This is a genomic window from Shewanella sp. YLB-07, assembly GCF_009377275.1.
The window spans coordinates 230,685-346,027 of record NZ_VOQB01000002.1 but is presented as its reverse complement, the minus strand read 5'-3'; the positions used below and the strand labels follow the sequence as shown (position 1 = coordinate 346,027).

At 45.3% G+C, this 115,343-nt stretch carries 91 protein-coding genes, 1 pseudogene and 1 riboswitch (2 of these 93 cut by a window edge); of the genes and pseudogenes, 42 read left to right on the top strand and 50 right to left on the bottom strand.

What is annotated here, in order from left to right:
* Positions 1–519: the 3' end of a hypothetical protein gene (locus tag FS373_RS05410; protein WP_152828888.1), read on the top strand. The gene continues 3,270 nt to the left of window position 1, outside the view; the window shows 519 of its 3,789 coding nt (coding positions 3,271–3,789); its start codon lies beyond the left edge, outside the window; the stop codon is at positions 517–519.
* A gap of 200 nt (positions 520–719) precedes the next feature.
* Entirely contained in the window at positions 720–1,286 is a 567-nt protein-coding gene (locus FS373_RS05405; RefSeq protein ID WP_322619448.1) for a type II secretion system protein, read from the top strand.
* A gap of 38 nt (positions 1,287–1,324) precedes the next feature.
* Here the strand turns inward: FS373_RS05405 and FS373_RS05400 are convergent, their stop codons facing one another.
* Positions 1,325–1,855: a TlpA family protein disulfide reductase gene (locus tag FS373_RS05400; protein WP_144047441.1), complete on the bottom strand. Its 531-nt coding sequence runs from the start codon at positions 1,853–1,855 to the stop codon at positions 1,325–1,327.
* A 233-nt stretch (positions 1,856–2,088) separates the two neighbouring features.
* Between FS373_RS05400 and FS373_RS05395 the strand changes: the two genes are divergently transcribed.
* A complete protein-coding gene (locus FS373_RS05395; protein ID WP_144047442.1) occupies positions 2,089–2,523 on the top strand; it encodes a hypothetical protein in 435 nt (144 codons plus the stop codon).
* Positions 2,524–2,566: 43 nt separating this feature from the next.
* On the opposite strand, the gene FS373_RS05390 is transcribed toward FS373_RS05395, so the two are convergent.
* From FS373_RS05390 to FS373_RS05375, 4 genes are all read right to left on the bottom strand, one after another.
* On the bottom strand, positions 2,567–3,145 hold the full coding sequence (locus FS373_RS05390; RefSeq protein ID WP_144047443.1) for a thymidine kinase: 579 nt from the start codon (positions 3,143–3,145) through the stop codon (positions 2,567–2,569).
* 208 nt (positions 3,146–3,353) lie between these two features.
* Positions 3,354–4,922: a Na+/H+ antiporter NhaC family protein gene (locus FS373_RS05385; RefSeq protein WP_144047444.1), complete on the bottom strand. Its 1,569-nt coding sequence runs from the start codon at positions 4,920–4,922 to the stop codon at positions 3,354–3,356.
* Positions 4,923–5,000: 78 nt separating this feature from the next.
* A riboswitch (Lysine riboswitch) is annotated at positions 5,001–5,218 on the bottom strand.
* Positions 5,219–5,422: 204 nt separating this feature from the next.
* Positions 5,423–6,346 carry an electron transfer flavoprotein subunit alpha/FixB family protein gene (locus tag FS373_RS05380; RefSeq protein WP_144047445.1) on the bottom strand — a complete coding sequence of 308 codons (924 nt, stop codon included), beginning with the start codon at positions 6,344–6,346 and terminating at the stop codon, positions 5,423–5,425.
* The gene (locus tag FS373_RS05375; RefSeq protein WP_144047446.1) at positions 6,346–7,095 is read right to left on the bottom strand and encodes an electron transfer flavoprotein subunit beta/FixA family protein; all 750 of its coding nucleotides are present in this window, start codon (positions 7,093–7,095) and stop codon (positions 6,346–6,348) included. The genes FS373_RS05380 and FS373_RS05375 overlap by 1 nt, the downstream gene beginning before the upstream one ends.
* A gap of 305 nt (positions 7,096–7,400) precedes the next feature.
* Between FS373_RS05375 and FS373_RS05370 the strand changes: the two genes are divergently transcribed.
* From FS373_RS05370 to FS373_RS05345, 6 genes are all read left to right on the top strand, one after another.
* Entirely contained in the window at positions 7,401–7,793 is a 393-nt protein-coding gene (locus FS373_RS05370; protein WP_144047447.1) for an H-NS family nucleoid-associated regulatory protein, read from the top strand.
* 166 nt (positions 7,794–7,959) lie between these two features.
* Positions 7,960–11,034 (top strand): amidohydrolase family protein, encoded by a 3,075-nt coding sequence (locus FS373_RS05365; RefSeq protein ID WP_152828886.1) that lies wholly within the window; start codon positions 7,960–7,962, stop codon positions 11,032–11,034.
* 83 nt (positions 11,035–11,117) lie between these two features.
* Positions 11,118–12,395: an amidohydrolase family protein gene (locus tag FS373_RS05360; protein WP_416221749.1), complete on the top strand. Its 1,278-nt coding sequence runs from the start codon at positions 11,118–11,120 to the stop codon at positions 12,393–12,395.
* Between the two features lie 83 nt (positions 12,396–12,478).
* A complete protein-coding gene (rcsF, locus tag FS373_RS05355; RefSeq protein ID WP_144047449.1) occupies positions 12,479–12,865 on the top strand; it encodes an Rcs stress response system protein RcsF in 387 nt (128 codons plus the stop codon).
* A 40-nt stretch (positions 12,866–12,905) separates the two neighbouring features.
* A complete protein-coding gene (gene tsaA, locus FS373_RS05350) occupies positions 12,906–13,670 on the top strand; it encodes a tRNA (N6-threonylcarbamoyladenosine(37)-N6)-methyltransferase TrmO (protein WP_144047450.1) in 765 nt (254 codons plus the stop codon).
* Positions 13,671–13,685: 15 nt separating this feature from the next.
* Positions 13,686–14,300 carry an acyltransferase gene (locus FS373_RS05345; protein WP_144047451.1) on the top strand — a complete coding sequence of 205 codons (615 nt, stop codon included), beginning with the start codon at positions 13,686–13,688 and terminating at the stop codon, positions 14,298–14,300.
* A gap of 354 nt (positions 14,301–14,654) precedes the next feature.
* Here the strand turns inward: FS373_RS05345 and FS373_RS05335 are convergent, their stop codons facing one another.
* Complete coding sequence (locus FS373_RS05335) at positions 14,655–15,287, bottom strand: class I SAM-dependent methyltransferase (RefSeq protein WP_152828885.1); 633 nt, start codon at positions 15,285–15,287, stop codon at positions 14,655–14,657.
* An 834-nt stretch (positions 15,288–16,121) separates the two neighbouring features.
* Between FS373_RS05335 and FS373_RS31840 the strand changes: the two genes are divergently transcribed.
* The 6 genes from FS373_RS31840 to FS373_RS05315 all read left to right on the top strand — a co-directional run bounded on the left by FS373_RS31840 (position 16,122) and on the right by FS373_RS05315 (position 21,004).
* Entirely contained in the window at positions 16,122–16,619 is a 498-nt protein-coding gene (locus FS373_RS31840; RefSeq protein WP_227992501.1) for a hypothetical protein, read from the top strand.
* Between the two features lie 261 nt (positions 16,620–16,880).
* Positions 16,881–17,075, top strand: a complete 195-nt coding sequence (locus FS373_RS31835) for a HAMP domain-containing protein (RefSeq protein ID WP_221937433.1) — start codon at positions 16,881–16,883, stop codon at positions 17,073–17,075.
* 26 nt (positions 17,076–17,101) lie between these two features.
* On the top strand, positions 17,102–17,233 hold the full coding sequence (locus FS373_RS32405) for a hypothetical protein (RefSeq protein WP_265575318.1): 132 nt from the start codon (positions 17,102–17,104) through the stop codon (positions 17,231–17,233).
* Between the two features lie 60 nt (positions 17,234–17,293).
* Entirely contained in the window at positions 17,294–17,854 is a 561-nt protein-coding gene (locus FS373_RS31830) for a methyl-accepting chemotaxis protein (RefSeq protein ID WP_229380948.1), read from the top strand.
* Between the two features lie 129 nt (positions 17,855–17,983).
* On the top strand, positions 17,984–19,693 hold the full coding sequence (locus FS373_RS05320) for a proline--tRNA ligase (protein ID WP_152828884.1): 1,710 nt from the start codon (positions 17,984–17,986) through the stop codon (positions 19,691–19,693).
* A gap of 183 nt (positions 19,694–19,876) precedes the next feature.
* Entirely contained in the window at positions 19,877–21,004 is a 1,128-nt protein-coding gene (locus FS373_RS05315) for a patatin-like phospholipase family protein (protein ID WP_144047458.1), read from the top strand.
* A gap of 116 nt (positions 21,005–21,120) precedes the next feature.
* On the opposite strand, the gene FS373_RS05310 is transcribed toward FS373_RS05315, so the two are convergent.
* The 3 genes from FS373_RS05310 to FS373_RS05300 all read right to left on the bottom strand — a co-directional run bounded on the left by FS373_RS05310 (position 21,121) and on the right by FS373_RS05300 (position 26,202).
* The gene (locus FS373_RS05310; protein WP_229380949.1) at positions 21,121–21,855 is read right to left on the bottom strand and encodes an SGNH/GDSL hydrolase family protein; all 735 of its coding nucleotides are present in this window, start codon (positions 21,853–21,855) and stop codon (positions 21,121–21,123) included.
* 384 nt (positions 21,856–22,239) lie between these two features.
* The gene (locus FS373_RS05305; RefSeq protein ID WP_144047460.1) at positions 22,240–24,114 is read right to left on the bottom strand and encodes a DUF885 domain-containing protein; all 1,875 of its coding nucleotides are present in this window, start codon (positions 24,112–24,114) and stop codon (positions 22,240–22,242) included.
* A gap of 138 nt (positions 24,115–24,252) precedes the next feature.
* Positions 24,253–26,202, bottom strand: a complete 1,950-nt coding sequence (locus FS373_RS05300) for a monovalent cation:proton antiporter family protein (protein ID WP_144047461.1) — start codon at positions 26,200–26,202, stop codon at positions 24,253–24,255.
* Between the two features lie 184 nt (positions 26,203–26,386).
* On the opposite strand from FS373_RS05300, the gene FS373_RS05295 reads away from it, so the two are divergent.
* Positions 26,387–27,268, top strand: coding sequence for a GGDEF domain-containing protein (locus tag FS373_RS05295; protein WP_185977086.1), 882 nt, complete (start codon positions 26,387–26,389; stop codon positions 27,266–27,268).
* A gap of 78 nt (positions 27,269–27,346) precedes the next feature.
* Here the strand turns inward: FS373_RS05295 and tilS are convergent, their stop codons facing one another.
* The 17 genes from tilS to rpsB form a co-directional block, all read right to left on the bottom strand.
* Positions 27,347–28,756: a tRNA lysidine(34) synthetase TilS gene (tilS, locus tag FS373_RS05290; protein WP_152828883.1), complete on the bottom strand. Its 1,410-nt coding sequence runs from the start codon at positions 28,754–28,756 to the stop codon at positions 27,347–27,349.
* Position 28,757: 1 nt separating this feature from the next.
* Positions 28,758–32,231 (bottom strand): DNA polymerase III subunit alpha, encoded by a 3,474-nt coding sequence (dnaE, locus tag FS373_RS05285; protein ID WP_144047463.1) that lies wholly within the window; start codon positions 32,229–32,231, stop codon positions 28,758–28,760.
* A gap of 122 nt (positions 32,232–32,353) precedes the next feature.
* The gene (rnhB, locus tag FS373_RS05280) at positions 32,354–33,010 is read right to left on the bottom strand and encodes a ribonuclease HII (protein ID WP_144047464.1); all 657 of its coding nucleotides are present in this window, start codon (positions 33,008–33,010) and stop codon (positions 32,354–32,356) included.
* 43 nt (positions 33,011–33,053) lie between these two features.
* Positions 33,054–34,199, bottom strand: coding sequence for a lipid-A-disaccharide synthase (lpxB, locus tag FS373_RS05275; protein WP_144047465.1), 1,146 nt, complete (start codon positions 34,197–34,199; stop codon positions 33,054–33,056).
* Positions 34,200–34,271: 72 nt separating this feature from the next.
* Complete coding sequence (gene lpxA / locus FS373_RS05270) at positions 34,272–35,039, bottom strand: acyl-ACP--UDP-N-acetylglucosamine O-acyltransferase (protein WP_144047466.1); 768 nt, start codon at positions 35,037–35,039, stop codon at positions 34,272–34,274.
* Positions 35,036–35,494, bottom strand: a complete 459-nt coding sequence (gene fabZ / locus FS373_RS05265) for a 3-hydroxyacyl-ACP dehydratase FabZ (RefSeq protein ID WP_144047467.1) — start codon at positions 35,492–35,494, stop codon at positions 35,036–35,038. The genes lpxA and fabZ overlap by 4 nt, the downstream gene beginning before the upstream one ends.
* Positions 35,495–35,522: 28 nt before the next feature.
* Complete coding sequence (lpxD, locus tag FS373_RS05260) at positions 35,523–36,548, bottom strand: UDP-3-O-(3-hydroxymyristoyl)glucosamine N-acyltransferase (RefSeq protein ID WP_152828882.1); 1,026 nt, start codon at positions 36,546–36,548, stop codon at positions 35,523–35,525.
* 19 nt (positions 36,549–36,567) lie between these two features.
* Positions 36,568–37,062 carry an OmpH family outer membrane protein gene (locus tag FS373_RS05255; protein WP_144049059.1) on the bottom strand — a complete coding sequence of 165 codons (495 nt, stop codon included), beginning with the start codon at positions 37,060–37,062 and terminating at the stop codon, positions 36,568–36,570.
* Positions 37,063–37,143: 81 nt separating this feature from the next.
* Entirely contained in the window at positions 37,144–39,627 is a 2,484-nt protein-coding gene (gene bamA / locus FS373_RS05250) for an outer membrane protein assembly factor BamA (protein ID WP_144047468.1), read from the bottom strand.
* A gap of 31 nt (positions 39,628–39,658) precedes the next feature.
* Positions 39,659–41,026, bottom strand: a complete 1,368-nt coding sequence (rseP, locus tag FS373_RS05245; RefSeq protein ID WP_144047469.1) for a sigma E protease regulator RseP — start codon at positions 41,024–41,026, stop codon at positions 39,659–39,661.
* Positions 41,027–41,044: 18 nt separating this feature from the next.
* The gene (ispC, locus tag FS373_RS05240) at positions 41,045–42,232 is read right to left on the bottom strand and encodes a 1-deoxy-D-xylulose-5-phosphate reductoisomerase (protein ID WP_144047470.1); all 1,188 of its coding nucleotides are present in this window, start codon (positions 42,230–42,232) and stop codon (positions 41,045–41,047) included.
* Positions 42,233–42,236: 4 nt separating this feature from the next.
* The gene (locus FS373_RS05235; protein ID WP_144047471.1) at positions 42,237–43,094 is read right to left on the bottom strand and encodes a phosphatidate cytidylyltransferase; all 858 of its coding nucleotides are present in this window, start codon (positions 43,092–43,094) and stop codon (positions 42,237–42,239) included.
* Between the two features lie 19 nt (positions 43,095–43,113).
* The gene (uppS, locus tag FS373_RS05230; RefSeq protein WP_144047472.1) at positions 43,114–43,908 is read right to left on the bottom strand and encodes a polyprenyl diphosphate synthase; all 795 of its coding nucleotides are present in this window, start codon (positions 43,906–43,908) and stop codon (positions 43,114–43,116) included.
* Between the two features lie 79 nt (positions 43,909–43,987).
* On the bottom strand, positions 43,988–44,545 hold the full coding sequence (gene frr / locus FS373_RS05225; protein WP_144047473.1) for a ribosome recycling factor: 558 nt from the start codon (positions 44,543–44,545) through the stop codon (positions 43,988–43,990).
* A gap of 98 nt (positions 44,546–44,643) precedes the next feature.
* Complete coding sequence (pyrH, locus tag FS373_RS05220) at positions 44,644–45,384, bottom strand: UMP kinase (protein ID WP_144047474.1); 741 nt, start codon at positions 45,382–45,384, stop codon at positions 44,644–44,646.
* An 89-nt stretch (positions 45,385–45,473) separates the two neighbouring features.
* A complete protein-coding gene (gene tsf, locus FS373_RS05215; protein ID WP_144047475.1) occupies positions 45,474–46,322 on the bottom strand; it encodes a translation elongation factor Ts in 849 nt (282 codons plus the stop codon).
* A gap of 116 nt (positions 46,323–46,438) precedes the next feature.
* On the bottom strand, positions 46,439–47,167 hold the full coding sequence (gene rpsB / locus FS373_RS05210; protein ID WP_144047476.1) for a 30S ribosomal protein S2: 729 nt from the start codon (positions 47,165–47,167) through the stop codon (positions 46,439–46,441).
* A gap of 339 nt (positions 47,168–47,506) precedes the next feature.
* Here rpsB and map point away from each other — a divergent pair, with 339 nt between their 5' ends.
* The 5 genes from map (at position 47,507) to FS373_RS05185 (ending at position 53,173) form a co-directional block, all read left to right on the top strand.
* Positions 47,507–48,304 (top strand): type I methionyl aminopeptidase, encoded by a 798-nt coding sequence (gene map / locus FS373_RS05205; protein WP_144047477.1) that lies wholly within the window; start codon positions 47,507–47,509, stop codon positions 48,302–48,304.
* 91 nt (positions 48,305–48,395) lie between these two features.
* Entirely contained in the window at positions 48,396–50,975 is a 2,580-nt protein-coding gene (gene glnD / locus FS373_RS05200) for a bifunctional uridylyltransferase/uridylyl-removing protein GlnD (protein ID WP_152828881.1), read from the top strand.
* A gap of 66 nt (positions 50,976–51,041) precedes the next feature.
* Positions 51,042–51,866, top strand: a complete 825-nt coding sequence (gene dapD, locus FS373_RS05195; RefSeq protein ID WP_144047479.1) for a 2,3,4,5-tetrahydropyridine-2,6-dicarboxylate N-succinyltransferase — start codon at positions 51,042–51,044, stop codon at positions 51,864–51,866.
* A gap of 242 nt (positions 51,867–52,108) precedes the next feature.
* Positions 52,109–52,453, top strand: coding sequence for a DUF3718 domain-containing protein (locus tag FS373_RS05190; protein WP_144047480.1), 345 nt, complete (start codon positions 52,109–52,111; stop codon positions 52,451–52,453).
* Between the two features lie 375 nt (positions 52,454–52,828).
* Entirely contained in the window at positions 52,829–53,173 is a 345-nt protein-coding gene (locus FS373_RS05185; RefSeq protein ID WP_144047481.1) for a DUF3718 domain-containing protein, read from the top strand.
* A gap of 64 nt (positions 53,174–53,237) precedes the next feature.
* On the opposite strand, the gene purU is transcribed toward FS373_RS05185, so the two are convergent.
* From purU to FS373_RS05170, 3 genes are all read right to left on the bottom strand, one after another.
* The gene (gene purU, locus FS373_RS05180; RefSeq protein WP_144047482.1) at positions 53,238–54,071 is read right to left on the bottom strand and encodes a formyltetrahydrofolate deformylase; all 834 of its coding nucleotides are present in this window, start codon (positions 54,069–54,071) and stop codon (positions 53,238–53,240) included.
* Positions 54,072–54,140: 69 nt separating this feature from the next.
* Positions 54,141–55,610, bottom strand: coding sequence for a PTS transporter subunit EIIC (locus FS373_RS05175; protein ID WP_144047483.1), 1,470 nt, complete (start codon positions 55,608–55,610; stop codon positions 54,141–54,143).
* On the bottom strand, positions 55,562–56,026 hold the full coding sequence (locus FS373_RS05170) for a flavodoxin (protein WP_144047484.1): 465 nt from the start codon (positions 56,024–56,026) through the stop codon (positions 55,562–55,564). The genes FS373_RS05175 and FS373_RS05170 overlap by 49 nt, the downstream gene beginning before the upstream one ends.
* 100 nt (positions 56,027–56,126) lie before the next feature.
* Here FS373_RS05170 and FS373_RS05165 point away from each other — a divergent pair, with 100 nt between their 5' ends.
* A complete protein-coding gene (locus tag FS373_RS05165) occupies positions 56,127–56,312 on the top strand; it encodes a hypothetical protein (RefSeq protein WP_152828880.1) in 186 nt (61 codons plus the stop codon).
* On the opposite strand, the gene truC is transcribed toward FS373_RS05165, so the two are convergent.
* Together truC and FS373_RS05155 are read right to left on the bottom strand one after the other, a co-directional pair.
* Positions 56,309–57,127 carry a tRNA pseudouridine(65) synthase TruC gene (gene truC / locus FS373_RS05160; protein WP_144049060.1) on the bottom strand — a complete coding sequence of 273 codons (819 nt, stop codon included), beginning with the start codon at positions 57,125–57,127 and terminating at the stop codon, positions 56,309–56,311. The two genes, FS373_RS05165 and truC, sit on opposite strands and share 4 nt — an antisense overlap.
* Before the next feature lie 22 nt (positions 57,128–57,149).
* Positions 57,150–57,470, bottom strand: coding sequence for a YqcC family protein (locus FS373_RS05155; RefSeq protein WP_152828879.1), 321 nt, complete (start codon positions 57,468–57,470; stop codon positions 57,150–57,152).
* Between the two features lie 147 nt (positions 57,471–57,617).
* On the opposite strand from FS373_RS05155, the gene FS373_RS05150 reads away from it, so the two are divergent.
* A complete protein-coding gene (locus tag FS373_RS05150) occupies positions 57,618–58,631 on the top strand; it encodes a DUF3549 family protein (RefSeq protein WP_152828878.1) in 1,014 nt (337 codons plus the stop codon).
* A complete protein-coding gene (locus FS373_RS05145) occupies positions 58,628–59,017 on the top strand; it encodes a DUF3301 domain-containing protein (protein ID WP_144047487.1) in 390 nt (129 codons plus the stop codon). Before FS373_RS05150 ends, FS373_RS05145 begins: the two co-directional genes overlap by 4 nt.
* 1,828 nt (positions 59,018–60,845) lie before the next feature.
* Here the strand turns inward: FS373_RS05145 and FS373_RS05140 are convergent.
* Together FS373_RS05140 and FS373_RS05135 are read right to left on the bottom strand one after the other, a co-directional pair.
* A pseudogene (locus FS373_RS05140) lies at positions 60,846–61,022 on the bottom strand (Mpo1-like protein); the annotation flags it as partial.
* A gap of 5 nt (positions 61,023–61,027) precedes the next feature.
* The gene (locus FS373_RS05135) at positions 61,028–61,672 is read right to left on the bottom strand and encodes a GNAT family N-acetyltransferase (RefSeq protein ID WP_152828876.1); all 645 of its coding nucleotides are present in this window, start codon (positions 61,670–61,672) and stop codon (positions 61,028–61,030) included.
* A 172-nt stretch (positions 61,673–61,844) separates the two neighbouring features.
* Between FS373_RS05135 and FS373_RS05130 the strand changes: the two genes are divergently transcribed.
* Positions 61,845–62,072, top strand: a complete 228-nt coding sequence (locus FS373_RS05130) for a DUF2789 domain-containing protein (RefSeq protein ID WP_144047488.1) — start codon at positions 61,845–61,847, stop codon at positions 62,070–62,072.
* Positions 62,073–62,085: 13 nt separating this feature from the next.
* Here FS373_RS05130 and FS373_RS05125 read toward each other — a convergent pair whose 3' ends face one another.
* A complete protein-coding gene (locus FS373_RS05125) occupies positions 62,086–62,457 on the bottom strand; it encodes a DUF3192 domain-containing protein (RefSeq protein ID WP_144047489.1) in 372 nt (123 codons plus the stop codon).
* A gap of 148 nt (positions 62,458–62,605) precedes the next feature.
* Between FS373_RS05125 and FS373_RS05120 the strand changes: the two genes are divergently transcribed.
* On the top strand, positions 62,606–62,935 hold the full coding sequence (locus FS373_RS05120) for a hypothetical protein (RefSeq protein ID WP_152828875.1): 330 nt from the start codon (positions 62,606–62,608) through the stop codon (positions 62,933–62,935).
* Complete coding sequence (locus FS373_RS05115) at positions 62,935–63,708, top strand: Zn-ribbon-containing protein (RefSeq protein ID WP_144047491.1); 774 nt, start codon at positions 62,935–62,937, stop codon at positions 63,706–63,708. The genes FS373_RS05120 and FS373_RS05115 overlap by 1 nt, the downstream gene beginning before the upstream one ends.
* 51 nt (positions 63,709–63,759) lie before the next feature.
* Here the strand turns inward: FS373_RS05115 and syd are convergent, their stop codons facing one another.
* Complete coding sequence (gene syd / locus FS373_RS05110) at positions 63,760–64,425, bottom strand: SecY-interacting protein (protein ID WP_144047492.1); 666 nt, start codon at positions 64,423–64,425, stop codon at positions 63,760–63,762.
* Between the two features lie 60 nt (positions 64,426–64,485).
* On the opposite strand from syd, the gene queF reads away from it, so the two are divergent.
* The gene (queF, locus tag FS373_RS05105; protein WP_185976867.1) at positions 64,486–65,343 is read left to right on the top strand and encodes an NADPH-dependent 7-cyano-7-deazaguanine reductase QueF; all 858 of its coding nucleotides are present in this window, start codon (positions 64,486–64,488) and stop codon (positions 65,341–65,343) included.
* Positions 65,344–65,534: 191 nt separating this feature from the next.
* Here queF and FS373_RS05100 read toward each other — a convergent pair whose 3' ends face one another.
* Positions 65,535–66,440 (bottom strand): LysR family transcriptional regulator, encoded by a 906-nt coding sequence (locus tag FS373_RS05100; protein WP_144047493.1) that lies wholly within the window; start codon positions 66,438–66,440, stop codon positions 65,535–65,537.
* A gap of 137 nt (positions 66,441–66,577) precedes the next feature.
* Between FS373_RS05100 and FS373_RS05095 the strand changes: the two genes are divergently transcribed.
* Complete coding sequence (locus FS373_RS05095; RefSeq protein ID WP_152828873.1) at positions 66,578–68,575, top strand: alkyl/aryl-sulfatase; 1,998 nt, start codon at positions 66,578–66,580, stop codon at positions 68,573–68,575.
* A gap of 423 nt (positions 68,576–68,998) precedes the next feature.
* Complete coding sequence (locus tag FS373_RS05090) at positions 68,999–70,189, top strand: alginate export family protein (protein WP_144047495.1); 1,191 nt, start codon at positions 68,999–69,001, stop codon at positions 70,187–70,189.
* Between the two features lie 145 nt (positions 70,190–70,334).
* Here FS373_RS05090 and FS373_RS05085 read toward each other — a convergent pair whose 3' ends face one another.
* On the bottom strand, positions 70,335–71,213 hold the full coding sequence (locus FS373_RS05085; protein ID WP_144047496.1) for a 4'-phosphopantetheinyl transferase family protein: 879 nt from the start codon (positions 71,211–71,213) through the stop codon (positions 70,335–70,337).
* Positions 71,214–71,423: 210 nt separating this feature from the next.
* Between FS373_RS05085 and FS373_RS05080 the strand changes: the two genes are divergently transcribed.
* The 3 genes from FS373_RS05080 to FS373_RS05070 are packed head-to-tail and all read left to right on the top strand — an operon-like array spanning position 71,424 to position 72,276.
* Positions 71,424–71,645, top strand: a complete 222-nt coding sequence (locus FS373_RS05080) for a DUF4177 domain-containing protein (RefSeq protein ID WP_144047497.1) — start codon at positions 71,424–71,426, stop codon at positions 71,643–71,645.
* Positions 71,645–71,881, top strand: coding sequence for a membrane protein insertion efficiency factor YidD (gene yidD, locus FS373_RS05075; protein WP_144047498.1), 237 nt, complete (start codon positions 71,645–71,647; stop codon positions 71,879–71,881). Before FS373_RS05080 ends, yidD begins: the two co-directional genes overlap by 1 nt.
* Entirely contained in the window at positions 71,878–72,276 is a 399-nt protein-coding gene (locus FS373_RS05070) for a TM2 domain-containing protein (protein WP_227992499.1), read from the top strand. The genes yidD and FS373_RS05070 overlap by 4 nt, the downstream gene beginning before the upstream one ends.
* 123 nt (positions 72,277–72,399) lie before the next feature.
* Here the strand turns inward: FS373_RS05070 and FS373_RS05065 are convergent, their stop codons facing one another.
* From FS373_RS05065 to FS373_RS05025, 9 genes are all read right to left on the bottom strand, one after another.
* Positions 72,400–72,579, bottom strand: a complete 180-nt coding sequence (locus FS373_RS05065) for a CCGSCS motif protein (protein ID WP_144047499.1) — start codon at positions 72,577–72,579, stop codon at positions 72,400–72,402.
* A 198-nt stretch (positions 72,580–72,777) separates the two neighbouring features.
* Positions 72,778–74,130 (bottom strand): hypothetical protein, encoded by a 1,353-nt coding sequence (locus FS373_RS05060; RefSeq protein ID WP_229380950.1) that lies wholly within the window; start codon positions 74,128–74,130, stop codon positions 72,778–72,780.
* Positions 74,127–74,810 (bottom strand): ABC transporter ATP-binding protein, encoded by a 684-nt coding sequence (locus FS373_RS05055; RefSeq protein ID WP_144047500.1) that lies wholly within the window; start codon positions 74,808–74,810, stop codon positions 74,127–74,129. Before FS373_RS05055 ends, FS373_RS05060 begins: the two co-directional genes overlap by 4 nt.
* A 55-nt stretch (positions 74,811–74,865) precedes the next feature.
* Positions 74,866–76,116, bottom strand: a complete 1,251-nt coding sequence (locus tag FS373_RS05050) for an ABC transporter permease (protein ID WP_144047501.1) — start codon at positions 76,114–76,116, stop codon at positions 74,866–74,868.
* A gap of 213 nt (positions 76,117–76,329) precedes the next feature.
* Positions 76,330–77,586, bottom strand: a complete 1,257-nt coding sequence (locus FS373_RS05045; protein ID WP_152828872.1) for an ABC transporter permease — start codon at positions 77,584–77,586, stop codon at positions 76,330–76,332.
* A gap of 49 nt (positions 77,587–77,635) precedes the next feature.
* Positions 77,636–78,331 (bottom strand): outer membrane lipoprotein-sorting protein, encoded by a 696-nt coding sequence (locus FS373_RS05040; protein ID WP_227992497.1) that lies wholly within the window; start codon positions 78,329–78,331, stop codon positions 77,636–77,638.
* A 284-nt stretch (positions 78,332–78,615) separates the two neighbouring features.
* Positions 78,616–79,302, bottom strand: a complete 687-nt coding sequence (locus FS373_RS05035) for a DUF3313 domain-containing protein (protein WP_144047503.1) — start codon at positions 79,300–79,302, stop codon at positions 78,616–78,618.
* Between the two features lie 134 nt (positions 79,303–79,436).
* The gene (locus FS373_RS05030; protein WP_227992495.1) at positions 79,437–82,529 is read right to left on the bottom strand and encodes an efflux RND transporter permease subunit; all 3,093 of its coding nucleotides are present in this window, start codon (positions 82,527–82,529) and stop codon (positions 79,437–79,439) included.
* On the bottom strand, positions 82,529–83,803 hold the full coding sequence (locus tag FS373_RS05025; protein WP_144047504.1) for an efflux RND transporter periplasmic adaptor subunit: 1,275 nt from the start codon (positions 83,801–83,803) through the stop codon (positions 82,529–82,531). The genes FS373_RS05030 and FS373_RS05025 overlap by 1 nt, the downstream gene beginning before the upstream one ends.
* A 324-nt stretch (positions 83,804–84,127) precedes the next feature.
* Here FS373_RS05025 and FS373_RS05020 point away from each other — a divergent pair, with 324 nt between their 5' ends.
* The 3 genes from FS373_RS05020 to FS373_RS05010 all read left to right on the top strand — a co-directional run bounded on the left by FS373_RS05020 (position 84,128) and on the right by FS373_RS05010 (position 87,052).
* Positions 84,128–84,583, top strand: coding sequence for a hypothetical protein (locus FS373_RS05020; protein WP_152828871.1), 456 nt, complete (start codon positions 84,128–84,130; stop codon positions 84,581–84,583).
* A 117-nt stretch (positions 84,584–84,700) separates the two neighbouring features.
* Complete coding sequence (locus FS373_RS05015; RefSeq protein ID WP_144047506.1) at positions 84,701–85,273, top strand: hypothetical protein; 573 nt, start codon at positions 84,701–84,703, stop codon at positions 85,271–85,273.
* A gap of 129 nt (positions 85,274–85,402) precedes the next feature.
* Positions 85,403–87,052, top strand: a complete 1,650-nt coding sequence (locus FS373_RS05010; protein WP_144047507.1) for a winged helix-turn-helix domain-containing protein — start codon at positions 85,403–85,405, stop codon at positions 87,050–87,052.
* A gap of 24 nt (positions 87,053–87,076) precedes the next feature.
* On the opposite strand, the gene fusA is transcribed toward FS373_RS05010, so the two are convergent.
* Positions 87,077–89,149, bottom strand: coding sequence for an elongation factor G (gene fusA, locus FS373_RS05005; protein ID WP_152828870.1), 2,073 nt, complete (start codon positions 89,147–89,149; stop codon positions 87,077–87,079).
* Between the two features lie 380 nt (positions 89,150–89,529).
* On the opposite strand from fusA, the gene FS373_RS05000 reads away from it, so the two are divergent.
* The 5 genes from FS373_RS05000 to pfaD all read left to right on the top strand — a co-directional run bounded on the left by FS373_RS05000 (position 89,530) and on the right by pfaD (position 108,194).
* Positions 89,530–90,390 carry a transcriptional regulator gene (locus tag FS373_RS05000; RefSeq protein WP_185976868.1) on the top strand — a complete coding sequence of 287 codons (861 nt, stop codon included), beginning with the start codon at positions 89,530–89,532 and terminating at the stop codon, positions 90,388–90,390.
* Positions 90,390–98,333: a type I polyketide synthase gene (locus FS373_RS04995; RefSeq protein ID WP_144047508.1), complete on the top strand. Its 7,944-nt coding sequence runs from the start codon at positions 90,390–90,392 to the stop codon at positions 98,331–98,333. The genes FS373_RS05000 and FS373_RS04995 overlap by 1 nt, the downstream gene beginning before the upstream one ends.
* Positions 98,333–100,603 carry a PfaB family protein gene (locus tag FS373_RS04990; protein ID WP_322619447.1) on the top strand — a complete coding sequence of 757 codons (2,271 nt, stop codon included), beginning with the start codon at positions 98,333–98,335 and terminating at the stop codon, positions 100,601–100,603. Before FS373_RS04995 ends, FS373_RS04990 begins: the two co-directional genes overlap by 1 nt.
* Positions 100,603–106,413: a beta-ketoacyl synthase N-terminal-like domain-containing protein gene (locus tag FS373_RS04985; protein ID WP_152828869.1), complete on the top strand. Its 5,811-nt coding sequence runs from the start codon at positions 100,603–100,605 to the stop codon at positions 106,411–106,413. The genes FS373_RS04990 and FS373_RS04985 overlap by 1 nt, the downstream gene beginning before the upstream one ends.
* A gap of 152 nt (positions 106,414–106,565) precedes the next feature.
* Positions 106,566–108,194: an eicosapentaenoate synthase subunit PfaD gene (pfaD, locus tag FS373_RS04980; RefSeq protein WP_144047511.1), complete on the top strand. Its 1,629-nt coding sequence runs from the start codon at positions 106,566–106,568 to the stop codon at positions 108,192–108,194.
* A 162-nt stretch (positions 108,195–108,356) separates the two neighbouring features.
* Here pfaD and FS373_RS04975 read toward each other — a convergent pair whose 3' ends face one another.
* Entirely contained in the window at positions 108,357–110,903 is a 2,547-nt protein-coding gene (locus tag FS373_RS04975) for a TonB-dependent receptor plug domain-containing protein (protein ID WP_144047512.1), read from the bottom strand.
* Positions 110,904–111,574: 671 nt separating this feature from the next.
* On the opposite strand from FS373_RS04975, the gene FS373_RS04970 reads away from it, so the two are divergent.
* On the top strand, positions 111,575–112,978 hold the full coding sequence (locus tag FS373_RS04970; protein WP_144049067.1) for a uracil-xanthine permease family protein: 1,404 nt from the start codon (positions 111,575–111,577) through the stop codon (positions 112,976–112,978).
* A gap of 103 nt (positions 112,979–113,081) precedes the next feature.
* Here FS373_RS04970 and FS373_RS04965 read toward each other — a convergent pair whose 3' ends face one another.
* On the bottom strand, positions 113,082–113,630 hold the full coding sequence (locus FS373_RS04965) for a hypothetical protein (RefSeq protein ID WP_152828868.1): 549 nt from the start codon (positions 113,628–113,630) through the stop codon (positions 113,082–113,084).
* Between the two features lie 386 nt (positions 113,631–114,016).
* A protein-coding gene (locus tag FS373_RS04960; RefSeq protein WP_144047514.1) for a penicillin acylase family protein crosses the window boundary here: on the bottom strand, positions 114,017–115,343 show its 3' portion. Its footprint extends 977 nt past the window's final position; 1,327 of the gene's 2,304 nt are visible here — the last part of the coding sequence; the start codon falls outside the window, past its right edge — the gene reads right to left on this strand; the stop codon is at positions 114,017–114,019.

Genomic DNA, 115,343 nt, shown 5'->3' with positions numbered 1-115,343 from the left:
CTGCCTATGACACTCGATGGTAGCAACCAGATAACCAGCAGGGCCATAGCGTCGGTTGATTATATCGAGCTGACCATAGCGACGGTCACCAAACGATTACATCGACCACTTAGCATAATCGAGTCGGTCCTGCTTAATGCGGCAATACCAGCATCGCCACTTCATGATGGTCAAGACTCTGAAATTGGCAGCAATGTACTCTGGGGGTTATACACTTGGCCCAATGCCGATGCTTTGTGCACCACTCGTGGAATGACACTCGCCGTAGAGGGTAACACTGATGTCTCAAACCCCTTCGGCTTGAAGCAGTTTTATGATGCTGCAGAAGCCAGTTACCCTGAATTTGCCAGCGCTCATGTGGGTAATGCCCTAGGCTGGGGAGTGGATAACGAATATTACTGGAGCAGCTCAGATATCGGCGGTGGCAGCCACAGAGACTTCTATATGGTGACCGGATCGCCAGGGAGCATCGCCGACACGACTCCAGAATACGCTGCTTGTCTTGAGCTAGTGCCTTAGAAACCAGCAGCCAAACCAACCTAAGAACAACAAAATAAATCCAACCGACACAAGTTAAAAACAGAACCCGCACACAATAAATAAAACCAGCAACATATTAAAATAGTTCAGTTTTATTTATCGATTTGAGTGATACATTCTTGATAAGAAAGTTTAATCTAAGTATATTCCGCGAACAATTTGTTAGTGATATATATAAAGTGTCTTTAAACAAAAATCAAACTGGCTTTACCTTAATCGAGTTAGTGGTTGTCATCATAATCTTAGGCATACTCGCAGTTATTGCTACTCCTAAGTTTCTTTCGCTAGGCAGTGACGCTCAGAAAGCCAATCTTGAAGGGATAGCTGGTTCCATCGCCTCAATGAATCAACTTGTACACTCAAAAACCCAACTTGATGGCATTGCCGATAGAGAAGATTGCGATGGCACATGTAACAACAATCCAAATTGGGATCGACAGGTAGGTTACTTCTACATAGATGTATCAGATACACGTCTGTATGTATCGAACGGCTATCCAAAAGCTACTGGTACCTCATCTTCAAATACGCTAGTAGAAGATAACTATAAAAGTGTAATGGGATTATCTGATAATGATTTCGTGTTTGGAATAGGTTCATTTTCCTCTTTTGCTATTATCCCCAAAAAATTTGCAGACAAGTTAGCAGACATTCGAAGTGGTAAGTTCAAATGCCACGTCGAATATCGCTCCCCAGTGCCAAAATTTGAATATTTTACCCGTGCTGTTACTGATGATTGTTTTTAATTAGCCACTCGCGCCTAGTTCTAGGCTGCATCTATCACTTAGTGGCTAAGAATATAATCAACAGCTTGCTTCAACTTCTGGTTGTTAGGATCTGAAATATTTGTCACCCAGACAACCTCTCCACGGCGATTGATAAATACCGTCGTCGGGGTGCCGGGAACACCATAAGCTTTAGCGGCACTCTCCCCTTTCACTAAGGTTGGGAACTGAATACCTCGCTCCATTAACGTCTGGGCAGGATCGGCTCCCTCATCTTCATTGAAACTTATTCCTAAGATCTGCAAGTCGCTATCACTGTAGTCCACACGCAACTTCTCCAATCCTGGCTGCAGTTTCTTACAATAAGGGCACCAGGTCGCCCAGAAGTGTATGATAGTCGGCTTACCCTTATATTCTGACCATTGGTGAACCTTGCCTAGGGGATCGGCTAATGCGAAGTTAGGTGCCAGTTTCACATCCTCGCTGAACTCTAATGAGTTTACATCCGAGTTTATGAAAACAAAGGTTATTAAACCCAAGATAGTAAAAACTACAGCCGCTAAACCAAAAGCCTTGATGCCAAATTTCATTTGAATAAATCCTCCCTATAATATCAACTGGTGTAAGCCTCCAAACAATCACCGAAGGCAAACCGACTACTGGCAGTCCAAGCTATGAACTCACTTGCAGTTAATTCATAGCTATAGACCGAATACTTAGCAATTAACATTCAGTAAAAATAAAATATGTTCAGCAGATAAAATGAAATTTTTATGGGCTTTACACTATCTTTGTTTATAAGCTAGGCAATGAAATTAACAATATGCAGCCGACATTTCCGAAGAGTAAAGAACACATTTTCCAAATAACCGCCATTTTTAGCATGGTATTTGCGCTTGTAGGATTTAGCTACAACGTCTGGCGAATGGAGGTCACTGAATATAACTCAACAATGCGCTCGGCAAGCTTTGAGCTCTTGCTACAACTGTCTGAGCTGGAAGGGATCATCTACGCGGCCTATTACGATAAAGATCAAATCGCCGGAAACCCGCGAAAAGGTTGGATTAAAGTAAACCTGATTGCAGACTTGAGCATGATCACAGAACCGGAATTGCAGCAAGCGACTCAACAACTAAAACAAGAATGGCAGCAAGATTGGGATTCGATAGGAGATGACGAAACGAGTGTAAAACAAATAATCGCCAAGATAGATAACACACGGGAAGAGGTAAGGCAGTTACTGTCCAAGTTGGATTAATGAGAGGTCCTAATACTTAGATACTAGGACCTAAACGCTGATGCTAATCCCACAAAAACTCTCTGAAATGCTTGCGGCAAACAGATTCATAGCTCTCGTTGCCACCTATGGCGACCTGCTCACCTTCACGCATAGGCTTGCCCTCATCGTCTAATCTCACCACCATGTTCGCCTTGCGACCACAATGACAGATTGTTTTAAGCTCGACCAGTTTGTCTGACCAGGCCAGTAGATATTGGCTACCGGTAAATAACTCTCCCTGAAAGTCTGTTTTCAGGCCATAACAGAGCACAGGTATATCCAATATGTCGACGATATAGGTCAGCTGTTTGACCTGCTCTTTACTCAAAAACTGAGATTCATCGATAAGGATACAATGCAGTTTCTGCTCTTCATGAGCCGTCGTTATCATCTTGGCAATATCATCGCTACTACCAAATACCTGCGCAGCGGTTTCGATACCAATGCGTGAAGACACTTTACCCACACCGTATCTGTCATCGATTGAGGCCGTCATCACTAAGGTGTTCATGCCACGTTCGCGATAGTTATATGAAGACTGCAAGAGTGAAGTAGACTTACCGGCATTCATCGCCGAATAATAAAAATAGAGCTGTGCCAAACTGATATTCCTTATACGTGAATTCGGCTACAGTTTAACAATTTTTATAACGAAAATCATGTGCCAGTGCTATTCAAGCCAATACTCACTAATTCTGATAAACAGCGACTGGATTACTGCGAAACTCTAGACAAAAAAATACCGCTCATATGAGCGGTATTTCACTTGCTAGTCTTGCCTTAGGCTAGCAACAACATTGGTAGCATGGCTAGCTGGTAGACTGAGTAGATTTAACCTTCAAAACCAAGACGCTAATCACAAATAAGATGCTACAGGTAGCGAGTCCAGCCATCAGAGACTCGGTGAATCCCAGCACGATATAACCGCCCAAGCTGATCCCCGCCACGATTAAGGCATAGGGCAGTTGAGTGACCACATGATCGATATGATGACAGTTAGCTCCCGTGGAGGAGAGGATCGTCGTATCTGAGATAGGTGAACAATGATCACCAAATACTGCACCAGCGAGCACTGCCGCAAGCATAGGTAACATCATATTGGTATGAGTACCCATCGCCATGTCCGCGGCAATAGGTAGCATGATACCAAACGTCCCCCAGCTGGTGCCGGTAGAGAACGCCGTCAGTCCTGCAAGCACGAATAAGACGGCGGGTAACAGCGCAAACGGAATATTACCCGATGCCAGACTCGCCATGTACTTACCTGTCTCTAATTGACCAATCACGCCGGCAATCGTCCAGGCAAATAGCAAGATATAGATGGCTGGCAGCATAGAGCGAGCACCAGCAACCAGACCTTTAGTTAGGTATGACTTATCCAATCCTTGTATCAAGACTAAGGCCAGAGTCGCAATAAAACCGACCAAGGCACCGAAGAACAAAGACGAAGCTACATCGGTATTTTCAAATGCACCAAGAATACTGAAAGGTTTTCCGTCTGCTGCTAAGACGTCTCCGCCGCTGCTCACCATGAAATAGAAGGTCGCAAGAACCAGTACGATAATGGGCAGAAATAATCCCAGAATCTTACCGTTATCGGCCTCAGGCAGATCTGAATTAGCTCCGGGGGGTAAGCCTTTAGCCTCATCATATAAGTTACCCTTCTGCGCATTGAGCTCATGCTGACGCATGGGGCCGACATTGAGATCCATGAAGGCGACACAAAACAAAAGTAGCAGTGCAAATATGGCATAGAAGTTCATCGGGATCATCTGGATAAAGATGCTCAGATGTCCTGAATCTGTGAAACCATGGGCGGTGAGAATACCGCCGATCAAGGCGATGATATAAGCCCCCCAACTCGACACGGGAGAGATCACGCAGATTGGTGCAGCTGTCGAATCCAAAATATAGGCGAGCTTGCTGCGAGAGATATAATATCTGTCGGTCAGAGGTCTGGCGACACTGCCGACGACTAAGCTGTTGAAGTAATCGTCGATAAAGATCACGCAGCCTAAGAACATGGTCATCAACTTGGCATCACGTTTACACTTTATGTGACCCCTTGCCCAATCGGCAAAAGCGTTAGCCGCACCGCTCACCGTAATAAGCGCGGTGATCATCCCCAATAGTACCAGGAAGCCTAGCAGATACATGTTCCAGGCATTGAGAGCACCATCATCCCAGAATAGGCCAGCAACTTGCTCGCCTAAGTATTGCCCAGATGCTATGACAGAGAAATCGTTTATCAAAATAGCGCCGAGTAATATTCCCAGCCCTAAAGAGAGCAATACACGACGTGTAACAATCGCCATCAGAATCGCAACCACAGGTGGCAGCAATGAGAGCGCCGAATCGGCGTAACTTAAAGTTGTCATTTAATTATAATCTTAGTTTTAAGTACGAATGGAGGCTGCTGAACTGGTGGGATATTAAAGATATCTGAAAACACCTGTCCTATCAGTAGCGCTCCATAGTAATACCGTTAGTTAAAAGGTATAAATTTTCTTATCATCCAGATAAGAAATACTATGGCAGTGCTGTACCTATTCGATACAGCCCCAGCAGTAAACCGTGATATGTATTACTACTTCGGCATCAAAGCCTTTCATGATAGATAAGCGGTATCACCCTGACTATCACTACTGATCTTTAATGCACCTCTACTTCTCAGGACGTTTATCATGTGCCGAACTGATAGTACCAAACAGAGGTACTAAACTCAGGAAAACATGAAAACGTGAAGTTAATAAAAACACAAGCGGCTTTGAGGATTCTACCCCAAAGCCGCTCACTGTGACTAAGATCACGCTTATTTAGTGTAAATCAAAAGGGATTTCACCTAAAACTTACATTTACACAGCATATAATCGATAAGTTATAGCAAATCAGTTAGCTCGGGAACCGCTTCAAACAGATCCGCTTCCAAGCCGTAATCGGCAATCTGGAAAATAGGCGCTTCAGGATCCTTGTTGATGGCGACGATCACTTTAGAGTCTTTCATCCCAGCCAGATGCTGAATTGCCCCCGAGATACCCACGGCAATATACAAGTCAGGTGCCACAATCTTACCAGTTTGACCCACTTGAAGATCGTTAGACACAAAACCTGCATCGACCGCAGCGCGTGAAGCACCGAGTGCGCCACCTAGCTTATCGGCAAGCTTTTCTAAGATAGCAAAATTCTCACCGCTACCCAGACCACGACCACCCGATACCACAACAGATGCAGCGCCAAGTTCGGGGCGCTCAGATTCTGATAGGCTCTGAGAAATAAACTGAGTCACAGAATCGAATACCTTATCTATGGCAACAACATCCGCAGCTCCATCATTAGCGACCGCATCAAACGCACTTGAACGTACGGTTAATACCTTCTTAGCATCATGGCTCTGAACCGTGGCTAATGCATTACCTGCGTATATTGGACGGACGAAGGTATCGGCACTAACGACTTCTACCACTTCAGATAACTGAGCGACATCTAAAAGCGCCGATACTCGTGGTAATGTGTCTTTACCTTGGCTAGTAGCTGCAGCCAAAATGTGTTCATAATCACCGGCAAGATCCACGATAAGCTGTGCCACATTATCGGCAAACCCGTGAGCATATTGCGCCGACTGTGCGACTAAAACATGCCTGACACCTGCAAGTTGCTTGGCGGCATCGACCACTGCGGCACATTCATGACCGGCAATCAAGACATCGATATCGCCACCAATGGCTTGACCACAAGCGACAACTTTGGCGGTGTCCAGCTTCAAGCTGGCATTATCATGTTCTGCTAATACTAAAATTGCCATTAGATCACCTTCGCTTCATTCTTTAACTTATCGGCCAGTTCTGCAACGCTAGCCACCATAATTCCAGCCTTACGCTCGGCAGGTGGAGTCACTTTTAATACTGTTTGATGCTGCTTCAGACTTACACCTAAATCATCGATAGAAAGGGTCTCTAATGGCTTACGCTTTGCCTTCATGATGTTAGGTAACTTAGCGTATCTGGGTTCATTTAAACGCAAATCAACCGTCACTACTGCTGGCAGCGAAATGGTGACACTCTGTAGGCCGCCGTCGACTTCACGTGTCACGGCAAGAGAGTCGCCCTCGACTTTAACTTCTGAAGCAAATGTCGCCTGAGGCATATTAGCCAGTGCCGACAGCATCTGTCCGGTCTGGTTATTATCACCATCGATAGTTTGCTTACCTAAGATAATCAGTTGTGCCTGCTCTTTTTCCTGAACTGCATTGAGCAGCTTAGCAATAGATAAAGGTACTAACGCCTCTTCAGTCTGGATATGAATACCACGATCGGCACCTAAAGCCATTGCCGTGCGTAGTTGCTCTTGTGCGGCTTTAGGGCCCACGGTAACAACCACAATTTCAGAAGCTACACCAGCTTCTTTTAGGCGCACGGCTTCTTCTACGGCAATCTCACAAAAAGGGTTAATCGCCATTTTCAAGTTAGCGGTATCGACATCGGTATTATCAGCATTCACTCTGACTTTAACATTGGCATCGACGACGCGCTTAACAGGCACCAATACTTTCATAGGGCTTCCTTCTTACGTCATATTTAGAGGGTTGAGTATAGGTTAACACCTACACAAAGTAGCTCCACTTTACGTGCTGTTAACGTTAACGTCAATAAGGATTCAAACGCTTGTTTGTATTTTTTTTGATACATATCATATTCTGGTGATTTTTAACCGAATAAAATAACAATAAACAGCAGATAATATGAATATAAATATATATTCATTAATTTAATTAAAATAACATTTGAAACTTGTTCTAATAATTCCTATTATTAGTCTGATATTTAATAACTCACTTAATATAATTGGACCAAATAATTATGAGCGATTTTCTTGAAATACTAACTCATGGCCGCCGTTTTAAAGCCGCAGTAAAAGAACTATCGATTGAAGACTTAAAAGAATTAGCGGTAAAACTTGATAAAGTTATCTCAGAAAGAGACTCTCAAGCAGAAGCTGAAGCAGAAGCTACGGCAGAAAGAAATGCCAAGATAGATGAAATCCGCAAACAGATGGAAGCCGTTGGCTTATCAATTGATGATCTGGGTGCATCGGCGGTAAAACCAGCACCTAAGAAGCGCGCTCCACGTCCAGCTAAATATGCTATCGACGTGAATGGCGAGGCAATCACTTGGACTGGTCAAGGCCGTATGCCGACAGTATTTAAGACTGAGCTAGATAAAGGCCGTTCTATGGATGACTTCCTAATCTAAATCACTTCTATCAAACAGAAGTAGTATATTAGACCGGCTTATGCCGGTTTTTTTATACTTTGGATTTAACACTATTGATAAAAATCATTACAATTGCCACTTGGTATTTACACTAAAATTCAGATAACCTCTGGCTAGGTTTCACTATTCATAGTTAATGTCTAAAATGCATCACAAAATAAAAATAATAACGATAATCACGACATTATTGTCAATCAGTTCATTGCAAGCGCAGGCAAATGATCAACTCACTGATAACACCCCCAAATTAACCGCTCTCACTCATGCGACCTTAATGATTGAGCCAGGTAAAAAAATAATAAATGCCAGTTTACTCATTCAAAACAATAAGATTATAGAGGTCATAAAAAATAATAAAGTGCCAGAGGATGCACTCATTATCGATCTGCATGGTTATACCATCTATCCGGGGTTTATCGACCCTTTTACCGACTACGCCATCGAATTTGAATACCCACAAGATGAAGTGCGACCTCCTATCTATGAGATAAAACGTATAGGTGGAAATGCTGAAAATGGCGCTATTCACTCTGAAAAATCTTGGTTCAATTATGTTCACCCTAATAAAAATGATGCAGAACCTTGGATCAAAAATGGATTTACCAGTGTTCAGAGCAGTAATTTAGATGGCATCTTTCGTGGACGTGGGGTGACATTATCTTTAGCTGAAAAAAGTGCCAATGAAATTATCTATCGTGCTCATTCCGGTCATTTTTTAGCATTCGATAAGGGCAGTTCCCCCCAAGATTACCCAAGCTCTTTGATGGGCAGCATAGCGCTTATTAGACAAACTTTTGCCGATGCCAATTGGTATAAAGAAAATAAAGACAAGTCATTTTCAAAATCTGAAACTCAATTGATTGAATTTAATAGTGCACTCCTGGCTATAGCCAATATTGAGAGTGAACAGATTATTTTCGATACTAGCAACCTCAACAGTCAACTCAGGGCTGCCAGCTTATTAAATGAACATGAATATAAAGCAAGTTTACTGGGTAACGGTATGGAGTACACTCGGCTAGACGAACTGAAAACTTATGGTTATGGCTTAATTCTGCCATTAAACTTCCCTGCCGCCCCCTTAGTTGGCGATGACGACAGTGAGAGAGAGATAAGCCTGGCACAGATGCGACATTGGGAGCGAGCACCGGCTAACTTGATGGCTGTTGAAGAGTCTCAGCTTCCCTTCTCACTGACTCAGCACGGCATCACAGCCGAAGACTTTTGGCCTAGACTCAAGCAGGCCGTAAAATATGGCCTGAGTGAAGCAACGGCATTAGCCGCACTCACCACCGAAGCCGCAGAAATTGTCGGCACCAGTGAATTTAGCGGTCGATTGAAGCCCGGGTTTATTGCGGATCTAGTGATCACTAAAGGTAATATCTTCGAAGATGGCGTAATTTACAGCATCTGGTTACAAGGTGATGAACACGCACTTATCGATAGGGATACTGATCTGTTGGATTCCAGCTATCAAATCCAGATAGGACAAGTCTCACTGGACCTGTCTATCTCTAACACCAATAAAGAAGATGACAAGATGTCAGGCACCTTAGCAAGCGGCGAACAAGAGTTGGTACTGTCTCAGGTGACCTATCTCAATAAGCGCTTAACCTTTAATGTCGATATGACAGAGGCTGGATTCGAGGGCATCAACCGTTTCACACTCTGGTTTGACGAACAAGGCATTCGTGGCCGCATGTCAGATAAGGATGGCGCACTCACCCCTGTAGCCGGAGTCTTGAGAGACGCCTTCGAAACGCCAAAAACTGAAGAAGATGAAACACCTGTCGAACTTATCTCTAAGTTAACCTTACCCAATATCGCCTATGGCAGAGACAGCTTAGCTAAAACAGAGAAGCTACACATAAGTAACGCCACCATCTGGACCTCTGATGAACAAGGAGTGCTTGAAAACAGCGACGTGCTCATATCGCGCGGCAAGATAGAGAAGATAGGCACAAACCTGAAAACACCTTCGGGTTATCGCCATATCGACGCCACAGGCAAGCATTTAACCGCAGGTATTATTGATGAGCACTCACATATTGCCATCAATGGCGGTACCAATGAAGGTACAGATGCCATCACCTCAGAAGTGCGCATCGGCGATATCATCAATCCCAATGATATCGCTATTTACCGCGCCTTAGCCGGCGGCGTCACCACAGCGCAGCTATTACACGGCAGTGCGAACCCTATCGGTGGTCAGGCCCAGGTGATCCAAATGCGCTGGGGCGAGAATGCCAACACGCTTAAATATACTCAGGCGCCTCCCAGCATCAAGTTTGCCCTGGGCGAAAACGTGAAACAGAGTAACTGGGGTGATAATTTCGACAGACGCTTCCCACAAAGTCGCATGGGGGTTAAATCTCTGTTCATCGAGGCATTCAACGAAGCCAGCGCCTATCAAAAATCAATTTATGATTATCGTCGCCTCAGAGGCAGTGAGAAGCGCAAACGTATCGCGCCTAAACCCAACTATCGCTTAGCCGCTATCGCCGAAGTGCTAGAGCAAAAACGGGATATCCATATTCACTCCTATGTTCAATCTGAGATCTTGATGTTCCTGCGCCTGGCAGAAGCCTATAACTTCAAGGTAAAAACCTTCACCCATGTATTGGAAGGCTATAAAGTCGCAGAAGAGATGGCTAAACACGGCGCCTCGGCCTCAACCTTCTCTGATTGGTGGGCCTATAAATTTGAGGTCTATGATGCTATTCCCCAAAACACCTGCCTGATGCAGAGCAAGGGCGTGCTCACCAGCATCAACTCAGATGACTATGAGATGCAGCGAAGATTAAATCAGGAAGCCGCCAAGTCTATGATGTATTGTGATATGTCGGCAGAAGATGCGTGGAAGATGGTCACCATCAACCCGGCGATTCAATTGGGCGTCGATCAATACATAGGCTCGATAACTAAAGGTAAGCAAGCGGATATCGTATTATGGGATCACTCGCCATTATCTGTTTACGCAAAAGTTGATGCCACCTGGATAGAAGGCAAACGCTATTTTGACCGTCAAACAGACAAGCAGTTGCAAACTGATATCGCTAAAGAAAGAGCGGCACTAATACAAAAGATACTGCTCAGTGAGTCCAAACCCAGCACGCTGCCTCCCGGAGAAGCGGTCATAGAGAGCAATGAGCCAGAATGGCACTGCGACACTCAATACGATGTTTGGCATCAAGCACACCAAATGAGAGCTGCGTTATGAAGCCTGTGACTCGAGTAACTAAAGAGCGAAATAAAGCGCTTGAACATGCACAAATACAACACATAGTGAGTAAGAAGATGTCTATGGCTGCCAAGCGAGTGCTGCTTTCTCTAGGCTTAGGCTGCATTGTCACCTTGCCCGTCCATGGCCACGATATGATCCCCGCCGAGGCACAGTCGACCGCGATATTATTTACCAATGCCAGCTTACATACCGCCGTAGATGGGGTGAAGCTAAACACAGATCTCTTAATAGAAGATGGCAAGATTATAGCCATAGGTCAAAATCTTATCGCTCCAGAAGCGATACATTTAGATATGACAGACAAGCACATCTATCCTGGGCTCATCGCCCTAGATACCAGCCTAGGCCTTGTCGAAGTTGAGATGATGCGCCCCAGTAATGACAGTTATGAAGTTGGCGAGATCAACCCCCAACTCGAAGTCATCACCGCCTTCAACCCAGATTCGGAGATCATACCTACCATACGCGTCAATGGTATTACCCATGCCCAAGTCGTGCCTCAGGGGGATAGTTTAGCCGGGCAGTCTTCTCTGGTCTCTCTCGATAGCTGGACAGTGGAAGATGCGCTAGTGCCGACTCAAGCCGCTTTTCACCTCTATTGGCCCCAATTCGGTCGTCTTTCTCAAGATAAAGAGAAACGCCAGGAGCAGATAGATAAATATAATGATCAAATCGTCGATATCTCCTTAGCTATTTCTGACGGATACCGTTACTTTCTGGCAAGTAAGGTTAATAAAATCAACAAAGTCGATTTAAGATGGCAATCCTTGCTTCCCCTCTACGAGGGAGAAGCTCAGCTATTTGTACACGCCAACACCCAAAAGCAGATAGAGGAAGCGGCATCTCTGGCCAAGCAATACCATTTCAAACTGGTTATCGTCGGTGGTTACGATGCCTGGCGCTTAGGTGAATTGCTCAACGAAATACAGGCTACAGTGATTTATACTCGCACCTTAAGCCTGCCGATGAGAAAAGATGAGCCTATTGACCTGAGCTTTAAGATCCCCGCCCTACTCAAGCAAGCCGAAATCCCCTTCGCCTTAGGCTTCTCATCGGATTGGAATAGCCGTAACTTACCACTGGCTGCGGGTCAAACCGTGGCTTATGGACTCACTCGGCAAGAAGCACTGAAAAGTGTCACCCTGAATGCCGCAAGAATCCTCGACGTAGATAATATGGGAGCGATAGCCGTAGGTTATAAAGCTAACTTGGTGGTGTCTAAAGGCGATATCTTAGATCCCATGGAAACCAAGATAGAAAAAGTCTATATCAATGGACGCGAGATAGATCTCAATAATCGTCAACAACAGCTTTATCAAAAGTATCTAAAGCGCTAGAATTCCTACTGTTAGGATCATAAAAATAAATTCCAATATCACGAATATGAGTACGTCAGTCACTCTAATAACAGGCCTGAATAATGAAGACCCTATTAATCTCTGCACTAGTTTTACTGCTTAGCGCCTGTGCCGGCGAATATAAATTTAACAGTAACCTCAATGGTGAAGCCATCGACGATTATTTCAAGGCATCGGATGTCACTGTCTATAATAATGCTACAGCACCAAAACTTCCTTATGAGATCATAGGTTTAGTTGAAGGCGAAACATGCCAGGAGCAAGCCAATGATGCGCCGGCTGCGATAAGTGAAGCACGAACTCTAGCCCGCAGAGCTGCTGCCGATAAAGGGGCTAACGGACTGGTTATCAAGAAGTGTCTGGTATTTGAAGAGCAAGGCCAGGGCTGTTTCAGCCGCGCCATCTGTGTCGGCCAGGCAATCAAAACGCCAGTAACAGACAAGCAGTAATCTGCTTAAATATTTAATCTCCACTTCAAAGTAGTCATCAATGAGTTTTAGCAGTCAAATTCAAGCTGTGGCGTACTGTCGTACGCCCTATAAACAAAAATTTGGGATCCCCAGACAACCGGGACTCGTCAACGCCGCCCGCGGTTTTGTCGAACTCCAGGCCCCCTATAATGATATCGATACAGTCAGAGGCCTGGAGCAATACTCTCATCTCTGGTTAGTATTTTGCTTCCATCAAAACCTTGCCCAGGGCTGGAAAACTACGGTTCGCCCTCCCCGCTTAGGCGGCAACGAAAAGCTGGGTGTGTTCGCTACTCGCTCCACCTTCCGGCCCAACGGCTTAGGCCAGTCAGTAGTTAAGCTACATAAAATTCACCAGCGCAGAGGCTATCTGGCTTTAGAGATCTCGGGAATGGATCTCCTAGATGGCACACCCATCATAGATATCAAACCCTATATTCCCTTCTCAGATTCGGTTCCTGATGCATTAGGCGGCATCGCCCATGAAGCGCCAAAACTGACCAAGGTAGAATTTAGTCAAGATGCTAAGCAGCAGCTAGCAAGCTATGAGGGGCTCGAGCAATACCAACACCTCGAAGAGCTCATCATAGGTGTCCTTGCCCAAGACCCGCGTCCCGCCTATAAGAAAGCTAAAGCCGACCCTAAGATCTATCAAGTCGCCCTGTACGATCTCGATATTCTTTGGCACGTTGTCGAAGCTACTCATGCTCATGCTAAAAATAACGATAGTGATAGTGAAGACACCATTGTTGTGCAAGAGATTAAGACGGGGGTCAGTGTTTAACTGACTGCATAATTGATGACACAAGACGACTATCAAGCCCAGCATAAGAAACGCATGGCCTACATGCCTTGGCTCTACTTCAATCTCAAACCCAAGTTACTGGCTTGGGCCGAGCCTTGGCAGCAGGAAGTACAAGCCAACTTGATAGCCTTAGAGACCATCAGCTTAGGTGCTAATTGTTTCATCGCCCCGGAGGCAAACCTGTTTGCCGAACCAAACCGAGGTATCACAATCGGTAATAAATGCATGATCGCCGCCGACAGCTTCCTCCACGGCCCGATAATAATGGGCAATGAAGTCGCGATAAACCATGGCTGCTCTTTCGATGGCGGCAGCGCAGGCATCACCATAGGCTCTCAGACCCGCATCGCCAATAACGTCACCATTTATGCCTTCAACCATGGTATGCATCCTGACACAGCTATCTATCGGCAAAGCTCCGAATCTCAAGGTGTGATCATAGGCAAAGATGTGTGGATAGGTGCTCAAGCCGCCATAGTCGATGGCGTCACTATAGGCGACTGCGCCGTTATAGGCATGAATGCCACCGTCACTAAAGATGTACCAGACTATGCCATCGTTGCCGGTAACCCAGCGAGGGTGATTGGGGATAGAAGGGATAAGGTGTAGGTGTGTGTTTATGTGTAGAGCAATTAAGTGACATGTCGGATTCCGTACTGATTTTCGCAGAGCGAGTATATACTACAACGGCCATTGCATTGATTTATTTTAATGTAGCTAAATTTACCTGTGCATCAAAATCATATGTGTAGGCGTTTACTTTATTGATAAGTAGAGAAAATGGACTGACTAAATGTGAAAGTAGAAATTCATGGTATTGCTTTACCATTGTTAACGTCATTTCGACATGCTCATTTATTATTACCTCGGCAATGAGAGTCACTCATTACTAATGAACAACATACATAATGCCATTGCTCAAAGTAGAAGTGCAGCGGCATTTTCGCCATCCGCAGCTTCACCTTATTCACATTCGCGCCTTTGATGGATCCATACTGAGCCGTAAAGGGAAATGTTATTGCCGAATGTCTCGTCAACGGCCTTGACCACACCAGGATGAGCAACCGTATAGTCATGACCAGATATAACCGGACAACCGGTAGAAACGGCCCAATCAATGTCCTTCCTCACGGATTCGTAGTCATGTCCTGCATCAATGAAAATCAAACTTGGTTTGAGGGTCCCATTGGCCAAATAGAAATCCGCCGCATTACCATCAAAAACCTGGGTTGAACAATGTTCTAATGCGTAACGAAGTGTGCGCATTGTAAACTGACGGTGTACCTCAGGAGGCAGAGAAAAAGGATTCCAAGTAAAATTTTCCACCGTAATAAGAATAACCCCAGTCCGCTTCATTGATGCGAGTAAATTCGTTGTGTGACCAAAAAGCGCCCCTATTTCAACAATTGGACCTTTATGCTTGCCTGATTGAACAACAGCATGTTTGATCCCCTGCTCATCATCCTCGGTGATCGAGCCCCACACCGACGTTTCGGTATTCTCGAAAAAATGTAAGTAGGATGTTAAAACAGGCTTTAGCTGTTTTCGATATTTTATGACTAAATTGAGTTCTGATAGTTTTTGCAAAACGCCCATAGTTCGTATTCTCCTGCATGTGTGAAATATACAACCTCACTTTTTCAAAACAGTGGCAAACGATTGAATAAACAGGTCACTAAATGAATCAATATCAGAGTCAGCACCCAATCTATTTTGTAGGGTATCAAGAGCAAAATTTATACTCAGATTTTCCATCCCTAAGAGATATTCTAGTCCATCTAGAATTTTTCTTGATCCATGTCATTTGAGATTGAATCAGAAACAAAGAGATCTTAGCTAAATGGTGAATTAAATGCGGGACTGCTGACCCAATAAATAAATCGGTTAGTTGGAATCAGACATGTTTGAAAGTATCAGCTTGCTTGTAAATACTGACTGCATTGAGATGCTTTAACTAAGCAACTTGATGCCATCAATGATCTCTCCCTTAACAAACTTCGGTGTCAGTTTAACTATCCGCGCTTCTACCCAAGCTCGCCGATGGTCATAGCCTTTACCTGTATATTTGTCACCTCCACAGAGATGGACGTGGCGGACAATGTGGCTACAACAGTGATATTAAGGTGTGTCTTCGAGGCTTATTTCAGTACTCCGGGGACCGGCCATAATAGCCTCCTAATTAAGCTTTTTATTAATATTTAGTAAGAAATTAAAATAACCCATAAATTATGACCGCCCGGATTTACACCTATATAAAACATTTAATATTTATTTAAAATAAACATTTACAAATTGTATTTTTAATGATCCCCACAATAGATATTTTCATTTTATTGATCGATACGACATTTATTGTATAAAGATCTCTGTAGTTTATTGTGATTGTCAGTTGTAACTTACGCTAAAATAAATTTCACTATAGGAAATGTAATGGCAAACAAGTTATCATTCAAAGTAAAAATACTCTCTACCCTAGTACTCATATTTATAACTACCATTTTCACTTCATTCTTAAGTGCTAACTACTATGTCAGTAGCTATATTTTAGAAAACGAAGAGAGGAATATTAATGTTCTGATGGGGTTAGTAGATGCTCAGACAACCGAAAATTTTAACAGTTGGATACTCTTGACCGAGAGCCTAAGCTTAGAAGGTAACCCTCTGATTAAAACTACAAAAAACAGCGAATCCGCTTCGATAATCAGAATAATTAACAATGAAGTGACTAGTGATAAAGGGCCAATTCCCGATGTAAGGCAAGCTAAGAAGGTTAGAGAGCAGTTAACTCAAGCTACAGGTACAGAGTTAAGTAATATCTTCTACCAGAATAAAACACCGTTATTAAGTATTACCATCCCAAAGGGGCTGGGTAACGGTAATATATTCTATATAGACCTAACAAAAACACCTATCACAAGTAAGCCTTAATGGGCAATACATTAAAATTAGCGATCCTCTCAACCAGATTTTACATTCCAATAAGGTCGATGGCGAGTTAACCCCATTTGTCCACAATCTGAATATTGGCAATAAAACCTGGACGCTCACAGCCTTTCTAGATAACGAGCGTATAGTAAATAATACAAATAGCTTAAGTAGAATATTACACTAGCCTTATTTATTGTCTCTATTATTACTTTTCCTGTCAGTTTCTTTATTATTTACGGCACATTTAAACACCTCAGTTCATTGCGTGATATTATTGTTGGCCTCTCCAGAGGCGATGCAGACTTAACTCGCCGTCTTGATGTATACAGTCAAGATGATCTCGGCAAGATTGCAGGAGGGATCAATAGTTTCATCGAAAATTTACAGAAAATAATGCTGGATGTGTCTCAGTCCAATCAAGGGATACAGCTCGAGATTAATGAGCTAACAGAATAAAACTGATTCAAATAAGGCCCTATTGAATGCACACACTAGAGACTGAGAAAGTCGTTACCGCCATCAATGAGATGAGCGCAACAGCAGAGTCTGTAGCACAAAACGGCGCAAGGGCTGCTGAATTTACTCAATCGACTAGCGATGAGGCTGAGCGTTAAAAAATCGTTGTTCAAGAGGCGACCGACAGCTTATCTAAACTGGCTCAGCAGGTCGACGGCATGACGCAATCGATTGGAACCATGAGCCAAGACTTTGAAAAAATAGATGCCGTACTCAGAGTTATCGATGAAATTGCCGAGCAGACCAACTTATTGGCACTCAATGCTGCGATTGAAGCGGCAAGAGCTGGTGAGCAGGGGCGAGGCTTTGCGGTAGTTGCTGGTAAAGTCAGGGCGTTAGCCGCTCGTACTCAGCAGAGTACCTCAGAGGTTGATAGGATGCTGAGCGATTTACGTTCAGCTACGAGAGTAGTGGTCTCCTCGATGGATTCCACCCAAAAAAGCTGTAGCAAAACAGTAGACACCACCTCACGGGTAATGAGCTCCCTTGAAAATATGACCTCCTCAATCACTAGAATCAATGACCTAACTACAGAGATCGCATTTTCAGCAAAAGAGCAGAGTCTGATAACGGAAGATGTAAATATCAATATGATTGAAATTCACGAGATGATCCGCCAACTGAGTAGTAATGCTGTTGATACGGTCAAAAGCACACAGAGATTAATACAGGCTAATGTGCAGCTAAACGACGTTGTTGGAGGCTTCAAACTCAGCTAGAGACAAAATAGCCAGAAGCTAAACCAGAAAATGAAATAGCCCTTCATTCCAAGGGCCAATAAACTTGGTGACATCATATTCTCAGATGATAAAATGTCGGCCTATTTATTTCTGAACTGGATATCGGTAATGCGCGTAAGCAAGTACCTGCTTTCAACACAAAAAGAGACCCCTGCAGATGCAGAGGTGGTCAGTCATCAATTAATGTTACGTGCGGGCATGGTCCGCCGTAATGCTTCGGGTCTATACAGCTGGTTACCGACAGGACTTCGCGTTCTGCGTAAGGTAGAGGCTATCGTCCGTGAAGAGATGAACAAGGCAGGTGCAGTAGAGATCTTAATGCCTATGGTTCAACCGGCAGACCTTTGGGTTGAGACGGGTCGTTGGGAGAAGTTCGGTCCCGAACTGCTGCGTTTCCAAGATCGTCACAACCGCGACTTCGTATTGGGTCCGACCCACGAAGAGGTCATCACCGACATCATACGTAAAGAGATCAACTCCTATAAGCAGCTGCCTCTGACCTTGTATCAGATCCAGACCAAATTCCGTGATGAGGTTCGTCCTCGCTTCGGTGTGATGCGTTCTCGTGAATTCCTGATGAAAGATGCTTACTCTTTCCATCTGGATCAAGAGTCTATGGATGTCACCTATGACGCCATGTTCCAGGCTTATAACAACATATTCGAGCGTATGGGCCTGTCTTTTCGCCCGGTTTTAGCTGACACTGGCTCTATCGGTGGCAGCATGTCCCATGAGTTCCACGTCCTGGCCGATAGCGGTGAAGACTTGATCGCCTACTCGACCGAGAGCGATTACGCCGCAAACATCGAGAAAGCCGAAGCGCCGATGCCTACGGGTACCCGTGGAGCAGCAACCCAAGAGATGACTCTGGTCGATACGCCTAATGCTAAGACCATAGCCGAACTCGTCGAACAACACGATATCGCCATCGAGAACACAGTGAAGACCTTGATCGTTAAGGGCGCAACTGAAGAAGTACCTTTAGTCGCTATTGTGGTTCGTGGCGACCATGAGCTCAACGAAGTTAAGGCTGAAAAAATTGAAGCCGTACTGGCTCCATTTGAATTTGCCGATGAAGCCGATATTCGTAAGGCGATTGGTGCAGGACCTGGTTCTATCGGCCCAGTCGGCCTGAACATCCCTGTGTATATCGATCACAGCGTTAATGTGATGAGTGATTTTGGCGCCGGCGCTAACCAGGACGACAAGCACTATTTCGGTATCAACTGGGAGCGCGATCTGCCTCAGGCAGAAGTAGCCGATCTACGTAATATCATCGAAGGTGAGCCGAGTCCTTGTGGTCAAGGCACTATCGCCCTACTTCGCGGTATCGAAGTCGGTCATATCTTCCAGCTAGGGACTAACTACTCTGAATCTATGCATGCCAATGTACTGGATCAAAATGGTAAGTCTAAGACTCTTCTTATGGGTTGTTATGGTGTGGGCGTGAGCCGTATCGTGGCTGCTGCGATTGAGCAGAACCATGACGATCGCGGCATCATCTGGCCAAAAGCCATTGCGCCGTTCACCGTAGGTATCTTACCGATGAACATGCATAAGTCTCATCGCGTTAAAGATATTGCCGAGCAGCTGTATCAAGATCTGAATGATGCAGGCATCGAAGTCCTATTTGACGATCGTAAAGAGCGTCCGGGCGTGATGTTTGCCGACATGGAACTTGTGGGTCTGCCACATGTTGTCGTTATCGGCGATCGCAATATCGATAATGGCGTGTTCGAGTATAAGAACCGTCGCACCGGTGAGAAGCAGGAGATCCCATTCGATCAACTGCTCGACTTCCTTAAGTCTGCCGAGTAATCGCCAACAATTAAGCCGCTAGCTTAGCTGGTGTTGACACCAGACGCGCACTCCATCGGAGTGCGCGTTTTTTTATGGAATCTTTGTAGAAAGCTGCCGAACAATTTTAATCCATTAATCTGCTTGATTTTCTTCCACATTAGAGGCTTTAATTAAACCAGAGACTTGTGAATGGAGAAGGCTTTGCCAGAAAAAACAGCGATTGTGCTCGGCGGCGGCGGTGCAAGGGCCGCATATCAGGTGGGTGTACTCAAGGCCATCGTGCAATTTTACCCACGAAATCACGGTATTCCCTTCAAAATAATCTGCGGCACCTCAGCCGGGGCCATCAATGGTACCTCTATCGCCACTCATGCTTCCTGCTTTCATCTAGGGGTGCGTAAACTCGAATGGGTATGGCGTAACTTTCGAACCGAGAAGATATATAAGTCTTCGGCCAGGGGAATACTCGGGCACTTATGTAAGATGTTACTCATGAGCTTGCAAGATGACAGGATCAACACCAATGCCGGCAGCCTGTTTAACAGCGATCCCCTACGCGACATGCTCAATCAGCTTATCAACTTCATTCGTATCGACAGAAATATCGCCAGTGGTGCTCTCAACGCTTTGAGCATCGATGTCTCCTGCTATAACACATCGAGATCGGTCACCTTCTTCCAGGGCAGTCATGATATTACTGACTGGCATAGGGACAGGCGCAGCGGCCAACGCACTCAGCTCAACACAGACCATCTACTCGCCAGTTCGGCCATCCCGCTAATCTTCCCCTCAATTAAGCTCAATCAGGGCTATTACGGCGATGGCTCAGTGCATCAACTCGCCCCCTTGAGCAGTCCGATTCATCTTGGGGCCAAGAAAATTTTGGTGATAAATTTAGAGAGCCCCCACAAGCAGCAGCCCCAAGAGCTAGCCCACCACCCTAAGACGGCGACCATTACCGGTCATCTGCTCGATACCATCTTCTCCGATACCTTAAATAGCGATCTGGAACGTCTGGAGCGGATCAATGCCACGCTAGAATTAATCCCTAAGGAGAAGAGAGAGTCGCTGCCTCTGACAAAGATAGAAACCTTAGTCATCAAGCCCAGTGAAGACTTGAGTCAGCTGGCATCTTATTACTATCAGGAGATGCCGACGGCAGTAAAAGCTATGCTCAGACCTATCGGCATAAAACAAGATACCGACTCGAGTATCGTGTCCTACCTGTTATTCGAGCAGGCCTACTGCAGTGCCCTTATTGACTTAGGTTATCAGGATGCCATGTGTCAGATAGATGAGCTTCGTGATTTCTTCATGATAACTAAATAGAGAGCTAAATCGCGATAAGCGAGTCACAGGAGCTAGTCGCTAAAGGCTCTTCGTTAGGCTGAGGGCTTTTTATCAAACTGAAGGTTCCTATAAACTCTTGATGACGCTAAAGACTCTTAACGATGCAGAAGGCTCTCAATTCTCTTTTCGATGGCTTTAGCTGCCGTGCCTCCCCAGAGTCGATACACTTTTGCGCTGGGATGAAAGCCATCACTGGCCATATCCGATGCTATCGGCATAAGGGGGATAATGACCAGCTCACACTCACTTTCAAGCTCGATAAGCGACACTAGTTTACGGTTAAACTCCGACGCTCTCAGTCCCAGAAACCATCTTAATGGCTGGGGTAAGGCAGGGAAACAGTGCATAGGCGGGACGGCTGTCATCAAGATATGTTTGGCGGAAAATTTTGATTTAAGCAGTTTAATTAACCGTACCTGCTGAGCTATCCAATGACTCTCCCCTATCGGACTCAAGAGATCGTTGACTCCAAGCGAGACCAATACCACATCGATATCAGGTGCGCTCCTTTTGTCTAACCAATTGTCATCAAGCACCTTGGCTGGCAAGCTGCCCACTGATAAGGAGTCGGTTTGAAAAGGGCGCCCTTGTAACGTCTCGATAAGATCTGCCGTCGTATTACCTGATTTCGCCACCAGAGACCAATCCACGCAATACTTCTGTGCCAGTTCCCGGGTCAAACAGCCACTGAGGGCATCATCTTGAGTCTCTACACCAACACCTGCCGCAGCAGAATCTCCAACGACCAGTAGACTCAGAGGTCTACCCTCACCTAAGCGGCCACTGCGCCCTCCTGTGGCTTCAGCCAATATGGGTATATTCTTACGCACTAGCCTTCCCTGTATAAGTAACAAGGGTCCAAGTATCAAAAACACGAAATAATAGAACATGGCTTCTCCTTGCCTGGCAGGATGTAAACCTCAGGATATAAACCTTAGGGGGTCTGTTTATCTTTCGGGCTGAAAATTAAACAGACCCTATTAGCCTAGTCTAAATTTTTGCGATAAGTGAATCTCCTATACCCAAACGACCTCGAAATACAGGATTCAGCATGTCGAGAAGTGACAGAGTTTAAGGCATGAAATAGTAGTACTAGTTATACTAATTCAATATTTCATAACGTAGAAAAATGTTGCTTATCGCCTTGCCCTACGGGAGTTCCCGTAGAATACCTGCATTGCGTTAGTGATATTGAAAAGGGAGTAACCATTCTCTTAATCACTGCCTTGTCCAGCTATCCTACGGGAGCTCTGAAACGAGAATTTTGAAGTGGCTTGGGTATATATATACCGATCGACGAGTCTCTCTAGTATGTCTAAAGGGACAGCACCATTTTTCAACACCACATCGTGAAAGTCTCGTAAATTAAACTTATCACCCAAAGCCAGCTTAGCTTTTTCACGCAGAGATAAGATCTTCATCATGCCGACCTTGTAAGAAGTTGCCTGACCTGGCATAACAATATAACGCTCAATCTCAGACACCACATCGCTATCAGCCATACCGGTATTGAGCTTCATATACTCTATGGCCTCTTCTCTGGTCCAACGTTTATGGTGTATACCTGTATCCACCACCAGACGCACCCCGCGAAATAGCTCGGCTTGCAGCCTGCCAATATTATCGAAAGGATCGTCCTGAAAACCCAGCTCCCAAGCCACCTGCTCAGAGTAGAGTGCCCAACCTTCCGAGTAAGCGGTAAAGGGAGCCATCTTGCGAATAAACGGCATATTCTCCAACTCCATCGCTACCGCGACTTGAAAATGATGCCCGGGTATTGCTTCATGATAGGCAAGAGTTCGCATACTGTATTTTGGCGTTGCCTTAATATCATAGAGGTTGGCGAAGAAACGGCCGGGACGACTACCATCGAGCGCCGGCTGTTGATAATAAGCACCAGGAGCCGTTTTCTCTTTAAACTTTGGGATACGTACGACTTCCATGCCCGCTTGTGGGCGAATTCTAAATGCATCATCCAGCCCCATATTTATCTCATCGAGGATTTTTTGATAATCCAATAAGATCTGCTCGCGACCTTCATCGCTGTCTTCATAATAAAACTTAGGATCTGCTGCCATAGTTTCAATCGCAGCAAAGAAGCCATCATCGACCCCATAACCTTCAGATTCTAAGATAGCTAATATCTCAGACTGAAGTCGAGCAACCTCTGAGAGGCCCATTGTGTGAATCTCATCCGGGGTATAATCTGTGGTGGTAAAGAATTTGAGTGATAGCCGGTAAGCAGACTCGCCATCGGGGAGGTGCCAGATCCCGTCATCGGTTCCCGCCTTAGCCTCAAGCTCAGAAAAATAATCGATAAATAGTGCATAAGCTGGGTGAACATAGTCTCGAATACGTTCCTGCGCCGCCAATAAGATACGTGCCTGCTCTTGAATAGGGATATCCCCCACTTCGGCTAACTTGCTCTGCAATGACGTGTAGAGAATATTTTCTTTGATAGGTGTGTCGACAAACCCGTTCATCTCAGTCAGTACACGTTCGATAACGAAACGTGGGGGGATGATCCCCTTCTGTTCTCTGATCCTTAATCCCTGTAGGTTTTGCTCAAATTTCACTTTCACCTTTTGCAGGCGAGACAGGTAATGCTCGGCATCCTCAATTGAATTAACCTGATGCTGAGACTCCATAAAGCTAGGATAGCCATTTTGAATACCGAAAAGCTGATTCACCGGATAGTTATGATAACGGAAGGCTTTCGCATCATCAGAAAAACTCAGCAAATATAGGGCTATCTCCTTAGTCAGCAGCTCATTCTCATCGAGAGAGGCATCATCATATGTCAGCAAGATCCGCTGAATGCCCTCGAGTTGAGCAAAGAGCTCATCGGCCTTCTCTGGTCTATCATCATCCAGCTCTGCGTTATGACCATTGATACCTACGGACTCGAGGAAGCCTAAGGATGTTAAGGTTTCCGGACTCTCGAATGCTATTTTTATCAAGGTGCGATCTAAGAAGGCTCGAAACATGACAGGTTTCTTAGCGAACCATTCATGGGCCGCAAAAGCACTGGCTGATACCAAGATAATGAGCAGGACTAGCCCAGAATATTTGAGGAGTTTTTTGAACATGACATTCCCTGTTGTCTGATTATTGCCGACAACAGGGTATCATTAGAGCTAAAAAATTAACAAGTTAGTAACTGTAACACTAAATTATGCCCTATGAGTCCCTGACACTCAGGCACTCAAGTTGTCTTATTTTTAGATTTATCCCTGTAGTAGATAAATTTCGGCTTTTTCGATGCGTCTTGGCTTACCCAGAATAATCAGGATATCGCCGGAGTGTATGCTCCAATCGAGTGCCGGGCTTTCGACTTCAGCCCCACTGCGCCTCACCGCCCTTAGCTCGACTCTAAGTTTCTCCCAGGGGATATCGGCTAAAGTCATGCCAACTGCGCTGGCGCCTTTAGGTAGAGCCACGGCGTGAAGATGCTCTAGGGTAAAATCAGTCTCGGCGCCGGAGAAGAAGCCATGAAGATACTTGTAATGGTTACGACGCTCATACTCTAACCTCTTTAATATACGCGTAAGCGGGACTCCGCACTGATACAAGACTTGGGAGACCAACATTAAGCTGCCTTCTAAGGTTTCAGGGATCACCTGACTCGCCCCGGCTTTTTCGAGCTCTTCCATGCCAGTGTCGTCTCGGGTACGCACTAAAATTTTAGCCTCGGGTGCCAGTTGACGACAAAGAGGTAATACTTCTTCCAAAATACGACTGCTACTGAAGGTCAATACGATTAACTTAGCCTCCCTGATCTTGGCCTGTTTGAGTATGCTCCTTTTACACACATCGCCAAAATACACAGGTTCACCAGCCTTTCGTGCTTCAGATACTCGGGTAGGATCTAAGTCGAGCACTAAGAAGGGCACAGCCTCTGTCTTCATAAAGCGGGCGATAGTCTGACCAACCCGGCCATAACCTAATATCAACACCAGATCATTTTGATGTTCGATTTGGGGTTCTATTGTTAAGGTTTTCTCTCCCTTAGACTTCACCCCTTGCAGCCTGCGAGCGATATCCGGACTATGCCGCACCAGCCAGGGAGCAATGGCCATGGATAATACCGCCACCATCACCAGCTTAGTACTGAGCTCGATATCGAGCAGTTCATAATTCACCGCCAGTGCCAGCACCACAAAACTAAATTCACCCACCTGAGCCAGGCTCAAAGCCGTTGATACCGAGATCCTAAAGGACTCTTTAGCCAGTCTGAGTAAAGCAAATACCACTAAGGCTTTACCTACTATCACGGCGATCAGGATGATTAAAATCTGCCACCAGAACTGTAATACTAAGGAGAAATCTATCAACATGCCGATAGAGATGAAAAACAACCCCATCAAGAGGTCTCTGAAGGGTCTAATATCCGCCTCTAACTGCCGCTTATATTGGCTTTCTCCTAACAACATACCCGCCATAAAGGCGCCTAACGCCATCGATAAGCCTAGCCATTGGGTTAATGCACCTGTCAACAAGGCCACAACCAGCGTCGATAGCATAAACAGCTCATTGGAGCGTGAACGAGCCACCTCATCGAATAATCTGGGTAAACCCCACTTACCGAACGCCATCAGGGCGATAAAGGCTAATACCCCTTCCGCCAGAGCATAGCCTATACCCTGTATCGATAGGGTCTCACCACCAGAGGCAAGTAGAGGCAACAAGATGAGCAGAGGGACAACCGCGAGATCTTGAAATAACAGCACGCTGACTGAGAGCTCGCCATGGCGGCGTCTGAGCCAACCTTGCTCGTTGAGCAGCTTAAGCACTATGGCCGTCGACGAGAGCGCAATTGCAGAGCCCACGACCAGTGACTCCACTAGGCTCAGGGAACTGAGTAGTGAGATACAGGTCGCCAACAAGGTCGTCACCACAACTTGAGCACTACCGAGTCCAAATACCGTACGTCTCATGGCCCAGAGTCTTGGCAGAGAAAACTCTAAGCCAAGGCTAAACATCAATAAGACAACGCCCAGCTCCGCCACCGACTGCATCTGATGCTGACTGAACCAATTGAAACCTGAAGGACCACTTATCACCCCAGTGACCAGATATGCCAGGATAGCAGGTAAGCCAGCCCGCCTGAGCAAGGCTATTGAGATGATTGCGATGACAAGCATCGACAGAACCTGGATAAGAAAACTATGTTCCATTCTAAATTCGAACTCCGAGTCAAAAAACTGGCATGGGTTTTATATCACTACCACTGAAAGATTAACTGAATGACAAATAAAGACAAATTTAATTAACATTATTTTAGGCACACTTTTTGCTAGTAATCTTATATGAGCGAGGAGAATTAACCTCAGCAATACAGCCATTGATGGAGCAATCATGATGGACTTAGGACTAGCGACAGATTTTTATTCTGATGAACCGAGATATCAACCTGAATTACTTGGCTCCCAGAGTCGGGATCCTGATCTCGTACAGATCATTCAGCAGCTACATGAAAGTTTAGATCCCAGGACAGTTTTTGCCTGCTTCGGCAAAGTAATGGGTCAAAACTTGCCTATCCTTGGTATAAAACTGAGATACAACAAACACCAGTTTACTTGGGGCACACACCAAGGGCTATCCATACAGCAGCAACTAGTGCACCAAGGTAAAACGGCGCGCCTCGAATACAGCTTAGCCGCTCCTTTGCTGCCTTCACAAGCAAAACAATTACAGTTGCTGCAAACCTTAGTAATTTTACCCTTATTTAATGCCACTCAATTTCAAGAGATGTCACAACAAGCCATGTATGACTCACTCACTAGGCTGGGCAATCGTCATTACTATATCGAGAGTCTTAAGAAGGCCATTGCAACATCGACTCGACACGATAATGCATTGTCGATTGTGATCTTAGATCTCGATAACTTTAAAATGCTAAATGATGTACATGGACATCAATTTGGTGACACTGTGCTTTCAGAGTTTGGTCACTTGCTCACTAAAGCCATCAGAAATACAGATCAGGCATTTCGTGTCGGTGGTGATGAATTTATTGTGGTGGTCCGCGGAGACCTGGCTGCTGCCGAAGTTTTATGTAGGCGTGTATTGCATGATATGTCTGGATTGCCACTGTTCGAAAAACATCAAGTGCAAACCAGCTTAGGCATCTCGCAATGGAAGAGCGATGAAACTGCCTGTTCATTGTATGAGAGAGCCGATAAAGCACTATATCGTGCAAAAGCAGCGGGCCGTAGATGTTATAGAGCCGACTTGAGTTAATCCAATACGGATACTAATACCGAATACTTGAGCCGATAATGAAGTTAGACTTAGCTAATGCCGTTGGTACTGGATGTGTTAAACCTGATGTGAATTGAACACTAACCCGCGTTCCTCCTGTTCACACAAGAATCCGGTTTCTATCCAATAACCCACGGCGCACACCAGTTGCTCACCGTAGAAAATACAGGGCACTCTTTCTCTCTCCCATGGCGGAATACCGTACTCCTGCCATAATTTTTTCAGCTCTCTGGCTTTATCTCTATTAACAGGATGACATCGGGTACTTCCCTTCACCGAAAAACGAATGCTAACAAGCTGCGATCTATCGGGTAATCGTACTCTATCTGAGAGGCTAACTTTAATTATCGAGAGCCTGTTACGCTTGGATAGGGAGAGACTAACCTCTGCATCCTTATCCAATAAACTGCTGGAGTCGACCTCGATACACGTCTGGATTGGTGACTCATTTTTTTCATCGATTAGCGACGAAAGAAAAGCAAGCCCTTGGTAACGTCTAATCAACAAGTCTCCCAATCTAAGCTCGACCTTAGCATCACGCCTTGCCGTCAGTAATTGTGACAATGCTTGAACTAATTGAATCTGAGATAGTGGCGCAAAACCTAATTTTTCGATGAAGCCTCTGAAGAGCAATGATTGCCAGTGGACACTCTGCGCCGCGAGAAGCCCTAAGTCGAGAGGACCCCCTTCTTTTCTGGATGAGATAAAAGCCGGTAAGCGTTCACTCACCTCATCATCGATAACCGCTTGTTGCTGGGCACATAAAAATGCGCTACGACTCGCAGTCGTCGCTATGGCCCCCCAGCGGGCTTTGAGCCTGGGGATGATCTCTAAGCGTAAAAAGTTTCGGTCATACTGAGCATCACTATTACTCTCATCGGTAATGTGAATCAGACCAAGAGCACTGGCTTTCGCCTCAATTAATTCACGGCTGATAGATAAAAGAGGTCGAATTAATTGCTTATTGCCGTCGAAAACTTGCGTGCTTCCCATCGCCGATAGCCCCTTGGGACCTAAGCCTCGCTTTAATGCCAGCAGCACAGTTTCGAGCTGGTCATCCAGGTGATGTCCTGTCAACAATACATCGCCGGGCTCCATTTGAGATTGAATCGCATCATAGCGTACGTTTCTCGCCTCGGCCTCTATGCTCTTACGCGGACCGGTATCCACTACGACCCGTTTGATACTAATGGGTAATCCATAAACGTTAGCCCTGGACTCACAATGTCTGACCCAAACATCGGCATTATCACTCAAACCATGGTGAACGTGAACCAACAGATATCGGTACTCACAGTGCTCACGGGCAAACTCAGACAAACCTAGCGCTAACAGTTCGGAATCAACGCCGCCACTGTAAGCGAGGACTAACTTAGCCCCATCTTTAACTCCTGTTTGGTCGACAAGCTCACCAATCAAACCGCTTGGATTAAATCCACTGACTGCAGAGTCTTTTATGGGAGACATATTAAAACAAGATCCTCACCTTACCCGCTCCGGTTAAGGTTTCCAGCGCCAGCATGAGTTCGTCTGTCGGGTTCACCCTCCAGTTATCCCCCAACTTAAACTGGGCCTTAGCCTGTGGTTGAGCATAATTGACTATGATAGGTACTGCGCCCTTTTTCCATGGTTCCACCACTTGTTTAAAGCTATCTAGCCAAGTTTCATCGACCGAATCACTGGTGATATCCACCTCTAAAGCACTGGCAAAATGATTACGCGCCTCCCCCATATCTATGATGTTTCTGGCTGTCATACGGTTGCCACCGGAGAAGTCATCGAAACTCACCTCACCTTCGATGATCAAGATGCGATCTTTCTCCAGCAGGTGGTTAAACTTCTCGAACGCCTCGGTGAATAGCATCACCTCCAAACGGGCACTCTTATCATCCAGAGTCACAAGCCCCATCTTAGAACCTCGCTTGGTCATCATCACCCGCGTCGCAATCACAAGACCCGCGGCTTTCATGGTCTTGCCGCGCTCGGTAGGATGCACATCTTTGAGTCGGCCTGATGTATAGTGTTTCAGTTCTTTGAGGTACTGATTGATAGGGTGACCAGTGAGATAAAGACCTAAGGTTTCACGCTCACCTTCAAGCCAGACCTTATCCGGCCAAGGGGTGCACTGCACAAATTGCTGCTTAATATCTTCGGCGTCATTATTGAGTAAACCAAACATATCATGCTGGCCAATCGCTTCGGCCTTGGCATTTTGATCCGCGGCGCGAACAGCCTCGGGTAAGGTTGCCATCATGGCGGCGCGATGAGGCCCTAAGCTATCCAAGGCTCCGGCGCAGATGAGTTTTTCCATGATGCGCTTGTTTAACTTTTTAAGATCTACCCGGGCACAGAAATCGAATAGATCTTTGAACGGACCATCCTTACGCGCTGCCAGTATCGACTCCACAGGTCCATCACCGACCCCTTTGATGGCGCCGATACCATAAACGATGTTGCCTTCATCATCGACATTGAATTTAAGCAAACCCTTATTAACATCTGGTGGTAGCAGAGGCTGGCCCATGCGTTCACACTCATCCACCAGGATGACTATTTTGTCCGTGTTATCCATATCGGCAGACATTACCGCTGCCATAAACTCGGCCGGATAATGGGTCTTTAGCCAGAGTGTCTGATAGGAGACCAGCGCATAGGCGGCCGAGTGAGACTTGTTAAATCCGTAACCGGCAAATTTCTCCACCAGATCGAAAATTTTCATCGACAGTTCGCCGTCGATACCGTTATTGATGGCGCCCTCTTCGAAGGTACCACGCTGCTTGGCCATCTCTTCGGGTTTCTTCTTACCCATGGCTCGACGCAGCATATCCGCGCCACCAAGTGAATAACCCGCGAGCACCTGAGCGATCTGCATCACCTGCTCTTGATACAAAATAATGCCATAGGTGGGTTCGAGTACCCACTTAAGAGACTCATGTTGATACTCGGCATCGGGGAAAGAGACTTCCTCTCGACCGTGCTTACGTTCGATAAAGTTATCTACCATGCCGGACTGAAGTGGACCGGGACGGAACAGGGCCACCAGAGCGATCATATCTTCGAAGCTGTCTGGCTGAAGACGCTTGATCAAGTCTTTCATACCACGGGATTCCAGCTGGAATACCGCCGTAGTCTCATAACGCTGCAACAGTTTGAAACTCTTATGATCATCCAGGGGGATCGACTCGATACGCACAGGATCTTTACCCAATTTTTTCCGTTTGGGATTGATCATCTGCAGTGCCCAGTCGATGATGGTTAAGGTTCTCAGCCCCAGGAAGTCAAACTTGACCAGGCCCGCGGTCTCGACATCATTCTTATCGAACTGGGTAACCGGGTTTTTCCCTTCCGAGTCACAGTAGATGGGGGCGAAATCGGTAATTGTGGTCGGCGATATCACCACGCCGCCCGCATGCTTACCCGCGTTACGCGTCACACCTTCTAATATTCGGCACATGTCGATGAGATCTTTGACCTCCTCATCGCCATCGTAAGACTCCTGCAGCGCAGGTTCGACCTCGAAGGCTTTAGCCAGGGTCATACCAGGTTCGGCAGGCACCATCTTAGAGATACGGTCGACGAAGCCATAGGGATGCCCTAATACCCGACCCACATCTCGAATAACGGCCTTGGCAGCCATGGTACCGAAGGTGATGATCTGCGATACCGCATCACGGCCATAAAGTTCGGCCACGTGATCGATCACTTCATCTCGTCTGTCCATACAGAAATCGATATCGAAATCCGGCATGGAAACACGTTCTGGGTTAAGGAAACGCTCGAACAGGAGTTCATATTCCAGCGGGTCGAGATCGGTGATCTTGAGGGCATAAGCCACTAAGGACCCCGCTCCGGATCCACGACCCGGACCGATTGGAATATTTTGATCTTTTCCCCACTGAATAAATTCCATCACGATAAGAAAGTAGCCAGGGAAACCCATCTGGTTAATCACCTTAAGCTCGATATCCAGACGTTCATCGTATGCAGGACGCTTCTGTGCCCTAACCTCAGGATCGGGAAATAGAAATTCTAAGCGATCCTCCAAGCCATCTTCTGACACTTTTACCAGGAAGTCTTCGATGCTAAGTTCACCCGTAGGGAAGTTCGGCAGAAAATACTCACCTAGGCGCACGGTGACATTACAGCGCTTGGCAATCTCCACCGTATTGGCTATGGCTTCGGGAATATCTTCGAACAGCGCACACATTTCTTCGCTGCTCTTAAAATACTGTTGATCACTGTATTTTTTCGGACGACGAGGATCGCCTAAGGTAAAACCGTCGGAGATAGCGACACGGATCTCATGGGCGTCGAAGAAGTCAGGACTATTAAACACCACCTGATTAGTGGCCACCACAGGCAAGCCTTTCTCTTCTGCCAGCGCCACAGCCAGATGAAGATAGGTCTCTTCGTCTGGACGTCCAGTACGTAGCAGCTCCAGATAATATCGGTCGGGAAAATGAGTCTGATAAAACTCAACCAGTGAATCCACTTGAACCTGGTTGTCCTTTATCAGCGCCCTGCCAATATCTCCATGACGTCCACCCGAGAGCAGTAATAGTCCCTTACTGTATTTAACCAACCAATCTTGGTCGATAACGGCCCTATCGTTTATATGGCCTCTCAGGTAAGCATCACTGATTAATAAGGTTAAATTCAGATATCCGTCATTATCCATGGCTAACACAGTGACCGAACACAGCTCTTTGTCGAAACCAGGGACTCTAACCCAAAAATCTGCACCTATGATGGGCTTGATACCCGCACCATGACAGGCACCATAAAATTTAACTAAACCACATAAGTTAGTCTGATCGGTTAACGCCACAGCTGGCATGCCTAGCTCCGACACCTTAGCTAAGATAGGTTTCACTTTGGCCAGGCCATCAGACATGGAAAAGTCGCTGTGGACGCGCAGATGCACAAAACTAGGATCAGACATATTTTTGAGTACTTAAATTAGTAAAACAAATTAGTAAAAAAGGGACGATGGAAGCCTGAGAAAGATTAACAGAGTCAGACAAACCAAGCCAGAATGGTAAGTAAAAGGAACAAAATGTGTACCTAGCTTCTGGCTTCCAGATCCTTTGTTAATCTATCTCTTACCGGGCGGAAGCTCTTCCTATGTTCAGCTAGCACACCATGTTGCTCTAAGGCTTGAAAATGAGCCTTGGTTGGATAGCCTTTATGTTTAGCGAAACCATATTGAGGATGCTCCATATCGAGCAGTTCCATCTCTCTGTCACGGATAACCTTGGCGACAATTGAAGCAGCGCTGATGCCTGCAATCAAACCATCACCTTTCACTATGGCATGAGCCTCTAAGACGAGCTCTGTGTTGTCGCCATGATGAAAAGTGGGGGTCCGGTTGCCATCGACTAACACTTTCACGGGTTTAATCTCTAACCCAGCAACGGCCCTCTGCATGGCTAACATGGTGGCATGTAAAATATTGAGTTCATCTATCTCTTCTGGCGTCGCATGACCAACACTAATGGAAAGCGCTTTTTCATGGATCTCGGTGAACAGAGACTCACGTTTCTTCTCGGTCAGCTTCTTAGAGTCATTGAGCCCTAAGATAGGATTCTTAGGATCCAAAATCACCGCTGCGGTGACCACATTACCAACCAGTGGCCCACGACCGACTTCGTCAACGCCTGCGTATAACCCCAAACTCAAGATGTCTATCTGCTGGGGAGTAATACCTTTAAATACTGCCATGCCTAATACCTGCTAACTGAGCGCTAAAACTGAAAATGTATAGCTAGTGGGAGATGAGCTTAACCACGGCCTCTGCGGCGCGAGCACTCGCGTTGCATCTCAACTGACTATGGAGTTCAAGAAACTTCTTCTCGAGTTTGCTAAAATCACCGTCGAGCTGCATAGAGACTGCCGATGCAATTTTCTCTGGAGTACAGTTTTCCTGAATGAGTTCGGTCACCAAATCCTCTCCAGCGAGCAGGTTCGGTAGAGAATACTTGTCAATCAGCATCAATGATTTTGCTATGCGATAAGTGATCGGGCTAACACGATAGGCAACGACCATGGGCCGTTTAACTAGCATGGCTTCCAGAGTCGCGGTCCCTGAAGCCAACAAGATGCAGTCACTTGCGGCCATCACCTCTCTCGAGTGGCCTTCTATGATATGGATTTCAAGATCCGGGGCATATGTTTTCAGTGCCGCTTCAAACTGAGCACGACGCTTAGCATTCACAACTGGAGTCACGAAACGAATATCGGGGTATTTCTGCTTGATTATCTTAGCCGCGCGAACGAAAGGCTCGGCTAACAGCTTAAGTTCACCACCACGAGAACCGGGTAAAACCGCGAGATATTCCGCTTGAAGCGCTAACCCCAGCGCGGTGCGCGCCTCAATTTTATCACTGATAAGCGGAATATCATCCGCCAAGGTATGGCCCACAAATGTACATGGTACTCGATGTTCATCGTAAAACGCTTTTTCAAAAGGCAGCAATGACAATACCATATCTGTCGCCTTGGCTATTTTGAAAATGCGTTTCGGTCGCCAAGCCCACACCGAAGGACTGACATAATGCACCGTCTTGAGCCCCCGATTTTTTAGCTTGAGCTCGAGGCCAATATTAAAGTCTGGGGCATCGATACCGATGAAACAATCGGGCTTAATAGCACAAATTTCATCGATCAAGGTTTTACGAACTTTCAATAATCGAGGAAGACGAGACAAGACTTCAACTATGCCCATCACGGCAAGCTCTTCATAAGAAAACAGAGATTCAAAACCTAGGGCTTCCATACGAGGTCCGCCAATACCAATAAATCGAGCATTGGGGTAGCATTCTTGCAGCGCCTCGATTAAACCGGCGCCTAAAATATCACCGGAGATCTCTCCGGCAACCATAGCAAATATCATCTGTCTGTTTTCACTCATAGGATACGAGTCTTAAAATAGTAACGAATGGAGAATAGAGAGCCCTTAGTATAGGGCTCTTTAAAGAGAGGCCTAGCGGATGATGCCACGATTGGAATTAGAGACAAAATCAATCATAAACTTAACTTGCTCATCATCTGACTCTTCCGATAATGCAGCGATAGCCTCATCGATTGTCAAACCTTTACGATAGAGTGTCTTATAGGCCCTTCTAACCGCTATCTGACTCTCTTTCGAGAAGCCACGGCGTTTCATGCCTTCACTGTTCAATCCACGAGGAATACCAGGTTGACCCGATGCCATCACGAAAGGTGGCACGTCTTGCAAGATCAATGAATAACCGGCTGTAAACGCATGGGCGCCGATATGAACAAACTGATGCACACCTGTGAGTCCACCTAATATAGCCCAATCTCCGACATGGACATGACCGGCAATAGAAGCATTGTTCGACATGATCACATTATCACCCACCACACAATCATGGGCGATATGTACATAAGCCATAAATAAGTTGTTTGACCCTATACGAGTCTCACCCTTATCTTGAGTGGTCCCCCTATGAATGGTCACAGATTCACGCACGATATTATTATCGCCCATGATGAGTCGCGTTGCTTCACCCGAATATTTCTTGTCTTGGCAATCTTCACCTACAGAGGCGAATTGAAAGATTTTATTGCCTTTGCCGATAACCGTTGGGCCTTTGACAACGACATGAGAGCTTAGCCAACAATCGTCGCCAATCTCCACATCGGCACCAATATAGGTCCAAGGACCTATGGTCACATTGTTACCAATTTTGGCATCGGGATGAATATACGCTAATTTATCTATCACTTTTTAATCTCTCTGCGAGCACACATGATTTGTGCCGAGCATACTAGCTCACCATCAACTCGGACTTCACCAGCGAACACCCCAATCCCACGGCGCTCTTTAATCAAGTTAACAACAAAGTGTAGTTGATCACCAGGCTCAACCACACGCTTAAAACGCGCCTTATCTATGCCGGCGAAGTAGTAGAGAGACTCCTCTGCCGCAGCTTCCATAGATTTATAAGCCAACAGACCCGTTGCTTGGGCCATGGCTTCTAGAATTAATACACCTGGCATCACAGGTTGAACCGGGAAGTGTCCCTGAAAGAAAGGTTCATTGATTGTGACGTTCTTTATCGCGTGCAGAGACTCCCCCGGAGTATAATCCAAAACCCGATCGATCAATAAGAAAGGATATCTATGGGGCAGAGAATTCATTATCTCTTTGATATCCATGGTATTTAATTCATTTGACACACATTTTCCTTAGGCTGCCGCTCGGCAGTTAATTTTCTGTTTGATTCGATTTCTCAAGCTTTTTAACTCGTTGAAAAAGTTCATCTAACTGTCTAAATCTTACGGTATTCCTACGCCATAACTTATTTTCCATGGCGACAGTTGTAGATGTATACACCCCAGGCTTGCGAATAATACTGGTGACATTAGTGCCACCTGAGATATGAGTACCATCGGCGATGCTTAAATGACCGGCAACGGCACTATTTCCACCTATGATGCAGAACTTACCAATCTGCGTGCTACCCGCAATTGTCGAGTTACCGGCAATTGCAGTGTTTTCACCGATTATATCGTTATGGGCTATCTGTACCTGATTATCCAGTATCACACCATCATGTATTTGGGTATGTTCGATAGCACCGCGATCCACCGTAGTGCTGGCACCTATCTCGACTCGATTGCCGATACGAACGCCGCCCGTTTGGGGGATCTTAATCCATAGACCACGTTCATTGGCGTAACCGAAGCCATCGGAGCCAATAACGGCAGCCGAATGTATGATGCAGTCTTGCCCCAGATGTACATCATGATACAGAGTAACATTCGCCCACAGACGAGTACCTGAACCTAAGATGCAGTCTTGGCCAATAACACAACCTGGGCCTACTTGAACGTTTTCAGAAAGGATAACGTTTTCACCGATCACCGCATTAGCGCCTATTGCAACACCTTCGGCTAACTTAACCGAAGGGTGAATCACCGCAGAGTCATGTATTCCAATAGCGGCTTTGGGTGTAGTGTCCAAGAGCTGAGAAACTCGAGCGAAGCCGACATAGGGATCGTTTAATACCAGAGCATTACCGGTAAAACCTTCGACCTCTTGGGCTGAAATGAGCACTACGCTCGCCTGAGTATTCTCCAGCTGAGCGCGATATTTAGCATTAGCTAAAAAAGAGAGCTGACCTTGAGTCGCATTCTCCAGAGTCGCGACACTGGATATCTCCAATGCCTCATCACCTCGAATCTCTGCGCCTAATATACTAGCTAGCTCTTTTAGGGTATAGCTTTTCATTTATGATTAGCCTTTACCATTAACCTTTACTGAGTGCTTCGACAACTTTACTGCTGATATCTGATGTTGGTTTAACATAGATCACCGCACCGCGCTGAAGCACCATATCAATGCTCTCTTTCTCTGCGATAGCATTGATTGCCTGCTGAACTTTAACCAGTAGCTTATTCTGCTCTTCACCTTGACGACGACGCATATCTTCGTCCAGCGCCTTGCCCTTAAGCTGCAACTCAGATTTCATCGACTCCATCTTACGTACCATGTCAGTCTTCTGAGACTCGCTCATTAATGCGCCATCACGTTGCTGCTTCTCAAGCATGCCACGCAGCTCTTCCTGCATTTTCTGTACGCCAGCAACCCGATCACCAAATTCAGCCTTCAATGTCTTACTCACCTGCTCACGCTGAGGTAACTGCTCGAAAACAGCCTGCATATCTACCACTGCAATCTTCTCTGCCTGCGCCGCAATTGGTGCACTAAGAAGAACCAATACCATCATCGCGCGATTAAACATCTTTTTCACAATAAACTCCTTTTTCAGCAAAACTTGCCGATTATTCTGTATGTAAACTATTTCATTTTTGAAAATGTTAGTTTAGAAAGTTTTACCAATGTTAAACGAGAAGATTTCAGTTTCATCATCCTCGTATTCCTTAACAGGCCACGCCAAGCTGAATACCATAGGTCCCATAGGAGATAACCACTGAACACTCATGCCCGCAGAAGCTCGAATTCTGCTGGGATCAGAATAATCTGCAAGTTTATCAAATTCATGAGCCGGAAGGTATCTATATGAATCATAATCAAACTCGGTATCCCACACGTTACCCGCATCGAAGAAGAAACTGGTACGCACCGAGTTTGAATAAGCCTCATCCAAGAAAGGTGTAGGCACAATCACTTCAAAACTGGCAGTTGCAATCGCATTACCACCGATAGAGCGACCATCACTCACCTGGATCTTGTTTGGATCCCCCGGCAGATAACATCCATCTCCTGAAGCATCAGGAGAGCAAGGCTCTAAGCCACGGCTCAAATAGAATGAACGAGGCCCAACCGAATTAGACTTGAAACCACGCAGTGAACTGCTACCGCCTGAATAGTAGTTCTCCCAGAAAGGTAGGATTTGGTCGTTATCGTTAAATTGTCCATAACCATTACCATAGCCAAAACGTGCTTTCGCTAAGACTACCCAGTTGTGACTGCGAGTGAGTGGGAAATAGAAACTAGTATCAAAATCTGCCTTAAAATACTGCAGATCTGAGCCTGGAATCGTCACCTTAGTACTTAAACGCTGAGATGAACCGTCCGACGGGAAGGTGCCTCGGTTCAATGTACTGCGATACCAACCTAAATTAGCCTCGAAGTTATTGAAAGCCAGATCGGCATTAGGATCATCCGAATCCCGGTAGATGTTATAAAACCTAAGTGCCTGCTCATAGGCCGAAATTTCCGAGATGGTGTTATGACGGTAACCTATACCACCGTTGATACGGTTATATTCGTTGATCGGGAATCCCGAGTTAAGTGCAACACCATAGGAGCTGTTCTTGTATCGCTCAAGGTTAGCTTCGTGGGCGTCGAACTCGTTCCAGTAGATGCTGCCGCCTAAGCTGACCCCATCTTTGGTAAAGTAGGGGTCGGTAAAGGACAAGTTCACATTCTTAGAGTACTTGTTGGTATTGAGGTTAATACCCGCCTGGTTACCCGTGCCTAAGAAGTTGCTCTGTTGCACACCAAACTGCAGACTCATGCCAGACTCGGTACCATAACCCACACCGGCATTGAATGAACCCGAAGGTTGCTCCTTCACGTTGAACGCTATGTCTACCAGATCGTCGGTGCCGGGAACCTGTACCGTTTCGGTATCGACAGTTTCAAAGTAACCCAGACGATTCAGACGCGCCTTCGACTGTTCGACTTGAGCCGAGTTAAGCCAGGCACCTTCCATCTGACGCAGCTCACGGCGCAAGACTTCATCTTTAGTCACTTGGTTACCGGAAAAATTAATGCTCCGCACGTAGACGCGTTTACCCGGATTAATATTGACATTGAGGCTCACCTCTTTTGTCTCATCATTAATTTCAGGGTAAGTCTGAACTTCTGGGTATGCGTAACCGAAACGACCTAGATACTTACCGTACATCTCTTCGGCAAATGTCACGTCGGCACCATTATAAGTGTCACCAACCTTGATAGGCAGAATGGCCTTCATCACCTTCTCGCGCCCCATCAGGTCGCCGGTCAGGTTAACTTCAGTCACAGTGTACTGTTCACCCTCATCGACATTGATGGTGATATACAAGCCTTTGCGATCTGGGGTCATAGCGACCTGAGTCGAAGTCACGTCGAAGCGAATATAGCCGCGGTTATGATAGAAGCTCTTTACAGTCTCGAGATCCGCTTGAAGTTTCTGCTTCTGATAACGACGCTCACCAAACAGATCCCACCAAGCGACATAATCTTTAAGTTCCAGCATGCCAATCAACTCGGCATCGGTGAAAACTTCGTTACCCACTACGTTGATCTGCTTGATTTCGGCGGCTAAACCTTCGGTGAAGTTAAATTGTAATTCGACTCGATTACGAGGCAAATTAACCACTTCTGCTTCCACTTTAGCGCCATATTTGCCAACACCATAATAGAAATCTTGTAGGCTCTTTTCGATACCGGCGAGCATGGTTCTGTCTAATGACTCACCCACCTTGACGCCAGAGCCATCTAGGCTCTCTTGAAGCTGTTCATCCTTAATGTCCTTGTTACCTTCGAAGGTAACCGAACTGATGGTCGGACGTTCTTTGACTGTAACAATCAGAACACCGCCATCTCGACTGACTTCGATATGTTCGAAGTTTGTCGAGGCATATAAGCTTTTAATCGCTTGTTGAAGTTTAAGTTCATCGACAGTATCACCTACCTTGACTGGAATGGTCAGTAAGGCAGCACCTAGAGCTACGCGTTGTAGTCCTTGGACCTGAATATCTGTGACTTCAAATGGCTGGAATGTTTCTGCCCAACCGTTCCCTGATAAAGACGCACCGACTAATACCATCGAGGCAAAAAGTTTATTAAATCTCATAGAGCACTTCTAATTATGTGTGTGTCCTTGCTCAGAGTCGGGAGAAATCGTTGAAAAGCGCGACGCTCATCAACATCAGCAGCATGGCTGCCCCAAATCTGAATCCAATTTCCTGTACCTTTTCTGGCACAGGCCTTCCTGTGATCACTTCTATGAAGTAATACAACAAGTGTCCCCCATCTAGCACGGGCAAAGGCAGTAAATTGATAATACCTAAGTTAACGCTGATTAATGCGAGGAAACCTAAAAAGTAAACCAAACCATAACTAGCACTGCTGCCAGCACCTTGTGCTATAGATATGGGTCCACTTAAATTTTTAACAGACAAATCGCCAGTGATCAGTTTGCCAATCATCTTAAAGCTGACAGAGATAAGTTGCCACGTTTTATCCGCTGCCACGCCAAATGAATCGATGAAGCCATATTCGAGCTGTAACTTCATATTTTCAGGCCAATCTGCCTGAGTCGGCGCAACACCGATAACCCCTTCGATTTGACCTTGGGGCCCCTTGCGTTCACTAGGGATCACTTTTAGCTTAAATTGCTCACCGGCCCGTTTGACTGTAATAAACAAAGTTTGGTTGGCCGATGCTTTTATCTTGCTGACAAAATCGTCCCACCCACCGTAGGGCGTGCCATTAACGGCAATTAAGGTATCTCCGACTTCCAGGCCTGCTGCCGCGGCGGCGCCATCAGGACTCACTAATCCTAAAACAGGTGTTATTTCTGGTCTATAGAAATCGAGTCCTAATGAAGCGATTGGCGACTCTTTATCCGGATCGAACTTCCAAGATTCCGTGTTTAATCTATATTTAGTGCCTAGCGTTCCATCTGCACTATATTCCAGAGGAGTTAAGGTGATATCAATATGTGGCTCACCAATCTCACTCACCAAGGCATAAGTCACTTCTTCCCAGTTGCGAACACGTTTACCTTCGACCGAAGTTATCAGCATAGGTTCATGAATTTGAATTTGCGCCGCAGGGCTATCGATACGCGTAGCATCGATGACAGGCTTGAGTGCCGGTACGCCAATAAGATACATAAAATAGAGTGCAACAATGGCAAACATGAAGTTAGCCATTGGTCCAGCAGCAACAATAGCGATACGCTGCCATACTGTTTTTCGGTTAAACGCTTGATCTTTTAGTTCTTCCGGAACCTCATCCACGCGTTCATCAAGCATTTTGACGTAGCCGCCAAGGGGAATAATGGCTAACACATATTCGGTGCCATCCTTACCGACTCTTCGCCATATCGCCTTACCGAAGCCGATAGAAAAACGCTCTACTTTTACACCACAACGCCTGGCTACCCAAAAGTGGCCATATTCATGTGCGGCAATCAAGATACCTAATGCAATAACGAAGGAACCTAAGTTCCATAGAAAGTCGATCATTCCCATCCTTTGAGGTAGTTAAATCTTTGCTACCAACTCTAAAGCAAATCTGCGTGTTTGTGTATCTAATGCGATGATATCATCCAGACTCTTTAAAGAGCTCATAGATACCTTACTTAAACACGTTTCATTTACTTTGACTATATCAGTAAACGTTAACTTATTTTCCAAAAATGCAGCAACCGAGATTTCATTTGCTGCATTTAACACCGTCGTCGCTTCCTGACCTTGCTTACAAGCCTCAATAGCAAGAGAAAGACAGGGGAATCGTTCGAAATCCGGTTCAAGAAAGCTTAACTGTCCGACTTTGAAAAAGTCCAAAGGTTCAACTCCTGAGTTAATTCTTTGGGGATAAGACATACAATGAGCGATTGGCGTACGCATATCCGGGTTACCCAACTGAGCTAAAACTGAACCATCTCGATACTGAACCATAGAGTGAATCACACTCTGAGGATGAATGACGACCTTCAGCTGCTCAGGAGTAGTATTAAACAACCAACGCGCTTCAATATACTCGAGCCCCTTGTTCATCATGCTGGCTGAATCGACAGATATCTTGCGGCCCATAGACCAATTAGGATGCTTACAAGCCTGCGCCGGTGTCATGGCGCTAAGGGAATCCAGAGGAGAAGTAAGAAAAGGGCCCCCAGAACCAGTCAATAAAATATGCGATATTCCCGCACCATCTAGATCACAATAGCCAATATTGCTCTGAATCGACTCAGGTAAAGCCTGAAATATTGCATTATGCTCACTATCTACAGGCAATACTTGCGCACCAGAGGCCTTCATTGCTTCAATAAACAGCCTGCCAGACATCACCAGCGACTCTTTATTAGCAAGTAGGACTCGTTTACCCGCTTTAACAGCAGCTAAAGTCGGCAGTAAACCCGCGGCGCCAACAATTGCGGCCATAACGGTATCGACGCAAGGTGCACTGACAAGATCATCGAGTTCAGCAGCCCCTGTAGTGACTTCAACACCAGAACCTGCAGGTAACCGCTGATGCAAGAGCCTGGCGGAGTCTACATCGACCATATGGGCAATCGATGGCTTATGCTCTATGCACAGAGCTAACATCTTATCTACATTGGTATTCGCCACCAAGGCATATATGGAATATGCCTCAGGGTTGTTGCCAATGACACTTAAGGTGCTCGCACCTATCGATCCTGTTGCACCAAGTATGACCATTTTTTGCATTAGATTACATCCAAAATGCGATATAAATAAGTGTAAATACAGGTAATGCAGCTGTCAGACTGTCTATTCGGTCGAGTATGCCACCATGCCCGGGCAAGATGGTGCCTGAATCTTTAATGTCGGCCACCCGCTTGAACATACTCTCTGACAAGTCTCCCACCGCCGAGACTAGGGCGATAAATAAAGTCACAGCAACGACCAAGCCTAGCTCCTGCTCTGGTGAAACCAGCATCACGCCGATCACAATAATCATGCTGGTTATTAAACCGCCGACTAATCCTTCGATAGTCTTGGCCGGGCTCACGTTAGGCATCAACTTAGTACGCCCAAGGGCTTTGCCCGCAAAATAGGCTCCGCTATCGGTAGCCCAGACCACAAGCATAACCAGGAAGACTAAGATCCCACCGTAATAAGGGTCTGTTTCAGAACTTAGCCCCTTGAGCGCAATCAAGGCTGCAAAGCAAGGAATCAGGGTAAGCTGCCCAAACATAGACTTGAACATGTGGCTCTTTTGCCACAGAGCCGAACTCTTCGGAAAAGAGAGCACCAATAAGAGTGAGATAGCCCACCACAAGGCTCCAATCAAGATGATAGCCAGGTAGACCGGATGCAGATGACCTTTAAACCAAAGCTCATCGCTAGGAACAAACAGGTTGAGTGCGATTAATAGCGCACCTATGGTGATGGTAAAGCTCCACTGCGTTATTTGACAGCGTTTATCGATGATCTGTCCCCACTCCTTGGCTGCAATCAGAAATACCGGCACTAATACCCATGCAAAGTATTCTGTAGGGAGGAAAAAAACCGCTCCCAAAACCAAGGGAATTAACCACATTGCTGTTATTATTCGTTGTTTTAGCAAAAAAAAACCCTCAAAAAAATTATGACTCGGACTGTATCGTCTCTATTTGGCAACCAGTCAGGCCGAACCTTCGTTGACGAGATGCAAAAGTTGCAACAGCCTGTTTAAAAGCATTTTCATCAAAATCAGGCCATAAAGTGTCAGTAAAAACCAACTCGGCATAGGCTGCCTGCCATAATATGAAATTACTGATACGATAGTCCCCGCCCGTTCGTATCATTAAATCAACTTCGGCTTGGTTTTGCATGCATAAATGCTGACTTAGGGCCTCTTCGGTGAACTGACTGCTGTTCATTTCACCATTTTCCACTTTTTTAGCCAGTGCCTGTGCCGCCTGCATGATGTCCCAACGACCACCATAGTTAGCCGCAACATTGAGTATTAGCTCGCTATTACCGGCTGTTTTCGCTTCAGCTGCGGCAATTTGTTTCTGTAAACGGTCAGAAAAACGACTGATGTCGCCGATAATATTGAGCCTGACACCATTTTTATGCAGCAGCTTTATTTCTCGTTGCAACACTGTAAAGAAGAGTTCCATCAAGAGGGAAACCTCCTTATCGGGTCGGCGCCAGTTTTCACTCGAAAATGCAAATAACGTTAACGAGCCGATCCCCATCTCTCTGGCGGTACTCACTGCTCGTCTGACGGTTTTTACTCCCGCCTTGTGCCCCATTACTCTGGGTTTCCCCTGCGCCTGCGCCCAACGTCCGTTACCATCCATAATGATGGCGACGTGTTTAGGCTTAGACTGTTTAACAAGTTCTGCAATCTCCTCGGGAGAGAACTCAGAACCAGACTGGGAATCGATTGACATCTATTACAACCCTTAAAAAAGCAAACGCCGTGTAGTATACCGCTACACGGCGTCTGAACTCTAGTTTCTTAGCCCTAGATTAGACTTCCATCAACTCTGCTTCTTTTGCAGACAAAAGATCATCGATCTGCTTAATATGCGCATCGGTGAATTTTTGAATCTCATCTTCGGTGCGGTGCACGTCATCTTCGGTACACTCTTTCTCTTTCTCTAATGCTTTAACTTCCGAGTTAGCATCACGACGCACGTTACGAACAGAGATTCGGCTATTTTCAGCTTCGGCGCGAACAACCTTGATAAGGTCTTTACGACGCTCTTCTGTCAATGCTGGAAGTGGAATGCGTATGACGGCACCGGCAGACATAGGGTTCAGACCTAGATCTGAAGTCATAATTGCCTTCTCTACCGCTTTGATCATAGTCGCATCGAACACAGAAACAGCCAGAGTACGTGAATCTTCGATAGTCACGTTACCCACTTGCTTAAGCGGCGTCATTGAACCGTAATAAGAGACCTTAATCGAATCTAAAAGACTAGGATGAGCACGACCCGTACGAACCTTAGCCATCTGAGTCTTAGTGGCTTCTATACATTTAGCCATACGTGTTTGAGCATCTTGTTTGATTTCGTTTATCACGTTAAATATCCTTTAAATGAGTCACTAAATTCTTAGTCATAGGACTAGCCAGTCACACTAAGTCGATAACTTTTTGCTGACTGGATATTACAATAATTTTAGTTGGTTGTTGTCATTGATTTGATCATGGTGCCTTCCCGTTCACCCATAATGACTCGACGCAGGGCACCAGGCTTGTTCATGTTAAATACCAATATAGGCATGTTGTGATCTCTTGCCATGGTAAATGCAGCAAGATCCATCACTTTTAATTCTTTCTCCAGAATTTCATCGTAACCCATTTCATCATACATTACTGCATCAGGGTTCTTCACTGGATCATCTGAGTAGACGCCATCTACCTTAGTGCCTTTAATCACGACTTCGGCTTCGATTTCGATACCCCGCAAACAAGCTGCTGAATCTGTGGTACAGAAAGGGTTACCCGTACCGGCAGCAAAAATGACGACTCGACCGGACTTTAGCAAGCTAATGGCTTCGGCCCAATTATAATCATCGCAGACACCTTTGAGCGGGATAGCTGACATCAATCGAGCATTGACGTAAGCACGATGTAGAGCATCACGCATCGCCAAACCATTCATTACTGTGGCTAGCATACCCATATGATCGCCAACGACGCGGTTCATACCCGCTTGTGCAAGCCCCTCACCACGGAACAAGTTACCGCCACCAATAACAACACCTACCTGAAGACCGAGCTCAACCAGTTCTTTAATCTCTTGAGCCATGCGATCTAAGACTTTAGGATCTATGCCAAAGCCTTCTTCGCCCATTAAGGCTTCACCACTGAGTTTGAGAAGAATACGTCGAAATGCAGGTTTAGGATTCGTGCTCATTTTTATAGTCCCGATTGATGCCGATAGGTAAAATAATACAATAAGACCGCAGCAAGTGCCGCGGTCTTAGGAGTGCTTACAACAGGAGATTAAGCCTTAGTAGCAGCTATGGTAGCAGCAACTTCAGCAGCAAAATCTTCTTCTTTCTTCGCGATACCTTCGCCAACTTCTAAACGAACGAAGCCTGATACAGTAGCGCCTTTCTCTTTAAGAATTGCACCAACAGTTTTCTTAGGCTCCATGATGTAAGCTTGACCAGTAAGAGATATCTCACCAGTGAACTTCTTCATTCTACCGAAAACCATTTTCTCTGCAATCTCTGCAGGCTTGCCTTCGTTCATAGCGATTTCGATCTGAAGTGCTTTTTCTTTTTCCACTAGATCAGCTGGAACATCTTCAGGGTTAACGAATTCAGGCTTAGAAGCAGCAACGTGCATTGCGACGTGCTTTAGCGTTTCTTCGTCAGCTTCACCGGCTACAACAACACCGATACGCTCACCGTGACGGTAAGAGGCAAGGTTTGCACCATCAATGTACTCAACGCGACGAACGTTGATGTTTTCACCGATTTGAGTCACTAATGCAACACGTGTTTCTTCGAACTGAGCTTTCAACTCTTCGATAGATACTTTAGATGCAGCTGCAACCTCTAGTACACCGTTAGCGAATGCTAGGAAGCTTGCATCTTTTGCCACGAAGTCTGTTTGACAGTTAACTTCTAAAAGTGCAGCGAAACCTTCGCCATTTTTAATCAGGATAGTACCTTCAGCAGCTATGTTACCTGCTTTTTTAGCAGCTTTCGCAGCACCGCTCTTACGCATGTTATCAATCGCTAGTTCGATGTCACCATCGGTTTCAACCAACGCTTTCTTACAATCCATCATGCCAGCGCCAGTGCGTTGACGAAGTTCTTTAACTTGGGCAGCAGTAATTGCCATTGTTAAATCCTCTATAGATAAGTCTACAAATTCACTAGATATAAAACAGGGGCCTTAAGGCCCCTGCTCACCAATCATGTATCTTGGTTAATAAGGGATGAAAATCATCGACCCTATTATTCGGCTTCTACGAAACCGTCTTGCTCCGCTTGAACAGCAAGATCTTGACCACGGCCAGCTTTAGCGGCAGAAGCAACAGACTCAGTGTACAAACGAATAGAACGCATAGCGTCATCATTACCAGGAATGATGTAGTTGATGCCGTCTGGTGAAGAGTTAGTATCAACAATAGCAACAACTGGGATACCCAGGTTGTTAGCTTCTTTAACAGCGATGTGCTCGTGATCTGCACCGATAATGAAAAGAACGTCAGGCAGACCGCCCATGTTCTTAATGCCACCAAGAGACTTGTCTAGCTTCGCAAGTTCACGAGTACGCATCAAAGCTTCTTTCTTAGTAAGCTTGTCGAAAGTACCATCTACAGACTGGCTTTCAAGATCTTTAAGACGCTTGATTGATTGACGCACTGTTTTCCAGTTAGTCAACATACCGCCTAACCAGCGGTGATCAACATAGTACTGGTCACAAGAAATTGCAGACTCTTTGATTGCTTCGCTTGCAGCACGCTTAGTACCAACAAAAAGAACCTTACCTTTCTTTGAAGCAACGTTGCTGATGAAAGCAAGCGCTTCATTGAACATAGGCACAGTGTGCTCTAAATTGATGATGTGAACACCATTACGGGCACCAAAGATGAAAGGCTTCATCTTTGGGTTCCAGTAACGAGTCTGGTGACCGAAGTGAACACCGGCTTTAAGCATGTCGCGCATTGAAACTGTAGTCATTTTATTACCTTAAATTATTTGGGGGTTAGACCTCCACGCATCCCATATCTTCGACCTATACAGGCACCCCGAAGAATGTGTCGATACGTGTGTGATTTAGTATTTAATAAATAGCCATGTATAATGGCCGCCATCTTAACTCTACATCCTAGGTTTTTTGCTAGAATCCCTATTACATTGAATAGTGAGTATCTTCACACCACCAAAGATGAGATTAGAGTCAAACATAACGGCGCGCTTTATACCATATTAGGACCGAGAACACAAATTTTCCGTGTGTTTTACACTAATAAAATGCGCACTAAAACCCTCATAAATCGAGACACGAGAGATAGCTAAATGAGTATAGTGATAAAGACTGCTGAAGAGATAGAGAAAATGCGGGCTGCAGGCAAGTTAGCGGCCGAAGTCTTAGAGATGGTGGGCCCCTTCGTAAAAGCCGGTGTCACCACTAACGAGCTAAATGATATCTGTGCCAAGTTTACCGAAGATAATGGCGCGATATCGGCCCCTCTCGATTATCATGGCTTTCCCAAGTCTATCTGCACCTCTGTCAATGAGGTGATCTGCCATGGTATTCCCAGCGACCGAGCCCTGAAAGACGGTGACGTCATCAATATCGACATTACCGTGATCAAAGATGGCTTCCATGGCGATACATCTAAGATGTTTTTAATTGGTGATGTTAGCCCCAAGGATATGCGCCTGTGCCGTGTCGCTCAAGAAAGTCTATATGCCAGCATACGTAAGGTGCGTCCGGGAATGAAATTGGGTGAAATTGGCACCATAGTCGAGAAGTTTATCAAGACCAAGAAAACCGGCCTGGAAAAATACACCATAGTCAAAGATTATTGTGGTCACGGCATAGGTGCAGGCTTCCATGAAGAGCCTCAGGTCATGCACTACAAAAATAGCGATAAAACAGTTTTACGTCCAGGCATGTGTTTCACTATTGAACCCATGATAAATGCGGGTCGTCACACCTGTATTTTAGATAAGGATGACAACTGGACAGTGACCACTTCCGATGGTAAAAACTCCGCCCAATGGGAACATACCTTGCTGATCACCAAGACTGGTGTTGAAGTATTGACCCTACGCTCAGAGGAAGATTTCCCAAGAATCATCAACCACTGATAATAGTCAGCCTCTTCCATACTGAGTACCAGTTAAGTTAATTGGTACTTTTGTGTGCTCAACCCGCTAGCTTAGGGATTAAGGGAACTATATGACCATTGAATCGGCGCAAATTGCCAAGGTGGCACTGTTCGATCAAAATGATGAACTACTGACTCGCTTTCGCAATAAAGACCCCATCAAACAACTCGTCGCCCAGCGTAGTCAGTTTGTCGATTCGATACTGCAACAGGAGTGGTTAAGCCACGGACTTGACAAATTTTCTATCGCACTTATCGCCGTTGGCGGATATGGACGAGCCGAATTGCATCCACATTCCGATGTTGACCTGCTATTTTTAGTCGAGTTTGACCTTTGTCCTGATGCGGAGACCGCCCTCAGCCAGTATATCGCCTTCCTGTGGGACGCAGGCCTAGAAGTTGGGCATAGTGTACGAACTGTGGCACAAACCTTAGAGCAAGGTCGTCATGATGTCACTGTTGTGACTAACCTGCTCGAGGCCAGATTATTATGTGGCCCTATGACGCTCTACCAATCTCTGTATCAGAGCATTCGCAAAGACGATTTTTGGCCGGCAAGTGACTTTTTTATCGCCAAGCGAGAAGAGCAATTAGCTCGCCACGCCAGGGCCAGTGCATTCGATCTTGAGCCTAACCTTAAGACCTGCCCGGGGGGATTGAGAGACATACATACGGTCGCTTGGGTAGCGATGAGGCACTTCGATGCTGCCAAGGCAGAAGATCTGGTCGAACATGGTTTTCTCGATAGGGATGAGCTCGAGGAGCTACTCGAATGCCAGTATTTCCTGTGGGAACTCAGGTTTGCCCTGCACCTTATCTCCGGCAGAGATGAAAACCGACTCTTGTTCGACCTTCAACGCCAAGTTGCCGATCTTATGGGCTATGAAGATTCGACTCAACTCGGTGTCGAGCAGATGATGAAACGCTACTATCGCACGGTCAGACGTGTGATGGAGCTTAACCAGATGCTATTACAACTGTTTAAGCGTGCAACCCTAGGCCATACCAAGGCACTGGAAATAAAGAAGATAAATGATAATTATCAACTACGCGGCACCTATATCGAATCCCTGACCGCCGATATCTTCGAGCAGCCCGTAGAAATAATGAAGCTTTTCCTGCATGTGGCAAAAAACTCTAACATCAAAGGGATATATGCACCGACATTGAGAAGCCTGCGTAAGGCCAGACGTCAGCAGCCCCACCCCTTGATGAACCACGCCGATTGCAGAGCGATATTTTTAGAGATATTAAGACACCCCAGAGGCATTGCCTCGCTGTCCTTGATGCATCGTCACGGTGTGTTATCTGCCTACCTACCGGCATGGCGAAATATCGAGGGGCAGATGCAATTTGATCTCTTTCATGCCTATACGGTCGATGAACATACTCACAGGCTGCTACAAAACATAGATCGCTTCTCTCACCCGGAGCAGAAAGATGAGTTCCCTCTGGGATCAGTGCTGATCAATCAACTGCCCAAGAAAGGCTTACTGGTTTTAGCCGCTATCTTTCACGATATCGCTAAGGGGCGAGGTGGTAATCACAGTAAGTTAGGCGCCATAGATGCGAGGGACTTCTGTAAACTTCACGGCCTCAATGATCACGATGGAAGACTAGTGTCCTGGCTGGTAGAAAATCACTTGGTTATGTCAATCACGGCTCAACGACGCGATATTTCAGATCCCGATGTGGTGGCGGAATTTGCCGATAAGGTCCGTGATGCGGTCCACCTCAGCTACCTTTATTGCCTGACGGTAGCCGATATCTGTGCTACCAATGAGAAAACATGGAACAACTGGAAAGGTTCTTTGCTGCGAGATCTCTACTTTTCGACCCAAAGGGTGTTAGCCAGAGGCAAAGAAAAACCCGTCGATATCAGGGCTCGGGTGAGAGAAAATCAAGCTAAAGCCAAGAAAGAGTTGCTCAGACGAGGCATTAAAGAGAAGAGTTTAGATGCGTTATGGCAAAGATTTAAAGCCGATTACTTTTTACGCCACCAGCCCAATCAGATAGCCTGGCACTCAGAAGCCATCATCAAGCACAAACATGATGAGCCATTAGTCATACTCTCCAAGCATACGACCAGAGGCGGCACCGAGCTATTTGTCTATGGACAGGATAAACCTAAGCTGTTCGCCACAGTGATGACCTTGCTCGACAATAAAAACATCAATGTCCATGATGCCAGCATCATGACCTCAAAAGATAATTATGCGCTGGATTCTTTTGTCATTTTAGAGCAGGATGGGAGCCCAGTCGCACAGATAGCACGTATTCAAGGAATTAAAAAGGCACTGGTAAAAGCCCTAAGTGGTGACACACCTAAATTACCTAAGTTTAAGAAGCTCCCTCGCAAGATGAAGCAATTTAAAGTGCAAACTCAGGTGAGTTTCCTGCCATCACGCCGTCATGGAACCAGCATGATGGAGCTCATCACTTTAGATAGCCCGGGGCTATTAGCCAAAGTCGGCGATACATTATACCGATGTAACATAAAGCTGATGGCCGCAAAGATAACCACCATAGGCGAGCGTGCAGAGGACTTCTTCATGTTACAGAATGCCGATGGAGAACAATTGAGCCAGATTCAACAGCAGGAGTTGAGTGATAACTTGACTCAAGCGCTAGATCGGCCACAGCAAAATTAGCTCAAACATATAAATATTCACTGTTTTTAATATAACATTCACTTATAACTTATTCTGGAGAAGTAAATGGAGGCTTTACGCCAACGTATAGAGGCGGCTTTTGAAGCTCGCGCCGAGATCAGCCCTAGCACAGTAGATGCAAGTGTACGTGCTGATGTTGAGAAAGTGATTAACATGCTTGATAAGGGTGAAGCCAGAGTCGCTGAGAAGATTGATGGCCAATGGCACGTACACCAATGGCTGAAGAAAGCTGTATTGCTCTCCTTCAGAATTTTCGATAACGGTGTTATCGATGGCGGAGAGACTAAATACTTCGATAAAGTCCCGATGAAATTTGCCGATTATGATGAAGCGCGCTTCAGAGAAGAGGCTATCCGTGTCGTACCACCGGCAACAGTACGTAAAGGCTCTTTCATCGGCAAAAACACAGTGCTAATGCCTTCTTACGTAAACCTTGGTGCTTATGTCGATGAAGGCACCATGGTCGATACTTGGGCCACAGTAGGTTCATGTGCCCAGATTGGCAAGAATGTCCACTTATCAGGTGGCGTCGGCATAGGGGGGGTATTAGAGCCATTACAAGCAGGTCCAACTATCATCGAAGATAACTGTTTCATCGGTGCACGTTCTGAAGTCGTGGAAGGTGTTATCGTCGAAGAGGGCAGCGTGATCTCTATGGGCGTCTACCTTGGTCAAAGCACACGTATCTATGATCGTGAAACTGGCGAAATCCACTATGGTCGCGTTCCTGCCGGCTCTGTCGTGGTATCGGGTACCTTACCTTCAAAATGTGGCAAATATAACCTCTACGCCGCCATCATAGTCAAGAAAGTAGATGCTAAGACTCGCGGTAAAGTCGGTATCAATGAACTACTAAGAATCGTTGACTAAAATTAGCCCGTTTACTCTGCTAGTCACCTTTGCTGATAGATAAGATGACAATCTTTAAAATCCCACTTTTGGTGGGATTTTTTATGCCAACTCAGTTAAAAACACAAATTGTTACTCAGTGAAACACTCTGTTCCCAGCGCCACATCCTGATACACTTGTATACAACTAGCTTACAGCATTCCTAGCAGAAACCAGCTTAAATCATAACAACCCTTAAAGAAAAAGACGCTAGGAGCAACCCATGAAAAAACTACTCGCTATCGCAGTGTTCGCTCTATCTCCAATGGCATTTTCAGTTTCAGCTGGCATGACGGCTCATATGGAAAACACCCTTGTGGCCGTCTGTAAAGCCGGAGCCAGTAACAGCCTTTATAAGTTTAGAGATACCATGAAGAGCTACCACATTAACAAGCAGAGAATTTTCCCACGCTTAGTCTGTAATGGCGAAAACTTCCATCAATTTGCATTGAGCCATGGAGCAGATAAAACGGCGAACAAGATCTCCCCTTATATGAAGGGAACGGTAACAATTAAAGATATTGCTATGACCTATGGTTCGGATGAAATAATGGCCGTTAACTATTAAAGTTAATATTCTATATTACTTATGTCATAAAGAGCCTTTACTGGCTCTTTTTTATTATCTATAAAAAATACTTACTTCACCTGAAAACCATTAACACAAATAGATTATAAGAATATTAAAGTATGATACTTACCAATCGTTAAAAATCTTGCTTTTCTATATAATAAAACTAAATTTAAAATAACTAAGAGTAATAATCAATAATATTTTGTTACCTTCAGAAACCTCCTGAACCCACCTTTACGTCTAGATACACTTAGATACACTTAGATACAAATACAATAAAGCTATATTTATAAAACTCCGCTTTAATATACCAATGTCAAAAACAAACTATTTATTCAAGTATTAATAACGTAACGCTAGGAGCGACACATGAAAAAAGTAATGACACTAACGGCATTGATATTAACCTCTCTTACATTCAACGCCTCGGCTGCAATGGAACCTAAGCTGGAACAGAAGCTTATAGAAATTTGTAAGACCGGATTAACCGATAATTTATACAGATTTAATAGAACCATGATGAAAAATAAAATAAACAAACGCAGAATATTTCCAAGATTAGTCTGTAATGGCGAGAGTTTTCATGAGTTTGCTATTTCCAATGGCTCAAATCACGTAGCAAAAAAAATAGCTCCATTTATTCAAGGAACGACATCGATAACTGATCTGGCTATGAACAACACTAGATCTAAAGTATTACCCGTGAACTTTTAATACTCCACATAATATTTCCTGAATAATTTAAAGGCGCACCTGCGCCTTTAAAACCCTATGTGACTTAAAATACCACAGTCTTATTCCCATACACGATAACTTCTTCATGTAATACCAACTGTAGCGCCTTACTTAATACACTCTTCTCAACATCTCGTCCGTTCTTAGCTAAGTCTTCGGCACTAAAACTATGATCCACCGGAATAACATCTTGCTTGATGATAGGCCCTTCGTCTAAACAGTTATTCACGAAATGCGCCGTTGCACCAATGATTTTCACCCCCCTCTCCCAAGCCTGACGATAGGGGGAGGCACCTATAAATGCCGGTAAAAAAGAATGATGAATATTGATGATGCGATTGGGATACCTTGCTACAAATTCAGGGGTTAAGATACGCATGAACTTGGCGAGCACCACATATTCGGGCTGATAAGCCTCTATCACCTCGATCATCTTCTTCTCATGCTCAAGGCGAGTCATATCTTGATGACAGATAAAATGAAAAGGTATATCAAATTTAACCGCTAGCGGTTCAAGAGTCTCATAATTCCCCACTATCGCAGCAATTTCAACATCTAGACCGCCATAGTAGGCCTTCATCAAGATATCACCGAGACAATGTGCCTCTTTAGTCACCATGATCACAATACGCTTCTTACTTAAGCTCACTAGCTTCACATGGCTCGAATCAGGAAGCACTTCATTCAAGTCAAATAAGATCAGTGAATCATCAAACACCCCTTCAAGCTCAGTTCGCATAAAGAAGCGCCCCTGAGCGTTATCGACAAACTCACTGTTTTTAATGATATTAAGCTGATGTTTAAAACATACACCCGTTATCTTTGTGATCAGTCCCTGTGCATCGGCACAGTCTGTTATCAAGACTTTCCTTTCCATTCTTCCCCCTATAATTCGTAAAATTAATTCATAAATCTAAAGTGAAATGTCAACATACTATCGTGGGGATCAAGAGCGAGTATCTATATATCGCTGTAATAATCTGCGTAAGCTTTCCGCTTTAGTGCCGTAAACGACTTGTATACCCTTGCCAACGACCACGACCCCCTTAGCGCCAAGCTGCTCTAGCCTGAGTTTATCGACTAAACCCGGTTGCTTTACGCTGATCCTAAGCCGAGTCAGGCATGCATTGAGATCTAAGATATTATCTGCACCGCCCAGCGCGTTAACTATGGTTCTTAGGCTAGCCTTCGGCTGCAGCTCCTCTTCCATCCGGCCAGGGGTTTTAAGGTTAAAGAATAAAATAGAGCCCCGAAAGACTAAATAATAAATCAATGCTGTGATCGGACCTAAAATCAGAAACCATTCGCTATTTTGTGAGTTATTAAACAAAAGAGTAAAATCGACCAACCCATGTGAAAATACCAGACTGTGATGTATATCCAACGAGATACAAACTGCATATGCCAGCCCGGTCATTAAAGCATGCAGTAAAAATAGAAAAGGAGCGACAAACATAAAGGCAAACTCTATGGGTTCGGTCACCCCCGTTAACCAACTGGCTGAAGCGGCTGAGATCATAATGCCTGCGACTCGATTTCTCTGAGTCTTATCTGCACATCGCCAGATGGCAATAGCAGCGGCAGGGAGCCCCCACATTTTAATCAGATAGCCTCCGGCTAAATTACCGGCCAAAGGATCGCCGGCAAGATACCTAGCAACCTCCCCCCTGATAACCTCCCCCTCTTTCACAAATTGTCCCATCTCCAAATAAAATGGTGCATTCCATATATGATGCAGACCCAATGGGATAAGTAACCGCTCCACGGTTCCATAGAGCGCAAACGCTTGTGCTGGTTTTTGGTAAACAACCCAATCAGAAAATCGCTCTATTTGCAGTGATAAGCTAGGCCAGATATTTATGAGCAGATATGAGAGTGCGATACAGAGAGGGATCATCAGTAACGGAGCGCTTCTCCTTCCTTCAAAGAAAGAAAATACGGCAGGAAGCCGTACATTTTCGCTCTGTTTAACGGCGAGACAAGTCACGGCCCCAACTAGCATGCCACCAGCAATGCCAGTGTCTATGGTATTAATCCCCCATAGCATCCGAGTCGATATGCCATAGACCTCGGCTAGCGCAGCCATGCTTGAAAGGTAGACACCAAAGCCAAAAACCGCAGTGAATGCGGCTATACCTTGATCCTTACAAAATCCGATGGATACGGCGACGGCAAATAGCATGGGCATCATGGTAAAGATGAGCTTCCCCACCGCAAGCATGACCAAAGAGATTGCGTCAGGAATAAATGGCAGAGGATTCGATGCCAAACCTATCATCACGCCAGCAGCGGGTAAAATTGCAATCGGGATTAACAGCGCTTGACTCAGCCTCTGCGCAAATTTAAACCAGTGTTGACTAATATATCTTAGGCAACCATTTCCATATCGATTAATGCGTTCCAACTTTGCAGCCATGCCTTCGCTTCTACCTCTGGTTCCATTGTTTCACATGCATCGATTTTCAGTACTTCACCGATACGTTTAGCACCACATTCTGTAAGCAGTTCATCAAACTTGACCCCAGCTCCACAAAAGGTCTCATAGCTGGAATCGCCTAAGGCTATCACCCCGTATTTCAATTGGGGCATGTATGGCGCTGTAGATTTTAAATTTTCAAACCATGGTTGTATATCTTCAGGCACATCGCCTTGGCCTGTGGTGGAACAAATCACCAATAACAGCTCATCTTGTGGAGGGACAAAACCGTCCAGTTGATCATGCATCAACAGCGACACCTCCCTCCCTTCTTCCTTTAGCACTCCAAACAGGGTCTCTGCAACAAACTGTGCATTACCATAGACAGTCCCAAAAACCAAATTCACTTTTTTCATGTTTCAGATCGCCCTGCGTTTAAATTAGATTTATACTTCAAACATACTTTATTGATAGCTTCATGCCAACTTATTCGGCTGAATCTTCAAGGGCCTTAAGATGCACCACTTCAGTAGACGCAAGCACATAAAGCATGTTCACCGCTCTGCTCATATCAGGCGTATGCGTTATTTCACATCACAACATACTAGCAATTACATTCCTGTTGGCCTTGCTGAACAAGTTCAAGAAAATGATCTCTCCACGTCTGATGATCTTGTAGTCGCTGTGGATAAGACTGGCTAAGCTAACAGATATGAAGTATCTGATGCCAAAGCCTCTTCGTCCCAACCTAAACCTTTAAATAGATCGAACCATTGATGTTCTAACTCGGTTTCGATAACCATACGCTCTCCCGTCCTGGGATGATTAAAAGTGAGTTGCTTAGCAATAAGCCAAAGCCTGTTTACCGAAAAATGTTCCCTGAAAAACTTATTCTGCTTACCATCTCCATGGGTTGTATCACCAAGGATTGGGTGTCTGAGATGCGCCATGTGTCGTCTCAGCTGATGTTTACGCCCCGTATGAGGAGTTAATTTCACCAGCGCATAACGACTGGAAGCATAACGACCAGAAGAAAAAGGGATCTCAGTATTTAACAAAGGCTGATAACTGGTCACCGCATCTTGAGCCGGTTTATCTGGAGCTACATCCTTATCACCCAAATCATCGAGCTCTACTTTCAATGGATAATCTAAGGTAGCCGCTTCATGCATATTGCCACGCACTATGGCGAGATAATGCTTTTCAATGGTCTTATCAGCAAATTGCTCACATAACGCATTGGCCATTTCACTGCTCTTAGCAAATAACAATACCCCTGAGGTTGGCCGGTCGAGGCGATGAACGGGAAAAACATGACAGCCGACTTTATCTCGAGTCAATTGCATCGCAAAGAATCGTTCCCGACGAGCCAAATATGATCGATGAACCAGTAAACCTGCAGGTTTATGAATCGCAACGATATCGTCATCTTCAAATAAGATTTCAATCTCAGGGGGCGCTTCCTCGATTGTCTCTTCGCCAGCAAGATTCTCTTCTACTTGTTTCAAGTGAGTCATATTACTCACTTGTTTGTCTTCTTTATCTTGGTTCACTGAGAAATTTATCCAAATCATCAAAAATCATAATTAATGTGTGCCGCTCTTTTACATCATTCCATACATGATGTGCCATAGGTGCGATGGCTATGTTATTGGGTAACACTTGCCTACTGGCAATCAAGGCACGCATTTTAGGAATAAAAATAAACTGCACCCAGCTTTCAAAAGACATGGCCTCACAGCTAAAAGGTGATGTATCGGCCATGGCTTCTGCTGAGGGCACATCCAGATTCCATAGAGAACGACGCTTTAATTCTTCTTCTAACTCTTGTAGCTTCTGAGTCGTTTTTATATACAACAAATAGTAACCTTATTTTTAGCGTAAATAGGCCTTAAGCCGAACCATGTCCGCTTCTCTAATTTGAGACCTGTAAATAATACCATCTCAACCCACTTCACCCTATACTAGACGCCATTACATCACGGATCTCAGTGTTACGGCAGAAAAATGACAGAAATCACCACCCTTAGCCAGTTTTTATCGACAGCAAATACTCAGTTTCAAGTCTATGATATGGGCAGAAGAGTGCAAAGCATCGATATGATGGCGTTTCACCAATTCGAGAATCTGGCATCACCTTATCCTTATCCCATTCAGGGACATGCCCAGTTTGCCATCGTATTTTGGGATGCGAGCCAGCAACATTATATCTGGTTTCTAAAATTACCATTAGATGAACGCGGCCTACTCTCCCCCGCACCCAGAACCCAATTCATCAAGATGATCATAGAAGCTTTAGGGCGAGATCCAACTAAAGATTTAACTGAAGCAGAGCAGCAGAAGCTCGCTAATCATCCTTTCGCTTTTAAACCATCGGCAGAAAAGCTGGCACTGTTTAATGCTCTGGTGAGAAAGCAGCTTAATGGTAAGGCCTCTTCTCAATATGAGTATGCGTACCAATACCTCAGCGGACAAATCTCAGCCGATAAGTGGCAACAAGTCGGTCTACAAGGGATTGCCGATATCAGTGTTAGAGCCAACGAACTCGATCACCTCCAGCAGCTAGTCAATAGCTTTGACTACTGCTCAATTGAAGTTCAGATTGCCCTGTGCCAATGTTTCGAGCATCTTACTCTTGAAAAGAGCCTCGCCAACAGAGTTTTTGAACAACTGCTCAGTACCGATAAGCAAAATAAGCTCTATTTTTTACGTGCTCTGGCATCGAATGAAGAATTAACCCAGCAAGCGATTTCACATATTCAAGAGCAAGGAATACTCGATGCTGAAGCCTTGATCACTATAGCAGGCAGAAATTGGACTGTACTCAAGCTTGAGCAAACCCGCACTATTTTCTTAGAAGCTCTGGCAAGCCAAGAACAGCATTTCTTCAATCAAATTTTTGCAGATATTGTGGCAATACCAGCATTACGATCACTGATCCTCGCTGAACTGCGTAACCCAAAGAGAAGCCCACAATTAGCATCTGCAATTGGTGGATTATTTAAGGTCATAAAATCATGATGACAGATTTTTTACTTATCGTTGCACTCGTCGTTGTTGCCGCATTTTTTTGGCAATTGAGGCAGATGGCTGAAATCAGTCGACTATTTGCCCAGAGAGAGTGCAATAAACAAAAGGTACAACTACTCGCCATTGCAATGGAATCGGCTAGACCAAGTATAGGTGGCAGCAGCGGACTTACATGGAAGGCTAAGTATCTGCTTGAATTTAGTACCGATGGTATTAATCAGTATAAGGCTGAAATATGGATGCATGGGAAAAAAGTACAGAAGGTTAAATGGCCAATTTTCCCGGAACCCGAATGGCTTGATGCACCAGAATCTCGCGGTTCTGTAGGCGGAAGCTGTGGCTCTAAAGGCAGCTGTAATACAGGCAAGTGCAAATAAGGCTGTAAGGATAGTAAAGCTAATATACTGAAAAGAAAAAACGCGGCTCCTAGAAGCCGCGCTTTTTGTCTCTTTTGTTAAGCAATCCTGCTATTTATTATGCTCCCTGCACCATCCATGCGTTCAATGTGCTCCCTGCATCATCCCTGTAACGTCCTGTTATTTCCCTGTATAGTGGATATAAATACCCACTGTTACTTCTCCATTTACTCGGTAGTCCATTAACCGAGCTAACTCATCCTTAAGCGTGTCCATAAGGTCATCCATGTATATCCGTACTTATATCCGTATACTGCTCCATTTACTCGATAATCCATTAACCGAGCTGACTCAATCCTTGAGCGTGTCCCTAAAATCCATCCCTGTATATCGTACTTACTATCCGTATACTGCTCCATTTACTCGATAATCCATTAACCGAGCTGACTCAATCCTTGAGCGTGTCCCTAAAATCCATCCCTGTATATCGTACTTACTATCCGTATACTGCTCCATTTACTCGATAATCCATTAACCGAGCTGACTCAATCCTTGAGCGTGTCCCTAAAATCCATCCCTGTATATCGTACTTACTATCCGTATACTACTCCATTTACTCGATAATCCATTAACCGAGCAGACTCATCCTTGAGCGTGTCCCTAAAGTCTTCCTTGTCGATTCCTTTCAGTACATTCCGTGTATACAATCTTCCAGATTGCAAATCTTTCCATCCTGGATAATCTGGCTTCCTTGATAGCGACGCTCAATCCTAAAGCGCCTCATCCATGACTGAATCCTTTCAGTGACGCTTCCTCTGCCACTGTCGATCTTCCTGATCACTGTATCCATTCACTTCATACATTTCCTTGTACGAGTTAAATTCTAGATGATCTTAATAATAATAATGTTCAAATACCAAACACCAAGATTAGCGCTAACTAAAAAACACAACAATGACAACACCAAGGCATTGTTTTAAAACAGAATACCCCAATCCATGTAGCATAACCATGACAAAAAAATTCTCTTGTCTTACATTCATGTGAGAGATGTCTCACACTAACGAAAGCAAATAAAGATGAAGACCAGAATATTGGCGATACTATATTTTGCATGATTCGAAAAGTGTAAACCTAACTCTGGACGGAACACGCGCAAAAGAAAGGGCACACCATTAGGCGTGCCCGATACTTATACTTTTTAGCTATCCTGCTAACTTACTTGCTCCCTGCATCATCCTTAATTATCTAGCTCCCTTTCTCTTCCCTGGGTCCATTTTATTTGGTAATCCTTATACCAAATCATACTCAATCCTTAAGTGTGTCCCCCTCTCTTCTCGAGAGTCATCCTTTAATCTATCCATGAAATCACATTCAAAATTAGACCAATTATTCACTTCGAAGTGCGAGCTGCATATCAGCTATCTTGTCCATTTAAATGCTCATTACATCCCTGTAAAAATGTCTAATAACAGATTAGGTTTCATCCTGAAATCAATAAGCGTTCTGCTATTAACTTAATAAGAATGATAATTGTAATGACAGCTATATACTCCTGCTGTAAGAAAAACAATAAAATCACATTCACAAAAAAAGCAAAGGAAAACCAATAACCATTTGAATTTTAATAGTTAGTTTTATCCGCAAAAATGAACAGTGAATTTCACACCACTTTGTCCCACATGGATGTAAGAGATATCTCACAGAGACTCAGGACGATGTTTACTTCACATATTTTGAATATTCGTGAATAGCCCACTGGGTAATGGGTAATGGGTAATGGGTAATGGGTAAAATAACTTATCGCAGTAATCTTGGTACTAACAGACTATTGAGGCATGCTGCTAGTTTATCTTTTAAATAATGGTGAGACTCTCTGAGCTAACATCACCCAGTCCGCCAAAAAACTATAAAGCGGATGTTGAAAAGTTGCCGGGCGGTTTTTCTCAAACATGAAATGACCCACCCAAGCAAAACCATAGCCCACTACCGGCAGAAGTATAAGCAAGTGGAAATTGCCACTAAAAAGGATTACTCATTATCTTGCCCTCGATAAAACAATAACTCTCCCTCAACCTTACCGATAAAGAGAGTCTCTAGGGCGGTAAAACCATGCAGGCTAAACAACTGAGCATGTTGCTGTTCACTAGCAAAAACACCAATACCATCCATTTCTGGTTGCTCATCACACCAACTCAAAACCGCTTGCACCAACTTACTACCTAAGCCTTTTTTCTGTTCAATAGGCGACACTGCAATAAATTGTAAAATGCCACAATTCGGACTCGGCAGGTGCTCTAACAAACAGGACTCTTTCTTAATCAAGGCTTGTGTCGATTGCCAACCGGTACTGATAAGCATCTTTAACCGCCAATGCCAATATCGAGACTCCCCCAGAGGCAGCTGCTGAGACACAATACATGCTACCCCGAGCATTCGCTCTCCCTCAAATAACCCAATTAACGTCTGTTCTTGTTGCCACAATTCATTTAACTCCTCCCTAATCGCCCCTCTGAGCTTTTGCTCATACATGGCAAGATCACCAGAATGAAATGATTCAATAAAAAAAGGGTCATCGTGGTAGGCGTTATAAAGTATCGAAGCCGCCACACGAAGATCTTCAGCCGTAAGGTATACCGCTCGATAGGTTTCTAATGTTTGATTATCTGTTGCCATCGGTTTAAGTTATCCCTTGATCTAAATCAATTAACAACCAATGTAGCAAGCAAGTTAAAGCGTGTAAATATTAATCATAAAGCGCTATTTATCCGTCAATTTAATGAAGTTTGATCCATACTAATATTTAAGCCACCTGTGTTATTCAGATAAGCGATAGGAAACCAACAATATGGACACCACACCTCAAGATCTTAGTCATCTTTTTGATCAATTAGGATTAGATAATAGCGAACAAAGTATTAACACATTTATCGCAAATCATACGGTACCCGCTAACGTTCTGCTCTGTCAGGCTGATTTTTGGAATGATTCTCAGAAGAGCTTTTTAAAAGAGGCAATTGAAGAGGACGCCCAATGGTCTGAGTTAATCGATCATTTAGACGCCCAACTTAGGTAATTTAGTTTACTAACTAGATATTTTTGTAGGCCATATTTCCCCAGCCTACAAGGGTATTATTGCTGATAACCACAGGAGTACATTCATCTTTTGTGGTTTTACCATCCCCCTTGTTACGCTGTGTGCGATAAAACAGCACATGAACCTCTTTGTCTTTCTCAATATAGGCTTCATTAAAATCTGCAGTTCCCATCAAGACGGTAACTTGATCTCGAGTCATACCCAGACTTAATCTAGCCAAGTTTTCACGATTGGTATCTTGAGTCTCTTCCCAGCCCTCTTGACCATTCCATCCCGATTCCCCATCACCAATATTGAGTACGCAGCCAGATAAGCTTAAACTTGTAATACCAATTAATGCCAAACCAATTAAATTTGTTTTCACTATGACTTCCTGTTTCTTTATTATAGATAACCTCAGAGAAAGCAAAAAACAAGCCAATAATACATCCTTTTGTTAAATAAGGATTTAATGTAGTAAACTCAGATCATACTGGTCACATTTACTAAACAAGTGAGAAAGATAACCAACTATGAGCCCAATAGAACAAATATTGGTAGCGGCTAAATCGATATCGATTGCAGGAAAAAAACCTAGCCTTGCACTGATCAAAACAAAAATTGGCAACAGTATTCCTATGCCCATACTGATCCAGGGCCTGCAGCAATTTAGGGCGATGGATGCTAGCTCAATAGAGAAGATCCCGAGTCAGGGTAAAATGCATGCAGCGGTCGTCCCTGATGAAGGTAAGTCCGAACTTGATCAGTTAAAAGCAGAGCTTACTCAATTAAAACTAGCCTACCAAAACCTTAATTCTCGATTAGAACAGCTTGAAAACCATAAAATGAAGGTGAAAAAATAATGCATGTTGTTGAATTAAGATTTGAATGTTTTGACAACACCACCATAACAGCAGCCGAAAAAACAATTAATGGGTTACTCGAAGCTTATAGAGCCAATGGGCAAATTTTAGGCCGTGAATTCGCCGTGGCATTCAATGATGGAGAGTTTAGAGTCAGGCTCTTGATGCCAGAGAAAAGTAGTTTAGCGAAACGTTTTAACAGCCCATGGGTTGAAAGAGCACTCGTCGAACTGACAGAGTCAAAAATACTCGCCCCGAGAGAAAAATACATAGGTCAAGACATCAATTCAGAAATCAGCAGCTCTGAAACACCAAGTTGGCAGCTTGTTTATACCAGCTATGTGCACATGTGCTCACCAGTACGAAACGGTGATACCTTGCAGCCCATCCCACTCTACCAGCTGCCAGCAACATTCAATGGCGATCATAAACGCATCATTCGCTGGCAAACTGAGTGGCAAGCCTGTGACGAACTGCAGATGGCTGCAGCAACAAAAGCTGAGTTTGCAGCATTAGAGGAGTTAACGTCTACGTCGAGTGATCTATTTCGCCGAGGCTGGGATCTGAGAGGTCGCATCGAATACTTAACAAGAATCCCAACCTATTATTACCTCTATCGTGTCGGCGGAGATAATCTAGCAAGCGAGAAAACTCGCCCCTGCCCCCGTTGTGGCAATAAAAACTGGCTTCTCGATGAACCTTTATTAGACATGTTCCACTTTCGCTGTGACAGCTGCCGAATCGTGTCAAACATCTCTTGGGATCATCTTTAGCTAGAAGCAATGAGGTCCAATAACCCCCAAGAGTTCGCGCATAATATCTTGTTACTTACCGCGCAGGTTTCGCCACATTAACTTAAACCGATTCCAAATTCCCGGATGGTCCAACTCAGGCATAGGCTCCTCGATATGAAGCTCAGGAGGCGCAATTCTAGGGGTTAGTTGGGCAATAAACTCATTTAAACTGCTAGTTAATTTTTCAGATGGCGCTTCACCAGGGATCTCAATCCAGACGCTGCCATCACTATTATCTACCGTTAGCATCTTATCTCCATCACCTAGCACACCGATAAACCAGGTAGGTGCTTGCTTTAATTTCTTCTTCATCATCAAATGACCAATCATATTTTGCTGTAGGTATTCAAAATCTGTCTGATTCCATACCTGTAATAGCTCCCCTTGTCCCCAATCACAATTAAACAGCAGAGGAGCTGAGAAATATTCGCCAAAAAATGCCCCTATGTCTGGGCTTAACTCTATATCTAACGCAATCTCAACATTAGAAAAAGATCCTGGCTCTTCTCTTCTTACCGGCTTCCAACATACGGTGACCTCTTCATTAGACTCATCGTAATTACTGGGTTCAAACTCCCCTTCAATACAAATAGATCCTTCACCTCTAGGGTAGTAACGCGGAGATTCACCTAGCTTTTCGAGATAAGCCAGTTGATATATTTTCAAGAAATTATCTAAAGCAGGTAGAGAAGACACTTAGCAGGAGTCCAAAATTTGAGTATAATGTACTCCTATTTTGACATGGAATATCTATTGATGACACAAGTTCATGATCCCTATACGGATGCCGAGGCACTCAGTGGCTTAACACTGGGTAAAGCAACGGGCTATCAGGCCGAGTATGACGCATCTTTGCTGCAAGGGGTTCCGCGTAAACTTAATCGTGATGCACTCGAACTCAATGAAAGTTTGCCTTTTCATGGCACTGATATCTGGACGGGTTATGAACTATCTTGGCTCAATGCCAAAGGCAAGCCAGTCGTTGCCATAGCCGAGTTTCAACTCTGCTATGATAGCGACAACTTGATCGAATCTAAGTCATTTAAGCTCTATCTCAATAGTTTCAATCAAACCAAATTCGACGATATAGAACAAGTACAGGCCACCTTAACCCAAGACTTGTCAAGATGTGCCGTAGGCGATGTCAGCGTTAAGATATTTGAACCTAAACAGTTCGCTAGCCAACGCATCGTTGAACTTCCAGGAACCTGTATCGACGATCTTGATATAGAAGTTGATGACTACAATTTTAACCCTCAATACCTTGAGAACAGCACAGACGAGAAAGCGGTCGTTGCCGAAACGCTTAATTCTAACCTGCTTAAATCTAACTGTTTGATCACCTCTCAGCCCGATTGGGGCAGTGTGATGATCCGTTATCAGGGGCCAAAAATCGATAGAGAAAAGCTACTCAGGTATCTCATCTCATTCCGCCAGCATAATGAGTTTCATGAGCAGTGTATCGAGCGTATCTTTGTCGATCTGAAACGTTTCTGCAATTGCACCAAACTAACCGTGTATGCTCGTTATACACGTCGTGGTGGATTAGATATTAACCCTTACCGTAGTGATTTTGAGACTCCACCAGAAAATCATCGTTTAGCCAGGCAATAAGCGGAAGAATAATAAGGTTTTAATGAAAGAAAGGTGAGCCATGCTCATCTTTCTTTAGAAGAAATATCTCTAGTAATCAACAAAAAACACTAGAGATAATCAACCACAGTAACCTCCACGATTAGCTTTAGCCGTTACGTAAGGTAAACATAAATGCTCATTCTCTGTCTCTCAAATAAAAAGCTAATGCATTACTCGTTGATTAACTTTTTTAAAGTATTTCTTAACCAGATACTCGCAGGATTTCGATCTAACTTCTTACTCCAAACCATATGATAGTTAATAGCACGAGTATCGAGAGGTGGCTGCAGTACCTGTAAGCCGAACAGCTCGGCATATTCTTGAGAAAAGGTTTGAGCAGCGACAGCGATAGCATCACATTTAGCCACGGTCGCCAACATAGCGAGAATAGAGGATTGCTCACAATACACCTCTCTGTGAGGTAAGACTTCATCGGTTAGAAAATCTACCATACTCAAGTTACCCCGTTTCATATTCAAAACGATATGCTTCTCACTAAAATACTGCTCACGGCTCAGGGTGTTTGATATTCTCGGGTGCCCCTTTCTTACCACACATACCAAATTATCTTGCATCAAGAGTTCGTTCGAGAAAGATGCTAATTCAGGCTTGGTCAGGTCAATAGCCAGATCGACAGCTTCGAGCTGAAGATCTAATTGAAGTTGCTCTTCCTGTATCGGTATTTCACGAAATACAATATCGACAGACAATGATTTAAGGTGATCATTTACTCGCTTATGTAGCAAGCCTATTGTCGTTTCATGAGCATATACATAAAACGTACGCTCACTACATAGGGGATCAAACACCTTCATCCCCTGTAAGGATTGCTCGATACTCGATAGCGGCTCCTTAAACTCTTCATACAAGCTAAGTGCTCCAGCCGTCGGTTTGACCCCCCTGCCCACTCGAATAAAGAGATCTTCTCCCACGGTAGATTTAAGCCGGTTAATCGCATTGCTCACGGAAGATTGGGTGAGGTCTAACTCCTCTGCGGCCTTACTGAAAGATCCCACCCTACATACCGTAATAAAAACACGTAAAAGGTTGAGATCAAAATGTTTCTGTTGGGGCATAGCAGGTTCCTGAGTATATTTTAAAACAGTTTTAATATTCACAATATAAATATTAACTTCAAGGTTAGCGCTAATTATTAATCTATTCAAGCTGGATATACTGACGTCAATCAATACACTTTGACCAAGGTAGTTCCATGAAAAAATCACTTATCTCTGTATCAATCATAGCGGTCTTGTCTTTCAATAGCCTTGCCGCTCAGCATGAGCACGAAAGCATCAGCGTTAACTATCAGGGCAAAGATGCGACGGCTCAAACAGCTCAAGCCAATAATGACTTCGCAAAGCATCTAAACTTCTCAGATACTGCAGCCTTCGATCAGGCCTCAAAAAACCTTATCGCCAAGCTAGATAGCAAGACAGCGGCTATTTTGCGCGCCGATTTTGAATATATCAGTGGTAAAGCCCCAGATACTGTAAACCCATCCCTATACCGTCAAGCAAAATTGAATATGGTGGCCGACGGTTTATATAAGGTACGCGACGGTATATACCAAATTCGCGGTACCGATCTTGCCAACATGACACTGATCCGCTCCGAACACGGCTGGATTGCCTATGATGTCTTGCTAACCAAGGAAGCGGCCAAACTATCACTCAAATTTGCCATGAAGAATTTACCCGAAGGTGGTGATCTTCCGGTTGTTGCCATGATCTACTCCCACAGCCACGTCGACCATTTCGGTGGTTCACGTGGGGTGCAGGAACTCTACCCTGATGTAAAAGTGTATGGTTCCAACAATATAACCAAAGAAATTGTCGACGAAAACGTACTAGCTGGAAATGCCATGAGCCGACGCGTCGCATATCAATACGGCTCGACCTTAGACAAAAATGATCACGGTATCGTCGATGCGGCCCTGGGGAAGGGATTATCGAAAGGTGAGATAACCTATGTCAAACCCGACTACACCTTAAACAGTGAAGGCAAGTGGGAAACACTGACCATAGATGGCTTAGAAATGGTATTTATGGACGCCTCGGGTACCGAAGCCACCTCAGAGATGATCACCTATATTCCCTCAATGAAGGCATTGTGGACCGCCGAGCTCACCTATCAGGGAATGCACAATATCTATACCTTGCGCGGCGCCAAAGTGCGTGACGCCCTTAAGTGGTCCAAAGATATTAACACGATGATCAACACTTTCGGTGGCGAAGTCAAAACCTTATTCTCTGCCCACACGGCACCGATTTGGGGCAATAGTGAGATCAACGATTTCCTTAGGCTACAACGAGATAACTATGGCTTAATTCACAATCAGACACTGCGCCTGGCTAACCAAGGAGTCACCATTCAGGATATAGGGGATGCGATCCAAGAAACGATCCCTGAATCTATCATCAAGTCATGGCATACCAATGGCTATCATGGTTCTTACAGTCATAATGCCAAGGCTGTCTACAACATGTACTTAGGTTATTTTGACATGAACCCGGCTAATCTAAATCCTCTGCCAACCCACCCAGAAGCCGCTAAATTTGTCGATTATATGGGCGGTGCCAATGCCGTAATTAAGCGCGCTCAATCTGACTACTCACAAGGTGAGTATCGCTTCGTGGCAACTGCAATGAATAAGGTGGTGATGGCCGATCCTGGTAACAATACCGCACGTCAGCTACTGGCCGATACCTATGAGCAACTCGGTTATCAGTCTGAAACCGCCGGTTGGAGAAACATCTACCTCACTGGCGCTCAGGAGCTAAGAATAGGCATCATGCCTGGAGCGCCTAAAACAGCGTCAGCGGATGTGATCAGCGAAATGGATATGCCAACTCTGTTCGACTTCCTGGCGGTCAAAATCGACAGTATTAAGGCAGCTAAGCAAGGTCTGGTGACGATGAACATCATCACTCCGGACGACAAGCGTATTCTATATGTAGAGATGAGTAACGGTAACTTGAGTAACATAGAAGTGACAAAGCCTAAGCCAGCCGATGCAAACCTGACAGTCAATAAAGCCGACGTGACTCGTATTCTTATGGGTCAAACTAAACTCAAAACGTTACTGTTAAATGGTACAGCAAAGTTAAGCGGCGACAAGACGGCATTCAATAAGATAGCTTCTAGCCTAGTCGAATTTAAACCTGACTTTGAAATCGTGCCTTTAAAGCCAGTGAATGGAACCCACTAAGACTCAAGTGAGCAAAGCTGTTTTTTAATACTATTCGCTAGATTAAAACAGACTAAAACAGGCCTCTAAAACACCCAAAATTCTCACCTTGGGTGTTTTTTTAGTTACTGACATTACGACTTTACATAAGCATAGGTTCAACAATTGAACCTATGCTTTTCCTCATTGATACCAGCTTCATTAAACCGTTGCAAACCAATCAAAGTTCCTATTTCAGGCCTGCATCATCCGAAAAACCTAAATTAGAAAAAGCTAAAAATACTACTTTATAGGTAATACGGAATCTGGATAAGTCAACGATCTTCGTCACACTTATTGACACCATATCAAAATCATAGATGAAGTTTGTTTCAGATCAAACAAGCAATTCCAGTTCACATCTATAACAGTCACTGAGCAATGATGAAACATAAGGACTACACAATGAAAGTTCGTGCACTTACCCTAGCAATTTTAGCTTCTCTTTCAGCCTCTGCGGTTGCCGCTGACAGCGTAGACCCATTAAAGAAAGCCTTTATCGATGATTCAAAAATTAATCTACAATTTCGTTTACGCTACGAAGATGCCGATGTAGATACGGTCGATAATCAAAATCAAACCACATTACGTACTCGCTTAACCTACCAGACCGGTGATATCTACAAGCTGTTTGCACTGACTGAAGTCGATGATGTACGCTCCACCGACAACGAACCACTGATCGGCGATTATGAATACACTCAGATCAATCAGGCATTCATCGGCTATCGAGGCCCAGCTGAAACCTTGGTCAAATATGGTCGTCAGCGAATATTGCTGGATAATCAAAGATTCGTCGGTGGCGTAGGTTTCCGTCAAAATGAGCAAACTTATGATGCCTTCTCGGTAAAGAATACCGCCCTTGAAAACCTCACGGTTTACTATTCTTATATTAACAACGTAAACCGCATCTTCTCTGAGGACTCAGGCAAAGATGAGCATAAGAACGAAACAAACCTGCTTAACATAAACTACAAAGCGGGTGAGATTGCGAATATCACAGGCTATGCATACCTGATTGACAACATAGATGTTGCCGCCTTCTCAAGCGACACTTACGGTATTCGTGCAGCAGGAAAACTCAAGCTTGATGCTATCAAGCTCAGCTATGAAGCAGAATATGCTCAGCAATCTGAGGGCGGGGATAACCCGACAAGTTACACCGCTAATTATTATAAATTGGGTGCTGGTGTAGGTTTCGAAGGCTTCGGTGCCAAAATAGGTTACGAAGTCTTAGGCTCTGATGACGGCAAGGCTGGTTTTATCACGCCACTAGCGACACTGCACGCCTTCAACGGCTGGACAGATAAATTTCTCTTTGGCGGTATGGGAAACTGGGAGAACGGTCTCGTAGATGCCCATGTGGTATTAACAGCAAAAGTTGCGGGGCTTAAACTACTCGCCAAATATCATAAGTTTGATTCTGACTACGGTGATATCGATATGGGTAAGGAATGGGGCATAGCGGCAACCTACCCATTTGCGAAGCACTATGATGTCGGCGTGAAATACGCAAGTTTCAGTGGCGCCGATGCGGGTTACGGCTTCTCGAATGATACCGACAAGCTATGGTTAACATTGCAGGCTAAATACTAATTGAATGTTAAGCTAAAAGAGCAATAAAGCGCATCGATAATGCCTGACTCAGGTTCTTCCTGCTTAGGTTAAGGATTATCTATCGCTCCCTCTCGAGCAGAAATGGCAATGATGTTTTTTGTCACTCTGCTCTTTTTTTATTGTACTAATTAGATTCAAATTCTTTTAACAGAGTTGTGATGTCCATTTTCTGAGCATGAGTATCAAGCTTTGAATCGTTATCTAGACTCACAGCAAATCGATAATCTTCATTTAACTTACCGAATAACACCGACCAAGTATCAGCCAATTTTACCGACTCTCCCCGATGAAGGTTTAATTGAATGTCTTCAAAGAGAGGTAACACATCAATACAGCTACCTTTTGCGAATAAATCTAACTTTTCCTTTTTAATGCCAGAAAAATCGAAGCTAAATGATTTAAGAGATAAAGCCAGGCCAAGGCCTTTAGCCTTGATATAGGACTCCTTCAGCGCCCATAAATCGAAAAAGCGTTCTCTTTGTTTATCATTTGGCAGCGCAAGTAAGGCCTCTGACTCTTCATGAGTAAAATAATGATTCAAGATAGGATAAATGTTCGTCGTTTGCCTACATCGCTCTATATCTACCCCTAGTTCATTAATTTTATGATATTCAGTTTCCTCCATCACAGCGACCACCAGCCAGTCACCACTATGACTAATATTAAACAGCAGTCCACTTTGAGCTTGTTGCTCACTGATCAGCTTAGGTTTTCCTTTTTTGCCATATTCGAAACGCCAATCCGCCGGTGAAACAGATTCTCCATTTGAACAAGTTTCCTTAGCAACTAGGGATAAGATTCCTCTTAGGAACCCTCTAACCATCAAACCTTTATCTCTGGCCGAAAGCTGAATATAACGCGACACCTTAGTCAGTTCATCTTCGGGTAGCCAACGCCTAATCGAGTCAGCCTGCTCAGATGTTAAAAGTTCATGTTCGAGTGGACAGAAAAAAAGACTGAGTTTCCCTCGGCTTAACGCCTTGGGTGAAATGACTTGGCTCAAACTAGCTCCGAAATAGTGAAATAAACAGATGAGATCTTATCAAAGCCAAAGCCATAGAGATACCTAATCAAAAGCAGCATCCAGTTTTATGTTTTGTTATATAAATATCAGCTTCTTTACTCTCAATAGGCATTGAATGTCATTTACGTCACCTAATTATTAATGTAAGTTATTGTCTATATTAGAATTAAAATTTAATTTAGGAAGATAATGACAAGTTATAAAGAGTACAAGGTAGTTCATATCGTCGAAGGTGGCTGCGGTACGATCTTTTTAGGCTCCAGCGGTCTACCACTAAAAAAAATGGAAGCAACACTTAATGAGCAAGCCGCTGAAGGCTGGCAAGTCGTGTTTCAAGTGATCGAACGTAAGCGTTTTTGGCTATTTTGGAGTCGAGAAGCCGTGATTGTCACTTTAGGTCGTAACGGCTAATGAGTTTATCCAAGCTGGCTATCGCTTTGATTAATAGCTATCAGCGCAAAGGCGGCTCTAAACATTACTTTAGTCTGGAATGTAACTTTATACCGACCTGCTCAGAATACACTAAACAAGCCATCAATTATTATGGCCTGTTTACTGGCTGCAAACTCGGATTAAAACGTATTATGCGCTGTTCAGAGCCTGATTGTGCCAATATCAGTCATGATCCACTGCATAAGGGGCAATGATGTTCTTGTCTAAACAGGCCTTAGTCGAACAAGAGGAAGCTATACGTCTTAAAGTTCGTCAGCTAAGCGATGAACAGAGAAAGCATTACCATAGATTAGAGCTTAAAAGCATTAAAGATCCGGACACCTATGCCGTATTAAATTGGTGCTTTATTGCAGGATTTCACCACTTTTACCTTGGGAAATTTGTTCGCGGCGCAGTGAATTCGAGTCTATTTATTTTAGGGCTCATTCTATTGTTCTGTGTCGAGCCTCCCTGGATTGGCCTTGGCATTTATGGCCTAGTATTCCTGTTAGAGTTACCTCAATTACTCAATGCACAAAATATCATCCATCAATACAATAACCAAGTGATGCAAGCTTGTTTAACCGACATCCTCAACGAAAAAAGCTGAAAAGCCCTAAGCTTAGAGATGGTTCATTCTTAATGATGAGAGAGCTTGTTACTAAAAATCCTCGATCTATCGAGGATTTTTTATGACACTTTCGATTTCAACTAACATTCATACCATTCGAAATTATGAACATGAGCCGCAGCACACACCGGGTTCACCATGTTTAGGCTTCTTCTCTGCCTCAATATCAGTATTCTCCTGCTCTGATCCCTGCTTCAAACTTTGAATAGACTCAAGTTCAGTTTGGGTATTTTTTCCTGCCGCATCTTTCTTTTTGAAAAAACTAACACCTGCTAAAGCCATTGTGATCCCCTTTAAACAACACGTTAAACATTTATATTTTACGCATGTTATTAACTTCGACTATTGTAGTCAAATATATAGTGCTGTTTGTGAGCAAGGTCTCAAATAATGAATAGCATTAGATGCAGAATGACACGCTAATAATCAATATGAATCGGGGTTAAGCAATCATTCCCCTAATGCGTAATAAATCTCCGACTAAAAGCTCCATTTAAGCTGCATATAACCCAGTGTCGAGGGAGTCACGCCGAACAAACTGCCACTGCTGCCATCGAAGCGTTGAGCGACCATTAACAAGCTCCACTCATTTGCGAGAGAATAACTCATGTTGGCACCAATAAAGTAAGAGCCATCATCATAAAAACTGCTGCTAAAGGTGAGTCGGCTCAAGGGCGAGATATCGAAGCCAAGCTCCAGATAACGGGTCCAGTTGGTAAAACTTAAGGTTCTTGCTGTCAGAGGAAGGTTTAAATAGAGCAAGGCGCTATCAGGCTCAGTCGGATTGGAGATATGCAGCACTGACCCTCTGACCATCCAGTTTCTCGGTCCGGTGAAACTGTAATCCATCTCCAGAGTCGATACACTAGTTGCAACTAAACGCTGTGGCTCACCGGAAAAAGCATTGAAAACGTCCGCTGTATTAATATTCGGAGCATTAGCACTTGGAGTGTGAATGCCTGAAATACTAGCGCTCGCATTATATGCAGCCGCGTCTTCGACTGGCCAATAGTCATATTGAGGGTCAAAATAGCTAAACTCGCCTCTGAATCCGGCCCCCGATAGATCTCCGGCAAAACCGGCTCCCAAGACATGATCAAATCCCGACTTTCCGATTAAAAACTGCAAATCCCAGCTCTCATAATTGCTCAGATAACGCATAGCAAAACTGGTTAATTTGCTGTCTTGGTTTGGGTTATAGACAAAATCTAATGAACTGGCAAAGCCGAGTTGTCGGCTAATAAGCACAGCATCAGCGCCACTTCGCTCCTCATAGTCAAAATCATATATCGAGTAAGCATTGAAGATATCGTTTGGGTTCCACAACGTACTCATCGCCCAGTTAATACGAAAACGCCCCACCCTAGCCTGCCAGTCTCCACCAGCGAATTCACTGGGTTTCCAATCTATATAAGCACGATCAAACTGAGTATTCCCCACCCAGGCATCGTTATCAAGCCAGGTTGTCGACATATCCCAGTAACCAGGGTCTGAGCCTATCAGATCGCCATAGCCGGGAACTTCTGCACTATCCCCATAGAAGAGTCGATTACGCATCGAGACATTAAATCTCAGCTCACTATCGAAGCGGTATTCGAAGTTAAATCTTTGATGTAACAGGTGATCCGATATACCTGATGAGTCATCGGGAGAAGTGTAAGTGCCCATGTACTTTATATAACCATCGAGGTCCCAGCTTTTAGCGGGTTCAAGACCCGGAATAGGTGAAGCGAGTACCGGATTCAAGAGTAAAATAATTAAGCCAAACAATAGTGAAGCAGTGAGTCTCACAGCACTCTTCACTGCACTTGTACCTGTCCCTGCACTCTTCACCGCACACGGTCCTCGGTTAATTGACCATCTTCAAAGACAATGACCCGGCGCGCACGCTTGATCACCCGTGGGTCATGAGTTGAGAAGATAAAAGTCGTGCCCTCATTTTCGTTGAGCTGCTGCATGATATCCAGTAACTCAGAGGTGTTGGCCGCATCTAAATTTGCAGTCGGCTCATCGGCCATCACAAACCTGGGCCTTGGGGCTAACGCTCGTGCCACTGCGACACGCTGCTGTTGACCACCAGAGAGTTTGGAAGGCACCTTATGCAAATGATCCCCCAATCCCACGCGATTCAAGAGTTCAGTGGCTCGTACCCGACATTCTGCCTCGCTATGTCCCTGCAACTGCATGACAAATTCTACATTTTCCAGTGCAGTCAACACTGGCAGTAAACTGTAATCCTGGAAGATAAAACCAATATTATCCCGGCGAAATGCGATCAAGTTTTTATCACTAAGCTCGCAGATATCATTGCCATCAATGACTACCTTCCCGGATGTAGGTTCATCGATGCCACCTATCATGTTTAACAAGGTGGTTTTCCCCGAACCCGAGGGTCCCATCACGGCGACAAACTCTCCCTGTTCAATATTAAGATCTAAGGCTTTGACTGCATGAACAGGAAAATCAGTATCTTGGTTGTAAGTCTTACACAGTTGAGTCGTTCGAATACTCATATTTAGCTCCTCCTCATTACCTCTGACTAAGGCTACTCATCAAAAATAAAAATATTTAGTGCTTTTCAGCCATGGCATCGATCGGGCTAAGTTTCAATATCTGCCTTGCTGGATACAGAGCCGCAAACAGGCTCACGGCTACCACAGTCACTAAGGTAAGAAAGTACTCCCCCGCCGAGACTTGAGGATAAAGCGTCGTATCGACCCCTAATGCGCCAACGCCTTCAGCCATAGCCCCAAGCTCTATTCCCGTAACTTGTAAAATAGTCACTAAGATCCATGCACCGCAAACACCCAAGATACCTCCGGTAACACCTAACAGGCCTGTTTCCAGGATGATCAAGGTAAATACCTTATGTTTTTGCATGCCCACTGCCATCAAAACACCAAACTCACGAGTGCGTTCAAATACCGACATCAACATGATGTTAATAATGCAAAATCCCATTGCCAACATAAATATTCCCAGCACGATGGCATTACTCACGCCGATCTGAGAAATGATGGTGGCCAACATGGGCTGAATTTCCTGCCAGTCTCTGATGCTATTTAGCTTGTCTGTATTAGCTGTTTCAAGCACAAATTCAAGCTTGGTTTTCACCTGCAAGGCAAGTTCATTAGAGAAATAACTGCCACTATTGTTGAGCACGATAGCGATCTCATGAACCCCCTCAAGACCAGCCAGCTTCATCAAGTCACCACGTCTAACATAGAGATTGCCATCATCGAACCCCGTCGATGGGGTCGTGAAGATTCCTGTGACTCTAAAGGCTGCTCCCGTGACATCCTTGTCTATGTTACTGAAGGTCAAGACGACTTTTGAGCCTAGGCGTAAGCGTAAACGGTCGGCGGTTTTCTGTGATACTAAGACAGGGTGTCGTCCCTCGTGAGTCAGCCAACTCCCCTCGACTAACTTGCTGGCTAAAGGAGTGACTCTGGCTTCATCATAGCTATCGACTCCATTGATACGGATCCCGCGGCTGGAGCGCGCCGATGCCACCATGCCATCGACCAAAAATCGTGCAGACCAAGCCTTCACCTCAGGTATATCGGCTAAGGCATCGGTTATCTTATCGGGTGATTGGATAATGAGTTTTAGATCTGGGTTATCAACATATTTTCTATTGTGAACCTGAAGGTCGCTAGTTTGCCAGGCAATAGCATTCTCTATCATGTTGCCGTACATGCCAGTCATAAACCCCATCATAGCCACTACGCCCATCAGACCAAATACCATGGCGCTGAGCATAATCGAGGTACGTAATTTATTTCTCCAAAGATTCCGCCACGCCAGCTTAATAAGCATTGATCACAGCCCCTATCAGTCTAGATACCAAACCAGTGAGCATAATCGAAGTACGTAACCTAGTATGAAATATATGACCCCAAAGATTTCGCCACGCCAGCTTAATCAGCATTAATCACAGCCCCTATCAGTCTAGATACCAAACCTGTGAGCATAATCGAGGTATGTAACCTAGTATGAAATATATGACGCCAAAGATTTCGCCACGCCAACTTAATGAGCATGCTCACCGCCTTTGAGCGCAGTCACGAGATCTAAACGGTAGACCCGCCATAACGGATAAATCAAGCAGAGCAACATCAGAGCGAGTACGATTACGATCTGGTCGATGAACAACCAAGGCGCCAGCATCATAGGAATGATTGGCTCCCAGCCCATATCCAACATGAGTTGCGCCGTTTCCCCAGTTAACTGAATCGGATAGAAGTTAAACCAGATAAGCACAGGTGTGGCGATAACCAAACCTATGATGATGCCGAGCAGTGAGATAAAACTAGATTCCAGCATGACTAAGCCAAGCAGTTTAGGCCGCAACAGACCTGTGGCTAACATGACGCCAAACTCTCGCTGCCGCTCTAATGTCATCATCAAGATAGTGGCAAACAAGCCAAAACCTACGACGCCATAAAGCAGATACATCATAAATATTCCCCCCGCCTTATCCATAGCTATCTGCTGCGCCATCTCAGGGGAGAGGTCTTTCCAGTCACGCACATTGACCTGACCAGTAAAACCAGCAGCCTCACCTCGCTCACTATAAACCTGCTTTAACTGATTAACGGTTTGTTCAAGATGAGGGAGATCCCGGGTATGTAACACCCAAGAGGTCACCTGTTTATCGGTACTAAATAGTGTTTGTGCCAGTGACAATGGCATATAGATGAGTTGATTATCGAGCCGAGATATTGGGAAATGCAGCACACCTTTAATGGTGTAGAGACCAGCAGCGGTCTGTCCACGATAGCCTTGACCATACAGTACTACCTCATCGCCAACACCTAGTTTAAAATACTCAGCCAGCCCTTGACCAATTAACACCTGTTTATCATCTCGCGTAAGAAACTCGCCATCGACTAGCTTACTGGCAATACCCGAATAGTCATCTTCAAGCTCAGGTATGACTCCCAGCACCATGACCCCTTTAGACTTTTCACCTGCAGCTGCCAGTGAAAAAGATTCTATTCTGGGTAAAGCACGTTCTACATCAGAGATCTGCTTAGCAATATCGATAAAGGCATCATCTTCAGGAAGAAGATCATCAATACTCTGAGTCTCAGCAAAATCAGAATGCTGTAGCTGAATAAGACCGGTGGAAAAACGGGCACTGTTTTCGATGTTATTTGCATAACTCCCTTCTTGGGTGCTACGCATCACTAACGACAGGATTAACGCTAAGGCGAGTGCGCATGCGGTGAGAATTGTGCGCCGCTTCTGTCGCCACAAATTTCGCCAAGCGAGTTTTAGTAACATAAATTTCCTTAAAGGGGAACGAGGACCTAGGTTCTAGGTACACTCAAGCTTAATCCCTCAACGCCTTCATCTGACTTTGAGAGAAAAAGTCATCGCCAATATCGAAATCAAACTGAGCTTCATGGGTGAGCATCTCGGTCTTATTACCTGGCTTATCGGCGGGGAGCATGATCATGCGAGTCGCGATTAAACGTCCACCCATCTGTTTAACATCGAAGGTCTCCATGGTATTTACCAAGTCATCGAACTCGTCATAAAATTCGACTTTACGCTGAAGATAACTCTCTGTTGAAACCCATAACCTGATCTTACTCCACACCACTGGCGCATCGGGTTTAGCGATAGCGTCTATCACATAGCTGTTGTCACCGTCGATAACCTGCTCTTCGATGAGCTGATGGTCATAATCCACCACTATGGATGACTGATTGATAAGATCATCATTGGTAAAGTCCGAGCCCATCCAAGATTGGCTGAGCATAGATGGCGCAATTTTTATCACACGTTCGATACTGGGGATCCAGTTCCACATCTCTTTCTGACGCTTGAGGGATGCACTGCCTTTATCTTTTGCCGGCGCAGTCACTAGTACAAGAGATAAATCCTGACCCTTGGTCCAACTTTTCATGCTCATGGAGCGGGTCCAATCGGGGCGAATGATATTCATGGTCGCCACGGTATAACTCGAATCCCCTCGCATCTGTTTGTCCGACAGAGTGACTATTTCGGTGGCTGATTTAGCCATAGCCAAGCTTGGAGTTAACATAGATACGAGCAAAGTTAAAGCAACATAAGCTGTAACGTTAGAATGCAATGAACAACGCATAACAAGAGTCCTCACTAACTATCCCAATAAAAAAATGGCAAATTCACCGTTGAATCAATCAACAAGGAATACGCCACTATAACCTATTGAACAAAAAGCGAAACAGTGATTCGTATGACAAGGGAGTGAGATCAAAAAAAGAAGATTTAGCCCAAAAATATAAGGGCTCATAACCCTTATATTATTTCTAAGCTATCTACCTGCTATATCTGATTGGCTTCGTTAGCTGCAGATTGGATAAACTGTCTTGTTTCTTTCACGAAATTATCAACATTTTCTCGTATCTGTTCATAGTTCAAATGAGCCCTACTGTTCTCTAGTACACTTGGTGCACTGATCACTGAGACACGCTCAGCCAGAGGCTTCGAGGTAACACTATCAAGGATTTGCGCTTCGACTATGATCCGAACCGTTTTATCTCTTGTTCCTAGTGCCATTTTGACAGAGCCAATTACGGCTCCTATGGGGATAATTTCCGTTAGCTTTAAATCTTCAGGTTCGGTTGTGGCTCGGCTAATTCTTATATTGATTTGAGCCACATGTTCCCCCGCCTTATCAACAACTTTCATTGAAGAGGAAATCTCTTGCCGTAATTGTTCTGTTATCTCATCGGCAAGCTGGTTTAATACCGCTTCGGGGATCTGTTTATCCTGAGTGTAGTCGCGTTTAAGCTCCACTTTAGACACCATTAAAGCCGTATAGTATTGGGGAACTATAGATTTAGATATCCACTGTATTCCCTTCTTGTCGGCGTCATAATCTACCTCATGTAGAGGTTCATTGATCAATGAATCTGTCGTAGCAAGATCTGTTGCCGTTGGCGTTAGGCTCGAACACCCCGACAAGAACACGAGTACCAAAGCCAATGTAAAATGTATTAAAGTTTTCATAGAAATGTCCTATTTAAATCGGTTTATGAGGAGTTAGATTTAATCTTAATGAGGTTTAAGCATTCGTTATCAAGGCGAGTTGAAGCCAGCAGCCTGCCTCTGGCTAGCCCCTATTTCCATACTCGCCCAGTTCTTTACTCACTTAGCCCAATAGCAACCTCACTCCTTTGATCATCAGTTTCTATCTCTCGCTGCTTTTTATGATCTTGCGCTAAAAAGGTATAAACCGTCGGGACAACAAACAAGGTAAACAAGGTGCCAATTGACATACCCACAGTGATCACTAAACCAATAGAGAAACGACTCTGTGCACCAGCACCAGATGCCACCAATAATGGCACAACACCTATCACCATGGCCGCTGTTGTCATCAACACAGGTCTTAAGCGTACCGAAGCCGATTTAAGTGCCGCTTCATACTTACTGCAACCTATGTCTCTTTGTAGCTGATTAGCAAACTCAACAATCAAGATCCCATGTTTACTAATCAGTCCGATTAGCGTCACCAGACCCACTTCCGTGTAGATATTTAACGTATCAAGACCAAAATAAAGCGGTAGCATGGCACCAAATATCGATAAAGGGACGCTGGTCAACACTATCAAGGGGTCTCGAAAGCTCTCAAACTGAGCCGCCAACACCAGATAGATAATGATCAGGGCTAAGAAGAAGGTTGCCACCAGAGATGAACCTTCTTGTAGGTACTGACGTAACTGACCCGATGAGTCTACAGAATAGGACTGAGGTAAAATCTGCTTTGCGCCTTGCTCCATCACCTTATACGCTTCACCAATGCTCACACCCGGCATCATTTTAGCCTCAATCATAGCGCTGTTGAGTTGCTGAAATTGGTCGATATTAGAAGGCTGAACACTCTTAGTAATTGTGACTAATGACGCTAATGGCACCATCTCATGGCTCTGAGACTCAACATAATATTGATTCAAATCTGTTGCTGCGTTTCTATCTTCCTGAGGCACTTGAGTGATCACCTGATAACTCCTGCCCTCTAAGGCAAAGTAATTGATGAATCCGCCACTTAAATAGCGAGACAAGACCACACCTATCTCCTGAGCACTGACATCCATCAGCGCCGCTTTATCGCGATTAATACTGACCTCTATCTGCGGCTTACTGAAATTCAAATCATTTTGAACATAGATAAACTTGCCACTTTTCATCGCGTAATCTTTTAGCTTCTCAGCATATTGGTAGAGATCATTATAATTGCCCGTAGGTGTTTTCAAGATCATCTGAAATGGCAGTCCTTGAGGCGTACCAGGTAGGTCGGGTGGCGAAAAGGTATAAATCTGCACACCGGGTAACGTCTTACTATCAGCTTGAAAACGCTTCATGACCTCTTTCGCTGTCGCTTCTCGCTCACTCCAATCTTTAAGTACGGTTAAACCAAAGAAAGTATGATCATTTTGATAGCCATTAACCATCATATCCATCTGCTTTTCGGGATATTGATTAACAACTTGAGTGAGAGGTTGAGTGAAATGCGCTAAATAATCCGTATTGGCTTGGACAGGTCCCTTCCCCATCATCATAACGACCCCTTGGTCTTCTTGGGGCGCAAGCTCTGAGGCTGTGTGACTAAACATAAATACCAAAGCCAATAGGATACTGGCCGCCAGCGGCCATACCATCACTCTATTATCTAATACTAATCTCAGAAGACGAGTATATCTGTGCGTGATAGCAGCCATCACTGAGTTGATACTCTTGACCAGAGCTCCCTCCAACACGCTCTTAGATAAAACTTTTGAGCACATCATTGGCGTTAACGTCAGGGCAATAAAGCCTGAGATAAGCACTGAACCCGCTAAGGTAAAGGCAAATTCAGTGAACAATTTACCTGTGAGACCGCCCATAAAACCAATAGGTGCATATACTGCAGCTAAGGTGATGGTCATAGCAATAACCGGCCCGGCTATCTCTCTGGCACTGACCATTGCCGCCTGCACAGGAGACAGTCCCTCTTCTAAATGCCTAAATGTGTTTTCCACCACAACTATCGCATCATCTACCACCAGCGAAATCGCTAACACCATAGCCAAGAGCGTCAGCAGATTGATACTAAAGCCCAAGGTCAACATAAAGAATAAAGAACCAATTAAAGACAGAGGTATTGTCACTAGTGGAATGAGCATGGCTCTCATAGAGCCTAAAAAAGCGAAAATGACCATCACCACGATTAATGCCGCCTCAATTAATGTCTTGGCCACTTCATCGATTGAGGTGGTAATAAACTTAGTCGAGTCATAGACAACAGACGCATGCATCCCCACTGGCAAGCTATCAATAATACTTGGAAGCACTTTATAGGCATCGGCAACCACAGAGAGCGGATTAGAATTAGACGTATTGCTGATAGCCGTTAATACCGAAGGCTTACCATTAAAGTTAACTTGAGCATCATAAGAATTAGCCCCGAGCTCCACAGTTGCAATATCCTCAAGGTGTATTAAACGGCCATCGACCTCTTTTAAGCTAATATTGTTAAAATCGGCAACCGAAGATGCATCAGTATGAGCGTTAATATCCATCTCAATATACTCATCTTTAATCTTGCCTGCCGCGCTTACAGTGTTATTGCTTTTTATGGCATTTTGCACATCGCTGGCGGTGATCCCTAAAGCCGCCATCTTGGTTGGATTAAGCCAAATACGCATCGCAAAATCACGTTGTCCCAGAATATCGACTTTAGAGACACCACTCACAGTCGACAATGTAGGCTTAACGACACGACTGATATAATCAGAGATCTGCTCAGTGGCTAAGGTGTCGCTGGAAAATGACAGATACAGGATCGGCGACTGAGACGTTGACTTTAGAATGCTGGGATCTTGTACGCCTGCGGGCAGCCGATACTTCACCTGCTGTACCAAAGATAAGATTTCGGTTAGTGCTTTATCTGAGGGGTAATCCAGCTTGAGATAAACCGTGATCAAAGACTTACCTAAACTGCTGTTGGAGGTCATATAATCGATACCTTCAGTCTGGGCAATCTGTGCCTGTAAAGGCTGAGTCACATAGCCCTGAACACTCGACGAACTCGCTCCCGGATATTGGGTGCTGATGGTTATGACTCCTGTTTCTAGTTTTGGATATTGCCTCACTTGCAACATGTCATAGGCCTTGAATCCGAGTACCAATAGCGCAAGGCTTAGCACAACCGATAAGACGGGGCGCTTTATAAAAATATCAGTAAACTTCATCATTATTCCCCCTGGTTATGGTTAACTTCAGCGCTGTTACTACCCACTCTCTTTTGAGTAAATGTTTTCTGTACCACTGATGTTTGATCTGAGTTCGCTGCTACAGCAAACGCTTCACTGTTGTTTAGCAAAACCTTACTGCCAGGCTTTAACTGCTGCTGGTTAGAAGTCACCACTTGCTCACCTTCACTCACACCAGAAACAATTCCAAGGTTTCCTCCCCTTGTAGGGCCCACTTGAACGGCTCGGCGCTCAACCTGATATTCAAACATTCCTTTATGTTCTTTACTAGCACACTTAGTCTCAGGTTTAAGCACATAGACGGCATCACCATAAAGAGAATATGTCACTGCAATACTTGGCAGTGGGATCACATGGGCCATGTGATTACTTTGAATATTGGCTTCAACATACATACCTGAGATAAGTGGTACTCTGGAGCCCAGCACCTGAGCACGGATATCTAAGTTATGTGAAACACTGTCGACCATAGGGTCTATGGCAATGATACTGGCTATAAAATCCTCACCTGGATAGGTATCGGTTGAGAAATGAACTTGCTGTTTTAACGCCACCCTTGACAGATAGGCTTCAGGGATTGAAAAATCGATAAATTGATTATCTTGATTTTGAAGCTCAACGATCGATGTTCCTGGCTGAACATAATCACCTATGTTCACGTTCCTTATACCAAGCCGACCAGAGAATGGTGCCTTGATGGCCATAAAATCCATCTGGGTTTGAATATATTCGACGTCGGCCTGACTGGTTGAAAGCTTAGCAAATGACGAATCTACAGCATCTTGGGAAGTACTATGAGTCTTTAACAGTTTTAACTGACGTTGGTACTCGAGCTCTGCCAACATCAGGTTAGCCTGACTGGTCTTTAAGTTTGCCTTTAGCAGACGAGTATCTAACTGCACAATAAGCTGGCCCTCCTCAACATACTCACCTGAGCTAAAAGCTATCCGCTTAATTTGCCCTGACAATTGCGGAGTAATATCCACCTCTTGGTTAGCTGTCACATGGCCAACAGCCTTGATCTCTTCGAGCCAGTCTTCCTTATAAGTACTCACAGATGTCACCGCCACAGGGGGAAACGAGAAAGCCGCCAACTTAGTTTTAATCATATATTGCTTAAAAAAGTAAAAACCAAATACCAATAAAAGAATAATAGCGATTAATGAAAAGGTACCGATCACAAACCTCTTCGACATTTTACCCGTCACTTTTTCAGGCAAACTCTTTGATACTTCTTCTGACACTAATCTAGACATAGGAGCTCCTGCTCAATCGAAATTCATTTCATAGGGCAGATATTAATGAAAGGGAAAATACAAAAAATAAACTAAAGATAAGGTAAATATAATCAATATATAAACGTCAAATGTTGCAGGTTAAACGCTTATAAATTTTTGGTCATTTACGATGAAGACAGCTCATAAGCACAAATATAAAAACAATAAACAAATTAAATACAATCGCTTGAACTAAAAGCAGATGAGTTTATATATTTTTTATCTGTTGTTTATGTATCTAAGGTTCAAAGCCAATAACCTAGGCCTCTAGTAATTTTCTTAATGTGGTTTTAGGAGTTCAACATGAAAACATTGGCTATAACCTTATTAGCATTCACCTCTATATCAGCCTCAGCAGCCAGCTTGGACAGCAGCAACATAGACTTGGAAATATTCAATAAAAGTATGAGCCAGCTCGAGCAAGTGGACATAAAAGATAATATTTACATCTCCACAGCTTCCACTCAGTTCGATGATATAACCCGTGAAACTGAGTACATGTATGAATTTACCAGCATAGATAGAGTGAGTAATAAACAAGCTTTTGAGATGAAGCTCAATAAGGCTAAGTCCTACTATATCTACGGTATCAGCGGCCTTAAAAATTTAACCAGCAGTGTATCCAAACGCTTGAGTAAAGATAAACCAGACTATTTCTCTGCCAGCCTACTGCAAGGCAACAAATACTATAACGGCTTCAGCGAATATATCGCCAAAGTGACGGAGTACAGCCAAGCACTCCCCCCAATTCTTAATTAAAATCAAGATGAGATAAGTCCATTTGCCTAGGACTATGGGCTTAGCTCCATTTTGCATAGGTTAGTACCTAGCCCATATTCTAACGAATCCGAAATCGAAACTGTAGAGTACAAAAATATGCCTCCACTATTAGCTAAAAATTCGACCAATCTCTTCTTTGGTTTTTCTAAAATTAGTGCTATCAGCTTGCTGCTGTTTGCTGCACTGACACCAAACGTGTTTGCAGCAGATTCATACGCTTCTGTCAGTTATGGCACCATACAGGAAGCCAATGAGATAGCTAACCCTTGGTATGCTAGCGCCACCTACGGCTACACCATAAAAATGATTGGGTCTGAGAAACTTGTTCGTATAGAGAGTCAAACGAACAAGATCATGCAAGGCGATTGTGTAGCAATCGACTCAAGTGATAAAGGCAAGTCAGTCAGGCGCACCAATAACAGCTATTGTGCCATAAAGATCAAGGACACCAGCGACAATAATCAAAGCTCAATTAAGCCAGTAACAGATGTAAAACAGGCTAAAAGTGAGCATAAAAATAGCCCCAAAATGGCTAGTAATAACAGTAAGTCAAGTGAAATCACTGATGCATGTCAGTTAGCTATAGACCTGATGAAGCAGAAAGATTTTGGTCCAGAGCGCCGTAAAGCCCGTCAGCATGCCTATCAAGTATGCGAAGAGCCCAACTAATCACGACAAGCTTTCCACATTAAGTAAGGCCACCTATTTAGGTGGCCTTACTTAAGATCAACCTGCAATAATTGATATTTATCAAAAACAGCCTAAGATGGCATTAGATAGAATAAGTCAGGAATATAGATGGCAAAGGTAAGTTACCAAATCGATAACTGGATCTTCATCCCCCACGAAAATAAGCTCATATTAGACGGGCAGGAAACACTTATCGACAACCGTTTATCTAACCTCTTGTTATATCTCTGCCAAAACCCTATGACTACCTTGAGTCGTGATGAATTGATTGATGAGGTTTGGAAGGGCTTAGTACTAACAGATCAAGTCATCACTCAAGCGATATTTGAGTTGAGAAAAATTCTTAAAACCAACCATAAACACCTTCAGGGCTATATTATCACCGTCCCTAAGCGTGGTTATAAACTCGACATTAACATCCAGGTTTTACCCTCAACAAATAAAACCGACACTCACACCGAAAAAGAGAGTCTTACAGATGGGCACATAATTCATGTGGCTGGAATTAGGCAAGAAGCAAGCCCAGATGATAAAAAGCATATCGACTCTATTTCAAATAAAACGGCCATAGACAATAAAAATATTCAATTAAACCAATCTAGTAGTTCAATCAGTGCTAAAACTGAAAGCCTTAGCAAGCAGAATCAAAATAATGAAGGTAAATCAACCAAGAAGGCAACCGGATTAACAGCGCCTATTGCTATTACAACGCTCATCTTCTGCCTCATTTTGTTAGTATTTATTAGCCCATTTTCGCTCCGAGGGGTCGATAAGATATCAAAAGACACAAACTCAGAAGAGAAAGACAGGGCTACTCAGTTCGGCTCAGAAGTCATCTATAACAATTTAGAACCCAGATTTATCCGAGCCAGAATCAATACAGATATAACCTCAGCACAAATTCAACATGGGGTAATTTTTAAGATCGTTGAATACCTCAAATACAATGTTAACTTTCGCATAGCCTTTCATAATACGCCGCACAATGATGCAGCTAAAGAACTGACGTTTATCATTACCGAGGAAAATGGCGTCAGTTACATCAATGTGGAGTACTTTAATCGCATCTCGCAATATCAGCATCTGGATCGAAAATATAGAATTGATAACAACAATTTAAAACCAACAATTAATCGTATGTTGAGCGATATTCTCACCTCTTTTAATGTCGACGTTAGCAAGGAAAAAATTAACGAATTATTAAGCTCTATGCCAGAAGATCCACAAGCATTGGCTTATACACTCGAAGCCTTTGCCGCCCTGCACACCCCCAAAGATCAGTTAAAATCCGTAGGCCTAATGAGAAAAGCGCTCGAACTCGCGCCAGACAATCATTACCTGCTCTCCACCAATTACATCTACAGCATGGTGGTCACCTACCTAAATAAAGGCAAGGAGCCTCAGCAGCAAGTCGACAAACTCAACCAAGCGTTCGAGAAAATAATTCCCATTTTAGTCAAGGGAATCAGATCCGATAAAGTCAATGAAGCACTGGCCATGAATGCGTTATCTAAAGATCGGCCAATTGAAGCGTTAAAATATCTCAAAGCCATACCGAACAAACATGAGACGGTGATAACCTTCATACTTAAAGCTAAACTATCCGAAAGCTTCGGTAACCCCGCCACAGCCGAAGAGTATTACTATCAGGCAATACATGAGTCTGAGACGCCGCGGGTACTGGAAATCGCTGAGAGTTTATTTTTCTACAGCGACCTCTCTAAAATGAAGAGCAAGATGAAAGCACAAATTCATTAATATAAGAAGCAGATGTTAAAGAGCTTATTCTTTCGCATGTGCAACTAGTTGCTGCTGCACATGTTCAGGCGTCACGTCATAACGGCTAAATACCATCGAAAATTGACCATCTCCACCTGTCATAGACTTAAGCCGTGTTGAGTAATCATCAACTGAGGCGAGGGGCGCTTCGACGCTCACCTCAATCTTCTGCTCACCGATTGAATTTGTGCCGCACACCATGCCACGACGCGCACAGATATCACCGGTAATATCCCCTACTTGCTCAGCCGCGACACAGATTTGCATCTCGACTATAGGCTCTAAAATAACTGGATCCGCCTGACTAACGGCATCGATAAAGGCTTTCTTACCCGCCATGACGAAGGCTATCTCTTTAGAGTCGACACTGTGATGCTTACCATCGAGCAAACTCACCCTGATATCTTGCATGGGAAAGCCTGCTAATCCTCCACTTAACATGGCTTCTTTTATCCCCCTTTCCACCGCAGGAATATATTGGCCGGGAACCGATCCCCCTACCACTTTACTGACAAATTCAAAACCTGTGCCTCTTGGTAAAGGTTCAACGAAGATCTCTACTTCGCCAAATTGGCCCGAACCGCCAGATTGTTTCTTATGGCGATAGCGTATCTTGGCACTGGTGGTGATCGTCTCTCGGTAAGCAACAGCAGGTTTTTCTGTATCCATATCCACATGAAATAGCTCATGGGCTTTTTCGATAGCGATTTGCAGATGAAGTTCACCTTGGCCCTGTAATACTGTCTGCCCCTCGGCATCTTTGCTACCCAGGCTATAGTTACCCAAGCGCAAACTGGGATCTTCCACCACCAACTTGTGTAGCACTTCAGCAATCTTATGTTCATCACCACGACGCTTGGGGCTGACCGCCAAGCCAAAAATGGGCTGAGGGAAGTTCATTTCAGGCAAGTGAAATTGGTCCTCATCATGGCTATCATGGAGCACGGCTCCTATCTCGAGTTCATCTATCTTAGCCAGTGCAATAATATCTCCCGGCACAGCACGCGGCACACCGACATGCTTATTCCCCTGAAGCTTAAACAAGTGAGTAACTTTAACAGGCTTACGCCCCTCACCGATGTAGAGCTTCATGCCGATAGTGATGCTTCCTTGATGAAGTCTCATCACAGCAACGCGGCCAAAAAAAGGATCGATAGAGACACAAAATACATGGGCTAAAACATGGTCTCCGGCTTTTTGCGTCACATCTACGGGCTTCATTTCGTCGCCGAACCCTCTGACAAATTGAGGAGGGTTGGCCTCTAATGGATTGGGCATCAACTTAGTAATCACCTCAAGCAGGGAATCAATGCCCACATCGGTTTCTGCACTGGTGAAACAGACTGGTACCAGATGACCCATCCTTAACGCCATTTCTAATGGTTCATGGAGCTGCTCTGGGGTCAAGATCTCCCCCTGCTCCAGATAAAGCTCCATTAGATCTTCATCTTCCTCTAATACGGTATCGACAAGCTCATCACGCGCTGCCGACGCCGAGTGAAACAGCGACTCGGTGCCACTTTCACCAGTGGCATCATTAGCACAGTGTAAATAGCAATCCACCACAGCATCTAAACCAGCTATGGGCAAGTTAACTGGCAGACATCGAGTGCCAAACTTGGCTTGTATATCATAAAGTAGCTCAGATAATTTATCTTGGTTGCCATCGATATGATTGATTGCAATCAAGACGACTTTCCCTTGGGTTCTGGCCGCCTCGAATGCTCTATGGGTCAAAGTCTCGATGCCGGTTCCGGCGTTGATGACTAAGAGTACAGACTCCACCGCTGGCAGGGGTAACAGGGCTCTGCCGAAGAGATCCGGTAATCCAGGAGTATCGATAAGATTGATGTGGTGGTGATTAAAATCGAGATTTAAGAAGGAAGGTTCGAGACTGTGGCGGTGGGATTGTTCTTGGGCAGTGAAATCAGCATGATTTGTGCCCCTATCCACCCTGCCCTTTTGGCTTATCGCCTTGGCCCGATAGAGCAAGGCCTCAATCAGAGTCGATTTTCCCGCCCCAGTGTGTCCAAGCACCGCAAGATTGCGGATCTGCTCGGTGATAAACTCCGCCATAACAACCCCTCCAGAGTTTCCTTCAAGAAAAGGTTAACCCAAAGTTTAATACGTAAATGCTAAAAGGCAATAGTGATTAACTGTTAATTGTAAGTATAGACCTTAGTCAATGCTGGTTATTTGACCTAAGTCACGTTTTGTTTTTTGCCACAGAATTTGTAAGAAAATATGAATAAGGAGTACACATGTAAGCTGAAACTGGTCTGAAGAGGCATTATTAAGTCCCAGGTGATTGTATTGCTCCCTAAGGTCATGTAATCTGCTGCCCATCAGCTAGAAATTGCTTTAAAAAACGCGACGAATCGGGAAATCCTGCAGGTAACCTCGGTCAAAAAGTCGCACTAGTCCCAATAGATTATTAACGGAAACCCGCTAATTTAATGGTAAAGCAAGCCAAAAAAATTCTTCTCCAGGAAGAAATTAATCCGAATAAGCGTACGCAAAGTGCAACAGAAGCACGACACCGTAATGCCACAACGACGCCAGAGATGAGACGATTCATACAAGGTTCTGACTTTTCTGTGACTCAACTTGCCAAAGTGCTGAACATCAGCGAAGCCACCGTACGTAAGTGGCGCAAGCGCGACTCTGTCGAAAACACCCCAAATACACCGCATCATCTCAACACCACACTCACTCCATTGCAGGAATATGTCGTGGTCGGTCTCAGGTACCAGCTTAAGACACCTCTGGACAAACTCCTCAAGATCACCCAGAAGTTTATCAATCCCAATGTGTCACGTTCTGGATTAGCCCGTTGCCTGAAGCGATATGGGGTCTCAAAGGTAGGCAGTATCGAAAGTCCTTTGGTTCCTGAGCGTTATTTCAATCAGCTACCAGTCATTCAGGGAAGTAACCTCGAAACCTACACCTTACACCCGGATACTTTGGCCAAGACCATAGCCGATGACGATCAAACCAGCGTGGTTCAGGTTGTGTCACTGACCATACCGCCACAACTAACCAACGAGGAACCCAGTTCGATACTGCTCGGCATAGACACAAGCAGTGACTGGTTGTACTTAGATATTTACCAAGATGGCAATACCCACGCCACCAACCGATACATAGCTTATGTGTTAAAGCATGGGCCGTTTCATCTGCGTAAGTTGCTTGTTCGCAACTACCACACCTTTTTGCAGCGTTTTCCAGGTGCCAGACTCAGTCATGGGCATGTCACACAAAACGTTGAAACTAACAACAAGACGCCTGAGAATCAGGCACCCAGTGGAGACTCATAATGAGCCAGACCTCTAAACCTTCAAAGAAGCCTTTAGCGAGTGATAAAAAATCAGCACCAGAGTCAGTACAAGACTCGACAGCCGATAAGCGTCTAAACAAACGTCTTAAAGATATGCCCATCGCCATCGTAGGCATGGCAAGTATCTTTGCTAACTCTCGTTACCTGAATAAATTCTGGGACTTAATCAGTGAAAAAATCGATGCAATCACCGAATTGCCATCGACTCATTGGCAACCCGAAGATTATTACGATGCCAATAAGAGTACGCCTGACAAGAGTTACTGTAAGCGTGGTGGCTTCCTGCCAGATGTCGACTTCAACCCAATGGAATTTGGCCTGCCGCCAAATATCCTGGAGTTAACCGATACATCGCAGCTGCTCTCTTTGATCGTGGCTAAAGAAGTGTTAGCCGATGCAAACCTTCCTGAAAGTTATGACAGAGATAAGATTGGTATCACACTGGGTGTGGGTGGCGGACAGAAGATCAGCCACAGCTTAACGGCCCGTCTTCAGTATCCTGTACTCAAGAAAGTATTCAAAAATAGCGGCATCAGTGACACTGACAGCGAAATGCTGATCAAGAAATTTCAGGACCAGTACGTACACTGGGAAGAGAACTCATTCCCTGGCTCACTGGGTAACGTTATCTCGGGTCGTATCGCCAACCGTTTCGACTTAGGTGGCATGAACTGTGTGGTCGACGCCGCTTGTGCTGGCTCGTTAGCCGCTATGCGTATGGCCGTCAGTGAACTAGTCGATGGTCGCTCAGAGATGATGATCACAGGTGGTGTGTGTACCGATAACTCACCTTCTATGTACATGAGTTTCTCCAAGACTCCTGCATTTACCACCAACGAAACCATTCAACCTTTCGATATCGACTCGAAAGGCATGATGATAGGTGAAGGTATCGGCATGATAGCGCTTAAGCGTCTCGAAGATGCCGAGCGTGATGGTGACCGAATCTACTCAGTGATTAGAGGCATAGGCTCATCATCGGACGGTAAATTTAAGTCTATCTATGCACCGCGCCCAGAAGGTCAAGCAAAAGCTCTCCACCGCGCCTATGACGACGCAGGTTTTGCACCTCACACTCTAGGCCTTATCGAGGCTCATGGTACTGGTACCGCCGCCGGTGACGCCGCTGAATTTGCCGGCCTGTGCTCGGTATTCAGCCAAGGCAACGATACTAAGCAACATATCGCCCTAGGCTCGGTGAAATCTCAAATAGGTCATACTAAATCGACCGCAGGTACTGCCGGCCTAATCAAGGCATCTCTTGCGCTGCATCATAAGGTACTTCCTGCCACTATCAACATCAGTGAGCCTAGTCCTAAGCTTGAAATTGAGAACTCACCATTTTATCTCAATACCGAGACACGTCCTTGGCTACCACGCGCAGATGGCACGCCGCGCCGCGCGGGTATCAGCTCATTTGGTTTTGGTGGCACAAACTTCCACTTCGTGTTGGAAGAATACACTAAAGAGCACAGCCGAGATGACGGAGAGAAAGCTAAGTATCGTCAACGTCAGGTGGCTCAGAGCTTCCTTATTAGTGCAGCGACAAAAGATGCGCTTATTAGTGAGCTAAACAGCTTGGCTATAACTGCGACAACAGATGGGTTCATCCTAGCCACAGCTGCTGCGAACTATGCACTGCGTGAGCTTGATGCTAACGCACCTCGTATTGGTTTAGTGGCTAACACAAGCGATGAACTGGCAACACAGATCAAGCAAGCAGTCGCTAAGCTAGCCGGCAGTAATGATAGCACTTGGCAGTTACCTGGTGGCACCAGCTACCGTGCATCGAGTGTTGAGGGGAAAGTCGCCGCGCTATTCGCCGGCCAAGGTTCTCAGTATCTTAATATGGGTCGCGACCTTGCCTGTTACTACCCTGAGATGCGTCAGCAATTAGTGACCGCCGATAAAGTCTTTGCCGCCAATGACAAAACGCCGCTTTCACAGACACTTTATCCAAGGCCTGTGTTTAATAAAGACGACCTGAAAGCCCAAGAAGCGATACTGACCAACACCGCCAACGCACAAAGTGCCATCGGCGCCATCTCTATGGGTCAGTATGAGCTATTCACCGCCGCTGGTTTCAATGCCGACATGGTTGCAGGACACAGCTTCGGTGAACTAAGTGCTCTGTGCGCAGCTGGTGTTATCTCCAGTGAAGATTACTACCAGCTCGCATTTGCCCGTGGTGATGCCATGGCCACTAAAGCCCCGGCCAAAGACGGCGTAGAAGCTGACACTGGCGCTATGTTCGCTATTCTTCACCAAGGAAAGGGCACTAAGTCTGCTGAAGACTTAGCAACACTTGAAGCGACTATCGCTAAGTTCGATGGGGTTAAAGTCGCTAACTACAATGCACCGACTCAATCAGTCATTGCTGGTCCTACTGTTTCTACCGGTGAAGCGGCCAAAGCACTTAGTGAGCTTGGATATAAGGCGATAAACCTGCCTGTATCTGGCGCATTCCACACTGAGCTCGTTGGTCACGCTCAAGCACCATTTGCTAAAGCGATTGATGCTGCCAAGTTCAGTAAGCCAAAACGTGCGCTGTATTCAAACGCGACGGGTGAGCTTTATGACAATACCGCCGCAAAGATTAAGGCCTCGTTCAAGAAGCATATGCTGCAATCGGTACACTTTACTGCGGAACTTGAAGCCATGTATAACGCAGGCGCCCGTATATTTGTTGAGTTCGGTCCAAAGAACATTCTGCAGAAGCTGGTACAGGGCACCCTTGCTGATAAGGCGCTTAATGACAAGAATGTCATTAGCACTATCTCTATCAACCCAAGCCCTAAAGGTGATAGCGATCTTCAGCTTAAGCAAGCCGCGGTTCAGATGGCCGTTGCAGGCATCAAGCTCGACAATATCGATCCGTACCAGGCTGAGATTGCAGCACCAGAGAAGAAGTCTCCAATGAGCATATCTCTTAATGCAGTCAACCATATCAGCAAGGCAACACGCGCCAAGATGGCGAAGTCATTAGAGACTGGCACTGTGACTAGCACGACGATTGTTGAAGAAAAAATCGTCGAGAAAATAGTTGAAGTAGAAAAGGTCGTTGAAAAAATTGTGGAAGTAGAAAAAATTGTGGAGATTGCAGTACCCGTGTCTAATAACCAAATGTCTAGTAATCAAGTTGTAGGCACGCCAACAACTGTAAATAGTGAGCCTTCAGCGGCTCTTAGCGTTAGCGGCGATGCGTTAACTCACTTCTTTGCAGCCCAGCAGCAAGCTGCAGAGCTTCATCAACAGTTCCTGGAGATCCCCCAGCAATACGGTGAGACCTTCACCACCTTGATGACAGAGCAAACTAAACTAGCTGGCGCAGGTATTGCGCTCCCAGAGAGCCTACAACGCTCTATGGAGCAGTTCCACCAGCTTCAGTCGCAAACTCTGCAAAGCCATACTCAATTCCTTGAGATGCAAACAGGCAGCAACACTGCAGCACTAAATATGCTTAACGGCACGCCGGCAGCGCTCTCTACACAAGCAACAGCCCAACCAGTTAAAACTCTTGCTCCTGTTCAAGCTGTAATTGCGCCTATAGTAGCGCCAGTTCAGGTTGCAGCACCAGTAGTAGCGCCTATTGCTAAAGCCGAAGTAAAACCTGCAGCAGTACAAGCACCTAAGCCTGTACAGACCGTTAGCCATCAGGCTGCTCCAGTACCGTCAGTAGTGACACCAATGGCTCCGACTAATGCTAGTGCCGCTGAGGGCTCACTCTCTGCAGAGAAGGTTCAAGCAACCATGCTTGAAGTGGTTGCCGAGAAGACTGGTTACCCAACTGAGATGTTAGAGCTTGAGATGGATATGGAAGCCGATTTAGGCATCGACTCTATCAAGCGTGTCGAAATACTGGGCACAGTACAAGATGAACTTCCAGGTCTGCCAGAGCTTAACCCTGAAGATCTAGCCGAGTGTCGTACATTGGGTGAAATCGTAGCGTATATGAACTCTAAGCTACCTGCTGGAAACTCTACAGCAACAAGCACAAGCGCCGCTGGCTCTGCTAATACAAGTGCCGCTGCAGCTCTTTCACAAGCCGCTGAGGGCTCACTCTCTACAGGTCTTAGTGCAGAGAAAGTACAAGCCACTATGATGTCTGTCGTAGCAGAGAAGACTGGCTACCCAACTGAGATGTTAGAGCTTGAGATGGATATGGAAGCCGATTTAGGTATCGACTCTATCAAGCGTGTCGAAATACTGGGCACGGTTCAAGACGAGCTACCGGGTCTTCCTGAACTAAATCCTGAAGACCTTGCCGAATGTCGCACATTGGGCGAAATCGTTGCTTATATGAACTCTAAGTTGCCAGCTGCAGGGACTAATACAAGTACCGCCGCGGCGCCTGCTGCTCAAATAAGTTCAGCTCCAGCAACGAATGGTCTTAGTGCAGAGAAAGTACAAGCCACTATGATGTCAGTGGTTGCTGACAAGACTGGCTACCCAACTGAAATGCTTGAACTGAGCATGGATATGGAAGCCGACTTAGGTATCGACTCTATCAAGCGCGTCGAAATTCTAGGTACAGTTCAAGACGAGCTACCGGGTCTGCCTGAGCTTAATCCTGAAGATCTAGCCGAGTGTCGCACATTGGGCGAAATCGTAACCTACATGAATAGTAAACTTCCTTCAGGAAGTTCAACTACTCAAGCAACAAGCGCCGTAGGCTCTTTACCTTCACAAGCCGCTGAGGGCTCACTCTCTACAGGTCTTAGTGCAGAGAAAGTTCAAGCGACTATGATGTCAGTGGTTGCCGACAAGACTGGCTACCCAACTGAGATGCTTGAACTGAGCATGGATATGGAAGCCGATTTAGGTATCGACTCTATCAAGCGCGTTGAAATTCTAGGTACTGTTCAAGATGAGCTACCGGGTCTGCCTGAGCTAAATCCTGAAGACCTTGCCGAATGTAGAACTTTAGGTGAAATCGTTACTTATATGGGCAGTAAACTGCCGGCTGATGGCTCTATGAACTCTCAAGAGGCTGATGTTGCTAGTACTGTATCGTCTGCTGCTAGTGGTTTAAGCGCAGAGAAAGTACAAGCGACTATGATGTCAGTGGTTGCCGACAAGACTGGCTACCCAACTGAGATGCTTGAACTGAGCATGGATATGGAAGCAGATCTTGGTATCGACTCAATCAAGCGAGTTGAGATTTTAGGTACAGTACAAGACGAACTGCCTGGCCTGCCTGAGTTAAACCCTGAAGATCTAGCCGAGTGTCGTACACTAGGCGAAATCGTAAGCTACATGAATTCCAAACTTGCTGAAGGCTCTAAGCTATCTACAGCTGCTGCCCTAGGCGCTGCTGTATCTGGTGCTGTTAAGTCTATTGCTAATACCATCAGCTCCTCACTTGAGCTTCCACCTCACAGCGAGGTAACGCTAAAAAAGCTTAATGCGGCGGACACGATTAAAAACTGTTTCGCCGCAGACGCAACTCTTGTGATCACCGATGATGGTCATAACGCCGGCGTGTTAGCAGAGAAACTGACAAAGCAAGGTCTTAAAGTAGCCGTTATACGTCTACCTGAGGGCAATGCTCAATCACCACTTAACAGCGATATCGCAAGCTTCCAGGCAAAGAGTACTGATGAAGCGGGTATTAGCGCCGTTATTGCTCAAATAGAACAGCAACTCGGTCAAATTGGTGGATTCATTCACCTGCAGCCTGAAGCTGATAGCAAGAAAAAAACTGATGCCGTTAACCTAAGTGATGAGAGCTTCACTCATGTTAGCCAAGCGTTCCTTTGGGCTAAGCTACTTCAGCCAAAGCTTACTGCGTCAAGTGATAAGCGCCGCAGCTTTGTCACCGTCAGCCGTATCGATGGTGGCTTCGGTTACTTAAACGCAGAAACTCTGCAAGATGCCGAGTTAAACCAGGCTGCTCTGGCAGGTTTAACCAAGACACTCAGCCATGAATGGCCAACCGTCTTTTGTCGTGCACTGGATATCGCAGCAAACTTAGATGCAACTCATCTTGCTGATGCAGTCACAGCTGAGCTTTTCGATAATGTCACTCAATTGCCAGAAGTGGGTTTATCACTCGACGCTAAAGGTAACGTTTCACGTACGACCTTAATTGCAGGCGTAGCGAGCAGTAAACATGCTGCACCTGAACTAAACAGTGCAGATAAAATACTGGTGACCGGGGGAGCTAAAGGCGTGACCTTCGAATGCGCCCTTGCCTTAGCCAAGCGTACAAAGTCTCACTTTATCCTTGCAGGACGTAGTGAGCTACTTGCTATCCCGACATGGGCTGAAAACAAGCAGATCAGCGAACTTAAACCTGCTGCCATTGCTTACATCATCTCTACGGGTAATAAGCCGACACCTAAACAGGTCGAATCCTTAGTGTGGACAGTTAAAAGCTCAATCGAGATAAACACAGCGCTTGAGGCTTTTGCCCAAGTAGGTGCAAGTGCCGAGTATGTCAGTATGGATGTCACAGATTCTGCTGCTATCTCCAAGGCGCTTAAAGGAAAAAGTAACGACATTACCGGTCTTATCCACGGTGCAGGCGTACTTGCCGATAAGCATATTCAAGACAAGACCATTGAAGAATTAGGGCGCGTTTACGGCACTAAGGTTAATGGTCTGAAGGCTGTGTTGGCTGTACTGGATTCGAGTAAGGTGAAACTGCTTGCCATGTTCTCATCGGCTGCAGGTTTCTACGGCAATACAGGTCAGAGCGACTACGCCATGTCAAACGACATCCTCAACAAGGCGGCACTGCAGTTCACTGCACGCAACCCGCAAGCTAAAGTGATGAGCTTTAACTGGGGCCCTTGGGATGGCGGCATGGTGAATCCAGCACTGAAGAAGATGTTTACCGACCGTGGTGTGTACGTTATCCCTCTCAAGGCTGGCGCCGAGCTATTTGCCACCCAACTATTGAGCAAAACGGGTGTGCAATTGCTTGTTGGTACTTCGATGCAGGGCAGCGACGGCTCTCAATCAAAAAACGCTGAAGGCTCTGCTACAGAAGGTTCTTCTGTAAAAAAGCTTAATGCGGGTGAGGTGCAACTTGCATCGCGCCCGCTAGCACCTGTTTCTTTAACGCCTCTGACGTTAACAAGAGCCTTAAACCCTAATGCTATGGTCTTTATTCAAGACCACCGCATTAGCGGTAATTCAGTGCTACCAACAGTGTGCGCAATCGCGTGGATGCGCGAAGCGGCAAGCGAAATGCTCGGCTCTCGCGTAAAAGTGCTCGATTATAAGCTGCTTAAAGGGATCATCTTCGAAAATGATGATGTTCAGGAGATAACACTTGAACTGACGCCACTAGAAGGTGCCCAACCAAAGCAAATGAGCGCGATGATCACCTGTCAAGGACGTCCGCAATACAAGGCGACCTTAGTTTCATCTCAAGGTGATACTCCAGTGCCTAAAGTGTTCGACTTAGGCTCTGAAAAACCAGTAACGACTGCGAGTGAACTTTATAGTAACGGTACCCTGTTCCACGGACCTCGTTTACAGGGCATTGAGAAGATATTGCAGTTTAATGATTCGGGTCTGTTAGCCAGTTGCCGTTTGCCAAACGTGAGTGATAAAGATTGCGGTCATTTTGTCGCGACGACTCACATTGGCGGCAGCCAACCCTTCGCCGAAGACTTGCTTCTACAAGCCATGCTGGTGTGGGCGAGACTCACGTACGGTGCGGCCAGTCTGCCATCGGCTATCGGTGAGTTTATCTCCAACAAACCCATGGCCTTTGGTGAGTCTGGATTTATCGAGCTTGAAGTGGTTAAAACCAGTTCTCGTTCACTCCAGGCTAATGTCGCACTTTACCATGAAAATGGCGAACTCAGCGCTATGATGAAGGGGGCAAAAGTCACCGTCAGCAAGAGCCTGAATGATGCCTTCTTGGCGGAGCCTTCAGCGGCTCTTGATAAAGCAAGTGAGGCTAAATAGTGAATCCGACGCTTAATGCTCAACAGCAGCAAGCGCCTCAAAAAGTAGCGATGCCACTACGCATCGCGCTTTTAGTGTTGCCGTCGACAAGACTATCTTGCGATAGTCTGTCGGCTAATCCACTCGAGGTACTGCTACCTGAACTCTATCAATCAGGACTGCTATCTTCTAAAGAAGGGGTTTCTCAAAAAGAGGCTTTAGAGCAGATTGTTAACATTGAAGTCGATGATTTCGAGGCTAACCTCAAGGCTAGCATTCAAGCTATCGATGAAGGAAAACTAGTTCAATTATCGACACCGAGCCAGTCCCTGTTGATGATGCCTGCGCTCAAGGCGGCGCAGCTGAGAATCCATCCTCATGCGCAGCTCGCGGCGATACAACAAGGTAATGACGGTGTACAGCAGACCATGGCGCTTGCACTGGCTCAGGCCAAACGCGATAGCGCCACTGTGAGTAAGATTGAAAATCTGCATGATCTTAACAGCCAGCAGAAATTTACAGCTGTTCATCAGTTGATCACCGAACTTGCTTTTCGAACTAGATTTAGAGATGAAGTAAACCAGGGTGTCACACTGGGCCCTAAACAGGCCAAGAGTCACTACTGGTTTACGCAAAATCATCAGGCAAGAGTGACTGCGGTCAACTTCTCTCATTCAGTTAACAATATTTCGGCAGGCAAACAGATTAATACCAGCTTTATTATTACCCAAGGTACAGGTTTTATTGCGCCAAAATCGATTGTCGACAGTCAGCGCTTACAGCTTGTACTATCGGGTGATACTCAAACTGAGCTATTAACCGCCCTCAACCGTCTCAAGGCAGAACTTCTGGCTGAGCCTAACTCAGATTCTGTGCTCACTGTGATGAGAGATAATCTTATCGCGTTCGAGCAGACCAACACCCGTTACGCCGTCACACTCCAAGCAAGCTCAGTTGACGCTATGCAGCTTGAACTCAACGCTATGATAGAAGCATTGCCAGCGGTAATGGCTGAGGACGGCCTGCATAGCTACAAGACGCCTGCAGGCAGTTACTTCACTTCGGAGCCATTGGGCAATGTTGAAAAAGCGGGTCTTGCCTTCGTCTATCCTGGAGTGGGTACTGTTTATGCCGACATGTTTAGCGAGCTTCACAGATACTTCCCAACACTCTACTCACGACTAGAGCGTGAGGGCGATCTCAAGTCTATGTTGCAAGCCGATGCGATCTATCACTTAGACGCTAAAGTTGCCCCGGCCATGCCCTTAGGCGATCTGGCTATTGCCGGTGTAGGCAGCAGTTATCTGCTGACTCAACTCTTGATGCAAGAGTTCAATATCACCCCAAACTTTGCCTTAGGTTACTCCATGGGTGAAGCCTCTATGTGGGCCAGTCTTGGCGTATGGGACAATCCCCATGATTTGATAAGCAAGACCCAAACGGATCCCTTGTTTACCACCGCCATATCCGGACAACTGACCGCAGTGAGGCAAGCATGGAAACTGAACAACACAGATAGCGACATAGTCTGGAACAGCTTCGTAGTACGTAGCCCTAGCGAACCGATTAAAGCACTGCTACCTGAATTCCCCCGGGCATATCTGGCCATCATTCAGGGAGATACCTGTGTGATCGCGGGTTGTGAAATTCAATGCCGAGAACTACTGAGCAAGCTGAAGAAGCGTGGCATAGCCGCTAACCGAGTGACTGCTATGCACACGACACCTGCGATGGAAGAGCACGGCAACGTGATTGAGTTTTATACTCAACCACTGTGTGAAGAATTACCACAAGATATCAAGTTTATCAGTGCTGCGAGCCTGTCTGGTGACAGGCGCGATAAGGCCGTCAACGAAGCAGGCGCTATTGATAGCAATATGATTGCCCAGTCTATCGCCGATACCTTCTGTAATACCTTGGACTTTACCTCGCTAATCCATAGCGCTCAACGACAAGGCGCTAAGCTATTTGTCGAACTGGGCGCAGATAGACAAAACAGCACCTTGATCGACAAGATAGCTAAGCTCGACAGAAGCTGCGGTGCCGAGGCGAGCAGCTACCCATGCTGCACAGTGCCAGTCAACGCCAAAGGCGGAGATGACATCACTAGCCTACTAAAGGCATTGGGACAACTTATCAGTCATAGAGTGCCGCTATCACTGCAACCTCTCATCGATGGACTCAACCGAGAGATTGCGATTCGAGAATTGAACTCTACGGGTTTAACCAATCACAATGGCATCGTCTCCGGTGAGCCCGATGCACACAAATTACTCAAAGGGGAAGTTTAATGTCCTTCTCGAATAAGAATAGAGACAAGCCTTCAAGCAAACAGATAAAAATCGCCATAGTGGGTCTAGCCACCCTCTATCCCGATGCTAAAAGCCCACAGGAGTTTTGGCAGAATCTACTCGATAAGCGAGACTCTCGCAGTATCCTAACCAATGAGAAACTAGGGGCTAACACCCAAGATTATCAGGGTGTTCAGGGCCAATCAGACCGCTTCTATTGTAATCAGGGTGGCTACATTGAAAACTTCAGCTTCGATGCCACAGGTTATCAACTACCCAGTGAGAGCTTGTCGGGCCTGGATAACAGCTTCCTTTGGGCGCTGGACACCAGCCGTAAAGCACTTATCGATGCCGGGATCACCTTAAACAGTCCCTCTTTAGCGCGCACGGGGATCATCATGGGCGCCTTGTCATTTCCGACAACCCGCTCAAATGATCTGTTTTTGCCTATCTATCACAGCGCCGTTGAAAAAGCCTTGCAAGATAAACTTGGCAACAAGGGCTTTAAGCTCAACCCAACCAATGCTCACACACAAAGAGTCCGCAGCGAAACGGTTATCGATAATGCCAATGGGGCTATCGCTCACAACGCCTCGAAGGTCGTTGCCGATGCCTTAGGTTTAGGCGCTGTTCAACTCAGTCTCGATGCCGCCTGTGCCAGCTCTGTCTATTCGCTAAAACTCGCGTGTGATTATCTCACCGCGGGCAAGGCCGATGTGATGTTAGCCGGCGCCGTTTCTGGCGCCGATCCTTTCTTCATCAACATGGGCTTCTCCATCTTCCATGCCTATCCGGATCATGGCTTCTCGGCACCGTTTGACAGTGACAGTAAAGGCTTGTTCGCCGGTGAAGGTGCTGGCGTCATGGTACTCAAACGATTAGATGATGCCGAGCGTGATGGTAATAAAATTTATGCAGTCGTCAGTGGCGTCGGCCTGTCCAACGACGGTAAAGGCCAGTTTGTACTGAGTCCTAACCCTAAAGGACAAGTTAAAGCCTTTGAACGTGCCTATGCAGCCAGTGATATCGAACCTAAAGATATCGAAGTGATCGAGTGTCACGCCACAGGCACGCCACTGGGTGACAAGATTGAGCTTACGTCCATGGAGACCTTCTTCGAAGACAAGCTTGCCGGCACCGATGCGCCGCTAATTGGCTCGGCTAAGTCTAACTTGGGCCACCTGCTCACTGCTGCTGGCATGCCTGGGGTCATGAAGATGATCTTCGCCATGAAAGAGGGAGCATTGCCGCCGAGTATCAATATCAGCAATGCCATCGAATCACCTAAGGGTCTGTTTAGCGCAAACACGCTACCCAATCAGGTACAATCCTGGCCGGTGAAACCAGGAAACAAGCTGCGCCACGCCGGCGTATCGGTATTCGGTTTCGGTGGCTGTAATGCTCACCTGTTATTGGAATCCTACTCTATTCAACATGAAAACGCCGCGATACCCACGCCAATTACCGCCGATCCTGAAGCGATGAAAATAGTCGGTATGGCGTCTCATTTCGGTCCATTGAGCAGTATCAATAAGCTCAATAATGCCATTGCATCAGATACTGACGGCTTTATTTCGCTACCGATACAGCGCTGGAAAGGTTTAGATAAACACCCTGATCTACTGGCAGAGTTTGGTCTTAATGCAGCCCCTAAGGGAGCCTATATCGACAGCTTCGAGCTAGATTTTCTACGCTTCAAGCTGCCACCAAACGAAGATGACCGTTTGATCTCACAACAGCTTATGTTGATGAAGGTAACCGATGAAGCTATCCGTGATGCCAAGTTAAAGCCTGGGCAGAAAGTCGCCGTGTTAGTTGCCATGGAAACCGAGCTAGAACTGCACCAGTTTCGCGGCCGGGTTAACCTGCACACTCAACTGCAAGAGAGCCTTGCAGCCATCGGGGTGACCTTAACCGGTGATGAATACCTAGCCCTGGAAGCTATCACCATGGATAGCGTACTCGATGCGGCTAAGCTCAATCAATACACCAGCTTTATCGGCAACATCATGGCCTCGCGTATCGCATCCTTATGGGACTTCGATGGCCCGGCATTTACCATCTCAGCCGCAGAGCAATCTGTCAGCCGCTGTATCGATGTCGCGCAAAATATGATGGCCAGTGAAGCGCTCGATGCTGTCGTCATCGCCGCAGTTGACCTTTCAGGTAGTTTCGAACAGGTGATACTGAAAAACAGTATTGAACCTGTTGCCTTTGATCCCGCGACGAACACAGGCTGGAATGTGGGTGAAGGTGCCGGTGCAATAGTACTTGTCCCTGATGCAGCTAGCACAGATGTAAGCACTTCTTATGGCCAAATTAGTGCACTCGCCTTCGGCAGAGCAAACGAATCGAATCTTGTCACCGATAAGTTATTGACTCAAGCCAGCGTTGACATTAGCACCATAAAGCTCGTTGAAACCAATATCGCACCAGGAAGTTCATCTACAACATCTGTCTCTTCGCTAAGTGCATTTCCTAATGCGATTGGCACCAGCGCAGATAGCCGCATCGGACACAGCTTCGCCGCTGCGGGAATGGCAGGCCTGCTTCATGGCCTACTAAGCCTGTCCAAACAGAGTAATGCTGGCAGTGCACTTGTGGTGAACATCAATGAAGATCAACAATCTCAACTGCTGTTAAGTCAAACAGCGAGTGAAAACAATGCGCTTAAATCACGCTTAAGCAGTGAGCTCAAGTCCGATGCTAAACATCAATTGCTCAAGCAAGTGACCTTAGGTGGCCGCGATATCTATCAACATATCGTCGATACACCACTGGCAAGTTTACCCTCAATTCAGATGAAGCTTGCCCAAGGCAGTGCTTCATCTGTGATTAAGCAGCACAAGCCATTGGTCACGCGCCCCGCTCAAGCAAGAGTGCAAACAGCATCGCAACATATCGAAGCAGCACCTGTGAGTCCTACCCCAGTATTAGGTACCCCTATGACAAATAAAGTAATAATAACGCCAAGTACACCAATTGACGTCTCCGCAGGTGACTTAGCAGCATTCCAGCAAAACCAGCAGCTCACACAGCAAGCTCATCAGGCATTTTTAAAGAGCCGTTCAGCTGGCATGAAAGTGGCCGACGTTCTTCTGAAACAGCAGCTTGCCCAAGAGATAGCCCAGGCAACTGGCCAAACAGGCTCAACACATACTCAAGCACCCTCTGTACAAGCACAATTTGTTACTGCACAAGCGCCTGCGGCTGCTAGCTCTTTACAACAAGAGAATGAATTAGCGCCGGATCACGCTAACATAGCGCCCTATATAGCGCCGACACCTGAACTTAAACCTTGTATCTGGAACTATGCCGACTTGGTTGAATATGCCGAGGGTGATATCGCTAAGGTGTTTGGCTCAGATTACGCCATCATAGACGGCTATTCTCGTCGCGTACGTCTACCAACCACAGATTACCTGCTGGTATCTAGGGTGACTAAACTCGATGCCACCATGAATCAGTATAAACCCTGCACTATGACCACAGAGTATGATATCCCGGTTGATGCACCTTACTTGGTCGACGGTCAGATCCCTTGGGCCGTAGCGGTAGAGTCTGGTCAGTGTGACTTGATGCTTATTAGCTACTTAGGCATTGATTTCGAGAACAAGGGCGAGCGTGTCTATCGCCTGCTTGATTGTACCCTCACCTTCCTTAGCGACTTACCTCGTGGCGGCGATACCCTGCGTTATGACATTAAGATCAACAACTATGCCCGTAACGGCGATACCCTGTTGTTCTTCTTCTCTTACGAGTGTTTCGTTGGCGATACCATGGTCCTCAAGATGGATGGTGGCTGCGCAGGCTTCTTCACCGATGAAGAACTGGCCGACGGTAAGGGCGTGATTCACACCGAAGATGAGATAAAGGCACGTAATTTAGTCGTCAAGCAGACCTTCAACCCTCTGCTGGATTGCCCTAAAACCAGCTTCAACTATGGCGATATCCACAAGCTTCTCAATGCTGATATTGCCGGTTGTTTCGGTGCCACTCATGCAGGTCCGACACAAGCATCGCTTTGCTTCGCATCAGAAAAATTTCTGATGATCGAACAGATCAGCAAGGTCGAACGCACAGGCGGCGCCTGGGGCCTAGGTCTCATCGAAGGTCATAAGCAACTAGAGCCAAATCATTGGTACTTCCCGTGTCACTTCCAGGGTGATGAGGTGATGGCCGGTTCTCTGATGGCTGAAGGTTGTGGTCAATTATTGCAGTTCTATATGTTGCATCTTGGTATGCACACCCAAACCAAGAATGGCCGTTTCCAGCCACTGGCAGATGCCTCACAGCAGGTACGTTGTCGCGGTCAGGTATTGCCACAATCTGGTGTGCTGACTTATCGTATGGAAATAATAGAAATCGGTTTCAGCCCACGCCCTTACGCTAAAGCCAATATCGATATCATTCTTAATGGTAAGACAGTTGTAGACTTCAAGAACTTGGGAGTCATGATCAAGGAAGAAGATGAGTGTGTTCGTTACCCTAGCCTGATCACTGAAACGGCTACAAATACTCAGCATGCTTCTGGTAGCACAGCGAAGATTGTTCGCCCTAACGCCCCCTTGATGGCGCAAATCCCGGATCAGACTAAGATTCCTAATAAGGGCGTTATTCCTATCCAGCATGTCGAGGCCCCTGTTACCCCTGATTATCCAAACCGTGTGCCTGATACCGTGCCGTTTACCCCATATCACATGTTTGAGTTTGCTACCGGTAACATAGAAAACTGTTTCGGCCCCGAGTTCTCCATCTATCGCGGTATGATCCCACCACGCACACCTTGTGGCGATCTGCAGGTGACGACACGCGTGATTGAAGTCAACGGTAAGCGCGGTGAATTTAAGAAGCCTTCATCTTGTATCGCCGAATACGAAGTCCCAAGTGATGCCTGGTATTTTGATAAGAACAGCCATGAAGCCACCATGCCGTACTCGATATTGATGGAAATATCCTTGCAGCCAAATGGCTTTATCTCGGGCTACATGGGCACCACACTTGGCTTCCCAGGCTTAGAGCTTTTCTTCCGTAACTTAGACGGTAACGGCAAGATGCTAAGAAATATCGACCTACGCGGTAAGACAATTCGTAACGACTCTCGTCTGCTGTCTACTGTGATGGCCGGCACCAACATCATCCAGAGCTTCAGCTTCGAGCTGAGCACTGATGGCGTACCTTTCTACGAAGGTAAGGCGGTATTTGGTTACTTCAAGGGCGACGCCCTCAAAGACCAGTTAGGTCTGGACAATGGTAAGGTCACTCAGCCATGGCATGTGGCTAAAGGCATAGCAGCAGATTATACGGTAAACTTACTCGACAAGAGCAGCCGTCACTTTAACGCACCACAAGATCAGCCACACTACCGCTTAGCCGGTGGACAGCTTAACTTTATCGATAAGGTCGAGATAGTCGATAACGGCGGCACCGAAGGTCTTGGTTATCTTTATGCCGAGCGCACAATCGATCCGAGTGACTGGTTCTTCCAGTTCCACTTCCATCAGGATCCTGTTATGCCGGGTTCTCTTGGTGTTGAAGCTATCATAGAAACCATGCAGACTTACGCCATCACTAAAGATTTGGGCGCTGGATTTAAAAACCCTAAGTTCGGTCAGATCTTGTCAGACATCAAGTGGAAGTACCGTGGACAGATCAATCCACTGAACAAGCAGATGTCTATGGATGTCAGCATCACCTCGATTAAAGATGTCGATGGTAAGAAAATCATCACAGGTGACGCCAGCCTGAGTAAAGATGGTCTGCGTATTTACCAAGTGTTTGATATTGCCATCTGTATCGAAGAGTCTTAAAAACACCGTTTTTAAGACTAAGTTAATGGCTAAAGAAGAGCGCTTTAGTCATTAACGGCTTAACAGCACAAGAATTAAAGATTAATGAATGTGAAAGAGACACAGCTAAACTGCTTCACATTGAACTAAAAGAATTACTTTAAGGGTCAAGAATGAATCCTATTACAACCAATGAAAAGCTTTCTCCTTGGCCTTGGTCGGTTACCGATGCCAATATCAGTTTCGATGTCAATACCATGGAGCGACAACTGAAAGATTTCAGCCGCGGCTGTTATGTCGTTAACCACAGTGAGAAAGGTGTCGGCATCGCACAGGATGCGGCCTTAGCCTCAGAACAAGGCGCAAATAGCAATGCACACCCTGTCAGCGCATTTGCACCGGCTTTAGGCACAGAAAGCCTGGGCGACAGTAACTTCCGCCGCGTACACGGTGTAAAATACGCTTACTATGCAGGCGCTATGGCCAACGGCATCTCATCTGAAGAGCTAGTTATCGCCCTGGGAAGAGCAGGCATCTTATGCTCATTCGGTGCTGCGGGTCTTATTCCAAGCCGCGTAGAAACCGCAATAAACCGTATCCAAGCCGCCCTACCGAACGGCCCTTACATGTTTAACCTTATTCATAGCCCGAGTGAGCCAGCATTAGAGCGTGGCAGCGTCGAGCTATTTATCAAGCATAAGGTTCGCACCGTAGAAGCCTCAGCATTTTTGGGACTCACACCTCAAATCGTCTACTACCGCGCAGCTGGGCTTAGCCGTGATAGCCATGGCAATATTGTTATCGCCAATAAAGTTATCGCTAAAGTCAGCCGCACCGAAGTGGCTGAGAAGTTCATGATGCCAGCCCCGGTCAAGATGCTACAAAAATTGGTCGATGACGGCTCGATTACGCCTGAGCAGATGGAACTGGCGCAACTTGTTCCTATGAGCGATGACATCACGGCCGAAGCGGATTCTGGCGGACACACAGATAACCGTCCATTAGTGACTCTGCTGCCGACCATTTTGGCATTGAAAGAAGAAATTCAAACCAAGTATCAATACGACACGCCGATCCGCGTCGGTTGTGGCGGCGGTGTGGGCACACCTGACGCAGCTTTAGCGACCTTCAACATGGGCGCCGCCTATATAGTCACAGGCTCGGTAAACCAAGCCTGCGTCGAAGCCGGAGCCAGTGAGCACACTCGCAAGCTGCTGGCGAACACTGAGATGGCCGATGTGACCATGGCACCCGCTGCCGATATGTTCGAGATGGGCGTCAAGCTGCAGGTAGTTAAGCGTGGTACGCTTTTCCCTATGCGAGCCAACAAGCTCTACGAACTCTACACACGTTACGACTCTATCGAAGCGATTCCGACTGCTGAGCGTGAGAAGTTAGAGAAGCAAGTGTTCCGCTCATCTCTTGATGAGATCTGGGCCGGCACAGTGGCGCATTTTAATGAACGTGATCCTAAGCAGATCGAGCGCGCCGAGGGGAATCCTAAGCGTAAGATGGCCCTTATCTTCCGCTGGTACTTGGGGCTTTCCAGCCGCTGGTCAAACTCGGGCGAAGTGGGCCGTGAGATGGATTATCAAATCTGGGCAGGTCCAGCATTGGGCGCATTCAACCAGTGGGCTAAAGGCAGTTACTTAGATAACTACCAGGACCGTAACGCCGTCGATGTGGCCAAACACCTAATGTATGGCGCAGCTTACCTTAACCGAGTAAACAACCTGACCTCACAAGGGGTTAAGTTACCGACTCAGTTACTGCGCTGGAAGCCGACACAGAGAATGGCTTAAGGGCAGCCTAGAGCTGAAAGAATAGCAAGCTTCGAGGAAAAGCTGTTGTGAGTTGTAAGCTTTAAGTTCACAACTGAAAATCAAAAGCCATCGAGCATCTATAGATGCCGATGGCTTTTTTAGTTATACAGACTAATGCCAATTGGTATTAGGAAGTTAACGTTAGAAGTTAAAGTTAACTTTTGCCGTATAGGTAGTTCCGTCGAAACCATATGGCAATGCACGAACCGGATACTTGAATGCTTGATTAGTAATAAAATCGAGTGATTCATTGGCCCCTAACTCGTCCGGAGTAACATCGAAGATATTATTGATACCCGCAGAGAAGCTCAGTGACTCAGTAAACTGGTATTCAATATTGATATCGACCAAAACGGCAGCTTCCACTATGCTGGTAGGCAAAAATGAACCCGTTGGCGATAACTCATCGGGTAAGCCTATATGATCGTTACCAAAATAGGTGACGTTGGTTTCTCCGAAGTAGTTAGCTCTGATCATTCCGCGCCAATCATTTTTACTGTAGTCGAAAGTTAAGGTCGCACGCTCTTTAGGCTGACCATCGGTCAAGAAACTGCGCTGTAGATCGTCGAGTGCCACATCTTCAGGAATGCCTTCTGCCGCATTAACACTGTCTATCTCAGTTTCATTGAGGTTACCCGCCAACGTAGCATTAAAGTCACCCGCAAACATTTGGGTACCATAGGTCACAATCAAATCTAAGCCTTGAGTCGTCGAATTTACCGAATTAGAGAAGTAGTTAGCCTGATCAGCCCCGGTAGCATTTAATGCCGCTACAGCTTCAGGACTAAAGGCCACATCTTCGGCAGTAAGTAGACTACCCAAGGTTATTCTATCTTTAATCTTAACCTTATAAGCATCTAAGGTGACCGAGATCTCTTCCGTCGCATTAAAGACAAAACCAAGACTCAAGTTTTCGGAGGTTTCAAGGTCTAAGCTCTCAACACCTAATGCCGACGGGAAAGCTGAACCTGCTGTAGCCGTGAATGAATCAGAAAGCACTCCCCCTGGACCTAAGTTAGTCGTATAAGCGGTATAAGCACTTTGCTGCAGAGACGGCGCTCTAAAACCGGTAGAAACTGCGCCGCGTAGAGCAAAGTCATCGGTGACTTCATAGCGAGATGATACTTTCCACACCAGATCACTACCCGCATCGGAGAAGTCTTCGAACCGAGCCGCCGTTCCCAAAGACCACACATCCGTTAATTGAGTCTCAAGGTCAAGATAGAAGGCATAGCTATTACGATCGGCCTTACCTGCTGCGTCGGGTCTCAAGCCCGGATATGCCTGAAAACCACAACCTGCGAACACATCAGGATCCATAACCGATGGAAAAGCGCTATCGGCGTTAGACATACCACAGGAATAAGATGCAAGTTCACCCGCAACAATTTCATAATTTTCGCTACGGTACTCGGTACCAAACGCGACATAGAGAGGTTCATCCCAACCGATATCGACAAAACCGTTAATGTCAGCATTCAATGTCGTCTGATCGAAACGGAAACCACCGGAATAACCCGATGTAGGACCTGAATTAGCAGCGATATCTGCATCGCTGGCATCAGGATTATTATAAAGGTATTCGGCAGCATATGACGCATTGATACTATTTCTGGAATCGAAGTCATAGCGGTTTTGGCCATAAACACCAGAGACATCAAATTGCCAATCATCATTGATATCACCACGCACGCCTGCGGCGACAGAGATATCCTGTGCTTCATTATAGATACGAGGCAGGAAGCCATCTGGGTACACTTGAGCTATGTTTTTAGACGCTTCATTGAAGTTTCTCCAAAAACCATTGCCTAAGGCTGTACGATTTGAATATCCACCAAAAGAGTATAGTTCCACCTCACCCACAGGCATCATGGCATTATAGAAAACCGACTGAAATTCAGAGGCTGCATTACCTTGACCCCAGCGAACTTCATCGGACAGAGTGCCTGGAGCTATAGTGGGTGAGCCACCTATATCGGGTTGGGCGCGGTTAGTGCCATCGTCATCTCGGTACTCTAGAGACAAGTTGATAAAACCGCCGTCATCACCAAGATCAAAACCGGTATTGAGTCCAACAGAATAGTTATCACCATCGCCTTCCCCCGTTGTGCCGCCTTGCAAGTAACCTGATGTCTCACCTGTGGTGTCCTTGAGTGATAGATTTATCACTCCGGCTATGGCATCTGAACCATATTGCGCCGCGGCGCCATCACGCAGTACCTGCACATCTTTAAGGGCGATAAGCGGAATAGCATTCATATCGGTACCCGCAGCGCCAGCTCCAACGGTACCGTTAAGGCCAAAAATAGCCTGATTATGGCGACGCTTACCATTGATTAACACTAAGGTTTGATCAGGCTGAAGCCCCCGTAATGTCGCAGGGCGAAAAAGATCTGAGCCATCGGAGACCTGAGTTCGACTGAAATTGAATGAGGGGACACTCGCCTGCAGGCTCTGACCTAACTCGGTAAACCCACCGCGGCTAAGGCTTTCTGCACTAATAATGTCGACAGGAACAGCTGACTCGGTAGCCGTACGACTCGATACCCGGCTACCAAGCACAGATATTTTTTCTACTTTCGCATCTAATTGTTCCACTTCGGCTGTTTCAGCGTAAAGGTTGCTACTCATTAAAGCTAAAGTAATGGCTAGCGCAAAACCATTTGGTTGAAGTCTTGTGTTTTTCATACTACTTCCATTTTTTATTATAAGGTCTCTGCCGCCGTTCAGCTCATCAGTTCAAAAGGCCACTTATCGATGAATATTTTCCATACCCTATTCACCAAAATCCGATTAGGCATCTAGATATTTATGCACTTCCAATGGATATAATGTCAACATATTTATCAATATCTGAACAAAGCCCACAAGAAGGCAACATAAGAATCATTCAGCCTCTAGTTTCGCCGATGAAACAAACACACCCTTTGATGACCCAGTGCCTGTAATAATGGTAAATTTCAGATGTAGGTATATTCAATGGAAGGAGTAATAGAAGACACTGGTACCTACTGGTATAAAACCTAGATAGAGCAAGCTCCTATGATCTACTCACAAGATCAGGACATAGCCCGGACAGTGGTTTCTTATATTAAGTGAAAACACTAATACACAGAGCAAATACAAACGGTCACTTCGCGTTATCCCCCCTTCATAAAATCCTCAAAAACCATTCGAATATTCCACCATGTGGCAGTTCAAATTATAGACAGCACAAAAAAACCACTATATGTTGAGATTCAAGCTGACAGTTGTGACAACTTTTATAGGTGTTTCGCTTAATCAAAGTAGGAGCGTTGGCGTTAAAGATAAATAAAATAAAAATAATTGCACCACAACCAGAAGGAGTCGGAGTAGATATGAGTACATCACCAAAGAATAGTGACTTGTTATACGGACTGCATGATCGTCCCGAACCACTTAAAGCCTTATTTGCAGCTTTTCAGCATATACTGGCCAGTTTTGTCGGCATTATCACCCCCGCATTGATCATAGGCGGTGTTCTGGGCCTAGGCAGTGAACTGCCTTACCTTATTTCCATGGCGCTATTTGTTTCTGGTGTTGGCACATTTATACAAGCAAAACGCTTCGGTCCTATTGGCTCGGGTCTATTGTGTGTACAAGGAACTAGTTTTGCCTTTTTAAGTGCAGTATTGGCTGCGGGCTTCATTGTCAAAAATAGAGGAGGGAGTTCCGAAGATATTTTAGCCATGATTTTTGGGGTTTGTTTCTTTGCCTCATTTGTGGAGATGTTTTTAAGCAGAATCATTCATAAGCTTCAACATGTCATTACCCCTGTCGTTACTGGCGTAGTTATCACCACTATTGGTTTATCCTTGATTAAGGTTGGCATGACTGATATTGCCGGGGGATTTGGTGCCGAAGATATGGGTGCAGCCAAATACCTGATAGTGGGTGGGGTCACCTTAGCCACCATTATTGCTATTAATCGCTTTAGCAATCCAGTGTTACGTCTATCAGGTATCATGATCGGTATGTTCGTGGGTTACGTTACCGCTTATTTTATGGGGATGGTGGATTTTCAGATACCAGATGTCCCCGTCATTGCAGTACCGCTCCCGTTTAAATATGGATTTAATTTTGATTTAGCTGCGTTTATTCCTGTGGCCATTATCTCTGTTGTCACCGCCATTGAAACAACCGGTGATTTAACGGCAAACTCTATGGTTTCTAAAGAGCCAACCCAAGGGCCGCTATATATCAAACGCATTAAAGGCGGAGTGTTAGGTGATGGTGTAAACTCTTGTTTGGCTGCTACATTTGGTAGTTTTCCTATGTCAACGTTCAGTCAAAACAATGGTGTGATCCAACTCACTGGGGTCGCGAGTCGTTATGTTGCTTTTTATATCGCCGGCTTGTTTATTTTATTAGGGCTATTCCCGGTTATTGGCGCGGTTTTACAAACATTACCTAAGCCTGTTTTAGGGGGAGCCACATTAGTGATGTTTGGTACAGTTGCATCGGCAGGGATTCGAATTTTAGCGACGGCTAAACTGGATCGTCGTGACCTTCTTATTATGGCTGTCTCTTTTGGTTTAGGACTTGGTGTTATTGCGGTGCCAGAAGTAACAAACTCTTTCTCTCCTCTATTTAAAAGCATATTCAGCTCATCAGTTACTGTTGCAGGGATATCAGCAATTTTAATGAGTTTGATTATTCCTCAAGAAAAAAGTCATTCAGTGCAGAAGCAGGAAGATCCAGCGCAAATCGATTTAGACGATAAAGAGGTAAATGCAGCTTAAATCATTGGCTGTAAACCCAGTTTGAGGTGAAGTTCGATTAAGAGGTTGAAAAATTTTTTAACCTCTTAAGTCATTCTTAGAAGCGAAGTGAACTGCTAAGTATTTAATCCGCTAACCGAGTACTATCCATCTCATTGGCTCCAATGGATCTGAAGTTGATCCCCCCTTGCACTACACCGATCCCCATATTACAACTTGCCGGTGATTGGTCTATTTTCTCACATCGATTAAGCTCAAGTTTATACGCTTTATTTTTGATGGCATCAGCAAGTTCTGCACAACTAATTGGATTAAGTGCTTCCTCTTTAAAACAAAGCTTCTGTTTATATTCTTCGCCGTCTTTACCTGCAACAAGGTACTCCCAGTCATCTCCCCAAGAGTCGATACTCAAGGTGTGCTCAACACCATGATTGTTCACTTTTATTTGCGGGCCAATTTTAATTCCGTAATCTAAGTGATTAATCGCATAGACTCTTAGGTAACAAGCAGTGACAGCATCTTCAATCTCTCCCTCACTAACCAACCCTTTATGAGTATCCGAAAAGTCAACTCTGAATTCTGTCACTGTATCGACTTGAAAGGTCACATCTTCCTGACACCCGCTCAAAAACACAGCAACTAACACTAGCGCAACAAGTCGAAAGAATGTCATGGGATACGACCCTATTGTAATTATTTGTATCGCAGCATATCAGAGTTTCAGGTGAAGACTTCAGATATTACACTTACTTACAAAGTGTCATAATTCACCAAATATGCTGCATAGAGTGTGCTTATCAGTGAATATATTCACTAATGCGAATATGGCAAGGGAATGTCTCGAAATAGATCACCAACTGAAGTGAGATAAACCAAAATCAGTTTACAAAAAAAGGTTACTACTTAATGAGTATCAAGGGATTATACTAAAATATTAAATGTCGGCTAAAAAATAACTAAAGAAGTGGCTAGGATAATGGCTAATAAATAGTGAAGTGAACTGAGCCAATCAAAACCAAGGGAAAAGTACTTCTCCCTTGGTTTACACATTTTTTCGACTTAGATCGCTTGAATAATTATCTTATGCAAGATGACGCCAGGCAGCAGAGGCGTTGACTCATGGTTTGCATATTCATCGAAGCCAGCACGGTAATAATCGGATAAGGGGTGACCAGACTGACCACCAGGAATCACCATGATGGCCTGAGACTCGAGCCCTGGTTGCACGATAAAGCGCTGGGATGCACCAAAAGTACTTCTCTGTACTGCTGGCATAAAGCTATCGCCGAAACCTATCACGGTTGGCATATCCAATAAAGCACTTAGCAAAGGCATCTGTTTACTGAAGGGGTGCTGTATCTTAAGGGCATTAACCTTGCCCCAGTTAAGATCGGCTAGAGCTCCCTCATCACTGTGTTTACTTAATAATTCCTGAGTCGAGTCAACGTAAGCCTGAATGGCAAACTGATCCCAACTTGAATACTGCTCGGGAAGCCAAGAATCAGGTTCATCTTCGAGCAACTGCCACATGGCAGGTTCCAGATAGCGCTTAACCGGAGATAAAGAGACGTTTATCTCGTTCAAACCTGTCTCTATTGGGGCGAAGCCGGCATCGATCAACTTAGCCCTGAAACTGCGAACTAAGGTGTATCCGACCGAGTCAGCACAGGCACATGCCTGCCAATCCCTGATAAATTGAATATCTTTAGCAAATCTTACCGGTTCTAGTGAGAGCAGGTTAATCAGATAATCATGCCAAGGCGTTAAAAACTTAGCCTCATTGTCTAACTGCAATCGATAAAAGTCCTGCTCGGTAAACTGCTCCGACTCGAATAAACGGTCACGGATTTGCTGGCTTCTGGCACCTAGCGCATAGCCTCCATCACCGAAGCGGCTGAATTGTTCTGCCGATATCACACGGGAGTTGGCCGACCACAGCCGTCCGTGCTCAGGATTCACTACTTGTGGTAGCTCTCTCTCATCTATCCCCCACAAGGCTCCTTGGAAAGTTTCTGGTAATTGCGCCACATTAGCAGGATTAGTCCTAGATGGCACTGCTCCGGCGGGCTTCCAAGCGGCGTTGCCTTCACTGTCTACTAACATCAAGTTCTGTACTGGGATCCCAAACGTCGTTGCCAGTGCTAATCCTTCTTGCACACTCACAGCAGTCTCTAGTCCCATCAACTCCATATCGACCGCATAACCTTGGTGTGCCACCCAAGACAGCGCATAGTCTTGTCCATTCACATGCTTAACTGGACCAAATTGGGATAGCTGGATCGGATATTCAACATTCGATTGAGAACCGGGAAGTTTCATGAGTTCGATCTCTGTACTTAACGGCTCGTTCTCATCGATCGCTATCCAGTCAGCGGTATCGATATAG

What these genes read in the sequence shown, in the direction of transcription:
- FS373_RS05400 (WP_144047441.1), bottom strand. Translation starts at nt 1,855, where the DNA reads ATGAAATTTGGCATCAAGGCTTTTGGTTTAGCGGCTGTAGTTTTTACT.
- FS373_RS05395 (WP_144047442.1), top strand. Translation starts at nt 2,089, where the DNA reads ATGCAGCCGACATTTCCGAAGAGTAAAGAACACATTTTCCAAATAACC.
- FS373_RS05385 (WP_144047444.1), bottom strand. Translation starts at nt 4,922, where the DNA reads ATGACAACTTTAAGTTACGCCGATTCGGCGCTCTCATTGCTGCCACCT.
- FS373_RS05380 (WP_144047445.1), bottom strand. Translation starts at nt 6,346, where the DNA reads ATGGCAATTTTAGTATTAGCAGAACATGATAATGCCAGCTTGAAGCTG.
- FS373_RS05375 (WP_144047446.1), bottom strand. Translation starts at nt 7,095, where the DNA reads ATGAAAGTATTGGTGCCTGTTAAGCGCGTCGTCGATGCCAATGTTAAA.
- FS373_RS05370 (WP_144047447.1), top strand. Translation starts at nt 7,401, where the DNA reads ATGAGCGATTTTCTTGAAATACTAACTCATGGCCGCCGTTTTAAAGCC.
- FS373_RS05365 (WP_152828886.1), top strand. Translation starts at nt 7,960, where the DNA reads ATGCATCACAAAATAAAAATAATAACGATAATCACGACATTATTGTCA.
- FS373_RS05360 (WP_416221749.1), top strand. Translation starts at nt 11,118, where the DNA reads ATGGCTGCCAAGCGAGTGCTGCTTTCTCTAGGCTTAGGCTGCATTGTC.
- rcsF (WP_144047449.1), top strand. Translation starts at nt 12,479, where the DNA reads ATGAAGACCCTATTAATCTCTGCACTAGTTTTACTGCTTAGCGCCTGT.
- tsaA (WP_144047450.1), top strand. Translation starts at nt 12,906, where the DNA reads ATGAGTTTTAGCAGTCAAATTCAAGCTGTGGCGTACTGTCGTACGCCC.
- FS373_RS05345 (WP_144047451.1), top strand. Translation starts at nt 13,686, where the DNA reads ATGACACAAGACGACTATCAAGCCCAGCATAAGAAACGCATGGCCTAC.
- FS373_RS05335 (WP_152828885.1), bottom strand. Translation starts at nt 15,287, where the DNA reads ATGGGCGTTTTGCAAAAACTATCAGAACTCAATTTAGTCATAAAATAT.
- FS373_RS31840 (WP_227992501.1), top strand. Translation starts at nt 16,122, where the DNA reads ATGGCAAACAAGTTATCATTCAAAGTAAAAATACTCTCTACCCTAGTA.
- FS373_RS32405 (WP_265575318.1), top strand. Translation starts at nt 17,102, where the DNA reads ATGCACACACTAGAGACTGAGAAAGTCGTTACCGCCATCAATGAGATG.
- FS373_RS31830 (WP_229380948.1), top strand. Translation starts at nt 17,294, where the DNA reads ATGACGCAATCGATTGGAACCATGAGCCAAGACTTTGAAAAAATAGAT.
- FS373_RS05320 (WP_152828884.1), top strand. Translation starts at nt 17,984, where the DNA reads ATGCGCGTAAGCAAGTACCTGCTTTCAACACAAAAAGAGACCCCTGCA.
- FS373_RS05305 (WP_144047460.1), bottom strand. Translation starts at nt 24,114, where the DNA reads ATGTTCAAAAAACTCCTCAAATATTCTGGGCTAGTCCTGCTCATTATC.
- FS373_RS05300 (WP_144047461.1), bottom strand. Translation starts at nt 26,202, where the DNA reads ATGGAACATAGTTTTCTTATCCAGGTTCTGTCGATGCTTGTCATCGCA.
- FS373_RS05295 (WP_185977086.1), top strand. Translation starts at nt 26,387, where the DNA reads ATGGACTTAGGACTAGCGACAGATTTTTATTCTGATGAACCGAGATAT.
- tilS (WP_152828883.1), bottom strand. Translation starts at nt 28,756, where the DNA reads ATGTCTCCCATAAAAGACTCTGCAGTCAGTGGATTTAATCCAAGCGGT.
- dnaE (WP_144047463.1), bottom strand. Translation starts at nt 32,231, where the DNA reads ATGTCTGATCCTAGTTTTGTGCATCTGCGCGTCCACAGCGACTTTTCC.
- rnhB (WP_144047464.1), bottom strand. Translation starts at nt 33,010, where the DNA reads ATGGCAGTATTTAAAGGTATTACTCCCCAGCAGATAGACATCTTGAGT.
- lpxB (WP_144047465.1), bottom strand. Translation starts at nt 34,199, where the DNA reads ATGAGTGAAAACAGACAGATGATATTTGCTATGGTTGCCGGAGAGATC.
- lpxD (WP_152828882.1), bottom strand. Translation starts at nt 36,548, where the DNA reads ATGAAAAGCTATACCCTAAAAGAGCTAGCTAGTATATTAGGCGCAGAG.
- FS373_RS05255 (WP_144049059.1), bottom strand. Translation starts at nt 37,062, where the DNA reads ATGTTTAATCGCGCGATGATGGTATTGGTTCTTCTTAGTGCACCAATT.
- bamA (WP_144047468.1), bottom strand. Translation starts at nt 39,627, where the DNA reads ATGAGATTTAATAAACTTTTTGCCTCGATGGTATTAGTCGGTGCGTCT.
- rseP (WP_144047469.1), bottom strand. Translation starts at nt 41,026, where the DNA reads ATGATCGACTTTCTATGGAACTTAGGTTCCTTCGTTATTGCATTAGGT.
- ispC (WP_144047470.1), bottom strand. Translation starts at nt 42,232, where the DNA reads ATGCAAAAAATGGTCATACTTGGTGCAACAGGATCGATAGGTGCGAGC.
- uppS (WP_144047472.1), bottom strand. Translation starts at nt 43,908, where the DNA reads ATGTCAATCGATTCCCAGTCTGGTTCTGAGTTCTCTCCCGAGGAGATT.
- pyrH (WP_144047474.1), bottom strand. Translation starts at nt 45,384, where the DNA reads ATGAGCACGAATCCTAAACCTGCATTTCGACGTATTCTTCTCAAACTC.
- tsf (WP_144047475.1), bottom strand. Translation starts at nt 46,322, where the DNA reads ATGGCAATTACTGCTGCCCAAGTTAAAGAACTTCGTCAACGCACTGGC.
- rpsB (WP_144047476.1), bottom strand. Translation starts at nt 47,167, where the DNA reads ATGACTACAGTTTCAATGCGCGACATGCTTAAAGCCGGTGTTCACTTC.
- map (WP_144047477.1), top strand. Translation starts at nt 47,507, where the DNA reads ATGAGTATAGTGATAAAGACTGCTGAAGAGATAGAGAAAATGCGGGCT.
- glnD (WP_152828881.1), top strand. Translation starts at nt 48,396, where the DNA reads ATGACCATTGAATCGGCGCAAATTGCCAAGGTGGCACTGTTCGATCAA.
- dapD (WP_144047479.1), top strand. Translation starts at nt 51,042, where the DNA reads ATGGAGGCTTTACGCCAACGTATAGAGGCGGCTTTTGAAGCTCGCGCC.
- FS373_RS05190 (WP_144047480.1), top strand. Translation starts at nt 52,109, where the DNA reads ATGAAAAAACTACTCGCTATCGCAGTGTTCGCTCTATCTCCAATGGCA.
- FS373_RS05185 (WP_144047481.1), top strand. Translation starts at nt 52,829, where the DNA reads ATGAAAAAAGTAATGACACTAACGGCATTGATATTAACCTCTCTTACA.
- purU (WP_144047482.1), bottom strand. Translation starts at nt 54,071, where the DNA reads ATGGAAAGGAAAGTCTTGATAACAGACTGTGCCGATGCACAGGGACTG.
- FS373_RS05175 (WP_144047483.1), bottom strand. Translation starts at nt 55,610, where the DNA reads ATGGCTGCAAAGTTGGAACGCATTAATCGATATGGAAATGGTTGCCTA.
- FS373_RS05170 (WP_144047484.1), bottom strand. Translation starts at nt 56,026, where the DNA reads ATGAAAAAAGTGAATTTGGTTTTTGGGACTGTCTATGGTAATGCACAG.
- FS373_RS05165 (WP_152828880.1), top strand. Translation starts at nt 56,127, where the DNA reads ATGCACCACTTCAGTAGACGCAAGCACATAAAGCATGTTCACCGCTCT.
- truC (WP_144049060.1), bottom strand. Translation starts at nt 57,127, where the DNA reads ATGACTCACTTGAAACAAGTAGAAGAGAATCTTGCTGGCGAAGAGACA.
- FS373_RS05150 (WP_152828878.1), top strand. Translation starts at nt 57,618, where the DNA reads ATGACAGAAATCACCACCCTTAGCCAGTTTTTATCGACAGCAAATACT.
- FS373_RS05145 (WP_144047487.1), top strand. Translation starts at nt 58,628, where the DNA reads ATGATGACAGATTTTTTACTTATCGTTGCACTCGTCGTTGTTGCCGCA.
- FS373_RS05135 (WP_152828876.1), bottom strand. Translation starts at nt 61,672, where the DNA reads ATGGCAACAGATAATCAAACATTAGAAACCTATCGAGCGGTATACCTT.
- FS373_RS05130 (WP_144047488.1), top strand. Translation starts at nt 61,845, where the DNA reads ATGGACACCACACCTCAAGATCTTAGTCATCTTTTTGATCAATTAGGA.
- FS373_RS05120 (WP_152828875.1), top strand. Translation starts at nt 62,606, where the DNA reads ATGAGCCCAATAGAACAAATATTGGTAGCGGCTAAATCGATATCGATT.
- FS373_RS05115 (WP_144047491.1), top strand. Translation starts at nt 62,935, where the DNA reads ATGCATGTTGTTGAATTAAGATTTGAATGTTTTGACAACACCACCATA.
- queF (WP_185976867.1), top strand. Translation starts at nt 64,486, where the DNA reads ATGACACAAGTTCATGATCCCTATACGGATGCCGAGGCACTCAGTGGC.
- FS373_RS05100 (WP_144047493.1), bottom strand. Translation starts at nt 66,440, where the DNA reads ATGCCCCAACAGAAACATTTTGATCTCAACCTTTTACGTGTTTTTATT.
- FS373_RS05095 (WP_152828873.1), top strand. Translation starts at nt 66,578, where the DNA reads ATGAAAAAATCACTTATCTCTGTATCAATCATAGCGGTCTTGTCTTTC.
- FS373_RS05090 (WP_144047495.1), top strand. Translation starts at nt 68,999, where the DNA reads ATGAAAGTTCGTGCACTTACCCTAGCAATTTTAGCTTCTCTTTCAGCC.
- FS373_RS05080 (WP_144047497.1), top strand. Translation starts at nt 71,424, where the DNA reads ATGACAAGTTATAAAGAGTACAAGGTAGTTCATATCGTCGAAGGTGGC.
- yidD (WP_144047498.1), top strand. Translation starts at nt 71,645, where the DNA reads ATGAGTTTATCCAAGCTGGCTATCGCTTTGATTAATAGCTATCAGCGC.
- FS373_RS05070 (WP_227992499.1), top strand. Translation starts at nt 71,878, where the DNA reads ATGATGTTCTTGTCTAAACAGGCCTTAGTCGAACAAGAGGAAGCTATA.
- FS373_RS05065 (WP_144047499.1), bottom strand. Translation starts at nt 72,579, where the DNA reads ATGGCTTTAGCAGGTGTTAGTTTTTTCAAAAAGAAAGATGCGGCAGGA.
- FS373_RS05055 (WP_144047500.1), bottom strand. Translation starts at nt 74,810, where the DNA reads ATGAGTATTCGAACGACTCAACTGTGTAAGACTTACAACCAAGATACT.
- FS373_RS05050 (WP_144047501.1), bottom strand. Translation starts at nt 76,116, where the DNA reads ATGCTTATTAAGCTGGCGTGGCGGAATCTTTGGAGAAATAAATTACGT.
- FS373_RS05045 (WP_152828872.1), bottom strand. Translation starts at nt 77,586, where the DNA reads ATGTTACTAAAACTCGCTTGGCGAAATTTGTGGCGACAGAAGCGGCGC.
- FS373_RS05040 (WP_227992497.1), bottom strand. Translation starts at nt 78,331, where the DNA reads ATGGCTAAATCAGCCACCGAAATAGTCACTCTGTCGGACAAACAGATG.
- FS373_RS05035 (WP_144047503.1), bottom strand. Translation starts at nt 79,302, where the DNA reads ATGAAAACTTTAATACATTTTACATTGGCTTTGGTACTCGTGTTCTTG.
- FS373_RS05030 (WP_227992495.1), bottom strand. Translation starts at nt 82,529, where the DNA reads ATGATGAAGTTTACTGATATTTTTATAAAGCGCCCCGTCTTATCGGTT.
- FS373_RS05025 (WP_144047504.1), bottom strand. Translation starts at nt 83,803, where the DNA reads ATGTCTAGATTAGTGTCAGAAGAAGTATCAAAGAGTTTGCCTGAAAAA.
- FS373_RS05020 (WP_152828871.1), top strand. Translation starts at nt 84,128, where the DNA reads ATGAAAACATTGGCTATAACCTTATTAGCATTCACCTCTATATCAGCC.
- FS373_RS05015 (WP_144047506.1), top strand. Translation starts at nt 84,701, where the DNA reads ATGCCTCCACTATTAGCTAAAAATTCGACCAATCTCTTCTTTGGTTTT.
- FS373_RS05010 (WP_144047507.1), top strand. Translation starts at nt 85,403, where the DNA reads ATGGCAAAGGTAAGTTACCAAATCGATAACTGGATCTTCATCCCCCAC.
- fusA (WP_152828870.1), bottom strand. Translation starts at nt 89,149, where the DNA reads ATGGCGGAGTTTATCACCGAGCAGATCCGCAATCTTGCGGTGCTTGGA.
- FS373_RS05000 (WP_185976868.1), top strand. Translation starts at nt 89,530, where the DNA reads ATGGTAAAGCAAGCCAAAAAAATTCTTCTCCAGGAAGAAATTAATCCG.
- FS373_RS04995 (WP_144047508.1), top strand. Translation starts at nt 90,390, where the DNA reads ATGAGCCAGACCTCTAAACCTTCAAAGAAGCCTTTAGCGAGTGATAAA.
- FS373_RS04985 (WP_152828869.1), top strand. Translation starts at nt 100,603, where the DNA reads ATGTCCTTCTCGAATAAGAATAGAGACAAGCCTTCAAGCAAACAGATA.
- pfaD (WP_144047511.1), top strand. Translation starts at nt 106,566, where the DNA reads ATGAATCCTATTACAACCAATGAAAAGCTTTCTCCTTGGCCTTGGTCG.
- FS373_RS04975 (WP_144047512.1), bottom strand. Translation starts at nt 110,903, where the DNA reads ATGAAAAACACAAGACTTCAACCAAATGGTTTTGCGCTAGCCATTACT.
- FS373_RS04970 (WP_144049067.1), top strand. Translation starts at nt 111,575, where the DNA reads ATGAGTACATCACCAAAGAATAGTGACTTGTTATACGGACTGCATGAT.
- FS373_RS04965 (WP_152828868.1), bottom strand. Translation starts at nt 113,630, where the DNA reads ATGACATTCTTTCGACTTGTTGCGCTAGTGTTAGTTGCTGTGTTTTTG.